Source organism: Streptomyces sp. NBC_00203 (genome assembly GCF_045206325.1).
Lineage (GTDB): Bacteria > Actinomycetota > Actinomycetes > Streptomycetales > Streptomycetaceae > Streptomyces > Streptomyces lutosisoli.
On sequence record NZ_CP108126.1, the window covers coordinates 8,756,238 to 8,871,580 of the forward strand.

Below are 115,343 nucleotides of genomic sequence, written 5' to 3' on the forward strand. Positions count from 1 at the left end.
GGTCGGCTATGTGTATGCGCTCGTCCTCGCGCAGGTACCGCGACGAGGTGGACCGTGGCGTCCGCGGGGATAGCGCGGGCGCCACGGTCCGGTTGGGACTCGTCCTGCCGTTCCGCCATTCACGGCCGGTCCTCAGGTTGATCCCTACGACCTGGCAGGCTTCCTTGTTCGAGTACCCCAACTGCATGAGGCGGAAGTATTCCTCCCGCTCACGCTGCAGCCTCTCGGGCCCCTGAGCCTTGCGGACCTTGCGGACCTCGAAGTCCATCGCACCCCTTGAGCTGGGGTGTTGCGACGACCACTAGAACTCGAGCTGGCGGGGTGTGGTGTCAGCGGCTGAAGACGCGTTCGCCCTTGTCGCGGTGGGTGGTGTGCAGTTCCCAGTAGACCGGGGAGATCTCCTCGGGCTGGGCTGTCGGGAAGCCGGGGACGACCGACATGCCGATGGACACGTCGATGCCGACGTGGGCGGCCTGGATGCCGCTGTCGGCCAGCTCCTTGTGCAGGTTGACGGCCCAGTTGCGCAGGGCCGCGGCGGCGGCATTGACGTTGCCGACTTGAGGCACCGGGTCGATGGATCCGGCGCCGGTGGTGAACAGCAGGGTGCCGGCGCTGGCATGGCGCATCGCGGGCAGCACCGCATGGGTGGCGGCGATGGCCCCGTAGAGCTGGAAGTCCATCTCGTGCTGCACGTCCGCGGGTGCGGTTGCACTGGGCAGGGTCAGGACGGTCGAGTCGAATCCGCCGACCGGGGAGTACTCCAGCACGTCGATGCCGCCGAAATGCGTGGAGGCATCGCGCAGCGCCGCGGTGAGCGCGTCGCGGTCGAGGACGTCGGCGGGGAAGGCGGCGGCGGTGATGCCGTCAGCGGCCAGTTGGGCGACGAGGCCGTCGAGCTTGGCGCGGTTGCGGGAGACCAGGGCGACGCTGTGGCCGTGGGAGCCGAAGGTGCGGGCGATGGCGAGGCCCAGCTGGGGGCCGGCGCCGACGATGGCGATGGTGGGCATGGGAAGCCTTCCATGGAGTGGGGTGGATAGGGCTATCCACTTTCTGATCCGGAAAGCCCTATCCGGTTCGCTGGTCGAGCGTAGCACGGGAATCGGATAGGGCTTTCCGGTTTGCTATGGTGGTCGGCATGACCCCTCGGGACCAGCACACTGGCGGCACCGGCAGCACGGCCGGCCCCGCCGCTCAGCCGCTGCGCAGTGACGCGGAGCGCAATCGGGCGCGGATCATCGCTGCGGCGCGCACGGTGTTCGGCCGCGACGGGCTGAGCGCGTCGATGGCCTCGGTCGCACGGGAGGCCGGGGTGGGGATCGCCACGATATTCCGCCGCTTCCCCACCAAGGAGGAACTGGTCGCGGCTGTCTTCGCGGACCGGATGGACGCCTATGTGCGAGCCACCGCCGAGGCACTGGCCGAGCCCGACCCGTGGCGCGGCTTCAGCGGCTACATCGAGACGGTCTGCGCGATGCAGGCGGCCGACCGCGGCTTCGCCGATGTCCTGACGATGAGTCTGCCCGGGGCCGAGGCCCTGGAGGCGTGTCGCGCCGAGGCGTACCAGGGCTTCCTGGAGCTCATCGCCCGCGCCAAGGACAGCGGAGACCTGCGTGAGGACTTCACCAGCCGGGACCTGGTCCTGCTGCTGATGGCCAACGCCGGCGTCCTGAGCGCCACCGGTGAGGACGCGCCCGATGCCTGGCGCCGCCCGGTCGCGTGGATGATCCAGTCCTTCAAAGCGCCCGCCCGCGGCCCGCTGCCAGACCCGCCGGAGGACGCCGCCCTGTATCAGGCCATGCGCCGCGCCAGCCTGGGCCCCACCTCAACCGAAACCGGAAAGGGGCACTGACCCCCGGTCGGCGGTCAGTCGAGCCGAACCCCTGTGCGCTCTTCCAGGGCGTGCAGGAGCCGGTCCTGGAACTTGGGCTCGCGCGCGGCGGGGTGCGGGTCCTGGGTGCGCTGGTGGTACCAGTAGCCGCCGGTGGGCGGCGTGATGTCGTCGTGGGTGGCCAGCCAGACCTGGGTCTGGTGGCCGGCGGCGAGGTCGTCGGTCGCGCCGGGGCCGCCCATCCGGGTGGGCACCCAACCCGGATCGACGGCCTGGGCGGCTGTCTTCTCCCACCGGTCGGCGACAGCCATGGCCAAGGTGGTCACCCACAGCTTGCTGTCGCTGTAGGAGGCCGTGCCGTCCGCCAACCGCGCAAGGCTGGTGGAACCGCCCCGATGCATGGAGCTGCTCAGGTAGATGAGTCGGGACGGCTTGTCCATCAGGGCCGTCAGTAGGTAGGGCGCGATCACGTTGACGGTGGCCGCTTCGGGGGTGTGCATGGTGCCGGCGTTGTGGATGACCGTGTCGAAGCGGCCGAACGCGGCGGTCTGACGAACGAGGCCGGGGACCTCGCCGGTCTCGGCCAGATCCCCGGTCACCACGCCCGCCCACCGACCCCCTCCCGCCGGCGCGGTGACGCGTGCCGGGGTGCGGGCGTGGACGACCACGTCGTGCCCCTCCTCGGCCAGCGCGGTCGCCGTCGTATAGCCGAGCCCGCTGGAGGCTCCCGTTACCAAGATCAGGACCATGTGGTCGGCTTCTCCGTCCTTTAGGTGGTGGGAGGGCGAGAGCGGGGCTGTCGGCCCGGTACTCAGAGGGTAAGCAGGACCTTCGTCGCGCGACGCTCGTCCATCGCCTTGTAGCCCTCCGGAGCCTGCTCCAGGGGGAGGGTGAGGTCGAAGACCTTGCCGGGGTCGATCTTCTTGTCCCAGATGAGCTGGATCAGCTCAGGGAGGAAGCGGCGCACGGGGGCGGGGCCACCGAGGGTGTGGATACCGGCGAAGAACAGCTGGATGCCGGGAATCTGGACGTCGTAGTTGACGCCCACGTAGCCCAGGTGGCCGCCGCCGCGGGTGGCGCCGACGGCCTGCATGAACGATTCCTGCGTGCCGACCGCCTCGACGACCGAGTGGGCGCCGAGGCCGCCGGTGAGTTCCCTGATCTTGGCGATGCCTTCCTCGCCGCGCTCCTCCACGATGTCGGTCGCGCCGTAGTAGCGGGCCAGCTTCTGCCGCTCCGGGTGGCGGGACATGGCGATGATCCGCTCCGCGCCGAGCTGTTTGGCGGCCAGGACTGCCATCAGGCCGACCGCGCCGTCGCCGACGACCGCGACGGTCTTGCCGGGCCCGGCCTCGGCGGCGACGGCCGCGTACCAGCCGGTGCCCAGCACGTCGGAGGCGGCCAGCAGGGCGGGGATCAGCTCCGGGTCGGGTTGTCCGGGCGTGGCCACCAGGGTGCCGTCGGCCAGCGGGATGCGGGCCTTCTCGGCCTGGGTGCCGATGCCCGCGTGGACGAACTCGGCGTGCACACACTTGGACTGGAACCCGGCCTGACAGATCTCGCAGGTGTTGTCGGAGATGACGAACGACCCGACCACGAAGTCCCCGGGCTTGACGGTCTTCACCTCCGCGCCGACCTCCTCAACCACGCCCACGTACTCGTGGCCCATGAGCGTGTGGTCGACGGGTTCGATACCACGGTACGGCCACAGGTCCGAGCCGCAGATGCACGTCGCGGTCAGCTTCACGATCGCGTCGGTGGGCTCGATGATCTTCGGATCCTCGCGCTCCTCCACACGGACGTCGCCGGCGGTGTACATCACTACTCCACGCATCGTGGATCTCCTTGCTTTCATCGTGCGGGCGCCTGAAGGCACCGGTTCGTGTTCAGGAAGGCACGGCGCTGCCGCGACTTCCTCGGTTTGGAGGGCTCATGCGGTCGAGCCCGCTCAAAGGGCCGAAGTGTCCGGTCCCGGGTCCGGCATCATCACCGCCGAGCGACGGCGCTGGGTGAGTGCGATGGCGATCGTGGGGATCAGTGTGAGAGCCCCGATGGCGGCGCCGACGGCGGCGGGACCGGTGGCCCGCAGGGGTGACTCCAGAGCGAGGCCCGCGAACCAGGAGCCGACGGCCGTGCCGAGATTGAATGCCGAGACGGTGAGGGCGGAGCCCAGAGTGGGGGCCCGGCCTGCGAAGCGGACGCCGAGGGAGATCAGTACCGGGTTGGCGCCGAGTCCGAACAGCCCCAGCAGGGCGACCAGTACGATTGTGGGCGCGGCGGACCGGGACAGCAGGCACAGCGCCAGGAGCAGGATCATGGTTGTCGCAGCGGCAGCGATGGTCGTCGTGTGCGGACGATGGTCTCCCAGGCGGCCGCCCACGAGAAAACCCGCCACGGCACCGACGCCGAATCCGACCAGGACCAGCGGCACAAGGCCGGAGGCCAGCCCCGCCCGGTCGGTCAGCAGCGGCGAAATGTAGGAGTACGTCGACAGCACGCCGCCCGTCGTGGTCGCGCAGGCCGCGAGGACCAGCCACATCAGGCCCGAGCGCAGAGCGGACAGCTCGGAGCGGATCGACACCGCCGCGTGACTCACTTCGTCGGGCGCGACGTGGCGGGCGATGAGCACCATGGCGGCTGCCCCCAGGGCCGCGAGCGCCCAGAACGGGCCCCGCCAGCCCATGACCTGTCCGGCGAAAGCGCCCAGCGGCACGCCGACGACGTTGGCGAGCATCGCGCCGGCGCCCACGACGCCCAGGGCGCGGGAACTCGAGGCGGGGCCTGCAGCACGGGCGGCTACTACGTTGGCCACCGCCCAGAACGCGCCGGTCGCCAACGCGGTCAGGAACCGCGCGGCCAGCAACAGCGAGAAGCTGGATCCGACGGCGACGATGACGTGCCCGGCCGCGAAGACCCCCAGCGCCAGGATCAGTGTCAGCCTCCGGGGAAGCCGCAACGTCAGCATCGCCATCAGCGGCGCACCGACGATCATCCCAACCGCGAAGACAGTGATCAACAGACCGGCCTGGGCCACGCTGATCTGCACGTCACCGGCAATCTCCGGCAACAGGCCCGCCACCACGAACTCAGTCGTGCCCATCAAGAACGTGCCCAGTGCCAGGATGTGGACGACGAGCGGAAGCCGGGTGGGCGGCTGCCCAGGGTCAGTGCCCTGCAGGGCGTCGGGGGCGTGGAGGGTGTCTCCTCGCGTCGTCATGCTTCATCTCCGCAGCGGGTCGAAATCGGGGGCGCATCCCACGAAACCGCTTCTGCCTCAGGCGCGGGAGGCCGGGTTTATAGGGGGTACAAGCTCAACCCCCCTCCCTCAGCGGCTCGCGCCGTAGCGTTGAGGGCATGGAACGCCTCCCCGACCGCCGCGCCGACATCCGTGACTTCCTCGCCACCCGGCGCGCCAAGATCACACCGGAGCAGGTCGGGCTGCCCACCAGCGGCCGACGCCGGGTTTCGGGGCTGCGGCGCGAGGAGGTCGCCGTCCTCGCCGGCGTGAGCACCGAGTGGTACACGCGTCTGGAGAAGGGCCACATCAACGGAGTATCCGAAGACGTCCTCGACGCGGTCGCCGGTGCGCTGCAGCTGGACGACGACGAACGCACCTACCTGTTCGACCTGGCCCGGGCAGCCCAGCCGTCCAGCCGCACCCCCCGCCGCCGCAAGGCCGTCGACGTGCCGCCCCGCGTCCAGTGGCTGCTCGACTCCATGACACTGTCCGCGGCCCTCGTCACCAACGGCCGCCTCGACATCGTCGCCGCCAACGCACTGGCCCGCGCCCTGTTCGCGCCACTGTTCGACAGCGAGACCACCGATGCTCGAGGCCGGCCGAACTTCGCCCGGTACTGGTTCCTCGACCGCGGGGCACCCGACTTCGTCGCCGACTGGGACGGCGCCCTTGGCGCCACCGTCGCCCTGCTGCGTGCCGAGGCGGGGCGCTACCCGCACGACAAAGCGCTGCGCGAACTGATCGGTGAACTGTGCACGATGAGCGCCGAGTTCCGCACTCTTTGGGCCGACCACGACGTGCGAATCCACCACGGTGGGGTCAAACAGTTCCAGCACCCTGACGCCAGGCCTCTCGAACTCGTCTACCAGCCTCTGGACCTGCCCATTTCTCCACGCGAGGTCCACTCGCTGACCATCTACACGGCCGAGCCAGGCACCCCTGACGAGGACCGGCTCAAGCTCCTCGCAAGCTGGGCAGCGACCAAGTCCAAGGAGATAAGCCCTACCGGTGACCGGGACTCTTGAACCCCGGATGTCGCCTAGAACTTCACAGCAGCGAAGCCGATGTGAGCGGGCAGACAAGACACCCAGGGCCATCAGCTCAGCAGCGGCCGCTGCTGAGCTGATGGCGGCCGGTGGCTGACGAGGCGCGCTGCTAGTACTCCAGCCGTAGTTCGTGATCTTCATTCCTGAGTGGCTTGTCGTCGGTAGTGGCTGGCTTGGGATCGGGCCTGGTGGCGGCGTCGCCAGTTCGACCAACCGAGCCGGTGGGCTGTGTCGTGGACGGGTCGGACGACGAGGGTGATGAACAGGCGCTGGATCTCGTTGCAGGTGAGCGGAATGAGGGCATCGGGTGCGGGGCGGGTGTGCTCGTCTGCGCGGACGACGGCGAGGAAAGCGTGCGCGAGCATGGCGAGGGTGACCCAGCGGGACCAGGAGGTATAGCGGCGGACCTGGTGCTCGTCGAGTGCGGCCAGGCCCTTGCCCGACTGGAAGAACTCCTCCACCCGCCATCTTGATCCGGCGACTTTGACCAGCACGGTCAGCGGCACGGACGCGGGCGAGTAGCAGCGGTAGTAGGCGAGTTCGCCGGTGCTGCGGTTACGGCGGATCAGTAGCTGACGACTCCCGGGGCGGGGGTCGGGGAGGTCGATGACTGCCCAGTTGTAGACGCGGTGGCCCTTGGCCCCGGCCCCTGCGGAGAGCTTCTGCCAGGCCCGCTTGGGCACCTTCTTGGCCAAGATGTCCGCACGGAACTTCCCCGCACCGGTGGTGACTTCGTGCGAGCAGGCCACCGCGAGGACGTAGCCGGTGCCGCGTTCCTCCAGTGCGGTTCGCAGCTTCGGGTTGCCGCCGTAGACCTCGTCGCCGGCAACCCATGCGGCCTGGTGGCCGGCGTCCAGGAACCGGGCGACCATACGCGCGGCCAGCTCCGGCTTGGTGGCGAAGGTGGTTTCCTCGGCAAGGCCCACGGCGCGGCAACGGTCGGGGGCGGAGGTCCAGGAGCGCGGAACGTAGAGTTCCCGGTCCACTGCGGCGTGGCCGCGCTTGCCTGCGTAAACCAGGTAGACGGCGACTTGGGAGTTCTCGATCCGGCCGGGGGCCCGTATTTCAATAACTGTCAGCGACGGCTTTCCGCGGGGGTTGTTCGGGCGTGTAGCTGTTCCAATGTGCGGGCGGGTGATCCGGGTATCGGTGTGACGAGGATCCGGTGCATGTCCAGGAGCCGTTTTGCGTCCTGGTACTGGATGGACAGGTTGGTGCGGTTGACGCCCAGTAGTTGGGCCAGGAACGTCATGGTCACCGCTCTGCGGCGGCGGAGGATGGCTGCCAGGAGCCGGTGGGTGTGGTCCACGCTGCTGGTCTGTGGGTGGCGGTAGCTGCGCGGGCGGTGGAAGCGTCGCTGGAATGCTGCCTCGGCCAAGGCGTCCCAGAAAGGCTCCGAGAGCGCCACCAAATACTCGAAGGCGGTTCGTGACATGCCGGTCAGGGCCGGATCCGTGAGCATCGCGGTCAGGGCCGGGTCGGTCCGGTGTGTCGTTGCCGGCGCGTCTGGCGCTCGCGGTGGGACGGGAGACAGTGTGTAGTTCCAGTCACCGTGGAAGGTGTTGGGTGTGATCCGAAGGGCGTGGAACTCGGCGGGTGTGACGCTGATGCCGAGGTCGTAGCTGCCTGTGTCCAGTTCGGCCCCGATGGTCAGGCCGGTCTTGGTTGTTGTGGCGGCGATGGTCTCGAGGACGACCTGGTAGCTGGTCAGCGGCCGCCCCCGCCAGTTCGCGGTGATGTGACAAAACATCCGGTGCTCTATCTTGTTCCACTTCGAAGTCCCCGGCGGTAGGTGACAGACCGTGATCTCCAGGCCGCTCTCTCGTGCGAACGTGGCAAGGTTGCTATTCCAGGTCCAGCGGCGGGGGTCGTTGGAGCCGCCGGAGTCGGCGGTGATCAGGAGCCGGGTGGCATTCGGGTGGTCCACCCGTCCGCGGTGTTGCCACCAGCGTCGGATGGACTCCACCGCGAACTCGGCGGTGTCGTGGTCGGTGCCGACGTTGACCCATCCGCTGTTGTTGGCAATGTCGTAGATCCCGTAGGGGATCGCCATCGGCTGGTCATTGGTGGTGAACGTGTGGCAGTCCACCTTGATCGCGTTCTTGCCCGGCCGCCAGGTGCGACCGGGCCGGTCCCGGTTGCCGAGCCATTCCTTGGCCTTGGTGTCGACGCTGATCACCGGCTGGGCATCGTTGAGGAACGCGGCGGCGGTGGCATTCAGGTGGGTGAACTGAGCATCGCGGTCCGGATGGCTGATGCCCTCTGTTGTCTTCGCGGTTCCCTGCAGGCTGTAGCCCAGGGTGTGCAGCAGGTGTCCGACGGTTGAAGCGCTGATCGGGTGGCCCTGTGTGGTGAGGGTCGAGGCCAGAGCCCGTAACGACAGCGTGGTCCACCGCAACGGGGAGACGGGGTCGCCTCGGGTGTGCGGCTCGATCAGCGACTCCAGCGCGGGCAGCAGACCAGGGTCGGTGTCTGTCAGCCGCTTGCGGCCCGCACCTGGAGCCCGGACCCGCAGGGTCGGTGAGGAGCAACCGGCCAACTCGGCCATGCCTCGCCTGATGGTTGCAGTGCTGGTGCCGGAGGCGGCGGCGACCCGGACGATCCCGCCGCGGCCGAGGGCCGTCGCCTCACTGGCCAGGTACAACCGACGGCGGCGCTCATCGAAGTGCGGCAGGATCTGATCGAACTTGGCCCACAGAGCACGAGCGGCAACGCGGCCTGACAGACACGGGGTCATATCTCAGACTCCCACCAACACCCCTCTGCCGAGCACTTATTGAAATACGGGCCCCGGCAGTACCGGTGTATTGGCGCTGGACGCCGACCGTGCCAGTGCCCTTCTTCACATCGCCGGTCTCGTCGACGACCAGCACCGCCCGGTCGTCGTGCAGGTGCTCCACCACGTAGCCGCACACATCGTCGCGGACCTGATCGGCATCCCACTTGGCCCTGCCCAACAGGTGCTGCATGCCGTCCGGAGTGGTCTCGCCGGCCCACTCGGCGATGGTCCAGCAGTTCTTGCGCGGCAGGTCGGCCAATAGACCGAGCACCAACCGCGCCGCCCTGCGACGGGGTTCGACCCGGGCGAAGCGCCCCGCGATCCGGCCCATCAGGCCCTCGAACGCGTCCCGCCAACGGGCGGGTTCTATGCTGTGACCCGCGGCCACCGTCTCTTCGTCAGTCCACACAACTCACGATGATCAACGGTGGCCGCACCCGTCTCCACAACGCGTCAGGGTCGCGCAGTTCCGCCTGCCGTCCTGAGTCAGGAGGACATGTGCAACGTGGCGAAGTCTGGTGGGTGGAGTTCGACGAGCGGCGGCTGGTCGTACTGCTGGCGGCAGACGACACGTCCAGGATCCGGGCGATGCAGGTCGTCACTCCTGCGGGCGTCGACATCAGCGGTCTGGGCGTCGAAGTGCAAGTAGGTGCCATGGAAGGACTGCCCTTTGAAGGCGTGCTGCGGTTCGCGTTCCCGCCCCCGGGCTTTACCCCCTGCACGTGGCTGACCACCGTGTCCCAGGACGACCTGATCGAGCGGGCGGGCGTCCTGTCCTCCGCGAAGCTCAGCGAGATTGAGGACGCCCTCCGTCTCGGCGAACAGGCGAAGGAACGGACCCCGGCGACAACCGCGAAGCTCAGCGAGATAAGGGACGCCCTCCGTCTCGGTGAACTCGGGTAGGCGGAGAGGCGCCACTCACCATCGAGATCACGATCTACGGCTGGAGTACTAGGAGACTGTCCATGAGAGGGCTGCATCAGTTCCGGTGTGGACGCTACGGGCGACGTTGCTGGGGATCTCCTCCTCGCGCACAGCGTGTTTCATGGCCGCGCTGTCGCCTGTCTCTCCGACCCTTCCTGTCGATCCGGCCATCCCGTGGCCGTCGAGCATCCGGACGAATGTCCGTGGCCGGAACTGGGCGGCCCGCGATCGGTATGCAGAATGCACCCGGCGGCCTTCTCACGTCGGGCAACGGCGTTGTCCAGGGCCGTCACGGCGAGGCCGGACTTCATCCGCGCGTCGATGTAGTAACCGACGATCCTCCTGCGGAAGACGTCCTTGATCGCATAGAGATACAACTTCCCTTTCCCGGTGGCGTGTTCGGTGATGTCGGCGAGCCACAGGCGGTTCGGGCCATCTGCGGTGAAGTCACGGCGGACCATGTCGTCGTGTACCGGCGGACCGGCCTTCTTGGTCCTGCCGCGTCTTTTCCCGAACACGCTCCACCAGCGGTTGTCCCGGCAGATCCGCCACGCGGTCCGGTGGCCATGACCGACCTCGCGTCGCGGGCTTCATCGGCCAGGAAGCGGTAGCCGAACTCCGGATCCTCACGATGGGCGTCGAACAACACGTTCGCGCGGTAAGCCTCCTTTAGTACGGCATCGGTCACCGGCCGGTCGAGCCAGCGGTATGAGGGCCGTCTGGCGTGCTGGGGTTCCCGGCACGTGATCGTGACGGGAACCCCGTCCACGGCCGGCTCCCTCACGAGCGGGTAGAGCTTTTTCCTGGCAGATGCGCTTGCGACAGGTAGTCGCGGTCCGGCACAGGACCTCGTTCTCCTGCTTCAGCAGCTTGATCCGCTGATGCGCGGTCCGTAGTTCCGCGTTCCTGTTGACGAGCAGATCTGCAGCAGCTCACGCGTCATTGTTGTCTCTCTGTTGCGCGCACTCTCTGTCGTCAGTGGGCGCCAGCCGACGAAAGATCCCGGCCGACGGTCAGGTTTGAACAGCCTCGGTGCTCTCCGTGACAGGGGCAGTCCTTGCCACCGACGAGTTCCCGGCCACCGCGGCGGGGTACCGCGATCTGCTGAAGTGGGCCAGGAAGTCGGGAGCCGTGAGGCGGGCCCGGGTGGAGGGACCCGGCTCCTATGGGGCGTCCCTGTCCCGCCATCTGCTGGCCCAGGGCGTGGACGTGTTTGACGTGAACTGGATGGACTGGGCGGATCGTCGGCGGCGCGGCAAGTCGGATCCACTCGATGCCCAGAATGCGGCGCGAGCCGTGTTGAGCGGGCGGGCCCGCGCCCGGGCCAAAACGGGCGACGGGCCGGTGCAGGTCGCGAGAATGTACAAACTCACGAAGGCGTCGGCGGTCAAAGCCCGCACCCAGGCCATCAACCAGCTCAAGGCCGTACTCGTCACTGCGGACCCCGTCTTGCGGGAGGAACTGGCCGGACTGGGCAATGCCGAACTCTTCCGTACCTGCGCACAGTTCACCGATGCGCGTGGTCACGAGGAGGTCGGCGCGGAGCCGGTGATGCAGGCCACCCGGATCACGCTGGGCCTGCTGGCTCACCGGATCGGCCAGCTCTCCGAGGAGATCCGGGACGTGGAGGCTCGTCTTGCCCGGCTCGTGGAATGCCATGCCCCGCAGCTTCTCGAGGTGGTGGGGATCGGCCCGGACACGGCGGTCACGTTGCTGATCACGGTGGGGGACAACCCGGAACGGCTGGACAGTGAGGCGTCGTTCGCCGCGCTGTGCGGGGTCAGCCCTGTCGAGCGCTCCTCGGGACGCCGGCAGTTCCGTCGCCTCAACCGCGGCGGCGACCGGCAGGCCAACGCCGCGCTCCACCGCATCGTGTTCACCCGCCTGCGGGTCGACCCGCGCACCCAGGACTACTACGAGCGCCGCGTCAAGGAGGGCAAGACCCGGCGCGAAATCGTCCGCTGCCTCAAACGCTACGCGGCCCGGGAGGTCTTCCACCTGGTCAAACAGCTACAGCCAGGACCCCGCTCATAGGGGCTGTCGTGACAGATGAGAGGGTCGGGCGGGTGAGTGAGTCACCGATGAATACCCTGCAATACCGCTTTGACGGGCCAGAAGACGCCCCTGTCCTGATCTTGGGTCCCTCACTGGGTACCACATGGCACATGTGGGACCGGCAGGTCCCGGAGCTCGCGAAGACCTGGCGGGTCTTCCGGTTCGACCTGCCGGGACACGGCGGAGCGCCCGCGTATCCGTCGGGTTCCGTCGGCGAACTCGCCGGGCGGCTGCTGGCCACGCTCGACGGGCTCGGAGTGCAGCGGTTCGGATACGCGGGCTGCGCGTTCAGCGGGGCCCTCGGGATCGAGCTGGCCCTGCGCCATCCGGAGCGGATCGCCTCGCTCGCGCTGATCGCCGCCTCACCGCGGTTCGGTACGGCCGACGAGTTCCGGCAGCGCGGTGTGATCGTGCGCACGAACGGGCTCGACCCGATCGCGCGTACGTCGCCCGAGCGCTGGTTCACGGGAGGGTTCGCCGCGGCCCAGCCCGCGATCACCGAGTGGGCCGTGCAGATGGTGCGCACCACCGACCCCGGCTGCTACATCGCGGCCTGCGAGGCGCTCGCCGCGTTCGACGTACGCGCCGAACTCGGCCGGATCGGCGTGCCGACCCTCGTCCTCGTCGGCTCCGACGACCAGGTCACCGGGCCGGCCGAGGCGCGCACGCTGGTCGCCGGGATACCGGACGCCCGGCTCGCGGTGGTGCCCGGAGCCTCGCACCTGGTCCCCGTGGAGCAGCCCGCCGCGGTTACGGACCTTCTCGTACGGCACTTCTCCACCGCCTGGCAGCCCGCCTTCGACTCGACCACCGGCCAGATGGCGATCCCCGCGGCGCCGCTGAAGCCGGTGCTGGCCGCGCCCCCGCCGGTCGCACCCCTCGCCGAGATCGCCCCGCCCGTTGCGCAGCCCGCACCGATGGGCATGGGCCGCCCCGATCCCTACGACGCCGGGATCAAGGTCCGTCGCGAGGTGCTCGGGGACGCGCACGTCGACCGGGCGCTGGCGACGGCGGACGAGTTCTCCGGGGACTTCCAGGAGTTCATCACCCGGTACGCGTGGGGCGAGATCTGGGACCGGCCCGGACTCGACCGGCGCTCGCGCAGCTGTGTCACGCTCACCGCGCTGGTCGCCGGCGGTCACCTCGACGAGCTGGCCTTCCACACCCGCGCGGCCCTCCGCAACGGTCTCACCCCGGTGGAGATCAAGGAGGTGCTCCTCCAGGCCGCCGTCTACTGCGGCGTACCGGCCGCCAACAGCGCCTTCAAGGTGGCGCAGCAGGTCATCCGGGAGGAGACCACACCCCAGGAGTGAGCCCCAGGACCGGGGCAGGGGCAGGCAGGATGGACCCATGAAGCTCACGAAGAAGTCGCACGCCTGTGTCCGTCTTGAGAAGGACGGGCGCACACTCGTCATCGACCCCGGCAGTTTCAGCGAGGAGGACGCCGCCCTGGGCGCGGACGTCCTCCTGGTGACGCACGAGCACGCCGACCACTTCGACGAGGGACAGCTGCGGGCGGGCCTGGAGTCCAACCCGGCGGCGGAGATCTGGACCCTGAAGTCGGTCGCGGAGAAGATCTCCGCCGCCTTCCCGGGCCGCGTGCACACGGTCGGCCACGGCGACACGTTCAGCGCCGCGGGCTTCGACATCCAGGTGCACGGCGAACTGCACGCAGTGATCCACCCGGACATCCCGCGCATCACCAATGTCGGCTATCTCATCGACGGCGGTAGCGTCTTCCACCCCGGCGACGCGCTCACCGTCCCCGACCACCAGGTCGAGACGCTGTTGCTCCCGGTCATGGCCCCATGGAGCAAGATCGCCGAGGTCATCGACTACGTCCGCGAGGTCAAGCCGCAACGCGCGTACGACATCCACGACGCCCTGCTCACGGACCTCGCCCGGCCGATCTACGACCGGCAGATCGGCGCCCTGGGCGGCTCCGAACACCTGCGGCTCACGCCCGGGGCGTCGGCCGAGCTCTGAGCGTCACCTCTTCAGCGGCGCCGGCCTCTCGTCGGCCGGCGCCGTTCCGGCGGTCCGTATCCACCACCCGCGCGCCACCGCCGGGCCCGTTGTCGTACCCGCCCGGTAGGTTGTGAGTCATGCGCATCGCGACCTGGAACGTGAACTCGATCACCGCCCGCCTCCCAAGGCTGCTGGCCTGGCTGGAGAGCAGCGGCACGGACGTGCTGTGCCTCCAGGAGGCCAAGGTCGCAGCCGAGCAGTTCCCCACCGACCAGCTCCGTGAGCTGGGCTATGAGGCGGCGGTGCATGCGACCGGGCGGTGGAACGGCGTCGCGGTGATCTCCCGCGCAGGCCTGGAGGACGTCGTCAAGGGCCTGCCCGGCGACCCCGGCTACGAGGGCGTCGAGGAGCCCCGCGCCATCTCCGCGACGTGCGGCCCGATCCGCGTCTGGTCGGTGTACGTGCCGAACGGACGCGAGGTGGACCACCCCCACTACGCGTACAAGCTCCAGTGGTTCGACGCCCTCAAGACGGCGGTCGCGGGCGACGCCACGGGCAGCCGGCCGTTCGCGGTGCTGGGTGACTACAACGTGGCGCCCACGGACGACGACGTCTACGACGTGGCCGCCTTCGAGGGCCTCACCCACGTCACCCCGGCCGAGCGCGCCGCCCTGGCCGACCTGCGCGAGGCGGGCCTGACCGACGTGGTCCCGCGGCCCCTCAAGTACGACCACCCGTACACATACTGGGACTACCGCCAGCTCTGCTTCCCCAAGAACCGCGGTATGCGCATCGACCTCGTCTACGGCAACGAGACGTTCTCGAAGGCGGTCACCGACTCCTATGTGGATCGCGAGGAGCGCAAGGGCAAAGGCGCCTCGGACCACGCGCCGGTCGTGGTGGACCTGGACGTCTAGGCCCAATGCCGTTGCGTTACGGGTTTGCGGGTTGGGGTCGTTGAATGGTGATTGCTCGGGTGCCGGTTCGGGTGGGTTGGGGCCAGGTGTGGTGTTCGGCCCGTTTGAGCCGGTAGTTGGACATCTTGCGTTTGATGACGCGGGGCTGGCTGCGCAGGCGTCTGGCCGGCAGGAGTCGTTCGAGTAGGTCGTGCTGGAGCAGGACGAGCGTTCTGACCAGGAGGTCAGGGGGAAAAACTGCCCGGCGTGACGGTCACACTGCGTCGGGCGGAGCGCAGAGTTTCGGTGAAGGAAATCCGGTCGGGGTCCAGGCCCCGGGTCGCGGCCGTTCTCACCATCAGTTCGCGCAGGGCGTGGTGGACCAGCAGGTGTGCCCAGATCTGCTGCAGGGCGCCGTCGGGGGTTTTGCTGCTGAGGACGACGTGGGCTCCGCGTTGATGGGTCTTGATCTCGGCGAAGACGCTCTCTACTTCCCAGCGCTCCTGGTAGAGCGCGGCCAGCTGGCGGGCGGGATAGCGGCGGGCGTCGAGCAGACTGGTCACCAGCCGGTAGCCCTCGGCAGCATGGCCGGTGCCGTTCAGCCGGTAGGCCATTACCCGCACGGTGACCGGGTCGGTGTGGGCCGGATCGGTGTGGGCGTGGATGCGCGAAAGCCAGGACCCGTCCCGCAACTGCCGCTCGACGGGCAGGACCCGGTTGGCGGGCACCCGCCACAGCAGCTGAGCGCCGGTGGCGGTGAAGGACCGCCACAACGGCACACCGAGGAACTCGCGGTCGGCCAGGACCAGTTGCCCGGGGCCGCAGGAACGGGGCAGACGGCTCACCAAGGTCACTTCCCCGGTGCGGCAGCCGGCGAGTTCGGCGTCCAGTACGAGGTGCGTGCCGACCTCCACCAGGCAGGCCATCCGCACCTGGGGAAAGGCGCTTTTGTCGTGGCCGCGGGTGTTTCCGGGGCGTGCGAAGGCAGCCTCATTGGCCGGGCTGTCGGCGACGTCCCAGCAGGTCCCGTCCACCGCCAGCAGCCGCAGTCCGCGCCAGAAGGCGCCCGGGGTGGCTTCGGTGCCCATCGGTTTCGCGGTCGTGGTGAACAGCACCCGCAGTGGTTCCGGGCCCAGCCGCTGCCGGGCCCGAAACAGCGACGACTTCGCCGGGACATGCCAGGTGCCCAGCAGGCGCAGACCGCGCAGTCCCTCGACCAGATGCCGCATCACGTCCAGATACGGAGCGGGCGAGAACAGGGCCAGCCCCAGCACGAAATACACCACCAGCCGGGCCGGGAGCAGGCGCTTGCGTTGCTCCACACGACCACAGGCAGCCACCACCCGATCCACCAGACCTGGCGGATAGACCCAGGTCAGCAGGCCTAAACCCGATAACTCAGAGACGCTTGCAGCCACCCGAACCACCCCCGGGACCACTGAACTTCAGCGTACGCCCGCAAGCTAACGCAACGGCATTGCGTCTAGGCCCTGTCGTCAAATTCCCGTCGTCCGCCCGGAGGGCGTGCCAGGCGTCGACCGGCAGACGGGAATTTGACGACAGGGCCGAGGGGACCGACGATCTCCGCGCCACGCGGAGCTGCTTCGCCGGTCCCCGAGCCGAAGCCGGCGGCGTCACACCGTCGGTACGGGCGCCCCCGCGACCACGGGGTGGTCGTGCTCGACCGGACCGAGACCCGAGGCGCCGCCCGGCGAGCCGAGTTCGGCGAAGAACTCGGTGTCCGCCCTGCGGAAGTCCGCCCACTCCTGAGGGGTGTCGTCCTCGAAGAAGATGGCCTCGACGGGGCACACGGGTTCGCAGGCCCCGCAGTCCACGCACTCGTCCGGGTTGATGTACATCTTGCGGGGGCCTTCGTAGATGCAGTCGACGGGGCATTCGTCGACACAGGCCTTGTCCTTCAGATCAACGCAGGGCTGCGCGATGACGTACGTCATGAGTGCTCTCCACGGTCCAGGTGTCGTTGCCGGTCAGGAGGGCGGCGAGATCGCCCTTGCCGTTCTGCTCGACGGCGGTGTCGAGCTGGGCGGCCATGAGCGCGTCGTAGGCCGGGCGTTCGATGTCGTGGAAGACACCGATCGGTGTGTGGTGCAGGGTGTCGGGGTCGGCGAGCCTGCTGAGCGCGAAGGCCGTGGTCGGGGACGCGGAGTGGGCGTCGTGGACCAGGATCTGGGACTCGTTGTCCGGCGTGACGGTGACGACCTTCAGATCGCCGGTGCGCTGATCCCGTACGACGCCACGCGCGCCGTCCGGTCCGAAGCGGATCGGCTGTCCGTGGTGGAGGCGGATGACGGCTTCCTCGGCCTGCTGTTTGTCCTTGAGTGCCTCGAAGGCGCCGTCGTTGAAGATGTTGCAGTTCTGGTAGATCTCCACCAGTGCCGTGCCGCGGTGGGCGGCGGCTTCGCGCAGCACGCCGGTGAGGTGCTGGCGGTCGGAGTCGACGGTCCGGGCGACGAAGGAGGCGCCGGCGCCGATGGCGAGGGACACCGGGTTGAAGGGCGCGTCCAGCGAACCCATGGGTGTCGACTTGGTGATCTTGCCGACTTCGGAGGTGGGGGAGTACTGGCCTTTGGTGAGGCCGTAGATCCGGTTGTTGAAGAGCAGGATCTTCAGGTTGACGTTGCGGCGCAGGGCGTGGATGAGGTGGTTGCCGCCGATGGACAGCGCGTCGCCGTCACCCGTGACGACCCATACGCTCAAGTCCCGGCGGCTGGAGGCCAGTCCGGTGGCGATGGCGGGTGCGCGGCCGTGGATGGAGTGCATGCCGTAGGTGTTCATGTAGTACGGGAAGCGCGACGAGCAGCCGATGCCCGAAATGAAGACGATGTTCTCCTTGGCCAGGTCCAACTCGGGCATAAAGCCCTGGACGGCGGCCAAGATCGCGTAGTCACCGCAGCCGGGGCACCAGCGCACTTCCTGATCGGACTTGAAGTCCCGGGCGGTGAGGGCGACTTCGCTCCTCGGTACCAGGGACAGTTCCTCAATGGGCATGGAGGACCTCCGAGAGAGCCTGCGCGAGCTGTTCGGCCTTGAACGGCATGCCGTTGATCTGCGTGTGGCTGTGGGCGTCGACCACATAGGCGGCCCGGATGAGCTTCGCCAGCTGCCCCAGGTTCATCTCCGGGATCACGACCTGGTCATAGAGCTTCAGCACGGTGCCCAGATTCCGGGGGAAGGGGTTGAGGTGGCGCAGATGGGCCTGCGCGATGTTCTCCCCGGCGGTGCGCAGTCGGCGTACGGCGGCGGTGATGGGTCCGTAGGTGGAGCCCCAGCCCAGAACAAGGGTGTTGGCGGTCCCGGAGGGGTCGTCGACCTCGATGTCGGGGACGTCGATGCCGTCGATCTTGGCCTGGCGGGTGCGGACCATGAAGTCGTGGTTGGCGGGGTCGTAGGAGATGTTGCCGGAGCCGTCCTGCTTCTCGATGCCGCCGATGCGGTGTTCCAGGCCGGGTGTGCCCGGGATGGCCCAGGGGCGGGCGAGGGTCTGCGGGTCGCGCTTGTAGGGCCAGAACACCTCGGTGCCGTCGTCGAGGGTGTGGTTGGGGCCCTGGGCGAACTGCACGCGCAGGTCCGGGAGTTCGTCGGTGTCGGGGATGCGCCAGGGCTCGCTGCCGTTGGCGAGGTAGCCGTCCGAGAGCAGGAACACGGGGGTGCGGTAGGTGACCGCTATGCGGGCCGCTTCGAGAGCCGCGTCGAAACAGTCGGCCGAGGTCTTGGGGGCCACGATCGGGACCGGGGCCTCGCCGTTGCGGCCGTACATCGCCTGGAGCAGGTCCGCCTGCTCCGTCTTGGTGGGCAGACCGGTGGACGGGCCGCCGCGCTGGATGTCGACGATCACCAGCGGCAGTTCGAGCGACACCGCGAGACCGATGGTTTCCGCCTTGAGCAGGATGCCGGGGCCGGAGGTGGTGGTGACCGCCAGCGAGCCGCCGAAGGCCGCACCGAGGGCAGCGCCCACGGCCGCGATCTCGTCCTCGGCCTGGAAGGTGCGTACGCCGAAGTTCTTGTGCCTGCTGAGCTCGTGCAGGATGTCGGAGGCCGGCGTGATCGGGTACGAGCCGAGGAAGAGGGGCAGATCCGCCTGCTGGGAGGCGGCGATCAGTCCGTACGACAGGGCCAGGTTCCCGGAGATGTTCCGATAGGTCCCGGCGGGGAACGCCTCCGCCGCGGGCGCGACCTCGTAGGAGACGGCGAAGTCCTCGGTGGTCTCACCGAAGTTCCAGCCCGCCCGGAACGCGGCGATGTTCGCGGCCGCGATGTCCGGCTTCTTCGCGAACTTGGCTTGCAGGAACCTCTCCGTGCCGTCGGTCGGGCGGTGGTACATCCAGCTCAGCAGACCCAGCGCGAACATGTTCTTGCAGCGGTCCGCGTCCTTGCGTGTCAGCCCGAAGCCGGCGAGCGCCTCCACGGTGAGCGTGTTCAGAGGGACGGGATGGACGTGATAGCCGTCCAGCGAACCGTCCTCCAGCGGACTCGTCCCGTAGCCGACCTTCTGCATCGCCCGCTTGGTGAACTCGTCGGTGTTGACGATGAGTTCACCGCCGCGCGGCACGTCGCCGATGTTCGCCTTCAAGGCGGCGGGGTTCATCGCGACCAGGACGTTCGGCGCGTCGCCGGGCGTAAGGATGTCGTGGTCGGCGAAGTGCAGCTGGAAGCTGGACACGCCCGGCAGAGTGCCTGCGGGGGCGCGGATCTCGGCCGGGAAGTTGGGCAGCGTCGCCAGGTCGTTCCCGAAGGACGCCGTCTGTGAGGTGAACAGATCACCAGTGAGTTGCATGCCGTCGCCGGAGTCACCCGAGAAACGGATGATGACCCGGTCGAGCTGATCCGTCTGTTTCGTCACCTGCAAGTGCCTCTCCCTGGGGCGGAAATGCGCGTGCGCGGGCATGCACCCGCAGAGCCGTCGCACTGAACGAGGGTTGGGCGCCCGCTGCGAGCGTAGGGGGATCGCAGAGGAATTTCAATGGGCGTTGAATTGTGTGGGAGGGGCCGATGCCGCGCCGATCGGTGAGCCCGCCGGAAGTCGCTCACGTGTGCTGGTACGGTGCCAAATGCCTGGTGGTGCAAGGGTGTTGAGGGTCTTCGCGGATGCCGCGAAAGCTTTGACCTGAGAAGTCACTGTGTGTAGACTTCATGGCCGAGTGAATTATTGTGAGGGCTCGGCGTCACGCTGTCCCGTCGTCGTGGACACCCGTGTCGGGGCCGGGCGGGAAGCACGTCCTTCGGGGGACTCGTGATCGAGAGGAAGTGCCGCCATGGCCGAAAGTAGGGGCACGCCCGGTAGCCGCCAGGCCATCATGCGGTCCGCCGCGGATCTCTTCGCCGAACTCGGTTACCGCAACGCGTCGTTGCGCGCCATCGCCGCGGACGCGGGCTGTGACCCCGCGCTGATCGGACACTACTTCTCCTCCAAGGAAGCGCTCTACGACGCCGTCGTCGCGGAGACGGTCAGGCCGGCCGAGGTGTTCCGGGAGGCGGTCGGGCGGCGGGATCCGGACGCGGCGGAGTGGCTGCTGCGCCATGCGGTGACCGACTGGGGCGACCCCGTGCAGCGACGGCGCATCCTCGGCGTGCTGCGTTCCGCGCTCGATCTGCCCGCGGCCAGGGAGCGGTTGAGCCAGTCACTGGTCCCGGAGGGTGTGGCGGGGGCGGACGAGGTCAGGCTTGCACTGATCAGCAGCCTGCTCGTGGGAGTCATGACGTCCCGTCACATAGGCTTGCTGCCACCTGAGTTGACGAAGGACGGTGACTCCGCCGAACTGGTGCGTGCGCTCGCGCCGGCGGTGGCCGCGCTTCTTGCCGCCGGTCCGGCCGGGGGTGCTCGCCCTGATCCGGGTGAGTGACCGCTGTTCGTGACGACTGCGGCCTGTGGGGGCGGCGGCTTGATGTTTGGTGCGCGTGGGGCAACTAGGCAACTTGCCCTGATCGAGGCTTACTTGGAGCGCGGCGATTCCCGATGGGTGGGCCAGGTGCCTGCGGCGTTCTGGGTGTCCACGGCTTCCCTGGCTTCCCGTCGTCTGCTGCCCAACGTCGTCTTCTGGCCACCGTCGTCAAGGTGAGGATCGGTCGTCATGGTGCTCGCCGTCGCCAAGGCGCCTGACGGTGCCCTCATCGGCGTACCCCTTCGCGATCCCGAACACTGAACGGCTCCCTGGCGTCCGCCGGTTCGGCGGATGGTGACCGCGTGTGCCGCGCGTGGTTGCCGAGGCGTCCGATCGGGCCGCTCCCACCTGATCCGGAACTCCTCGGGGCGCAGCTGCTTCTGACCTTCCCGCAGGTGTTGCCGCACGTCAACACGTCGAGTTCGTACAGCCGTTGGGCCGTGCGGCCCTGTCCGGAACACGGTCATCGAGCTTGCGGTATGGAATTCAGTGCTCGTAGACTTCATTGGAGAATGAATAACTCGCGGGTGCTGTCAGCGGACGGCGACCCAAGGAGGAAACATGGAATCGATTGACACGGGCGTGAAGGCGGCAGCCCCGCCCGGTACTTCGCCCGGCCCGGGAGCCCTCGCGAACCCGGCGCGCTGGGTGATCCTCGCCGTCACGCTGTCCGCCATCTTCATGCAGATGCTGGACACCACCATCACGATGGTCGCCCTGCCCTCGCTGCAGAGCGACCTCGGCTCGACCTTCGCCGAGATCCAGCTGGTCGTGGCGGTCTACTCGCTCGCCTTCGCCTGTGTGCTGGTGACCGGCGGGCGGCTCGGCGACATCTACGGTCGCCGCAAGGTCTTCCTGATCGGCATGCTGGGCTTCACGCTCGCCTCGGCGCTGTGCGGCGCGGCCCCCAGCTCGACCTTCCTGATCGCGTCCCGGGTGCTCCAGGGCATGTGCTCCGGCCTGATGTTCCCCCAGGTGCTGTCGATCATCCAGGTCACGTTCTCGGCGAAGGAACGCCCCAAGGCCCTTGCGATGTACGGGGCTTCGGTGGGACTCGGCACGGTGCTCGGGCCGGTGCTCGGTGGCTGGCTGATCCAGCTGAACATCCTGGACACCGACTGGCGGGCGATCTTCTACGTCAACCTGCCGGTCGGTCTGATCGCCCTGCTGCTCGGCCTGGCCAAGATCCCGGAGTCCTCGGCGGACGGCGCGCGACGGCTCGACGTCACCGGTGCGGTGATCCTGAGTGCCGGGCTCTTCAGCCTGATCCTGCCGCTGGTCATCGGCCGTGAACACGACTGGCCGGGCTGGAGCCTGGTGCTCCTCGTGCTGAGTCCGCTCGTGCTCGCCGAGTTCTTCGTGTACGAGAACAAGCTGTCGAAGCTGGCCGACAAGTCACCCCTGGTGCCGAGCGGGCTCTTCAAGGAGCGGTCGTTCACCGTCGGGCTCGTGATCAGCGTGGTGTTCTTCGCCGGAATCCCGTCGTTCTTCATGGTCTTCTTCATGAGCCTGCAGATCGGCTTCGGCTACACCCCGATCTCGGCCGGCCTGGTGAGCCTCGGCTTCGCCCTGCTCATCGCGGTCGGCTCGGCCCGCTCGGCGGCCGTGGTCAAGCGGCTCGGCACCAAGACGCTCGCGCTCGGCACCGGGCTGGCGCTGGTCGGCATGTCCGGGGTGATCGGCACGCTGCAATGGGCCGGATCGGACCTGCACGGCTACCAGTTGATTCCCTCGCTGATGGTCGCCGGGCTCGGCGGTGGCTTCTTCCTCGCTCCGTGCACCGGGATCATCCTGGCCGGCATCCGCTCCCGTGAGGCCGGTTCGGCGTCCGGCATGCTCGCCACCGCGCAGCAGGTAGGTATCGCCATCGGCATCGCGGTCGCGGGCATCCTGTTCTACGGTCTGCTCGGCTCGAACGCCGACGGAGCCAGTGTGACGGCGCTGCCGCAGCTGCGCGGCGACCTGGCGGCGGCCGGTCTCTCCGAGGCTCAGCAGACGCAGGTCACCACCGGTTTCCAGACCTGCTTCCACGACAAGATGAACCAGAAGGACCTCACCGCTACCCCGGCGAGCTGCGCGCGCATCGAGAAGGAGATGGCGAGCGCTCCCGTCCCGGCGGAGACCAAGGCGCAGGTACAGGCCGCGGTGCTCGGCAAGGCCGTGCCCGAGGCGCGCAAGGCCAACTTCGGTGACAGCTTCGAGCAGGTCGTGTACTGGCAGATCGGCTGCTTCGGCCTGTCCTGCCTGCTGGTCCTCGCCCTGCCGAAGATCCGTCCCGAAGACGTCCAGGACGTTCCCGGGGGCGCGTGACCTCGGCCGTACGTCCGGGCGCCGCAAACGAGTGGCGAATAGCGCGTAACCAGTAACGAATAGACGAAGAACGAGGGCCGGGGGCCGGGGGAGGCGCCCCGGTCCTCCCTCTCCTTTCGGCACCGGCTGTCCGTTGCGCCTGGTTGGGCCCAGGCGGGCCCTGTTGCCGTGTTGCCCGATCGTGCCCCGCGCTCCCCGCCGCCGCCCGCCCGCCGTGACTCCACGCCCCCAACACCCGCGCCCCCCGCGGTGAAAGGACGAACCGTGTTCCCGGTTCTCACGCTCGGCGTGGCCTCGGCCCTGGCGTACGCCGGTGCGGCCGTGGCCCAGCGAGCGGTGGCCTCGTCCGCGAGTGGGCGGGGGCGCCGAGGGGTGCTGCGCGGTGCGACCTGGTGGGTGTCGCTGCTGCTCAACCTGCTGGGTGCGGCGCTGCACACGGCGGCGCTGCGCTTCGGCTCGCTCGTCGCCGTGCAGATGCTCGGTGTGCTCACCCTGGTGACAGCGCCCCTGTTGTCCGCCGCCGTGCTGCGGCGTCGTACGACCGCCGCTCAGTGCTCCGGTATCGCCTACACCGTGGCTGGTGTAGCCGGGCTGCTCTTCCTGACCCGGTCCGCGCAGTCGAGCCGGACGCTCGCGCCGTCGGAGACGGTGGGTGTCGTCGGACTGACCGTCGTGGTGCTCGGGATCTCCACGGTGGCGGCCGCCGTCGGCCGCAGCAGGATGACCACAAGCCTGTGGTACGCGGTCGCCGCCGGGGTCGCCTTCGGAGCCGCGTCGGCGCTGACCCAGACCGCGGTCCTGAAACTGACGGACGGCGGCGCGTTACGGCTGCCGGTCTCGGCCGTCCTGCTCATGGTCGGGGTGATCTGCCTGGCGGTGGCGGGCCTTGTACTGTGTCAACTCGCCTACCGGGGCGGCCTGGAGGCCCCGCTTGCCACTCTCACCCTCGTCAATCCCGTGTTCGCCGCGCTCATCGGCGTCGTCGTCCTCGGGGACCGCTACACCACCGGAATCCCCGGCGCGCTGGCGGGACTCGCCGCGGCGGCCGCGGCGGGGCGCGGCGTCTTCGTACTGGCGCACACGCGCTCCGAGCCGGCCGCGCCGGAGCGGCGGCCGGCTCCGGGGTGGCGGCCAGGGCCTGTCCTAGCTCTGGGACAACCGGTCGAAGTGCACTTCGAGGGCGGGCACGAACCACTCGATGAGTTCCTCGAAGTCGAGCGAGGCCAGCGGCTCCATCCGCAGGACGTACCGCAGCATCACCAGGCCGGCGAGCTGCGCGGACACCAGTGAGGCGAACGCGGGGGTGTGGTCGCTCTCCCCGGGCACGAGCCGCCGGACGCAGTCCGCGAAGCTGTCCTCGATCTGGTCCCGGAAGGTCTTCGAGGTGGCCTCGTCCGACAGCCCGGTCCGGTAGATCGCGATCAGCGCGGGCCGGGTCGACTCGTCCTCCCAGAAGGACAGGAACGTCCGCGCGACCCGCTCGCCGCGGCGCTCCAGGACCGGCTCCGCGTCGTCGTCCGTCAGGGAGTCGAAGAGGGCCGACACATCGATCCGGGACGAGACCGCGTCCTGGAACACGCCTTCCTTGTTGCTGAAGAAGTGGTGGATGAGGGCCGGGTCGACCTGCGCCTGCTGGGCGATGCCGCGCATGGTGGTGCCCGAGTAGCCCTTGGCCGCGAAGAGTTCGAGCGCGGCCGTGAGGATCTGCTCCTTGGTGCTGCTCTGGCCCGGGCGCCGGCCGCCACCGCGCGACGGTGACCGGCCCCTGCGGGTGGCAGCGCCCGGCTGTGCGTCGGCCTGCGTGGCGCAGGGGATCCCGTTTCCGGTGCTCACCAGTCCCCCTTCGGGTATTTAATTCATGGGTGCAGGAAATCGACGATATCAGCATCCCACATGGGAAGACTCCCCGGTAGGGAGCATTCCGGCAGTCCGTCGCGGTGTCGAGGCCCCTTCGCGAACCGGTGCGGGGGCTGGCCGGATTCGATCAGGCCCGTGCCGTCGTGGGTGTCGCGGGGTGCCGGCGCGACAAGGAACCGCCGTCCCGGGCCCGCGCGGGCGAGCCTTGGCGGGACGGCGGTTCCTTCGCCCGAAATCCTTTCAGTGGCCTGTGAATTGACTGTGTCTATCGCTCGACGTCGGGCAGGACGGTGGCTCCCCGGGTGAGAACCCGCTGAACCATGTACGGCGCCCGGCGTTTGGCCCAGAGCAGTACCTTGACCCGTTTGAGCGGGGTGAAGTTGTAGTAGCGGTCGGTGGGGTCGCCGAAGGCGAAGAGCGGCGGGACGAACGAAGCGCTCCGCAACTGGCCGAAAATCCGCTCGGCCGCCACACCTGGCGCCAGCCGGCCGTCCGCGACCTGCCGCGCCAGCCGCTCCATGTCGTCGAACAGGGCTACGAAGCCGGGGTAGACGGGGAACCACAGCCCCGCGCCCCGGTGGCGCTCCAACTCCCGCCACTGGTCCGGCCGTCCGGGCGTGGCCAGCGCGTCGTTGCGGGCCCGCTTGAGGGACAGGGCGGCGAACATGGAGTGCAGCAGCCAGACCCGGCAGAAGGCGTTCCAGAGCCGGAAGTCGGTGGTCGCCGTCAGCGCCGTACGCAGCAGCCGGTCCCCGTGCTCGATCAGCGAGGCCTGGAAGGACTCCAGGGGCCGGAAGCGCTCCACCGACCAATCGCCGCTGCCCGCCGCCGAGATGAGGTGCGCGGCTGCCTCATGGACCAGCTCCGCGGTCAGGGTGACATCCCGGGAGAGCGTGAAGTCGCAGCGGACGGCGGAGCGTTCGAGGACGACGAAGCCGTCGCCGGCGGCCGCGTTGGCGCCGTACTGCCACGGCTCCGAGCCCGTCCACGGTCGGACCGCCGTGGCCTCGCCGAACTGCCACTCCAGGTCGGGGAATTGACGTATCAGCTGCTGGAAGTCGTCCTCCGGCGACGCCGACCGCTGCGGCCACAGCTTGGCGTCGAGGCTCACCGACACGCTGGTCAGTGAGGTCTCGCCGGTGCGCTGGTCGCCGAACGGGACGAGCTGGATCCACCCGCCGGGGAAGACCACCTGCGTCGTGCCGCCCGTCCAGGGGGTGCCGCCGGTGCCCGGGTCCACCCGCCGCTCCAGCGGCCGTACCCCCCGCAGATGCGCGGTCAGCACCCGCGAGGAGTGGCGCAGCGGGCGCAGGGCCGGATCGGGCCCGAGGCGCCGCAGCATCGGTGCGTCGGGTCCTGACATGTCGACCACGAACGCCGCCGCGACGCTGCTCCCGTCCGCCAGCTCGATGGTGAAGTCGCCTGCCTCGCCCCGTACTTCGGTGAACACGGAGCGGCCCTGCGGCACCTTGGCGCCGTAGCCCGTGGCGAGCCGGTGCACCCAGGCGTCGACGTCGGGCCGGTACAGATGCGACTCGCCGTGCTCGCTGGGCACGTTGAACTGCACCACGTGGTGCGGCCGTACGGGGGCGCCGGGGCGCGCGTACACGAAGCCGATGCTCGACTTGATGCCGGAGGTCCTGCGGACCTCGGCGGGCAGCTGCCCGAAGTGCCCGAGCGCGGACAGCTCCGGTACGCCGTAGCGGCGCGCGAGCAGCTCGAAGACCTCCGCGGTGTACGGGACCGTGGTCTCGCCCGACGGAGCCGTGGCGTCGTGCGGTGAGTCCACGAGGACCACGTCGATCCCGGCGCGGGCCAGGATCGCGGCGAGCATGCCGCCGCCGAGGTGGGCGCCGAGCACGGCGACGGTGTGGCGGGCCGCGTTTTTGGGCCGCGCCGAGCGCTCTGCCGGTGAGGCGGTTCGTTCGCCGCCGGCCGGTGGGGGCTGGTCGCGCAGTTCCCCGCGCCCCTTACGGGGCACGGTTCCGCTCCCGGCTTCACCAGGCGAGGGTGCGGCCGTCGGCTCGTACGGCAGTGCCGACTCGGCCGCCGTCACCGTCTCGGCGCCCTCCGCCCAGACCGGGTCCGCCGGTCGCGCGGGGCCCGCGGTGGGTGGTCGTTCCGTGGGATCGTGCGGGGACATGGGCTCGTCCTCCCTCATGAGTGCCTGCGCAGCCGGGAGCGCAGGAAGCCGCCGAGCGCGCCGGCCACCACGGGGCCGGTGTCCGCGGCGGCAGACCCGCGCTTGGCCCAGTGCATGGTGCGGATCATGCGGGCCGGGTTGGGGTTGTAGAAGCGGTTCGCCGGGTCGTGCAGACCGAACGGCGGCGGCGCGTAGCCATCGTCCTGCAACAGGTCGAACAGCTCGCCGGTGGCCCGGTCGGGTGTCATCAGACCGGCCTCGACGTCCCGGCAGGCCGCCCACGCGGCATCGGTGATCTTGTTGAAGCCGATGCTCGCCGGGAACAGTGCGCCGGGGTGCGGCTGCGCTTCCAACTCCCGCCAAATCAAAGGGTCCTTGGTACGCTGGAAGCGGACGAGTGCGTCCTGGGCGTTGAGCGTGCCGAGCACCGTGCCGAGCGCCCACATACGAAACGTGCCGTTCCACATGCCGTAGTCGCGGAAGGAGGTGAAGGAGGACGCCACCACCTCGTCGTGGGCCCGTACGAGACCCTGCTGGAGCGTCTCGATGTGCCCGAACCGCTCGGCGGAGAAGTCGTCGTCCTTGGCCGCCTCGATCAGCCGCCAGGCCAGCGAGTTCACCACGTCGGTGGTGTTGGTCAGACCGCGCGAGTACAGCGCGTCCACGAAGCCCGCGGCGTGCGAGGTCAGGCAGTAGCGGTCGCCGACGACCTGGTGCGAGGAGTACTGCAGCCGCCCGGTGGACACCCACGGGCGGGCGGCCTTCGCGTGCTTGAACTGCGGGGCGATGTCCGGGAACCGTTCCAGGAACTGCGCGAACTCCTGCTCCGGCGGCAGATCCGTCTTCGGGTGCTTGCGCGGGTCCAGGGTCAGACCGACGCTGCACAGCCGGTTGGTGGCACCCCGGTGGTTGTCGAACGGGATGACCCACACCCAGCCGCCGTCGAAGACATGGTGCAGGGTGCCCTGATGCCAGGGGCTCGGGTTGCCGTGCGCGCGCCCCGCCGGGCAGTCGTCGTACGGGCGCACCCCGATCATGTGGGTGAACAGGGTCCTTGAGTGCGTGCGCTGCTGCGGCACCTCGTCGCGCAACGCGAACTTCTTGGCCAGCGGCGAGTTGTGACCGCCCGCGTCGACCACGTACCGGGCGCGGATCGCCGGCCCGTTCTCCACCGCGAGGGTGACCCCGGATCCGTCCACCTCGACGTCCGAGACCCGGGTGCCCAGGCGCGGCACGGCGCCGTAGCGCACCGCCACGTTGAACATGTACGAGTCGACGTCCTGACGGAACATGTGGGACTCGGTGGACAGGGCCACCGGGATCACGAACTGGTTGATCTCGTCCGGGACCTGGCGCTCACCCTCGCGGTGGTAGACGAAGCCGAAGTTGCGCTTCTGGCCGGAATTCGAGGACACCTTGGAGCGCATCGTGGAGAAGTGGCTCAGATGCGCGATCTCCGGCACCCCGTAGCGAGCGGCGAGGATCCGCAGCATCACCGAGGTGTACGGGATGGTGGACTCGCCCACCGCGAAGCGCGGGTGGGTGCCGGCGTCGATCAGGACCGTCTTCACCCCGTTGCGGGTCAGGATGGCCGCGAGGATGGAGCCGGCGATTCCGGCGCCCAGAATGGCGACGTCATGGACGGCCTTGTCGGGCGAGCCGGACGCGGGCAGCGGTTGCATGATGCTCGTTCCTCCAGAGGTCGGGGCGGAGTGGTGGTGCCGGGGACCCGGGCCGCGAGCGGCTCCCGCAGCGTGGCGCGGGCCCCGGGCGGTCATGCCTGGTCCTGGACCGTCGGCCGCTCGGGGCCGGACGCGTCGGTGGTCGCCGGGTACCTCTCCTCGATCAGCTCGTGGAGGAAGGAGCCCCAGTGGATGCCGGGGCAGGCGAAGAAGTCACGGCTGTTGATCTCCAGGCCCAGATCGTCCCGGCAGCGGCTGATCAGCTCCATCACCATGAGGCTGTCCAGGCCCATGTCGGCGAGTCGGGTGTCCTCGGTGAGGGTGTCCAGCTCCAGGCGCAGGATCCCGGAGAGCTGGACGCGGATGTACTCGTTGAGCTCGGCGAGACGTTCGGTGCGGCTCAAACCCATCAACCGGGCGGTCAGCGCGCCGAGTTCGGCGTCCTCGGCCTGGCCGGCGGCGGGCGCGCTGCGGATCTCGCTGAGGATGGGCCGCTCCCGCCGCGCCTCCATCAGGTCCCGGAACAGAGCCCAGTCCGCCGAGCACACCGTACGGTGGGCGACCTTCTCGACCACCGCCTCGCCGAGCAGCTCCAGCGCGTGGTCGGGGTTGAGCTGGTGCAGCCCGATGGAGCGCAGGAACGCCATCACCGAGTCGTCCGCGAGCCCAGACCGGGCGGCCCACGGCCCCCAGCTGACCGTCGTGGCGGCCAGGCCCTTCAACTGCCGGTAGTACGCGAAGGAGTCCAGGAAGGCGTTGGCCGCCGAGTAACCCGCCAGGTGCTGCGAGCCCCAGACCGAGGCGATCGAGGAGAAGGAGACAAACAGGTCCAGGTCCTGGTCGACGGTGGCGTTGTGCAGCGCCCAGGTACCGTCCACCTTCGCGTGCAGGCAGCGGTCGTACGTCTGAGGGTCGCTCTCCCGCAGGAACTGCGGCTCCGACAGGCCCGCCGCATGCACCACACCGCGCAACGGCCGTCCGGACAGGCCCAGTTGGTTGGTCAGGGAACGCAACGCCGTCTCGTCGGCGGCGTCCAGCGCCACCACGCGTACGTCGGCGCCCTGGGCCTCGATCCGGCGCACCCCGGCGATCCTGGCGGCGGTGGTGTCGTCGTGGTGCGGGTCGTCCCAGGCGGAACGGTCCGGCAGACCCGTACGGCCCACGAGGACGACGGAGCCCGCGCCATTGCGGGCGAGCCACTCGCCCATCAGCAGGCCCAGGCTGCCCAGACCGCCGGTGACGAGATAGCTGCCGAGGTCGCTCAGCTGCGGCGCCGGACGCGCTGTGTTTTCCCCGTTCACCTCGCCAGAACCGGCCGCCACCAGCCGGGGCACCAGGACGGTGCCGTCGCGCCGGGCCGTCAGGTCCTCGGCGGTGCGGGTCGCGAGGAGCTCGGCGATCCGCTCCGCCTCGTCGAGCTCGCCCGCCGGATCCAGGTCGAGGAGGCCGCCCCACAGTTCGGGGTGCTCCAGGGCGGCCACCTTGCCCAGACCCCACAGCGGGGCCGCGGGCAGGCAGATCTCGTGCTGCCCGGGCCCGGTCCACTGGGCCCCGCGGGTCACCACCCACAGCTGGGTGGCGGCCCCGTCGACGGCCAGCTGCCGGGTGGCGGCCAGGAAGACGTGCTCCGCCTCGGCCCTGGCCTGGCCCACGGACTCGGCGCCGTAACCGGCCACCGGCAGCTCCAGGCCGCTCAGCAGGACCAGATGCCCGTACGGCCCGCCCGCGTCCAGGGCCCGCAGGACCGCCTCCGTGGACGGCCCGGCCTGGCTCACCACCGCTCCGCGCAGCGTCAGTTGCTTGGAGACGTCCTCCAGCAGACCGGTGTCCGTACCGCCCGTGGCGGCGCCGGAGCCGATCAGCAGCACCCGCTCGCCCAGCAGGCTCCGCTCACCGAACGCCTCCGGGCCGGCCGGCCGCCAGATCTGCTCCCACACGGTCTCCGCCCGCGCGCTGCGCGGCACATCCGGCACAGGCGGCGTCGACGACCGCAGATGGACGTCCCGCATCATGATCAGCACACTGCCGTCGGAGCCCAGGATCTCCAGGCCGCCCCTCAGCTCACCGTCCTCCTCGGCCGGGTCCAGCCAGCCGTGGATGTAGCGGCGGGTGCCCTCGGGGACGGCCGTGGGAGTCGGGGTCCCGCCGGTGCGCGGGGCGTTCTCGGACTGGCGCAGCAGCCCGAGCGTCAGATCGAGCAGGGCACCCCGGGGCAGTTTCTCGGCGGCCCGGTTGACCTCGGCGAGTACCTCGCCGGGCCCCTGGTAGACCTCGTTGAGGACCGGCTCGGCCCAGCCGGGCACCGTCATGTCGGCCGGGTCGACCGGCACACAGCGGGCCCGTACGGCGTCGAGGTCGCCGCCCGCCCGCCGGGTGTCCGTGGGGCGGCGGACCAGGACACCGCGGGCGTGCAGCCGCCAGCTGCCGCTCTCGGCGGAGTCGATGCCGTGCCGGGAGAAGCAGAGGAACAGCGAACGGCCGTCGTCGTCCTGGGGCAGTACGTAGACCCGTATCTGCGCGGGCCGGTGCTCGGGGTCCAGAAGCAGCGGTTCGCCCACCACGAAGCGGTCCACGAGCCGCGGCTGCGCGCCGGGCAGCTTGGCGGCGCCCGCCAGGGCCCAGTTGCAGAAGCCGCCCGCCGACACGGACCGCCGGCCGTCGGGGCCCGTCTGGACGAACACCTCGGACAGATCGTTCAGTTGGGGGGAGAAGGTGGGCGCGCCGGACAGCAGATGACCCTCGAAGAGCGCCCCTGGCGCGTCGTCCGCGGCGAACTCCGGGGAACTGCCCCGCGCGTCGTCGTTGAACCAGTACCGCTCACGCTGCCACGGGTAGCTGGGCAGTGAGGTGCGGCGCGGCTTCTCGTCGCGGTGCACCGCGCTCCAGTCGACCGGTACACCGCGGTGGTGCAGCGCGCCCAGGGCCTGGCCCACGATGTGCGTGTCCTCGCGGTCCCGGCGCAGTGACGGGATCCAGCCGACGCCGTCCTCGGGCAGGCAGCGGGCGCCGAGACCGAGGAGCACCGGGGCCGGACCGAGTTCGAGGAACGTGCGGCATCCCGTCTGATACAGGGCGGTGACGCCCGCGTAGAACCGCACCGGCGACAGCACATGCTCGGACCAGTAGGCGGGGCGCAGCTGTTCGGGCCCCCACTCGCGGCCCGTGACGTTGGAGATGATCGGGTACTTCGGCTGATGGAACGTCAAGGTTTCGGTGACCTTGCGGAATTCGTCGATCATCGGGGCCATCAGCGGGGAGTGGAAGGCGTGCGAGACGACAAGCCGGCGGTGCTTGACACCGCGTCCCGCCAGGACGTCGACGACCTTGGCGATCTCCTCCTCGGGCCCCGAAAGGACCACGTCCGTCGGCCCGTTGACCGCCGCCACCGCGACCTGCGGCACCGGACCGGCCTCGGCGATCGCCGCGCGCACGGACTCCTCGTCGCAGACCACGGTCTCCATCACCCCGCCCGAGGGCAGCGCCTCCATCAGCCGGGCGCGGGCCGTGACCAGCCGGGCGGCGTCGTCGAGCGAGTGCACCCCGGCGACGCACGCCGCGGTGATCTCGCCCAGGCTGTGCCCGATCAGCGCGGTCGGCCGGATGCCCCACGACTCCCACATCCTCGCCAGCGCGTACTCCACGGCGAAGAGCGCGGGCTGGGTGAAGCCCGTCCGGTTGATGCGCTCACCGTCGGACAGGACGGGGCCGAGCGGCTCGTCCAGGTAGCGGTCCAGGGCCTCGACCACCTGCGCGAGGGCGTCGGCGAAGACCGGCTCGGCGGCCGTCAGCGAGGCGGCCATCCCGGCGTACTGCGAGCCCTGGCCGGTGAACAGCCAGCCGAGCCGGCGCGCCTTCGCACCGGTCGGGCCGTGTGTGGTGACCTGGTCGGCGCGCTCGCCCGCGGCGAACGCGGCCAGCCCCGCGGCGAGTTGCTCGCGGTCGCCGGTCACACTGAGCCCGTGCTTCATCCGGGCCCGCCCGATGTGCGACGAGTAGCAGATGTCCGACAGGGTCCGCGCGTCCGCCGCCCGCACCCGGCTCTCGTACGTGCCCGCCATCGCGCGCAGCGCCTCCGGGCTGTTGGCGCTGAGGGTGAGCAGACCCACCTCGCGCGGGGCGCCCTCGCGGGGTGCGGCCTGCGGTGCCTCGCCGAGCACGGTGTGCGCGTTGGTGCCGCTGGCGCCGAAGCTGCTCACCCCGGCGGTCCTGGGCCCGTCCGGCCAGCGGGTCTCCTCGCTGGTCACCTTCAAGTTGATGGCGTCCCAAGGGACTTGAGGGTTCGGGTTGTCGAGGTGCAGATGCTTGGGGAGCGTGTCGTGCTGAAGGGCCAGAACGACCTTCAGCAGGCCCGCCGCACCGGCGGCCGGCTCCAGATGGCCGATGTTGGTCTTCACCGAACCGACGAGCAGCGGCCGGTCGGCCGGACGCCCGGTGCTGGTGACCGCGTTCAGGGCCTTCAGCTCGATCGGGTCGCCCAGCTGGGTGCCGGTGCCGTGCGCCTCGACATAGGTGAGGTCGGCGGGGGAGACCCCGGCGTCCTTGAGCGCGGAGGTGATGACGTTCTGCTGCGCGGCCGGGTTCGGAACCGTCAGACCGCTGCTGCGCCCGTCGTGCTCCGTCGCCACGCCCCGGACCACCGCGAGGACGCGGTCCCCGGCGGCCTCCGCCTCGTTCAGCCGCTTCAGTACGAACAGCGCGCCGCCCTCACCACGGGCATAGCCGTCCGCGGAGGCGTCGAACGTCTTGCAGCGTCCGTCGGGTGACAGCGCGCGCAACTTGCTGACCAGGACGAAGCCGTACGGGGACAGCATCAGGTTCACCCCGCCGACCAGCGCCATGTCGCACGCGCCGGAGCGCAGCGACAGGACGGCCTGCTCCAGCGCCACCAGCGAGGACGAGCACGCCGTGTCGATCACCATGCTGGGGCCCTGGAAACCGAAGGTGTACGAGATCCGGCCGGCCAGGAAGCTCGGCTCACCGATCAGCTGATAGGCGTCGACGTCCGCCATCGAGCCCTTCTGCTGCCGCATCCGCACGTAGTCGCTCGTACTGGCACCGAGGAAGACCCCGACCCGGCTGCCCTCTAGCTCGCTAGGCGGCAGGCAGGCGTTCTCCATGGCCTCCCAGGCGAGTTCGAGCACCAGCCGCTGCTGTGGATCCATGCCCGCGGCCTCACGCGGCGAGATGCCGAAGACGGTCGGGTCGAAGGCGTCCACCGGGCCGTCGAGGAAGTTCCCCAACAGGGTGTACGCGGTGCCCGGGTGGTCCGGGTCCGGGTTGTAGAAACCCGCGATGGAGTGCCGCTCCTCGGGGAACTGGGACGTCGCGTCGTGGCCGTCGGCCAGGGACTGCCAGAACTCCTCGGGCGTGTCGCCACCCGGCAGCCGGCAGGAGAGACCGATCACCGCGAGTGGCTGTGGCTGGGAGAGCTCCTGGACCCGCGCGCGCAGACTGCGGATGGTGCCGAGGGAGTCCTTGAGCCGGCCGCGGAGAACGTCCTGGCTCGGCTGCTCGGCGTGGCTCTTCGTCATCAGTTCTCCTCAAATCCAAGCGCCTGTGAGCCGGAGATCTCCGCCTCCAGTTGGCGTAGCAGTTCGTCGTCGTCGAGGCCGTCCAGGTCGTCGGCGGCCTCGGCCTGGGACTCGTCGGGGCCGGCCGGGTCCGCGGCGGTGTCCTCGGCGCCGGCGGCCGGGTGGCCGAGCTGCTCCAGGAGGTGCGTGGTGAGCGCCAGTGCGGTCGGATGCTCGAAGGCGACCGTCGAGGACAGCTCGGTCTCCAGCTCGCGGGACAGCCGCAGCCGCAGCGTCAGCGACATCACCGAGTCCATTCCGAGCTCGAAGAAGCCCTGGTCGGCCCGGAGGTCGTCCTCCGGCAGGCCGAGCACCGCGGCGACCTGCGCGCACACCCAGTCGAGCATCCGGTCGCGGCGCTGCACGGGGTCGAGCCCGCTGAGCCCGGCCACGAACTCGGTGCCGCCGGTCTGCTTCGCCGCCCCCAGGACCGTACGGAACAGCTCCCGGTGCGGGGCGTCGGCCAGCGCGCTGCCGAACAGCTCCCAGTCCACGTCGGCCACGCACGCGTGCACGGTGTGGTCCCAGGCCAGCAGGTCAAGGGCGGTGACCAGGTCATGCTCCCGCAGCGGGGCGACCCCGCTCGACTTGAGCAGTAAAGTCGTCCGTTCGTCGAGAAGATGGCTGCCTTCGAGCGGCATCAGCTCGATGTGCGCCACCGGCAGCCCGCCGGCCCTGCGCCGCGCGGCCAGCGCCCGCAGCGACCAGTCGGCCGGCGCCGCCGCACCCGTGACGGCGCCGCCCCAGGTGCCCGGCACCGAACCCAGCAGGACGAAGAGGCGCACCGGATCCTTGGCGGTCAGCCGGTGCAGCAGCTCGGCCGTCTCGGCGCGGTTCCACTCGGCCCGCAGCGCGGCCTCGGTGGTCTCCTCCAGCGGGGCCGCCAGCTCCGGAGCCGCCGCGCACACCACGCCCGCGATCCCGGAGTCGGCCCGCAACTCCTCGACCAGTGCGGCCAGTTCGTCCCGCGAGCCCCGGGTCCGCACGGTGCGGACCTCGGCGCCCGCGGCACGCCACCCGTCGATACGGTCCTCGACGGACAGCCGCTCGCCCTGCCCGGGTTCGGTGTCGGCGAGCACGATCCGCCGGGCGCCCGCGCCGACCAGCCAGTCCACCACGGGCGGCACCAGGGCGCCGCCCGCACCGGTCACCAGCTGCCAGCGCTCGGCGGACAGTGGCCGCTGCCCGGCCCGGTCCGGCGCGTCGGCACGCACCAGCGAACCGACCTGCACCGACGAGTGCTCCACGCGGATGTGCTCGTCGCCGGGCGCGCACAACAACCGCGTCACCAGCGTGCGCAACTCCTCCGCGCTGCCCCGGCTCAGGTCGACATGGCCGCCCCAGGCCTCGGGGCGTGTCATCGCCAGCGTGCGGCCGAGCCCGGCGTGCGCCCCCTGGTTGCCGTCCGGGAAACCCTCGTGACCGGACGGCAGCAGGGCGTGCCGGGTGACCAGCCACAGCCGGGGCACCGTGCCCTCGGCGCCCGCGAGAGCGGCGGTGAGCGCGGTGGTGACACGCCATCCGTCGGGGCGCGAGTCGAGGTCCTCCAGCGGCCACAGGTCGCAGATACCGGTGGTCGCCTCGTTGGCGTGCACCGCGAGCAGCGTCTCCCACGCCTCCCGGTCGGCCGGGTCGACGACGAGCCCCTCGCTCCCCGGTACGTCAACCGAGCGCACCCGGCGCACCTCGCAGCCCGCCGCCCGCAGCCCCTCGGCCACGGCACCCGCCAGATGCTCGGTGTCACCGCACACCAGCCAGCGCGTCGCGGGCGCCACCTGCGCACCGTCCCGGCCGGCCGGCCGCTGACCCGCGGCGTGCCACACCATCCGGTACAGCAGCCGCTCGATCCGGCCTCCGTCGCCGTCCCCGTCCCCGTCCGTGTCGGCCGAGGCCGGTTCGGGTGCGGCGGCCAGGCGCAGCCCGGTCAGCTCCACCACGGCACGGCCCGCCGCGTCGAGCACGGTCACGTCCGCCTCCGGCTGCCCGTGCGCACGCGAGCGGACCGGACCCCGGCACACCCGTACGGTGCCCTCCACGGCCGCCCTGACCCGGACCGACGCGAGGCCGGCGGGCAGCGGTTCGGCGTCCGGCGCCCCGGCGCCCGGCACGTCCGCGACCAAGTGCAGTGCCAGACGCAGCAGTTCGGCGGGCAGCCGGTGGCGGGCGGCACCGTCGGGCAGCTCCACGGTGACGTCCGCGGCGCCCCGGCCACTGCCGGCCGACCGCACCCCGAGCGCCGGGAAGCGGTCGGCCAGCGCGGCCCGGAGGGGCTCGTCGTCGGCCAGCGGACCGAGGGCGACAGCGTCCGAAGCAGGCCGGGCCGATACGTCGGTCGACGCGCTCAGCGCGGGCGTGTCCCCGCCGCTCGCGTCCCCGGACAGCGGGCGCAGCACGACCGTGCCCTGCCGGGTGTCGACCACGGCCTGAAGGCCGGCCCGTCCTTCGTCGTCGGCGCGGGGCGCAGTGCCGAACCGTACGTCGTCCAGTGCCGGCGCGGGGGAGCCCGTCGCGGCGGCACCGGCGAGCGCGGCCTCCAGGAGCGCGGGCGCCGACACCGTCGTACGGGATCCGGAACCGCTGACCTGCCAGGGGCTGCGGGTTCCGTCCACCGTCACCGGGAGCAGCGCCGTCCACGCGGCGGTCGTCGGCCGCACCGGCGCCCCGACGAGGGCGCCCGAGCCGGCGGGGCGGTCCACGGGGGTGTCCGGCAGCCAGTGCTCCTTGCGCTGCCAGGGATAGCCGGGCAGATCCACCACGGTGCGGCCGGGGCCGGCGAACGCCGCCCAGTCGACCGGGGCGCCCTGCGCGTGCAGCGTGCCGAGGCTGGTGAGCAGGGTGCCCACCTCGTCCTCGTCGCGGACCAGCGAGGGCAGCACCACGGGGCGTTGCACCCCGGCGGCCTGCAAGGACTCCTCGGTGCCGGAGACCAGCACCGGATGCGGGGACACCTCGACGAACACCCGGTCCTGCGGGTCCTCGACCGCGCTCACCGCGTCCTGGAAGAGCACCGTGTTGCGCAGATTGCGGCCCCAGTACTCGGCGGTGAGCGCGGAGCCCGCCACCTCGCCGCCCTCCACCGAGGAGTACAGCGGGACACGGGCCTCGGACGGCACCAGGTGCGCGAGGCCGGACACCAGCCGCTCCCGCAGCGGTTCCATCAGCGGTGAGTGCGGCGCCACCAGCACCTTGACCCGGCGGACGAACACATTCGCCTCGGTCAGCTCCTCGGCCAGCTCCTCCAGGGCGTCCACATCACCGGCGACCACCGTGGTGCGCGGGCCGTTGACCGTGGCGATGCCCAACTTGTCCTCGTACAGCACCAGATACGGCGCGAGGCCCTCGCGGGACAGCCCGACGACGATCGAACCGCCGGTCCCGACCAGCGTGTCCAGGAGCCGCGAGCGCAGGCACAGGATCTCGGCGGCCTGCGCCAGGGTCAGCGCCCCGGCGGCCCAGGCGGAGGCGACCTCGCCCATGCTGTGCCCGACGACCGCCGCCGGCACCACACCCCAGCTGCGCCACAGCTCGACCAGGCCGACCTGCACCATGAAGATCAGCTCCTGCGGGACGCCCTCGTCGAAGGGGCGGCTGTCCGGCTCACCGCGCAGCGAGGCCAGCGGGGACCAGGCGATCCACTTCCGCATCTCCTCCTCGCAGCTCAGCACGGCAACCCGGAACACCGGCTCGCTCTCCAGGAGCCGGCGCCCCATCCCGGCCCACTGCGAGCCGAACCCGGAGAAGACGAACACGCAGGAGCGCTCCAACTCAGCCGTCCCCGTGAGGACTTGGGAATGGGCCTCACCCTTGGTCAGCGCGCGCAGCGCCGAGCGGACGCCGACGACGTCCTGACCCACCACGACGGCCCGGTGGTCGAGATGACTGCGCCGCGCGGACGCCGTGTACGCCAGGTCGGCGAGGGTGTTCGCGTCTCCCGACTCCAGCACCGCGAGGTACTGCTTCGCCGCGTCGGGCAGCGCCGACTCCTGCGCGGCGGACAGCGGCAGCGCGAAGCGCGCCGGGGGTTCGCCGCCCGCCTCCCCGGGAGCCGGGGCCTCGGCCACCAGGATGTGCGCGTTGGTCCCGGTGAAGCCGAAGGAGCTGACGCCCGCGATCCGGCGCCGCCCGTCCTCGGGCCACCGCTCCGCACCCTCGGCGATCGCCAGCCCCAGCCGCTCCCACGGCACTTGGCGGGTCGGCGTGGTCGTCACCCCGATGTGCGGGGCGATCCGCCCGGAGTGCACCGACAGCACCGCCTTGATGAGCCCGGCCATACCGGCCGAGGCCTCCAGATGCCCGATGTTGGGTTTGGCGGAGCCGACGAGGAGAGGTGCGCCATCGGGCCCCTCGGGGCGCAACGCCTGGGCGAGCGCCCGCAGTTCGATGGGGTCGCCGAGCGGGGTACCGGTGCCGTGCGCCTCGGCGTAACCGACGTCGCGGCCGCTCAACCCGGCCTGTACCAGGGCCTGTTCGATCAGGGCGCGCTGCGCGGTGCCGTTCGGCACGGTCAGCCCGCTGCTGGCGCCGTCCTGGTTCACCGCGCTGCCGGGCAGCACGGCGTAGATACGGTCACCGTCGGCGAGCGCGGTCGACAGCCGCTTCAGTACGACCGCTCCGGAACCCTCGCCGCGCAGATAGCCGTCGGCCGCCTCGTCGAACGTACGGCAGTGGCCGCTGGGGGAGAGGGCGCCGCCGGCCGAGACCGCCACCGGGATCACCGGGCTGAGGATCACGTTGACGCCACCGGCCACCGCGAGGTCGCTCTCGCCCTGGCGCAGACTCTGCATGGCCAGGTGCACGGCGGTCAGCGACGACGAGCAGGCGGTGTCCACGGCCATGCTGGGTCCGGTCAGGCCCAGGAAGTAGGAGAGCCGTCCGGACGCCCCGGCGAAGGAGTTGCCGGTGCCGTAGTAGAGGTCCACGTCCTGGAGGTGGCTGCCGATGTGCTGGGCGTGGTCCGCGCTGTTCATGCCGACGAAGACACCGGTGGCGGAGCCGCGCAGCCGGTCCCTGGTCGCGCCGGCGTCCTCCAGTGCCTCGTAGGCGACTTCGAGGAAGAGCCGGTGCTGCGGGTCGAGGCTGCGTGCCTCACGGGGCGAGATACGGAAGAACGCCGCGTCGAAGCCGCGTACGTCGTCGAGATAACCGCCGCGCAGCGAGGTCATGGTGCCGGGTGTCCACGGCCCGTCGGACAGGAACGCCTGACCGTCCCAGCGGTCCGAGGGCACGTCGCGGATGACTTCGCGGCCGTCCAGCAGGAGCTGCCAGTAGTCCCGCACGGAGGGGCTGCCGGGGAAGCGGCAGCTCATGCCGACGACGACGATCGGGTCGTCGGCAGGGGCATCGGCAGTGCCGCCCGATGCCGCGGGCACGGTCTCCCGCTCGTGCGGCTGTGCCGGTGCGGTTGCGGGCGTCCGCGGTGCCTTGTGTGCGATCACCTGCGGCAGCAGATGGTCGACCAGCTCGTCCAGGCAGGGGCGTTCGAAGGGGGTGGACAGGGGGATGTCCAGGCCGAGCCGCAGACCGAGGCGGTCGACGAACTCCACGATGCTCAGCGAGTCCAGACCGAGGTCGGCGAAGCCGCGCCGGGGCGGGATGCGCCGCCCCGGGTCCTGGCCGAGGATCTCCGCCAGCACCTCGGACATCAGCCGCATCAGCGACCTGCGCTCGCGCTCGGCGCTCGCCGGTTCGGAAGCGACGGGCGCGCCGGCGGACTCCGTCGTACCGGCGGGGGTTCCGGTCCCGTCCGCCACCGTTCCCGCAGGGGGAAGGAACGGGGCGGTGGCGGACGAGGCGGCTTCCCGGTCGGTCCCCAGGGGGGTCGGGACCGTGACCGGGGCTGCACCGCCGGAGCCGAGCGGCTCCGGCGGAGTCGTGGGCGCGCCGCTGGGCGTGCCGTTCAGTTCGAGCTGCTGCGCGGGCCCGAGCGGCCTGCCCGACGGGTCGAGCAGCTGCACGGCGAGCCGGGCGGGCGCGACCTCCGCGCCCGGCACGGCACCCGGGGCGTACTGCGTGCCCGGAGTCACCTCGGGCAGCCAGAACGACTCGTGCTGCCACGGATGCCGGGGCAGCTCGGTGAGCCGGCCCGGAACCAGATCGGCCCAGCGGACCTCGGCGCCGGCGCAGTGCAGTGCGGCGAGCGAGGAGAGCAGCGTCGCGGGCCCGTCGGCGTCCCGGCGCAGCGAGCCGACCGCGACACCCTGGCGCCGCAGCGACTTCAGTGCCTCCGTCAGAGGGCGTACGAGGGTGGGGTGCGGGCCGATCTCGATGAAGTCGGCGCCCATGTCCTGGAGCAGGCCCCGCACGGCGGGCCAGAAGCGGACGGGGCGCAGCACATTGGCGGCCCAGTACGCCGCGTCCAGCGTGGCCGGGGGCTCGTCGGGCCAGACGGTGGACACGAACGCGGCAGGCCGGTCGGTCGGTGCCAAGTCGCCCAGTTCCGCGCGGAGTTGGTCCGCGAACGGTGCCATCGCCGGGCTGTGGAACGCGTAGTCGCCGGGCACGAACCGCGCGGTGACGGACCGTTCGCGCAGCAGCGAGGCGATGGCTGTCAGATCGTCCTCGGAGCCGGCGAGCACCGTCGAGGCGGGCCCGTTGACCGTGGCGACGGTGACCGCCCGCCCGGTTCCGGCGGCGATCTGGACCGCCTCGTCCTCGGGAAGGGCCACCGCGAGCATCCGCCCGGTGCCCGCGGCGGCGGCCATGACGCGCCCGCGCCGCACGGCGAGGTCGAGCGCCGTGGGCAGGTCGAGGGCGCCGGTGAAACAGGCGGCGGAGATCTCGCCGAGGCTGTGCCCGACGACCTTGGACGGCTCCACACCGCGCGAGCGCCAGACCTCGGCGAGCGCCAACTGCAAGGCGACGACCGCCGGTTGGGCCAGTTCGGTGTCGGCGAGATCGCTGCCGCCCAGCAGCTCCCGCAGACCCGGCATGCCCGCCTCGCGCAGCACCGCGTCGCTGTGCTCAAGGCTCGCCGCGGCGACCGGTTCGCGGTCCCACAGGTCAAGGCCCATGCCCCGCCACTGTGAGCCCTGCCCGGAGAAGACGAAGACGGTGCGGTGGCGGCGCCGGGGCTCGGCGGTGCCGGTGATCGTGCGCTCGTCGGGGTTGCCCTCGGCGAGTTCGCGCAGCGAGGCGCAGAGCTCCTCGACGTCGGCGCCGATCACGGTGGCCCGCGCCTCGTGGTGGGTGCGCCGGATCGCCGCGGTGTGCAGGACGTCCGCGACGGACCGCTCTCCGTCGAGGGTGCCGGCCAGGTCGCGGGCGCGTTCCTGGAGGGCGGCCTCCGTGGAGCCGGAGAGCAGCAGCACCCGAGGGGCGTCCGTCTCGGGCGCGCTCGCCTCGGGAGCCGGCTGCTCGGCGGGCGCGGACAGCAGCAGATGGGCGTTGGTGCCGCTGAGGCCGAAGGCGCTCACACCGAAGAGGGTGTCCTCGGTCGCGTCCAGCGGCCTGGCCTCGGCCGAGATGCTCAGCGGCCCGTCGGCCCAGGGGATCGCCGGGTTGGGCGTGCCGAGGTGCAGCTGGGGCGGCACCACCCGGTGCCGTGCGGTCAGGACGGTCTTGATCAGGGCGGCGACACCGGCGGCCGCGTCCGTGTGCCCGAAGTTGGCCTTGTGCGAGCCGATGTGGAGCCTGCGCCCGGCGTCACGGCCGGGGCCGAACACCTGCGACAGCGCGTACGCCTCGATCGGGTCGCCGAGCGGGGTACCGGTGCCGTGCGTCTCGACGAACGCGACCTCGTCCGAGGTGGCGTCCGCGCGGTGCAGGGCCTCCCGCAACAGGGCTTCCTGCGCGGAGGCGTTGGGAACGGTCAGGCCCGCGCTGCGGCCGTCGTGGTTGAAGGCGCTGCCCCGGATGACCGCGAGCACCTGGTCGCCGTCGGCGAGCGCGTCGTCGAGCCGCTTCAGTACGACGACGCCGCAGCCCTCGCCGCGCACGATGCCGTCGGCGTCGGCCGCGAACGGCTTGCACCGTCCGGTGGGGGACAGTGCCTGCACCTTGCTCATGAAGATGGACAGTTCGGGGGCGGCGAGCACATTGACGCCGCCCGCGAGCGCGGTGTCGGCCTCGCCACTGGCCAGCGCGCGGCAAGCCAGGTGGACGGCGACCAGGGAAGAGGAACACGCGGTGTTCACGGCGAGCGCCGGCCCGTGCAGCCCCAGGGTGTAGGCGACCCGGCCGGGCGCGAAGCTGAACTCCTTGCCGCTCGCGTAGTACGGGTCGATGCCCTTCACACCGCGCGTCTTGGAGTGCAGCAGCGTGTAGTCCATGCCGAGCATGCCGAAGAACACGCCGGTACGGGAGCCCGCGAGCTGGGGCTTGGTGAGCCCCGCGTGCTCCAGGGCCTCCCAGGACACTTCGAGAAGGAGCCGCTGTTGCGGGTCCATCTCGCGCGCCTCGCGGAACGAGATGCCGAAGAAGTCGGCGTCGAACTGGTCGAGCCCCGGCAGCACTCCCGCGTAGCGGCAGTACCCGGTGCCCGGTGCGGCCCCGTCCTCGCTGATGTACTCCGGGCCCCAGCGCTCGGGGGGTATCTCCCCGATCACGTCGACGCCGTCCCGCAGGACGTGCCAGAAGGACGCGGGATCGGTCACCCCGCCCGGATAACGGCACCCGATGCCGACAAGGGCTATGGCCGGATCGGTGGTGATTCCGTTGCGGGCGGGCATGGATCCCCCTCCAGGAGTGCGACAGACGGTGGGTGCGGACGGATGTCCGGGGCCGGACGGTGCGGACGGAAGCCCGGGTCCGGGTGGCGGGAGGGGCGTCCACGCCACCCGGGTCGTGCCCGGCAGCGATCGGCTGCCGCGGTGCCGCGGCGTCAGAACTTGGCTGCCGCGGAGGGGGCCTTGAGCGTGCCCAGGTACTTGTGCCAGAGGTGGTTCGGGTCGGCCTCGACCGCCTCGACGATCTCCCGCATCGCGGCGAGGGCCTTGGGCTCCCCGTCGTACACATCGCCCTGGAGCATCTTGAGGACGTCCAGGCGGTAGCGCGGGTCCTGCACGAACGCCGTGAAGAGGATGTTGAGGCGGTAGTAGATCGAGATGAACTCGTACCAGTTATTGACCGCGCCGCGGAGCGTGTTGACGTACCCGTCGAACCGCTCCTTGCGAAAGTCCCCGGCCTTGTGCGCCGCGATGATGTCGGCGGCGGCGAGGCGGGCGCTGTTGAGCGCGACGCTGACACCGCTGGAGAAGATCGGGTCGACGAACCGGGCCGCGTCACCGATCATCACGAGCGAGTCGTCGGCGACCTTGCTCAGTGAGTAGCTGTAGTCGCCCTCGGCCTTGAACTCCTTGACCCGCTTGGCGTTCTTCAGCGCGTCCTGGAGGGCCGGGCGGCTGCCGATGGTGTCCCAGAAGAAGGTCTCCAGGTCGTTCTTGGCCTCCTTGAACCGGGCCTTCTGGGTCACGACACCTATGGAGGTGATGGTGTCCGTGATCGGGATCTGCCAGACCCAGGTGTCCTCCAGCGGGAGGAAGTGGATGAAGATGTAGTCCGCCTGGTCCTTGTTGACCGCGAGCGCCTTGCGGTCGAAGTCGTCGAACCAGGTGTGCACCGCGTACTGGTTGAAGACCGGGTCCGGCTCCTTGACCTTGAGCTGGCTGCCCATCATGGTGCGGCGGCCGCTGGCGTCGATGACCATGCGGACGGGGACGCCGACGGACTGGTTGCCGACCTTCGCCTGGATGACCGGGCGGTCCCGGTCGGTGAAGTCGACGCGGTTGACGCGGACACCGTGATAGACCTTCGCGCCCAGGCTCTCCGCGTGCTGGAGGAGGATCTGGTCGAACTTGCCGCGGTCGACGTGGAAGGTGTGGTCGCGGTCGACGCCGGCCTGGTCGCGCTCGCTGAAGAGGACCTCGGCGGCGCGGAAGTCGTGGTCCAGGCCCTGGAAGCCCAAGTGGTCGATGTTCCGGTCCTCGGCGGAGGTCCAGGCGGCGCCGTACTTCTTGGGGAAGCCCGCGGCCTCGACCTTCTCCATCGCCCCGGTGTCGATGAGCACCGGCGTCGTGGCCGGGACCAGCGACTCGCCGACGTGCTCGCGCGGAAAGGTCTCCGATTCGAAGACCACTACGGACAACCCCTCCTTGGCGAGATAGGAGGCGGCGGTGGAGCCGGCCGGACCGCCGCCGATGATGCCGATGTCGTAGTCGTAGTTCGCCGATGTCTCGGACACGTGATCTCCTGTCGCGAATTCGGGTGGGTGACGCCGTGCCGTGGCCGCTGGGACCTGTCCGGCGGGCAGGCCCTGGTCAGTGAGCGGGCGTACGCAGGGACAGCAGCAGGTCGGTGATGCTGTCCAGGTTCTGGAAGTTGGTGCCGGTCAGCTCGGTCGGCGGGATGTTGGTTCCCAGCTCGTCCCGGATGAAGGTGAGCAGCTGAGCGGTGTTGATCGAGGTGAGGATTCCCCACTCGAGCAACGGGGTGTCCGGGGAGATGCCCTGCGAGTCGGGCTCCGCGAGAAGCCGGTCCTGGACGAACTCGGTGAGCTGGGCGATCAGTTCGTCGCGGTCACTGGCCACGCCGTACCTCCTGGAGATGCGTTGAGGGGCGGGCGGTCCCGCCGGGATCCAACGGGGGTCCAAAGGAGTTCAACGCCCGTTGATTTCAACACCTGATGATGTCATTTCCTGATGAACTCTACTAGTGTTGAGTTCATCGTCAAGAGGCCAACGGGCAGTGATGACCGAGTGGTTGGAGAAGCGATGACCCAAGCCATGACTCAAGTGGCGGCCCGACCGGTGACCGTGCGCCGGCCCGGACCGCCGGCCGGAGAAGTGCACGTCTGGTCGGTACGGGAGCCCGGCCCCGGGCAGGAGACGGCACTGTGGCGCTGCCTGGACCTGCTCTCGCCGGACGAGCTGCGGCGGTGGCGGCACATGGTGCCCTCGCAGCGCACGCTGTACGCCTCGGCGCACGCCGCGCTGCGTACCGTGACGGCCGCGTACACCGGACTTACCGCGTCCCAAGTCACCTTCACCGCAGGCAGGTTGGGCAAGCCCTATGTGTCCGGGGACCCGGGCCTGCGGGTCAGCCTGGCGCATACGGAAGGGATGTCCCTGGTGGCGGTGAGCCGTGACGGGCCCACCGGCGTCGACGTCGAACGGATCAGACCGCTCCGGGATCCGGCGGGCCTGCGCCGCCAGGTGCTCTCCGACCACGAGGCGGCACAGTGGCCCGCGGACCGCGAAGGCCCCCTGAACAGCGGCCTGTTCACCCACTGGGCGTGCAAGGAGGCGGTCCTCAAGGCTCTCGGCAGCGGCCTGGCGGGTGATCTCACCGCGGTGCGGGTCACGCCCGGCGCGCGACGTGCGGGTCCGGTACGGGTGCAGTCGGCCCCCGGCTCGGCCGCACGGACATGGAATCTCCAACTCATCGACCTAGGAACCGAGTTCAGGGCCGCCGTGGCGGTCGCCGGGGGCGGCGGCGTCGTACGCGTGTACCCGCTCGAACCCGGTGAGTGGCCCGAACCGCCACCGCTCCCTTCGAGTCCCGCGACACCCACGACCCCGACCGGAAGCCCTCGCGCCCACTTCACCAGGGAGATCCCGCCATGCAGCAGTTGAGCACGCCCGGACCGACCGCCGCCGCCACGCCCGCACTGGCCGCCACCACGTCCGCGCCCGGCGGCGCCCGCCAGATCCGCCCCACGCTGCTGTGCCTGCCGCACGCGGGCGGTGCCGCGCGGGCCTTCGCCGGTCTGGAGGCCGCGTTGCCGGGGGCCGCGAGGATGACACTGCTGGAGCTGCCGGGGCACGGCAGCAGGATGGCCGAGCCGCTGCGTGAGGACTTCGACGCGGTCATGGAAGACCTGATCCGCGGCTCCGCCCCGCACACCACGGGGCAGTACGTGCTGCTCGGGCACAGCATGGGCGCGGCGTTCGCCTACGAGATGGGCCGCTACTGGAGCGCCCTGGGCCGCCCTCCGGCCGGTGTCGTCGTGGTGGGACGCAACGGCCCCACCGCACGGCGCATCCTGCCGGACCTGCACACTCTGTCGGCGCCGGCGTTCCTGGAGTCCGTGCGCCGGCTCGGCGGCACCCCGCCGCAGCTCTTCGAACACCCGGAACTGGTCAAGCTGTTCACCCCCATGCTGCGCGCCGACTTCACCATCTCGGAGACGTACACCCCGCTCCCCGGACCGCCGCTGGCATGCCCGCTGTGGGTGTGCGCGGGCGTGGACGACCCGATGGTGGACGATCCGGGGCTGCGGGACTGGGAGAACCACGGCGCCGGCGACGTCGCCATCGAGTGGCTGCCCGGCAACCACTTCCTGCTCGACGATCCGGCGTTCCATGCGTATGTGGCGGGGGTGCTGCGGGCGTTGCCCGAACCGCCGACGGGTGCCTGAGTACCAGGGCCTGTTCCCGTAAGGCTACGGCGAACAGACAGGCAGCGATGGGCGACTTCCTCGGCCTTGTTTCCCCTCGGTGGGCGCCTCGCTGAGCTGAACGAGTGATCTCGATCGGGACGGAGGCCCGGTTCCCGGAGTCGGCCAAGGAGGTCCCGGCCGGCGGGAGCCTGCGGCCGTTGCGCGATCCGCAGGCGGCCGGGCTCGACGACGATGAGGACGGTGGGCAGCACTGACCGGTCGGGGCGGGTGGGTCAGAGGGCGAACTCGACGGGCTCCTTGCCCTGCGTGACGAGGCTCTTCCACAGGTCGCTGGGGTTGCCGGTCGAGGCGTTGCGGAACTCCTCCCAGTACCAGTCGGCGCCCAGGAGCTGCTTGACGCGGGGTACGGCGACTCCGTCGGGTCCGGTGTAGTAGCGGACCTTCTCGATCTTGCCGTCGGTGACGGCCTCGTAGATGGCCTTCGCGGTGACGGCCGGGCTGGAGCCTGTGCCCTGCATGCTGAAGAAGCGCTGCATGCCGGACTGGTAGTCCTCGGGGACGTCGCCCGCCTGGTCGATCTTGGTGAAGATACGTGTGGCGTGGGCGCCTGGGAAGATCGCCTTGACCGAGACGCCGAAGTCGGCCATCTCGACGTTGAGGCCCTCGGAGAAGGCCGCGACCGCGGCCTTGGAGGCGGCGTAGACGGCGGTGTAGGGGTAGCCCTGGTCGGCGCTGATCGAGGCGATGTTGACGATCACGCCGGAACGCTGCTTGCGGAAGTACGGCACGAAGGCTTTGGTCAGGGCGATCAGGCCGAAGACGTTGGTCTGGAACTGGTCGTGGATCTGCTCCATCGACGCGGCCTCGACGGGGCCCATGTGGTAATAGCCGGCGTTGTTCACCAGCGCGTCGATGCCTCCGAACTGGGCGGCGGCCTGTTCGGCGAAGGCGGCGTCGGCCGCCTCGTCGTTGACGTCGAGCAGCAGGGTCTTCACGTTCGGCAGGTCATGGTGGATGGCGAGGTCCTTCTCCTTGCGGACGGTCGCCACGACGTTCCAGCCCTGGGACGCGAACAGGTGGACGCTGTCGCGGCCGAAGCCGGATGTAGTGCCGGTGATGACAACGGTGCGGTTCATGAGGGGAACTCCTTCGTTACTTTCTGTGCTCGATGGGTACGCGTGCGCATCTGTGCTCGATTTGAAAGGGAAGAGCACGGACGTTTCACGTCGGGAAGATCGCGGCGGACGGCACAGGTCACATGGAGGCTGCTCCGAGGGGGCCCGCAATTTCAGACCGCCGGTCTGTTGTGATGTGTCCAACGTAAGGCACCCCCGGTCTGATGTCAAAAGACCGGGGGTCTGTAATATGGAGGCATGAATACTTTCCAGCGTGCGCGTAGTGAGGAGCAGCGGGACATCCGGCGGCGGGCGATCCTCGACACCGCCGCCGCCATGCTCGACGAGATGCCCGCGAGCGCGGTCAGCCTCAACGAGCTGAGCCGTCGTGTCGGGCTGGCCAAGTCGAACGTACTGCGCTACTTCGAGTCCCGTGAGGCGATCCTGCTGGAGCTGCTGGACCACGCCTGGAAGCAGTGGACTGCCGACCTGCCGGAACCGCTGGCCGCGGGCATCGACGCGAAACTGTCGGGGGACGAGCGTGGCGAGCAGCTCGCCGCGGTGGTCACCACCTCCCTCGCAGAGCGCCGCGTACTGTGCGACCTGCTCAGCGCACAGGCCGGCGTACTGGAACACAACGTGTCCCCGGAGGTTGCTGCCCGCTACAAAAGAGCCGCGCTCGCCAACGTCGACACGCTCGCGGCCCTCGCCCGCGTTCACCTGCCCGAGCTGGGCGATCGGGCTCACCAGCTGGCCGCGTCCATGATCATGGTGATCGGTGCGGTGTGGACCCACGCCCGCCCGTCACAGGCGATGCTCGCCGCCTACGAAGCCGACCCGACCCTCGCTGTCCTGAAGATGGACTTCTCCACCGCCCTCCAGGAGATGCTGGCGACCCTCGCTGCCGGCACCCTCGCCCGTACCTCGTCCTGACCCCCCACCTTCCTAGGAGCAGTTGTGCGCGTCATCGTCTTCGGAGCGTCCGGCATGATCGGACACGGCGCACTGCGTGCCTGCCTTCTCGACGACACCGTCACGGAGGTACTCGCCGTCGTCCGGAGCCCTCTGTCCGCCGCCCACCCCAAGCTGCGGCAGATCGTCCACACCGACTTCACCGACTTCACCGCCATCCAGGACCAGTTGAAGGACCTGGATGCCTGCTTCTACTGTCTCGGCGTCTCCGCGGTCGGTCGCCGGGAGGAGGAGTACACGCGCGTCACCCATGACTACGCTCTTGCCGCAGCCCGCGCCTTGTGCGCCGCCAGTCCCGCGCTGACCTTCGTCTACGTCTCCGGCGAGGGCACCGACAGCACCGGAGAGAGCCGCCAGATGTGGGCACGGGTCAAGGGCCGCACCGAAAACGATCTGCTGGCTATGCCGATGGCGGGGTACATGTTCCGCCCCGGCTACGTCCAGCCCGTGGACGGAGTCACCTCCCGCACCCGCGTGTACCGCGTCCTGTACCGCGTCACCGCAGGCCTCTACCCGCTCCTGCGGCGTGCCTTCCCCCGCCATGTCACCACCACCGACGCCGTCGGCCGCGCCATGCTCGCCGCCGCCCGCCTGAACGGCGCCGGCCCCACGGTGCTGCGCAACCCCGACATCAACCGTCTCGCTGCGGTCGGGCCAGGACAAGCGCCCAAGCCTCGTACTCCTGACTGTCCTTGAGGCCGCATCAGGTGACCTCCGGTCACGGGTGCCTACCGCGCCGCCGGCCCTCGCCCCTGCTCGACAGGGGGAGGGCCGGCGGCGGAATGGTCCGTGTCAGGCGGCGGGGTGCGCTCGCACCTCGGAGAACTGCGCCCGCCAATAAGCAAGCGGCGTAAGGCCGGTGGAGATGTCGCCGTGCACCAGGCGGCCGATCAGCACCTGGTGGTCGCCCGCCAGATGACTGCTCGTCAGGATGCACTCCGCGAACGCCACGGTGTTGTCGAGCAGCGGCGCGGAGGTGCGCTTGCCCGGGGTCCAGGGCACGCCCGCGAACCGTTCGGGCACCGGGGAGGCGAAGGTGCGGGCCGTCTCGGCCATGCCGGCGGAGAGGAAGTTCACCGCGAAGACCGAGCTCTGGTGGATGGCTTCGAGTGTCGCGCTGGGCTGCTTGACACAGACCAGCAGCAGCGGCGGCGAGGCCGACACGCTGCACACCGCGCTACAGGTGAGGCCGCGCGGTTCGCCGTCGGCCGTGAGGCTGGTGACGACGCTCACCCCGGTCGGCAGGGAACCCATCACCGAACGGAAGGTGTGCAGGTCCACCTGGTCCAGCAGGGTCTCGGAGGTGCTGAGTCGTTCAGGCATGGGCAGGTCCTCGTCTCTGAGGCCGAGGCGGGTCAGGGCCGCGGAGGTCATCGGGGTTCACCGGGTGGCTGCCATCGGGATGCGTCGTACGCCCGGCATAGGGAATTGCCGTGTGCCGGGCATCGGCAAGCGTCGTACGCCCGGCACAGGGAAGCGCCGTATGCCGGACGCCGGGAATCGCCGTGTGTCAGGCATCGGACGCGCCGTATGCCGGGCATTACGGCTCATCGCCCGTCGATGGCGGTGATCTGCTTCAGCAGGGCCTGCCGGTCCGTCTTGCCGTTGCCGGTCAGGGGCAGTTCGGGGACGACATGGACCGCGTCGATCACCATGTAGAGGGGCAGCCGGTCGGCACACTCGCGCTTGAGTTCGAGCAGGCCGGGACCCCCCGGGCCCTCCGACACCACCACGGCGTGGATCTTCGCGTCCAGACCGTCGCCCACCACGACACACGACGCGGAGGCGACCTTGGGATGGGCGGAGACCACCGTCTCGATGTCGCCGAGCTCGATGCGATGCCCGCGCACCTTGACCATGTGGTCGCGCCGGCCCACGTACTCCAGCATCCCGTCGGGCCCCATCCGGCCGATGTCACCGGTGTAGTAGGCGCCCTTGTGCGGCTCCTGGCCCCAGTAGCCGAGCATCACGGTCGGGCCGCTGACCACGATCTCGCCCTCACGCTCGCGCGGCGGGTGGATCCGGATGCGGTCGCCGCTGACGGCGGTGCCGATCGGCAGCGGACGGGTGCTGCCCAGATCGCGGTCGGTGACCTCGTAACTGGTGCACACATTGGTCTCGGTCGGCCCGTACCAGTTGAGCATCCGCACATCCGGCCACGCCTTGCGCAGCTCGTGGACCTGCTGGATGGGAAACGGCTCCCCGGCGAACACGCACACCCGCAGATCGGCCGGCGGCTCGTCGCTGAGCAGCTCGCCGCGCTGCATCATCAGGACCAGCGCGGACGGCACCGAGTACCAGACGGAGATCCGTTCGCGGCGCATCAGCGCGCCCAGCTGGGCGGGGTCGTAGGCCAGGCCCTCGGGGACCAGGACGACCGAGGCGCCGGCCAGGAAGGTGGCGTACAGGTCGAAGACGGAGAGGTCGAAGTTGAACGGCGCGTGGTTGGAGAGCCGGTCGTCCGCGGTGACGCCCACTTCGTCGGCGGCCCAGCGGATGAAGGAGAGGGCGTTCCTGTGGCTGATGCAGACGCCCTTGGGCTCGCCGGTGGAGCCCGAGGTGTAGAGGATGTACGCCGGCTCGTCGGGCTCGTTCTCGTACGGCGCCGGGGCGTCGGCCGCCGGGGCCTCCTCGCGCACCTCGTCGAAGGAGACGAGCGGCAGGGAGTCGTCCCAGCCGGCGGCCGTGGCGCGGCGGATACCGTCGGAATCGGCCACGACGAGGGCGGGCGTGCAACTGGCGGCGATCCGCCGGACCCGGGCCGCCGGGTTGTTGGCGCTGACCGGTGCGTAGATCGCGCCGACGCGCAGCGCGCCCTGCATGAGGGCGATGGCGTCCAGGGTCTTGTGGGTCCACAGCACGACCCGGTCGCCGGGGCGCACGCCGCGGCGGTGCAGCGCCGCCGCGTACCGGTCGGCGAGGTCGTCCAGCTCCCGGTAGCTGAACACCCCCTGGGACGAGCGCACGGCCGGGGCGTCCGGGGCGCGCCGGGCGGAGTCGATGACGAGCTGGTGGAGCCTCACAGGCCTATCTCCTTCACTATCAACTGACGCTGGATGTCCGAGGTTCCCGAGAAGATCGTGCTGGGCACGGCGTCGCGCAGCGCGGCCTCGATGCCGTCCTCACGCAGATAGCCGCGGCCCCCGAAGACCCGGACCGCGTCGGCGGCGGACGCCAGCACGCCCTCGGACACGGCCAGCTTCGACAGGGCGATCTCCAGCACGGACGCCTCGCCCTGGTCCATCGACCAGCAGGCGCGGTACAGCAGCAGCCGGGCGCTCTCCAGGCGCAGCTTCATGTCGGCGATGCGGTTCGCCACCGACTGGAACTCGCCGATCCTGCGCCCGAACTGACGGCGCTCCCGGGCGTGCGCGACGCACTGTTCCAGGAGCCGGTCGAGCAGACCGAGGTAGAGGGCGAAGAGGCAGGCGCGCTCCCAGCCCATGGAGTGCTGGAAGATCGCCGCGCCCGCGCCGACACCGCCGAGCACCTGCTCCTCGGGCACGAAGCAGTCCTCGAAGGTGACCGGGCCGGCCGGGCAGGAGTGCAGGCCCATCTTCTCGTAGGGCTTGCCCACGACTACGCCGGGCGTGTCCCGGTCGACGACCAGACCCGTGACCCCGAGGAAGCCCATCTTGGGATTGACGGTCGCGTACGTCACGTACACGTCGGCGGCCGGTCCGTTGGAGACGAAGCTCTTCGTGCCGTTGAGCACGAACCCGCCGTCGGTGGGCGTCGCGGTCATGCCGAGCCGCGAGGAGTCCGAGCCGGCCTCCGGCTCCGTCATCGCGTTGCCCGCGATCAGCCGGCCCGCCGCCAGCTCGGGCAGCAGCCGCCGGCGCAGGGCGTCGCCGCCGAACCGTGCGAGGGGTACGGCGCAGGCGAAGGTGTGCGCCGCCGCGCCGAACACCAGGCCGGTGTCGGCGCAGCCACGGCCCACGGCCTCCACGACACGCGCGGTGTCGATCGCGCCGAGGCCCTGCCCGCCGTACTCCTTGGGCAGGCAGGACCCGAGCATGCCGATCTCGCCGAGCCGCAGCCAGTCCTTGCGGGTGTAGAAGCCGTGGCCCGCGCCGGGCGCCGCGGGGAACGCGTCCCGCGTCGCGTCCAATACCTCGTCGTAGCGGGCCTGTTGGCCCTCGTTCCAGCCGAACTCCACATCTGCTCCTGGGGTACGGGGAAGGGGGCGCCCTCCCTGATCGGATCGCTGGTCAGTCGGTTTCGGGGAAGTGGCGCAGGTTGTGCGGGCCCACGTAACGCAGCCTGGGGTGGATGCGCCCCTGCTGGGCCCGCTGTTCCTCGACGTGGGCGAGCCAGCCGGGGACCCGGGCCGCCGCGAACATCGGGACGAACAGGTCGGAGGGCATGCCGAGCAGGTGGTAGATCGCGGCGGCGTAGCAGTCCACGGTCAGATAGGGGCGGGGCCCCTTCGACGGGTGGGCGGCGGCCCGTACGGCGTCCAGGACCTGGAGGATGCGATCGCTGCCGGGGCCCGCGTTGAACCGGCGGGCCGCTTCGCGCAGCGGCCTGACCCGGGGGTCCTCCTCGGCGTGCGAGCCGGGCCTGGCGCGGGTGGCGGAGGCCTGGTCGGCCCGCCCGCGCAGATAGGCGGCGGTGGTGTCCGGGTCGCCGTCCTCCCGGGCCACGTCGATCACCTGGTGGGCGGCGCCGCCGTGCAGCGGCCCGGTGAACGTGGCGAGCGCGACGGTGATGGTGGCGAAGGTGTCGGCGCCGGTGCCGGCCGCGACCCGGGCCGCGAACGCCGAGGCGTTGCAGCCGTGTTCGGCCTGGAGGACCAGGCAGAGGTCGACCAGCCGCACCCGCTCCGGATCGCGGGGCAGGCCCAGCATGTAGAGGATGTTCTCGGCGTGCGACAGCTCGGGCGCGGGGCTCGGCAGCCGCCGCCCGGCGCGGGCCGCCTGCTGGGTGGCGAAGATCGTCGGGATCCGCGCGATCAGGCGTTCCCGCAGGTCGATGTGGGCCGCCGGGTCGGCGTTCGCCTCCGCGGCGACGCCGAGTGCGGGGACCGCGGTCCGCAGCACGGACGACGTACTGGAGTTGGCGTTGAGCACGAGGTTCGTCGCGACCATGGGCGGCAGTTCACGGGCCGCGGCGAGCCGGGCCTTGAAGGCGCTGAGCTCCTCGGAGTCCGGCAGCCAGCCGCGGATCAGCAGATGGACGACCTCCTCGAAGGTCACCCGGCCGATCAACTCCTCGATGGGATAACCCCGGTAGGCCAGCCGGCCGTGGACCGGGTCCACCTCGGAGATCCCCGTCTCCCCGACGACCACCTGCGAGATGTCGGTCAGCTCCTGCTCGATGCCCGCCGGCACCGGGCCCGGCAGCGCGGGGGCGATGGACGAGGCGTCCGGGGGGACTTTGAACGGGGTGAGTTCGGCGAGCCGTTCGTCGTAGAAGGCACGCAACTGCCCTACCGAATCGATGTGTTCGATGAGGTGATCGTCGAGGGTGGTGCCCAACTCGTGCTCCAGATGGACCTGGAGTTCCACGGCGGTGAGGTTGTCCCAGCTGGCCACGGCGCGAAGCTGCATCTCGTCGCCGATGAACTCCGACGGCATGTCGAAGACGCGGGAAAGAGTGCTGATGACGGGGTGCACCTGGGCCTTCTCCTTGTCTGAGCGTCGCTTCTCCTGTGGGTGCCGAGCGACGAGGGGGGTGAGGTGTCGCGGCGCGGACGGGGTGCGCGGCCGGAGCCCCGCGTGGAGCCGGACCGGCCCCGAGGCAGGCCGCGCGTGCTGCCGGACCCGGCTATCCGGCCAGGTCCGAGGCCTGCTCGCCGGCCGGCTCAGGCATCCGGACCACCGAGGAGGCCGGGGCCGGCGTTGAGGGCGTAGCGGGTGTGGCGATCAGATCCATCCGGGAGCGAGGGAAAAGGAACGGGAGGAGCGGGCCGGTCATGGCCGTGGTGATCAGCGCCATGAGGACCATCTCGGTGAAGAGGGTCCGGTCGAGCACCCCCAGGCTGAGCCCGACACCGAGGATGATCAGCTCGGTCAGGCCCCGGGTGTTCATCAGGACGCCGACGCCCGTCGACTCCCGCCAGCCCAGGCCGAAGGACTTGGCCGGCAGACCGGCACCGAGCAGCTTGCCGAGGATGGCGGCGGAGAGAATCAGACCCAACTCGCCCCAGGCGGTGAGCGACATGGCGGCGACGTCGACCGAGAGCCCGGTGACGATGAAGTAGACGGGCAGCATCAGTTCACCGGCGTGCTGGAGCGGGCGCAGCATCTTCTCCTCCAGCAGGGCCTCCGGCTTGCGGGGCATCACCAGGCCGAAGGCGAAGGCGCCGAAGATGGGGTGGATGCCGATCTTCGACGTGGTGTACGCGGAGAGCAGCAGGCCCGCCGTGACCAGCGCCGCCAGATAGACGCCCGTGCCGCGCTTGGATATCCGGGCGACCCCGCGGGCCAGCAGCGGGCGGACCACGACGATCATCGCGGCGCCGTAACCGGCCGACATCCAGAGGGTGTCGGTGAAGCCGGAGGGGCCGGACGCGGTCACGATGGCGACCACCCCGGCGAGCAGGCACCAGGCCAGTACGTCGCCGAAGGCCGCGCTGGTCAGCGCGAGCGCGCCGATCTTCGTACGGCCGAGGTTGTTGTCCTTGAGGATGCGGGCGAGCACCGGGAACGCGGTGATCGACATGCTGACACCCAGGTACAGGGCGAACGAACTGAACGGCACCTTTTCGCCGTTGACGTGCGAGTGGCTGTGGTAGATCAGCGCGGCGACCCCGAAGCCGAGGACCATCGGGGCGAGGATGCTGCCCGCGGTCACTCCGGCGACCGAGGTCTTCCGGCGCTTCATGGTCGTCCAGTCGAGCTCCCAGCCCACAGTGAACATGAAGAGCAGCAGACCGAGTTGGGCGACCATCGAGAGTAACGGGCGTACCTCGTCGGGAAACAGACGCTGGGTCGGGTTCCCGGGGAGCAGTCCCAGCAGGCTGGGGCCCAGCAGGATGCCCGCGGTGATCTCGCCGATGACGGCGGGCTGGCGCACGCGTCGCGCGAGATGGGCGAGGACCGTACCCGCGATCAGAATGCCGGCGATACCGGCGATGGCGGTGGCCTGCAGTGCTTCGGCGGTGTGCGGATGCGTCACGGCATCTCCTCCGGCATCGAAACTGGTCAGATATTGAACTTAATTCACTGGACGTTGAACTCAACTGATGATGAGTTTTGCATGTGCCGTGGTGCGCGCACAAGGGGCGTCGAGGGCTGTCGGGGCTTGTCGGGGTCACGCCTTCGTGCGAAACTCCCTCCTTGTTGAGTTCAACGTATGTTGAGTTCATTGATGGTTGAGTTTTCTTGTCGAGCGTGAACCGCGGAAGGTGGTGCCTGACCATGCGCGAACTGGTGGAGGTGATCGAGTCTCCGGACTCGGTGCCGGCCGATGTGGCGGCCCTGGGAGTCCCCGAGTCCTTCCGGGCGGCCGTCCTCCACAAGGAGGAGGCGGGGATGTTCGAAGGAGTCGAGCTGCGCGACCGGCGCCCCGCCGACTCCATCCACCTTCAGGACGTGCCGACCCCCACCCCGGGCCCCGGCGAAGTGCTGGTGGCGGTCATGGCGAGCGCCGTGAACTACAACACCGTCTGGAGCGCCCTGTTCGCGCCGGTGCCCACCTTCGCCCTCCTGGAGCGCTACGCACGCCTCGGCGGCCTCGCCGCCCGGCACGACCAGCCCTACCACGTCATTGGCTCCGACCTGGCCGGTGTGGTCCTCAAGTGCGGCCCCGGCGTACGACGTTGGGCTGTCGGTGACCGGGTGGTCGCGCACTGCGTCTCCGTCGAGCTGGAACACGCCGAGGGCCACGGCGACCCGATGCTCGACCCCGACCAGCGCATCTGGGGATACGAGACCAACTACGGCGGACTCGCCGAACTCGCCCTGGTCAAGGCGACCCAGCTGCTGCCGAAGGCCGCACACCTCAGCTGGGAGGAGGCCGCTTCGCCCGGACTGGTCAACTCCACCGCGTACCGCCAGCTCGTCACACAGAACGGCGCGGGCATGAAGCAGGGCGACAACGTCCTCGTCTGGGGTGCCGTCGGCGGACTCGGCTCGTACGCCACCCAGCTCGCGCTCGCCGGCGGAGCGAACCCCATCTGCGTGGTCTCCTCACCCGAAAAGGCCGCCCTGGCCCGTGAGTTGGGCGCCGAACTGATCATCGACCGCAAGGAGGAGGGCTACCGCTTCTGGCGGGACCCGCACACCCAGGACCCCAAGGAGTGGCGCCGACTGGGCGCCCGCATCCGGGAGTTGACCGGCGGCGAGGACGTGGACATCGTCTTCGAGCACCCGGGCCGGGAGACCTTCGGCGCGTCCGTGTACGTCACCCGCAAGGGCGGCACCATCGTGACCTGTGCCTCCACCGCCGGCTACACCCACGAGTACGACAACCGCTACCTCTGGATGAGCCTCAAGCGGATCGTCGGCTCGCACTGCGCCAACTACCGCGAGGCGTGGGAGGCCAACCGCCTTGTCGCCAAGGGCCGTATCCACCCGACACTGTCGCGGACGTACGCTCTCGACGACGTGCCCCAGGCCGTCCAGTCCATCCATCGCAACGAACACCACGGCAAGGTCGGAGTGCGCTGCCTCGCGCCCGCCGAGGGACTGGGCATCACGGCCCCCGAGTTCCGCGCGCTCCACGAGAGCGCCATCAACCGCTTCCGCACCCCGCCGCCCCAGGCCGTGGCGCCCGTCCTGAGCGAGGTCGCGGCATGAGCGCGCGGTACGGCACGGTAGGCGTCGTCGGCCTCGGGACCATCGGCGGGGCGCTCGCCCGCAGGGCCGCGAGCGCCGGGCACACCGTCCTCGTACTCGATTCCGACAAGCGGGCGGGGGAGCGGCTGCGGCAGCTCCTCGACGAGACACCCGAGGCCCGCGGACGCATCCGTCTCGTGGACCACTGGGAGGAACTCGCCTCCGCCGCCACGGTGTTGGAGGCAGTGCCCGAACGCCGCGACACCAAGGTCGCGGTGCTGCGCGCCCTCGACCGGGCCTGCCCGCCCGAGACCGTCCTGGCCAGCAGCGCCGCGGCCCTCTCGCTCACCGACCTCGCCGCCGCCTCCGGACGCCCGGCCCGGTTCGTCGGCCTCCATCTGGCCCTGCCGACGGCGGGCCTCGCGGAGATCGGCCGTACGGTCATGACCGACGAGTCCGCCCTCACCCAGGTGCGCGACCTCGTGGACGGCATCGGGCTGAGCCGGGTGACCGTCGGCGACCGGGCGGGACTGATCTCGACCTCGCTCCTCTTCGGCTTCCTCAACCAGGCCGTCACGATGTACGACCAGCGGCTCGCCGGGCGCGACGACATCGACGCCGCGATGCGCCACGGCTGCGGACTGCCCCTGGGACCCCTCGAACTCCTCGACCTCATCGGCACCGACACCGCCTGCGACATCCTCGACGTCCTCGCCGCGCGCTGGTCCGAGCCGACGCTCCAACCCGCCCGCCGACTACGGCACATGGCCCTCGCCGGTCTCCTCGGCCGCAAGTCCGGACGCGGCTTCTACGACTATCGCGAACCCGCAGGCGCCCCGACCGCCCCCGAGCGGCGGTCGCCCGACGAAGTGCCGATCCGCACGGTCGGCATCGTCGGCACCGGCACCATGGCCACCGGCATCGCGGAGGTCTTCGCCAAGGGCGGCGTCGCCACCGTGCTGGTCGGCCGCACCGACGAACGCGCCAAGGCCGCCTGGGAGGCGGTCGCCGCGTCGACAGCCCGTGCCGTACGGCGCGGCAAGCTGGCCGAGGCGGCGCGCGAGGCCGCCCTGGAGCGGCTCACCCCGAGCGGCGCTCTCGCCCAACTGGCCGACTGCGACCTGGTGATCGAGGCCATCGCGGAAGACCTGGACGTGAAGAAGGAGCTCTTCCGCACGCTCGGCGAGCTCTGCCGGCCGGGCGCGCTGCTGGCCACCACCACCTCCAGCCTGCCGGTGATCGAATGCGGTCTGGCCTCCGGACGCCCCGAGGACGTGATCGGGCTGCACTTCTTCAACCCGGCCCCGCTCATGCGGCTCGTCGAGGTGATCCCCTCACTGGAAACCGCGCCCCAACACATCAACGTCGCACGGGAGTTGTGCCACCGGCTCGGCAAGCACCCGGTGCAGTGCATGGACCGCCCGGGCTTCATCGTCAACGCGCTGCTCTTCCCCTACCTCAACGGCGCCGTCCGTCTGACGGAGAGTCACTACGCCACCCCCGACGAGATAGACGACGTGATGAAGCTGGGCTGCGGCTATCCGCTCGGCCCGTTCGAGCTGCTCGACATCATCGGCCTCGACATCTCGCTGAGCATCCAGCGCGTGCTGCACGACGCGGACCGTCATCCCCGTAGCGTCCCCGCACCCCTGCTGGGGCACCTGGTGGCCGCCGGCCGGGCGGGCCGCAAGTCCGGCGCCGGGTTCCGGGTCTACGGCTGACCGTCCGACTCAAGGAGGAGACACACGATGAACACCAACGCCGACGGAACCGCCGCCGACGCCCTCGGCTGGGCCATGCTGGTGGAACTGACCGGCTGCGCCGACGTGGTCTGGGCCCTCGGGGGACCGGCGCCCGGGGACACGAGGGACGGCACCGACTCCGCGCCGCACGACGGAGCCGAACGGTGACGGCCACGACCGAAGCCGCCGAGTCCGGGGGGACGGTGGCCGCTGAAGCCGCAAGGTCCATGGGGACGGCCGTCACGGAATCCTCCGCGTCCGTGGGGGCGGCCGCCCCTGCCTCGACGTCCGTGGGGACGGTCGCCCCCGAACCCACGCTGGCCACCCCGCCCACCACGACAGCCGCCTCCGAAGCCATCTCGACCACCGCCACCGTGCGCGACGCGGCCCTGGCCGCCCGTGCTGCGGCGACCCGGCTGTCCACCACGACCGGTGCCGAGCGGGACGCCGCGCTGACGGCCATCGCCCTTCGGCTGACCGGGAGTTCGCGCCGAATCCTCGCTGCGAACCGACAGGATGTGGCGGCGGCCCGGGAGGCCGGGCGGTCCACGACCGTGCTGGACCGCCTGACCGTCACCGAGCAGCAGCTCGAAGCGCTCGCGGGGACGGCGCGCGCCCTGGCGGCCGAGGCCGACCCGGTCGGTGAGGTGGTGAGCGGCTCCGTCATGCCGAACGGCCTGGAGGTACGCCGGATCAGGGTGCCCCTCGGCGTCGTCGGCGTGATCTACGAGGGCCGGCCGAACGTCACCGTCGACGCCGCCGCCCTCTGCCTCAAGAGCGGCAACGCGGCGCTTCTGCGCGGCTCTTCGACCGCTCGGCACACCAACGCGGCCCTCGTCGACGTCATGCGGGAGGCCCTCGTGGACACCGCCCTTCCGGTCGACGCCGTACAGCTGGTCCCCGGCACGACCCACACCTCCGTCCACGAACTCATGTCCCTGCGCGGCTTGGTGGACGTCCTCGTCCCGCGCGGCGGCCACGACCTCATCCAGACCACCGTGCGCGACTCCATGGTCCCCGTCATCGAGACGGGCGTCGGCAACTGCCATGTCTACGTCGACGAACACGCCGACCTGGACAAGGCGTTGGCAATCCTGCTCAACGCCAAGGCGCAGCGCCCGTCCGTCTGCAACGCCGCCGAGTCGCTGCTCGTCCATGAGCGCGCCGCGCCCGCCTTCCTGCCCCGGGCCCTGGCCGCGCTGGCCGGCCACGGAGTGACCGTGCACGGGGACGAGCGGGTGCGGTCCTTCCACCCCGCGGTGGTGCCCGCCACCGAGGAGGACTGGGGAAGGGAGTACCTCTCCCTGGACCTCGCGGCCGCCGTCGTCGGCTCACTGGAGTCGGCGATCGACCACATCCGCCGGTACGGCAGCGGACACACCGAGGCGATCGTCACCGACTCGCAGAGCGCCGCGCGCCGGTTCGTCGCGGCCCTGGACACCGCGGTCGTCGCCGTCAACGCCTCCACCCGCTTCGCCGACGGCGGGGAACTCGGGCTGGGCACCGAACTCGGTATCTCCACACAGAAGTTGCACGCGCGCGGCCCGATGGGGCTGACCGCGCTGACCACCACGAAGTACGTCCTCGTGGGCGACGGGCACATCCGGGGCGGAGCCGCCGCCCCGATGCCGTAGATCAGGAGGTCCGGTCATGTACGTACGCATCATCACCGCGACGGAGCCGTCCGGCCGGATTCTGTACGCGGAGGAGCCGCGCGGAGAACGGAAACCCGCGACCGCTCCGCGCCCCTGGCCGGGACTGGCCGGAGTCGACGACGACCCGGCCGAGTTCCACATCGTCCGGGGCATCGATTAGTTGTCGGGCCGCTCGGCCGCTCGGCCGCTCGGCCGCTCGGCCGCTCGTTCTTTCGGTCTTTGGTTCTCGCGTCGGCGCCCGCCCCCGATCCGGAGGCGGGCGCCGACGCGTGAACCAAGGACGCCACGGAAGGCGGCGGTCACCCCCGTGGGGCGGCCGTCGCCTTCGGCGTGCCGCACCAGGGCTCCAGCAGTTCGGACAGGCTCCGGGCGCCGACACGGTCCGAGGCGGCCGCGACATAGGCGTCCGGCCGCACCTGCACGACCACGGGCCACGGCGCACCGCCCGGGGCCACGGTCGCGGGGACCGCGCGCACATGGTCCTGCCATGCGCTCACCGGCCCGGCGAGTCGCTCCCGGCGCCCGCGCGGGCGTACTCCTCCGCCGTGCGGATCCGGATCCGTACGCGGGCCGGCGCGACCGGCGCCGTGTCCACCTGCGGCGGGGCGCTCACCAGGGGGACCAGGTCGTCCTGGTGGACCACCTCCCGTGTGGAATGCCCCTGGAGCCGCGGCAGTTCGCGTGCGTCGAGGCCGACGAGCCCGCGGGCCACCACCCGGCCGCTCTCGTCCTGAAGCTCCACCGGGTCGCCGGCGACGAAGTCCCCGTCGACGCGGGTCACCCCGGCCGCGAGCAGCGGTCCGCGGCGCTGGGAGACGGTCCGGACGGCGTGCGCGGTGAGCCGGACCGAGCCGCGCGGGCTGCTGGCGTGCTCCAGCCAGAGCAGATGGTCGGCGGCCCGCTCCCCGGTGCGGTGGAAGAACGTGCCGGTCTCGCGTCCGGCCAGCGCGTCGGTGGCGTGCCGGGCGGCGGTGAGCACGACGGGAATACCGGCGTCGGTCGCGATGCGCGCGGCCTCCACCTTGGTCACCATGCCGCCGGTGCCGACCCCCGAGCTGCCGCTGCTGCCGATCTCCACGCCCGCCAGATCGTGCCGGCCGCGGACCTCCCGCAGCCGCTGCGATCCCGGCCGGCTCGGGTCGCCGTCGTAGAGTCCGTCGACGTCCGAGAGCAGGACCAGCAGGTCGGCGCGGACGAGATGCGCGACGAGAGCGGCGAGCCGGTCGTTGTCGCCGAACCTGATCTCCGCGGTGGCCACCGTGTCGTTCTCGTTGACCACCGGCACCGCGCCCATGGCGAGGACCTGGGCCAGGGCGCGATAGGCGTTGCGGTAGTGGGTACGACGGCTGATGTCGTCCGCGGTCAGCAGGACCTGGCCGACCCGCAGTCCGTAGCGGGCGAAGGAGGCGGTGTAGCGGGCGACGAGGAGCCCCTGGCCCACACAGGCCGCCGCCTGCTGCCTGGCCAGGTCCCGCGGCCGCTCGGTCAGGCCCAGCGGCGCGAGCCCCGCGGCGATCGCGCCCGAGGAGACGAGGACGACCTCGGTGCCCGTCGCCCGCGCCCGTGCGAGGACGTCCACGAGGGCGTCCACCCGGTCCGAGTCGAGGCCTCCGGCGGCCGTGGTGAGGGACGAGGAACCGACCTTGACCACGATCCGACGAGCCGTCAGAACATCGGTGCGCAGCGGCAGTTCACCGCTCGGACCCATACCGTCGGGGCGGTTCACCGCGCTGCCGGGCCGGACAGGGCGAGGTCTCCCGACGAAAGGCTCCGGGGCATCTCGCGCAGCAGTGCGTGCACGGTCTCCACGACGAGGACGGGCCGTTCGTACGGCAGGTCGTGGCCCTGCCCCGGCACGGTGTGCAGCACGGCCCCCGGTATCTCGGCGGCCAGCCTTCGGGCCTGTGCGGGCGGGGTGACGCAGTCCAGGGTGCCGACCAGGATCCGGGTGGGCACCCGGGCCAGCGCGCCGAGGCGGCCCGCGCAGTCGTGGGTGGTCAGTGCGGCATAGAACTCGGCGATGGCCATCGCGGGGATGTCCCGGAAGGCGCGGGCGCCCTCGCGGACCGTGTCGGTGTGCGGTCCCGCCCCGAGCACCGCGCGCCACAGTGGGGCCGTGTTCGGGTGCGACAGCGGCCCGGTGAGCAGCCGGTGCACGGTCCGGGCCGAGCGGGGCGAACGCATCAGCCCGTCGGCGACCCGCTGCCGGGCCCGGCTGAGTCGCCGTACGGCCGCGCCGGGCCGGTCGACGGGGACGGTCAGCCCCTCGGCCACCTCGTTCAGACAGGTCGAGATCAGCCCCACGCCCGCGACCCGGCCCCCGAACAGGACGGGTTGACGTGCGGCCAGCTGCTGGATGGCCATGCCTCCCATGGAGTGACCGAGCACGACCACGGGGGCGTCGTCCCGGGTCGCCTCGGCGAGTACGCGGGCCAGGTCGCGGCCGAGCAGCGCCATGTCGAGTGCGGCGGCGCCGCGGGTGGAACGGCCGTGGCCCCGCTGGTCGTAGCTGACCGTGCGGACCGCCGGGAAGCCCTGGCGCGGCCGGGTCAGCGCGTCGATGTGCGGCCGCCAGTTGTGGGCGGACATCGTCCACCCGTGGCACAGCAGGACGGTGACCGGGGCGTCGGGATCGCCATGTGTGTACACGGCGATCTCGGCGCCGTCGTCGGTGGTCACCGAGCGCACCAGGCGACGGGGTTCGGCGAGGGCGAGGGCGGTCATGAGACCCGGCCACGGTCGGCGGCGAGCGCTTCCGCCCTGCGGGCACGGGGCCTTCGGATACGGGGCTGGGGAGCATGCGACTCGGGGGAGCGGACGTAGGCGGACGCCGACTCGGCCATGCGCCAGGCCTGTTGGACCTGGCCGAAGGTGAGCCCCAGGGCGGCGGCGATCCGCTGCGGGCTCCAGCCGCGCCGACGCAGGAACCACACGTAGGCCGGGCGCTGCCGCGGATGCGGATCGATGCGCCGGCTCCCGTTCGCCAGGAACGCCGCCAGCTCGGAGCTGATCGCGCCGAGGGTTCCGGCGACCCGGAGCAGCTCCCGGCGTTCCCGCACGTTGAGCCCGCCCCAGATCCCGGTGCTCTCCTCGTTCAGCAGCGCCTCGCGCAGGCACTCCTCGGTCACGGGGCACCCGGCGCACAACCGCTTGGCGGCCGCCTCCCGTTCGTCATCGGTGCCTCCGGCGGGCGGAAAGAAGGTCTCGGGGTCGGCATCACGGCAGGCCGCGCGCTCCACCCAGGGGTCGGTGTCCGCACGGTGGTGCGCCGGTGCGTGCATGGCGGTCGGCCCTTCCTCGGCGTGGGCGTGGACGGTTCTCAGAGACCGAGAGTAAACTCAACACGCAATGATTTCAATGGTTGTTGATATCCTGCCCGAGGTGCGTGCGCCAAGACGCTGGATGTGGTGGAAAGTTGAAGGTGCGACGGCCTTCCTATGGATTCCACGCTTGTTGAAATAGGGGCTTGCTGGCACCAACTCCGCTGGCGTACGGTCACGTTGGCTTCACCCGCAAGGCCCCGGTACGGGCCTTGGGAAGCGCCGACGGACGTGTCCTGGGCCCAGCCCGGACATCCCCACCGTTCGCAGTGCGCCCTTACGGCGGAGGCCCCTGGCCCACGCTCTTGATCGCCACGCGCCATCGAGCTCGACGTACTTCAACCGCGGCTGTACGGCGCTCCCAACGGGGGGAGCACGATCAACACCTGGGGGTGTTTTGCGTGCGCGGACTTCCTTCGCCAGAGCTGTCGAACGGGCCGGCGGTCGTTGCCGCACTTGGATGATCCGGGCGGCGCCGCGCCGTTCGCAATGGGCTCGTTCTCACTTCGCAACCGTCCGAGAGCTCTTGGAGGTCGTATGTCCGTCGTCGTCAGCGCCCCTGTCGTGTCACTGCCTCGCTTCCAGGTGACCACCGATGAACTGCTCGACCGGATCACCGAGTTGTACCCGGACGACCCCAGCCTGTCCGTCGTCCGACGGGTCATCAGGTCCACCACGGTCCATACGCGGTGGTACTCCCGGCCGCTGGAGCAGCAGTTCGCCCCCGCCCCCTCGCTCGCGGAGCGGACGCGCACCCACCTCATGGACAGCCTGGAACTGGCGGAGAAGGCCGCGAACGGAGCGCTCTTTGAAGCGGGGCTTTCCGCGTCCGACATCGACGGCCTCGTCGTCCTCAGCGCCACGGGCCACACGATGCCCGGGCTCGACGTGCTGCTGATGGAGAAGCTCGGGCTGCCCCCCTCGGTCCGTCGCATACCGGTAAGTCAAGTGGGCTGTACGGGAGGGGTGTTCGGGCTGGCCCGCGCCATGGAGATGGTGACCGCGCACCCGGGATCCACGATCCTCATGGTCTGTTCCGATGTGTTCAGCCACTATCTGCACCGGGGTGACGCCGGCCTGGACGGCATGATCCTGAAGGGGCTGTTCGGCGATGCGGCAGGCGCCTGTGTGGTGCGTACCGAAGCGCAGGGCTCTCATATGGAGCTCATCGACTCCTGGGAGTACGTGCACCCCAACAGCCATGACATCGTGGGCAGTCGGCTGGACTGCGACGGGCTGCACGCGTTCAACTCGCCGAGGCTGCGGCACGTGGTCGAAGGTGCGATGCCGCGTCTGCTGGATTGGCTGAAGCGCAGCGCGCCGCCCGGTTCGGATCCCGCGCCGCGGTTCGTGGTCTCGCACACCGGAGGCCCGAGAATCCTGGACGCCATCGTCGCGGGGCTGGGCTGCGACCCCGCGATGGTGGACCTCGCCCGCGACTCGTTGCGGGAGCAGGGCAACGTGGGTTCGGTCTCCGTCCTCGACGTCCTGGAACGGACCTTCGTCAAATCGCCCGCCGAAGGTGATCACGGCCTGCTGATCGCGGCCGGCCCGGGTGTGTCCCTGATCGCCGTGCGTGCCGTCTGGCGTCCGTGGGGGTGACGCGGTACATCACATGATTCCGCACAACGGCCTTGCTCGCACACATGGCTGAGCCGGCGGCTCCGGTCGGGAGCCGCCGGCTCTTGGCTGTCCGGCGGGCGCCGCGCGGACGAGGAATCAGTCCTTCTGGGCGCTGCGGGGCTCCAGTTCGGTGGACAGGCGCAGCTCCAGGGCCGGTACGACCCAGGCGAGGAACTCCTCGAAGTCCATCTCGGCCAGCGGGTGGACCTTGAGCACATAGCGCAAGAGGGCGAGCCCGACGAGGTGACCCGAGGCCAGGGCCGCACGGGTTTCGGCGTCCGGATGGTCCTTGTACCCGGAATTCGCCGCCCAGCTCTTGGTGCTTGCCTCCACGCGGGCGCGGAGCCGTTCCGAGGTGGCGCTGTCGGCGAGACCGGCCCGGTAGATGGCGGTCATGCCGTAGCGGGTTTCCTCGCTCTCCCAGAACGACAGATAGGTGCGGGCCAGCCAGGCGGCCTCCGCCGTACCCGCGTCCGCCATGTCCGGAGGCAACTGGTCGAAGATGGAGGAGACGCTGAGCGGCGAGTTGACCGCGGCGTCGAACACCCCCTCCTTGTTGTCAAAGAAGTGGTGCACCAGCGCCGGGTCCACCTGGGCGTCCTCCGCGATCGCGCGGATGGTCGTCCTGGCGTACCCGTGTTCGGCGAAGAGATGGAGCGCCGACTCCATGATCTGATCTCTCGTGCCACTGTCCCCAGGCCGGCGTCCGCTGCGCGCACGCACCGGACGCGGCTTCTTCGCTGCCGGGGAGGCGGCCCGGCGGGTGGAGGCGGACTTTCGGGCGGGGGTGGGCGAACCGTCTGTGGACCTGGATGTCATGGGATCACTGCACTTCGGGGGTTCCGTGAGCGGGGTAATTCACTGCGTAGTGAAAACAATCCTAGCAGTCGGTTCCCCGAGATTCCATCCACAGGTGACACTCAGCAACTACAGCGTGATGTCCAGCCGTTGGTGTGAATTTCCGCTCCAGGCCGGATGCCGTTCACGCAACCGAACGGATCGCGGTCACTGCCCGCCGCCGCCCCCGAGCAGAGTCTGCCGCAGCCCCGGTGCGATCGTCGCGATCACGGTCTCCAGGTCCGTCGCGGCGACGGCGTCCACCTTCAAGAGGTGTCGCGCGAAGGCTACTCCGCCGAGTTGTGCGCCGAAGAGGGCGGTACGCAACTCGGCTTCCCCGCCCGGCAGTTCGTGGTCGACCTGGCCGTTCAGGGCCTTGGAGATGCCCTCGCGCAGCACCTGCGAGGCCTCCCGGTCGGAGAGTGCGACCCGGTACAGCTCGATCATCGGGGAGTCCTCCTCGTTGGGCTCCCACAATGCCAGATATGTGCGGGCGAGACGCACAGGCAGATCCTCGTCGACACCCTCGGCCACCGCCGGGCCGAGTATTCCGGCCACCTTGACGGTCCGCTCGATCAGCGCTCCGAAGACCTCCGCCTTGTCGGGCAGCAGCTCGTGGGCGAACCCCTCCTCCAGCCCCGCGACCTCCGCCAGGGCGGCGAAGTCGGTCTGCCGGTAGCCGAGTTGCGTGAAGAGGGTGCGGCCCGCGGAGATCAGGGCCTGGGTCGCCTCGGCGCGCACGTCGGCCGTGCTCCCGGTGGTGGTGACGGTCATGGCTGCAACTCCCGTTGGTGTGAGGCGTATCGACCGGCGCGACGAGCGCGGGGCCGGCTCGCTGGCCGATTAATTCACACTCAAGTGAACTCTCTCGCTGTTGAATTAGTCAAGCCGCTCTGCGAAGATGATTTCAACGCCTGGTGAGTTAAGGAGTGGCTCGCCGCTGCCCGAGGAGGAATCGTGCAGTCCATCGGCATCATCGGAGTGGGCTCCTACCTGCCCGAGGCCATCATCAGCAACGCGGAGATCGGGCACGGCGCCGGCGTGACCGACGAGTGGATCGTCCGCAAGACCGGTATCCGGGAGCGGCGCCGCGCCGCCCCGCACGAAGCCACCTCGGACCTGGCCGTCGTGGCGGCCCAACGCGCCCTGGAGAGCGCGGGTCTGACGGCGGATCAACTCGCGTACGTAGTGGTCGCCACCTCCACCCCCGACCATCCGCAACCGGCCACGGCCGCCCTCGTCCAGCACCGCATCGGCGCCCACCGGGCCGCCGCCTTCGACGTCAACGCGGTGTGCAGCGGCTTCGTCTACGCCCTCAAGACGGTGGAGAAGCTGCTGGCCGGCGCCGCCGACGGTGAACCCCGCCACGGCCTGGTCATAGGCGCCGACATCTACTCCCGCATCCTCGACTACACCGACCGCCGCACGGCCGCCCTCTTCGGAGACGGCGCCGGTGCGACGGTCCTCGGCCCGGTCGCCCCGGGCCTCGGCCTGCGGCAGATCTCCCTGGTCTCGCGCGGCGACGCCCACCGCCTGATCGAGGTCACCGCGGGCGGCAGCCGCCGCCCGCCCTCGACACAGACGCTGACCGACGGCGACCACTACTTCCGCATGGACGGAAGGGGCGTACGCGGCTTCGTGACCCGCACCCTCCCGTACGAGATCGGCAGGCTCCTGCGCCACGCCGAGGTCAGGCCGGAAGCCGTACAGCACTTCGTCCCGCACCAGGCCAACGGCATCATGCTCGCCGAACTCTGGCCCGACCTCGGCCTGCACCGCGCCGCCCTCCACCTCACCCTGGAGCGCTACGCCAACACCGGCGCCGCCTCCGTCCCGATCACCCTCGCCGAGATGAACCGCAAGGGAGCGGCCGCACCGGGCGACCTGGTCGTGCTGGCCGCGTTCGGCGGCGGGATGAGCCTCGGCATCGCCCTGCTGAACTGGTCCATGGACACCCGCGAGGACGCCCTCGGCGCGCACCCCGCGGTCCCGTATCTCCTCACGGCCGGCGACCGCGTCGGCCCGCTCGCGCCGTGACCGCCGACGACGCGGCCGCCCCGGACATCAGGGCACGGGTCGCCCAGCTGCACGGACTCCGCGAACAGATCCGGCAGGGCCCGGACGAGAAGGCGACCGCCTCCCAGCACGCCAAGGGCAAACTCACGGCCCGCGAACGTATCGAACTCCTCCTGGACGAAGGCTCCTTCACCGAACTGGAGCCACTGCGCCGCCACCGCGCCACCGGATTCGGCCTGGAGGACCGCCGACCCCACACCGACGGCGTGATCACCGGCTGGGGCACGGTCCACGACCGCACCGTCTTCGTCTACGCCCATGACTTCCGTATCTTCGGCGGCGCCCTCGGCGAGGCACACGCCGAGAAGATCCACCGTGTCATGGACCGCGCGGTCGCCGCCGGTGCCCCGCTCGTCTCGCTCAACGACGGCGCGGGCGCCCGCATCCAGGAGGGTGTCACCGCGCTCTCCGGCTACGGCGGCATCTTCAGCCGCAACGCCCGCGCCTCCGGGGTGATCCCGCAGATCAGCGTGATGCTCGGCCCCTGCGCGGGCGGCGCCGCCTACTCTCCGGCCCTCACGGACTTCGTGTTCATGGTCCGAGAGACCTCGCAGATGTTCATCACCGGCCCCGACGTCGTCCAGACGGTCACGGGCGAGAAGGTCACACTGGGTGGCCTCGGCGGCGCCGATGTGCACGCAGAGGTGTCGGGCGTGGCGCACTTCGCTTACGACGACGAAGCGACCTGCCTGGAAGAGGTCCGCTACCTCCTCTCCCTCCTCCCGCAGAACAACCGGGAGACCGCCCCCGCCGCACCCCCCGAGGACCCGCCCGACCGCCCCTGCGACCGGCTCCTCGACCTCGTCCCCGCCGGCGGCCACCGCCCGTACGACATGCGCCAGGTCATTGAGGAGACAGTCGACGACGGCGAGTACCTGGAGATCCACGAACGCTGGGCGGCCAACGTGATCGTCGCGCTGGCCCGCCTGGGCGGCCAGGTGGTCGGCATCGTGGCCAACCAGCCCCTGGTCCTGGCCGGCGTACTCGACATCGACGCCAGCGAGAAGGCGGCCCGCTTCGTCCAGATGTGCGACGCGTTCAACATCCCCCTCGTCACCCTCGTCGACGTCCCCGGTTTCCTCCCCGGCGTCGACCAGGAACACAACGGCATCATCCGCCGCGGCGCCAAACTCCTCTACGCCTACTGCAACGCCACCGTCCCCCGCATCTCCCTGATCCTCCGCAAGGCCTACGGCGGCGCCTACATCGTCATGGACTCCCGCTCCGTCGGCGCGGACCTCTCATACGCCTGGCCCTCCAACGAGATCGCCGTCATGGGCGCCGAGGGCGCCGCCAACGTCATCTTCCGCCGCCGCATCCAGTCGGCCGACGACCCCGAGGCCACCCGCCGCCAGCTCGTCAAGGAGTACAAGACCGAGCTGATGCACCCGTACTACGCCGCCGAACGCGGCCTCCTCGACGACGTCATCGACCCCGCCGACACCCGACGGGTCCTCATCGACTCCCTCCGCATGCTGCGCACCAAACACGCCGACCTGGCCCCCCGCAAACACGGCAACCCGCCCCAGTAGAACCGAAGGAGCACCATGACCACAGCCACCGAGCCGGCGAAGCCCCTGGTCCGCGTGATCAAGGGCGGCGACCTCCCCACCGAGGACCTGGCAGCCCTGACCGCGGTCCTCCTGACCCGAGCCACCCCCACCACCACGGAGGCGGAGGCGAAACCCGAAACGGTCATACCCCTCTGGGAACGCCCAGCGCCCACAGCCCCTTACCGCTCTCCCCACAGCTGGCGCAACTGACAGACAACTGGGGCCCGTTGCCGCTCTTGCGGCAACGGGCCCCAGTTGTCTGTCAGAGATCAGCGAGCGCAGCCCGCATCGATGGGGCGACAAGGTCGGCCAGGGCGGAGACGGACAACTCGGCGATGGGCTGAAGCCGCAGCAAATACCGAGCGAACGCCACCCCCAACAACTGGGCGGCGACCAGCCCACTCCCCGCAGCCGCGCGCTCGGCGCCCAGCACCCCCGTCAGACTGCTGGTGAACTGCTCGTGCAGCACCCGCCGCAGCCGCTCCGCCGCCCGCTCATTGGTCGCCGCCGAACGCAGCAACAACCGCAGCGACCCCTCGGCCGCGTCCTGCTCCCACGGCGCCAGAAAATGCGCGACAAGAGCATGCGGCAACCGCTCCACCGGCGTCCCCGTCAGATCGGGCAGCCCCAGATCGACATCGAGCGCGGCATCGAACAGCCGCTCCTTGTTCCCGAAGTACCGCATGACCATGGAGGGATCGATCGACGCGCTGGCCGCGATGGCCCGTATCGTCGCCCGCTGATACCCCTCAGCGGCGAAGTGCAGCCGCGCGGCATACAGAATCGCCTCACGCGTCCGCTGCGAACGAGATGTCACACGCTGCTCCACAAAGCCCCTCCTACTCAGCCGCCAATACGCCACCCACTCGCGCCCGCCCCGTCTTTCAGGGCCGAACCGCACCCGCGGTCGGCGACGTGCAGAAGGGGCCGTGTCGGTACGTTCAGCCCGTCGCTTACGTGGTTATGGGCAAGTTCATGCTGTGGAAGCAGGCAGTAATGCCCACCGGCGACGGGCTGGACGTACCGGCACGGCCCCGACCCACAACCCACCGGCTCACGTCTGTTCGACGCTCGCAGGCTCCTCCGATCGAACCCCTGCCGCCTCCGGCACCACGGCCACGGGCACAGGCGCCGGCCCCTCAACCCCGCACCACTGATGCAGCGCCCTCCGAAGCCGCTCTTCACCCCCGTCGGCATCCTCCGCACCGTCCACCCAGGCCGCATACCCGTCCGGCCGCACCAACAGCGCACCCACCCCCGGAAGTTCAGGCACCGGAACACCCACCCGCACCGGACTCACCCGCGACCCCCACGCCTCGGTGACCGCGGCACGCCGCCCGTCCTCCCCAAGATCGAGCAGCAGAAACCGCCCATCACGCATCAGCGAGTACAACCGCACCGGAGAAGCCCCAACCCGCGGCACCGTCAGATCCGGCACCCGCTGCCCGACCCGCACCGAAGGCCCGCCCAGCGCACCCCCACCCGCCCCCCGCCCCACGTACCCGTTCCGCAACCCCGAGATCGACTCCCCGGCAACCTTCCGAACCCGCCGATACGACAGCGCCTTAGCCAGCACGGCCCGACGCACCGCGGTCACCCCCGCGGACGCGCTGGTGGCCGCCCGCGTAGCCCGGTCCGTGGCCCGCAGAATCCGTTCGGCCTGCGGCCGCCGCTCCACTTCATACGAGTCGAGCAGCCCCACCGGCGCCCACCCCTGCACCTCCGCGGCGAGCTTCCACCCGAGGTTCACAGCGTCCTGGATCCCCAGGTTCAACCCCTGCCCACCGAGCGGCGAATGCAGATGCGCCGCGTCCCCGGCCAGCAGCACCCGCCCGATCCGGTACTGGTCCGCGATCCGCTGGTGGATCTTGAACCGCGCCAGCCACTCGGGCTCGTACGGCCCGGGATCGAACCCGAGCGCCCCGGTCAGCACCTCACTCAGCTCGCCGAGCGTCACAGGCTCCCGAGTCCACGGCCGGTCCCGCCGAGCCACCGCGACCCGGTACAGCCCGTCACCGTAAGGCACTGACACCACGACCCCACCCCCACCGGACACGATCAGCACATCGTCCGGCGGCGGCTTCCGCAGCCGCACATCGGCGAGGATCGGCGCGATGTCATACGTACGGCCGCGGAAGGCGATGCCCGCGAGTTCGCGTACGACGCTGTGGGCGCCGTCGCAGCCGACGACGAAGTCGGCGCTCTCCTCCCACTCCCCGCCACCGGCCCGCACCTGGAGCGTGACGCCCGAGCCGTCCTGCGTCAGACCGAACACCTCGGTGTCGCGCTCGATGGTGACCCCGAGGTCGAGGGCGCGCTGCTGGAGCACCTGTTCGGTGCGGCTCTGCGGGATGACGTTGAGGTAGGGGAACCGGGTGTCGAGTTCGGCGAAGTCGACGCGGGCGCCGCGCGCGGGCACCATCCGGCTGACCGGCCGGCCGAGGGCCACCAGCGCGTCGGCGTGCCCGCGCAGATCGAGTACTTCCATGGTTCTGCTGTACAGACCCATGGCACGGGACTGCGTGGACGGCGCGAGCCGGCGTTCGAGGACCGTGCAGGACACGCCCGCGGCGGCGAGCTCACAGGCCAGGGCGAGACCGGTGGGCCCGGCCCCGACGACGATGACGGACTGTTCAGGAGCGTTGGCCACGAGTTCCTCCTTGGACGTGGGGCAGAGCGGAAGACGACACAAGAGGGGGAGCGGCCGCCAGCCGGCTGAACCGCGCGGCCCAGGCGCCGGCACCCAGCACGAGCCCCCCGAGCAACAGCCAGCCCACCGCGCCCCGTTGGACCACGAGAAAGGTGATGACCAGCGGCCCATAGGTGTTCCGCGCCGCGTTCCCCAGGCCGAAGAAGGCGAGGTACACCTGCCGCCGGTCCTCGGGGGCGAGGTCGTACGAGATCGCCCAGGCCCCGGCCTGCTGATACATCTCGGCGAACGCCTGGAAGGCGACAGCGCCCAGCAGCAGCGCCACGGCAGCCACGGCCGGCACCGCCCCGGCGCCCGCGAGCCCGCAGCAGCAGACAGCGAGCAGCACCGCACTGCGCCGCAGCGCCCGTCCACCGTCGGCGGCGCTCTCGATGCCCCGGGTGGCCCTGACCTGGAAGAGCACCACGACGACCGTGTTCAGCACCAGCGTCCAGGCGATGGCCGCCCGCGGAATCCCGTCATGGGCGAGCACCCACAGCGGCACTCCGGCCGTCAGCACGGTGACATGCAGGCTCACCAGCGAGTTCAGCCCGGTCAACAGGGCGAAGCGACGATCCCGAAAAACACTGACCCGCTGCGTCCACGACAGCGACCGCCCGCCACCGCCACTGCCACCACCGCCCTGACCACCACCCCCCGGCGCGCCGTCGGCGACGGTCCGCAGCCGCGTCACCAGCCCCGCGGCGACGACGAACGAGAACGAGTTGGCGTACACGATGCCCACGTACAGCCCGTCGCTGTCCGGCAGCAGCACCGCCCCGGCCGCGAGACCGCCCAGCGCGAGCCCGAGGTTCTGCAGCGACCGCGCGCGCCCCATGGCCCGTACCCGCTGCTCCTTGCCGACCGCCGTTCCGAACAGGCCCTGCACCAAAGGCGATGCCCCGCGGTCGGCCGCCGCGAGCAGCGACACCACGAGCAGGAACGGCGCGAAGCCCGACACGAACGGATAGCAGGTGAGCAGCGCGGCCCGGACCAGATGGGCGCCGATCAGCATGCGCCGAGGGCCGACCCGGTCCGCCAGAATCCCGATCGGCACCAGCGACAGGAAGGAGAGCCCACCCGCGACAGACAGACCCACGCCCACCTGCCCACTGCCAAGATGCAGATACCGGGTGAAGAAGATGACGGACACGGACATGTACAGCCCGCTGCCGAGGGCGTCGACGAACACCGCGACGAGCAGAACGGCCGCCGCACCGGACAGCGGCCCGCGCCGCGTCCGTCCCGCTGCGTGTGTCATGTCGCCCTCACTCGTCAGAAGTTCAGTAGTAGTCGCGCATCAACTCGTCGACCCACTCCGGCTGGACGACCTCCTCGCGCGGTCCGAACTGCCGCAGATACGGCTTGATGTCGAGCACGGGAGTGCCCTCGACGGCGTCGAGCCCGACGACATGCAGATCGAGGCCGTCCGTCTTGACCAGCCGGCAGCGGGAGACCCCTATGCGGTTGGGCCTGTTCTTGCCGCGCTGGGCGAAGATGCCGGCCAGCGGCCACTGAGGGTTGTTGCGCGGATGACGGGCGCCCTCCTGGACCTTGTCCAACGGGACCCGGTGGAAGTGGAAGACGACCTCGAGGTGGGAGAACGAGTCGAGGGAGAGCAGCGCGTCGGTGGTGAACCGTTCGGCGTCCAGCCGGATGACGGAGGCCACCTGGCCCCAGTCGTCGTCGATGAGTTCGCGGCGCTCGTTGTGCACATGGGCGATGGGCACCAGGTCAGTGATCGCGTCACCGTTCATGTCGGTGTCAGTCCTTCCGTCGTCGCCGGACAGGGCCGTCCCCCCGGCGTTCCCGTCCAGAGACCACACCTGATCCCGAACGAGCAACTCCCCTTCGGAGGCCCGCTGTACGACCAGATAGACCTCCTCGCGGGGTACGCTGAGGAGCTCGCCGAGCCGTTCCTGGAGCAGCCGCAGCAGCTGACGCACCTGGGCCTTGCTGTAGCTCTCCTTGCACACGACGAAGCCGACCGGGGCCGGGGCCGCGGAACCGTCGCGCCACTCGGGCCGGTGGAAGGTGCCGGGCTCCAACCGCTGCCACCACACCCAGCAGTGGCCGCGGTCGAGCCCGAGCAGCGCCGTCACGGAGTCGGCCAGTTCACCGAGTACGGCCGCGCCGGGGCTGGGCGCGGGCGAGAACAGCCTGATCACCGGCATGTCAGCGCACCCCGCCGAGCGGTTTGACGCCGATCACCATGCAGGTGCGTACGGGGATGAAGAACTCGTCGCCGTCCTGGCGGATGCCCAGTGCCTCCCGGTGCGCGGGGGGAGCCTCGGCGAGCCGCTGCCGGATCGCCCGCTCGGCCTCGGCGCCGGACGAGGCGATCTCGCACCAGCGCTTGATGGGCACCCCGGTGCGGCTCTCGGACTGCGAGCCGCGGGCGACCGGGACGTTGAGCCCGGCGCCCTGGAGGAAGCCGATCCACTCGTCGAGGGTGTAGCTGCGCTGGTGCGTGGGATCGTGCAGCATCTCCAACTCGTGGTTCAGCGCGTCGATTTCGGGGTTCTCGTGGCCCTCCAGGTCGATGACGGCGAGCCGCCCGCCGGGGCGCAGCAGCCGCGCCATCTCACCCACCGCCGTCGGCATGTCACGGAAGTGGTGCGGGGCGAGGCGGGACACCACCAGGTCGAAGGAGCCGTCGGCGAAGGGAAGTTCCTCGGCGTACGCCTCCTTCGTCTCGACGGAGACGCCGCGTTCGGCCGCGAGCTTGCGGACGGACGCCAGCATGTTGGGCGCGGGGTCCACGGCGACGAGACGGGCCGGGAGGTCGGCGGCGAACGAGAGCGCCAAGTGGCCGGCGCCGCAGGCGACATCGCAGATGGAGCTGCCCGTCTGCGGACCGAGCGTCTCGTGCAGGGCCTCCATCGTGGGGCTGGACCGGTGCACCTCACTGGTCGCGAAGTTTTCGGCGATCTTGTCGAATCGCTGGCTGGAGAGCATGTCCTGCGCCGCCTTCTTCCTCATCCGCTGACTCACTGGCTCTGCTGACTCAGTACTCTGCTGACGCACTGCTTTGCTGACGTGTCGTCACTTCGTCGCTCCCACAAGGGAGGTGAGCGCCGAGACCGCGTCCCCGTGGGGACCCTTGCCGCACGGTTGGAGCGTGTGCCCGAGGCCTTCGAGCAGCTGCACCCGGACGTCGATGGAGTTCCGTCCGACCAGATGGCGCGCCGACCACTCGCCGTACATGTCGGGCGCGAACACGGCGGGCGGCAGGGTTTCGTCGTCGGCGTCGGCCACGTATCCGACCAGGTCGAACCCGCCGTACACGAGGTCGAGGGAGGGGACACGCGACGTCAGGAAGGCGTCCTCCTCGATCACCGTGCCCACGAGCACCACCGTGTCCGTGCGGGCCGGCCGGCCGGACCGCAGCAGGTGCAGCAGGGCCAGCCCGCCCAGCGAGAAGCCCACCAGGACGAGCGGCCGGACCAGCACGTGCTGGTGGGCGTCGAGCAGGTGGGACAGGCGCCCGGCGCGGGCGAGCTGATCGGCCTCCGTCGAGGGCGAGTTCGGCTCCCGGACAGGCATGTCGCATGTGAGTACCTGCGCGCCCCGGGCCACCAGCCGCCCGGTCAGCTCGCCGAGCAGTCGGTCGTCGCGGCCCTCCCCGTCCAGGACGGAGACGCTGCCGGGACCGGCCAGCAGTACCGTGGCGTTCGCCGGACCGGCCGGGAAGGACCGCCGGGTGCGGTACCGCGTCCCGTCCGGGTCCCCGCGCCACTGGGTGCGCTGATGCACGTTCATCGGATCACCTGTGGCAGACGGCCTCGGCGAAGCCGCCGACGCGCTGGTGGAAGTAGACGCTGATGATCTCCTCGTGGAGCGCTTCGCCGTCCAGCGTGGGTACGACGCTCTCCGAGGTGCCGGGCACCGGTTCGACGAGCCCCCGGTCCCTGAGCTCGGCGAAGACCGCCGCGAACGGCTCGTCACGGAAGAGTTCGACGCCGAACCGCCGCCGGAACCGGCCCGCGTCGATCGGCTGGTTCGCCTTGAACGCGAAGCCGAGCACCATGCCGATCGCCTGGTAGCCGGCCAGCCGCCGTCCGGAGGCGAGCGGCAGCCCCGGCCCCTCCTTGAGCCGGCGCGCGTACCCGGCGATGTCGGCGATGTTGTGGGTCTGCACCACGGTGTCGTCGTCACCGGTCAGCCAGCCGTACGCGCCGGGGCCGTACGCGATCATGGAGTCGTGGCGCTGCCACTTGTTGCGGGAGACGCGGGGGATGTTGCCGTCGGGGTAGACGCCGGGCCGGTTCCACCAGCCGCACGGGCTCGGGTGGTAGCCGCCGTCGAGCAGCAGCTCCACGATGGCTTCGCGCATCGCGTAGGTCTCGCCGAGCGAGGGGAAGAGGTGCTGCTCGCGCAGCCGGGTCTTGACGCTCTCCACGTTCCACAGCGCCCGGTTGCCGATGCCCATCTTGGCCCGGTCGGCGTTGCGCAGCCGGTAGATGGTGATGGTGGGGACGTCGAGGTCGATCAGCCGCCGGATGTCGTCGGCGACCGTGGCGGTGCTCTGGTGGGGCAGCCCGAACATCATGTCGACGTTGAACGGCTTCCCGGTGGCCCGCAGTTTGTCGATGGCCCGCAGCGACATGGCCGCGTCGTGGCCGCGCCCCGCGAACGCGTTGACCTCGCTCTGCAGCGACTGCACTCCGACACTGAACCGGTTGAAGCCGATCGCGCAGGCCTCGGCGAGCTCGTCGTGCTGGAAGTTGTCGGGGTTGCCTTCGAGGGAGATCTCGCAGTCGTCGGCGAGGGTGTAGCGGGCGCGTATGTGGTCGGTCAGCCGCCGTAACTGCTCCGTGCCGAGCAGCGAGGCGGTACCGCCGCCCAGGTAGACGGACTCGATCGAGGAGCGCGCGAGCCAGGGGGAGTGGGCGAGGCGCCGGCCGGACTCGTCGAGCAGCAGGTCGGTCCAGATCCGTGGCGCGGCCTTGCCCTCGGGGCCGTCCGCGACCTTGCGCTTGACGTAGTTGCAGAAGTGACAGATGTACGCGCACAGCGGCACATGGAAGTAGAGATGTGCGGGGCGGTCGGCTCCCGGATGGCCGCGCAGCGCGTCGGCGACCTGTGAAGTCGACAGCTGCTCACCGTAGTTGGCCGTCACGTTGATGTTGTAGTCGTCCTGGCCGATCCGCAGCGCGGGGTTCTCGCTGAGCAGCCGCGCGAGTCCGGTACCCGGGCGCGGCGCGTTTTCCGTACCGGGGCGCAGTGCGGTTCCCGTGCCGGGGCGCAGTGCTGTGGTGCCGGCCGAAGCAGCCGTCTTGCTCATCGCGACCTCGTCTCCTGAATCGGGAAGAACGGATGCCGAGCGAGCCTTTGCCGCCGGCGGGCCTTCCCGGCCCGCCCCTCAACGGGCCGGGAAGTGGTACACCGCTTCGTCACCTGCCGGCAAAGGCGTGAGGTCAGACCTCGACCTCGATGACCGTGGCCTCCGTGATGTTGGTGGCCTCCACGAGCGTCTCGGCGGGCGCGGTGGCAGAGGCGGCTCCGACGGCGCTCAGGGTCACGCCCTCCTGCCCCGGCTCCAGATGAATGCGGATGACTTTCTTCTCTTCGGGCATGGCTGTCTTCCCTTCGGTGGAGGCGGCAACGGTCGCGCCGCCGTGGGACAGGGACCCGCTCACTTCGTCGGGAGCGGGAGTCGGATGGGGCCGGGCGCGTCGGCCGGGGTGGAGCCCGGCGGGCCGGCCGGCGTCGACTGACGGGGTGTCAGGGTCAGTCGTACGTTGCGCTGTTTGCGGGCGCGCCAGTAGCGGCCGGAGCGCAGGGTGAATTCCTGCAGATACTCGGTGGCGCCGCAGCCCCTCGGGTCGCCGGTGATGTTCTTGGCCAGCGGCGGGCACCGGAACTGGCACCAGATGTCCTCCGCGGCCACCGGGCAGGAGCCGCACACCGAGTGGTCGCTGAAGCGGATGTCACGGAACTCGTCGAAGCCGTGCTCCCAGATCTCGGCGAACGGCTTCTCCGTCGTGTTGCCCGCCTTGTAGAGCTGCCCCGACATGCAGTTGCTGCACGGGTACACGTCACCGCGGCTGTTGACGTAGACGACCGAGCGGCCGCACTTCTCCTGGCCCACCGCGCGCTCCAGGCGCTGGCAGAACTGGATGGTGTCCACCCCGCGGATCTCGTCGGCGGCGCGCCGGGCGGGGCCGGTGGGGGTCTCGGCCGGCTCCTGGTCGGGCTCGGTGGAGTACCGGTCCATGCACCGCTGGTAGACCGCGAAGACCTCGTCGACGTCCTCGGGGCGCAGCAGCATGTCCGGGTGGAGCAGCGCCCGGCCCACCGGGTGCGTCTCCAGCCACTGGGGCCGGGGGTACCCGCGCTCCGCGCACCACTCGAAGATCTCCTCGGCGTCCTGGATGTTGTCGCGGTGGACGGAGATGGCGGTGCGGAACACGTGCCCGTGCTTGCGCATCATCTCGAAGGCGTGCTGGAGCTTGGGGAAGTCCATTTTGCCGCGGACGGTGCGCTCGGGGTCGGCGGTGTCGAAGCTGATGAAGAACGACTGCCCTGCCGGGATCCGGGCCAGCTTCTCCTCGGTGACCAGCAGGCCGTTGGTGAAGATCTGGGTGCTGAAGGGCTTGCTGCGGGCGTGCTGGATGATCTCGACCGCGTCGCGGTGCGAGAAGATCTCACCACCCGTCAGAAACACCTGGAGCACGCCCATCTCCGCGAAGTCGTCGAGGAGTTGCTTGACGCGGGACGTGGAGATCTCGTCGGGCCGCTTGAGCGCGGAGTCGGCGTAGCAGTGGCGGCAGCGCAGATTGCACAGGTTCGTGGTCTCCACGAACGCGATGGCCGGGGCGGGCAGATGGAACCGGTCCAGCGTCACCAGCGGATCGACGAGCGCGTGGGCCATCAGCTCGGCGGTGGCCACCGCCCGTCCGGAGTTGTGACGCTCGATCAACTCCCGTGCGGACGCGGCGAGGAACTCGACATGACCGTTCGGCAGCAGAGCGACGATCCCGCCCTCGTTCACCTGGAAGGGAATCTTCTGCACGGGCCCTGCCTCTCCTGGTCATGGGATGGCGGAACATGCAAGTCAACGGATGTTGAACTCATGCCGTGTTGAACTCTACGGAGGATGAATAACCTTGGCAAGGTGTGCCGCGCGCGCAGGGCCGGCGGGCGGTACGGGGAAGGGACGGCCGGGGCGCCGCGGCCCGCGGTGACCAGGCGACTCTGCGCGCCTGTGGTGCGACCGGCGCGGTGGGTGACACGCTGGGCGGATGAACATCCCTTTCCTGGGCAACTGGCGCAAGAAGCGCGGCCTCGCCTTCGGCGTCGCGGTGTTCTCCGACGGCGAGAGCGACCCCGAGGGCATCGCCGAACTGCTCTCCGAGTGCGAGCTGCTGCGCTCCCAGGCGCACCAGGCGGGAGTCGAACTCGACGACTCCGTAGCCTCGTTGGAAGCCCTGGACCAACTGCTCCCGCGCTGGCGCGACGACGAGGAGAGCCTGCCCTGGCTCGGCAACGACGCGGGGCTCTATCTCGGCACGGTGATCGTGCGTACGGTCCTCGGTGCGGCCTGGGAGATCTGGCCCAACGGCCAGCCCGTGGTGAAGCTGACCTCCGGCCGTGAGATCGACGTGGTCGCGGGCGGTCACGCCTGGGCGTCCAGTGGTGCGCCCGAACTCTCCCAGTTCTATGCGGAGGTCGCCGAAGCCTAGTCGGCGACCCCAACGGCAGCCCAGCCGTCGTAAATACGGCTAATGCCCGAAAAGTGCGTGTCGAGCATTAAGTCCGTTCTTGTCTGGATAGTTTGCGGCAACCGCTGCACAGCTGAGAGTGGGTAGGGCAGGGCATGGCCGTCGATCCGTTGATCGAGCTGCATGACGTGAACAAGTACTTTGGGGAGCTGCATGTTCTGCAGAACATCAACCTCACCGTCGGCAAGGGGGAGGTGGTCGTGGTCATCGGCCCGTCGGGGTCCGGCAAATCGACACTGTGCAGGGCGATCAACCGTCTGGAGACGATCGAGTCGGGGACGATCAAGCTCGACGGCCGGCCGCTCCCGGAAGAAGGAAAAAGCCTCGCCAAGCTCCGCGCCGAGGTCGGGATGGTGTTCCAGTCCTTCAATCTCTTCGCCCACAAGACGGTCCTGCAGAACGTCTCGCTCGCCCAGATCAAGGTCCGCGGCCGCAAGAAGGACGAGGCCGACAAGCGTTCCCGCGAACTCCTGGACCGGGTGGGCCTCGCCAGCCAGGCACCGAAGTACCCCGCGCAGCTCTCCGGCGGACAGCAGCAGCGCGTGGCCATCGCCCGCGCCCTCGCCATGGACCCCAAGGCGCTCCTCTTCGACGAGCCGACCTCGGCCCTCGACCCCGAGATGATCAACGAGGTCCTGGAGGTCATGCAGCAACTCGCGCGCGACGGCATGACCATGGTCGTCGTCACCCACGAGATGGGCTTCGCGCGCTCCGCCGCCAACCGCGTCGTCTTCATGGCCGACGGGCGCATCGTCGAGGACCGCACCCCCGAGGAGTTCTTCACCAACCCGCGCAGCGACCGCGCCAAGGACTTCCTCTCCAAGATCCTCAAGCACTGAGCGGGGGAGCGCACCACATGATCCGTACGACACGTGTGTGCCGTGCCCTCGCGGCGCTCGCTGCACTGATCGCCAGCGCCGCCTCCGCCGCCTGCGGCAAGGAGGGCAGCCCGCCCGCCAAGGGACCGCCCGCCGAGAAACTCCCCAACTACCAAGTGGCACAAGGCCTTCAGCTGCCCGGCTCGCCCACCTGGAAGCGGGCCGAGAAACGCGGCTGCTTCACCGTCGGCGCCAAGGAGGACCAGCCGTACCTGGGCCGCTGCCCGCCCTGGTCGCCGGGCTGACGCTCCACAACGGCTCGGTGCTCGCCGAGGTCTTCCGCTCGGGCGTCAATGCCGTCGAACGCGGCCAGCGGGAAGCCGCGTTCGCTCTCGGCATGCGCAAGACCCAGGTCATGACGTACGTCCTCGTACCGCAGGCCGTGCGGGCCATGCTGCCCGCCATCATCAGCCAGCTCGTGGTGGCCCTGAAGGACACCTCGCTCGGCTATCTGATCACCTATGAGGAGTTCCTCCACGTCGGGAAGCTCATCGCGTCGAACCTCGACTACGATTTGCCGTTCATCCCCGTGGTGATGGTGATCTCACCGATCTACATCGGGATGTGCATGCTGCTCTCCTGGTTCGCCCAGTGGGTGTCCCGGTGGGAGCGGCGCAGTCCCAAGACCGAGGCCGTGGGCGTGGCACCGGCCGAACCAGGGACGCTGCTGCCGGGTGGGGGTCCCCCCCCCCACAGCCCCGAGACTGTAGGGGGAGCAGCGGCTCGCAGGGCCAGACCCGGCCGGCGGCAGCCGGAGATCACTGCTCGCGCAGGGGCACCGACACATACGAGGGGTCGTGCTCCGGCGAGGAGAAGGTCAGCTGCGCGCCGGACGGGTTGTGCTCGATGTAGAGCGGGTCGACCGTGTCGACGACCACGGCGAGTCGATGCCCCGCCGGGACGTCGTAGGCCGTGGAGTTCAGCTCCAGGTCGACGCCGAACGGCTTGCCCGGCGTCCGCCCGTGGAAGGTGTACGGCGCGTTGCTGACCAGCTTGCCGAGGCCGAGCGGGCCCACGTCGTAGAGGTACGCGACGAAGGTGCCGCTCTCCTTGGTGGGTGTGACCGTGGTGTGCAACGCGGCGGTGCCGCGCACCTGTTGGGCGCTCGTGTACTTCTCCGACTGCCACACGGCCGCCCAGTAGCGCGGCAGCAGCGGGATGGAGGCCACCGGGGGCAGCTGGGCGAGCTGGTCGAGGATGCTGGAGAGGAAGATGATCCCGCCGTCGGCGCCCGAGTCGACGTTCGTGTGGATCGTGGTGGTGCCCGCGAGGGCGATCTTCCTGGTGGTCGCGCCGACCGACTTCCAGTCCGGGTAGCCCTCGTAGGCACCCGTGGTGCGGGGCTTGAGCTGGACGGGCTGCTCGCGGTCGATGCCGTTGTCCTCGCCCTTGAGATAGTGGTCGAACCAGCGGCCCGTGTCCGTCCACACGTCGTTGGGGAGCCCGAACAGTCCGGTCAGCTCGGCCGTGGCGTGGTCGCCGGGGCGGAACTCCAGCCTCTTGGGCCCGGTCAGCTTCTCGTAGAACTTGGCGTACTGGTTGGGCGAGAAGATCGTGTCGCCCCAGCCGTTGGCCAGCATGATCGCCGCGCCGTTGGTGTTGATCTGGTCGATGTAGGTCTCGGGGGAACGTTTCTTCCCCCAGGCGAGGATCTCCTGTTCCTTGGAGAGGTCGGAGGCGAAGAAGTCCTTGAATATCTGCTGGAGTTCGGCGCTGGGGCGGCCGGTGAGCGTGCCGGCGCCGTCCAGCAGGGCGGCCGCCTGGGCGTGCTGGGTGCGGCCCGAGTAGATCGATTCGATGAGGTCGGCCCAGCCGCTGAGTGCGGCGACCGCCTTGATCCGCTTGTCGTGCGCTGCGGCGAGCAGGGTGATGCCGGCGCCGTACGACACCCCCGCCATGCCGACCTTGCGTGCGTCGGACGGGGTGTTCGCCAGCGCCCAGTCGATCACCTTGGACGCGTCGGCCACGTCCGGCGGGCCCGCCACTTCTATCTCGCCGCCGGACTGCCAGAAGCCGCGGACGTTGTAACTGACCACCACATAGCCGGAGTCGGCGAGTTTCTGGGCCTGTGCGAGGTACTCGACCTGCGGCAGGCCCCAGCTGGTCGGCAGCACGATGAGCGGGTAGTCGCGGGTGCCGTCGGCGCCCGCGGGGATGACGACGTTGGCCTTGAGGATCGTGCCGCCGTCTCCGGAGATGTCGACGAAGCGGATGCTCGCCGCGCTGGTGGCGGCCTGGGCGGCCGGGGCCAGACCGAGGCCGGCGGTGGCGATCAGCGTCGCGGAGACGGCACCGACGGCGGACGTGCGCAGGGCGTTGCGACCGTGTCCCACGGGTCACTCCTCACTCGTGTCAGTGCAAAGTGACCCGACGGTAACCTTGATCACTTACCCGAAGTAACCCGTCGGTAAGTTACGTGCGAGTAACGATTGTTGAAGTGTTCATTTCGTGAGCAATGGCCGCCCCGAAGTGTGCGTTCCGTGTGCGTGAGGGCTCTAGCGGAGCGCGCGGAAGTATGCGTCGGGGGTGTCTCGGCGGTGGTCGTGCCTGCCTTGGCCGCTACGGGAGTGCGCTCTTCGCCTGCCAGTCGGCCCACGACATGTTCCACTCGCCGTACCCGTTCCCGGCTGCGGGCTTTCCCTTCGAGCCGCTGCCCGTCACCACGAACGGGTCGCCGACCTGGACCACCAGCGTCACCTGAGGCGTCGCTCCACCGCCGCCTTGTTCTTCACCGGGTGATCGAAGACGATCGACAGCGGCTGCGCGACGCCGACCGTGGTTTCCTTCCCGGGGGCGAGCGTGAGCTTGTTGACCTTGTCCGGCCTGAACGGCTTCGCCTGCCGCTTGCCCGGGCTCGCCTTGGGCTGCGGCTTGTCCGCCACCGTGTCCGCCGTGGAGGGGGAGCCGCCCCCTTGGGTTGGCCTGTGCTGGTTAGATCATATTGATAGGGGTCGTTACGAGTTCGCCCGATGCGAGTTCCGTGGCGGCGCGGGTGTGGGCAGCGGGGTCTGCGTGATCCGGGTGACGTCCGCGACGAGTTCGACCACGTCAGGGCCGTAAGCCTGGGAATTGATCACCTTCAGGAGCAGGACGAAGGTGTTGTTGCCGTGCTTGCGGGCGAGGCGCTCGTGATTGCGGGCCAGGTAGCGGGTGGCGGCCTGGTTGGTGATGGCGCGCTGGCCGCAGAACAGGAACACGGGGCGTGTCTGGCGGTGCTGGCCGACGGTGAGCCGGGCCAGCAGGACATACTCCGTGACACCCGGCTCCAGCCGGTAGTGCTCGGTGCCGATCTGGAAGGCGCCCCGGTCCGGGCCCGGTTCCGGGTCGACGTTGACGCGTACGCCGGGCAGCATCGCCTGCATATGGGCCACCATGCGTCGGTTCGAGCCGGGACCGCCCACGCAGAACTCCGTGCGCTCGCCGAAGCCCTGCTGAGCCGTGTCCTGAGTGACCACCTGGACGTGAGCGCCGCAGTCCTTGATCAGTGCGGAGAGCTCCAGCAGCGCGAACACGTCGAAGCGATGGACGGCCGGTTCGGAGGTCGCGGGATCGCGGTTGACGACGAGCAGCGACTCCGAGTTCTCCGGCAGCCCGAAGAACGCCTGCTTGCGTTGCAGCTTCCGCTTCCACAGATACGTACGGGCGAGCCAGCCGAGCGCGGCGCTGATGCCGGCCGCGAGCACGCCGAGGACGATGTTGCGCACGTCGTCATTCATGGGCGCGCATGTTAGCGGCAGTACGGACCGGTGTTCGAGGGGGTCCTGACGCGGGCATGGCAGTGAAGTTACGCTGCGCGGACGGCTGTTGACTGGAGGTACGGATGCGTCGCCCTCTTGCGCGGAATCTGGCGGTCTTGGCGGTTTCGGCCGCGGTGGTGTCGGTCGGCGCGGCGGCGCCACCCGCCGCACCCGCCACCCAGGCGGCGGAGAAGGTGCCCGTCGCCGTCGGGTACGGCGGAGCCGTCGCGAGCGTCGACGCGGACGCCTCCGCCGCCGGGATCGAGGTCCTGAAGAAGGGCGGCAACGCCGTGGACGCGGCCGTCGCCACGGCGGCGGCTCTCGGCGTCACCGAGCCCTACTCGTCCGGCGTCGGCGGAGGCGGCTACTTCGTCTACTACGACGCCAAGTCCCGTACGGTGCACACGATCGACGGCCGCGAGACGGCACCGCTGACCGCCGACTCCGGACTGTTCCTGGAGAACGGCAAGCCGCTCGCCTTCGCGGACGCGGTGACCAGCGGGCTGGGCGTCGGCACCCCCGGCACGCCCGCCACCTGGCAGACGGCTCTGGACGAGTGGGGCAGCAAGCGGCTGGGCAGCGTCCTGAAGCCCGCCGAGCGCATCGCCCGCGACGGCTTCACGGTCGACCCGACCTTCCGCTCGCAGACCGAGTCCAACCAGGCCCGCTTCAAGAACTTCCCGGACACCGCCGAACTGTTCCTGCCGGACGGCGCGCTCCCGGTGGTCGGCACGACCTTCAAGAACCCCGATCTGGCGCGCACGTACGAGGAGTTGGGCAAGCAGGGCGCCGACGCGATCTACGACGGCGACCTCGGCCAGGAGATCGTCGACACCGTGAACAAGCCGCCGGTGGAGCCGAGTTCTGGCTACAACGCCCGCCCCGGCAAGCTGTCCCTGGAGGACCTGGCGGAGTACGAGGCGAAGCTTCAGGCGCCGACGCGGACCTCGTACCGCGGGCTGAAGGTCTACTCGATCGCGCCCTCCTCCTCGGGCGGAACCACGGTCGGCGAGGCACTCAACATCCTTGAGAAGACCAACCTTTCGAAGGCGAGCGAGGTCCAGTACCTGCACCGCTACATCGAGGCGAGCCGGATCGCGTTCGCGGACCGGGGGCGCTGGGTGGGAGACCCCGCCTTCGAGGACGTACCCACCAAGGGGCTGCTCTCGCAGAAGTACGCGGACTCGCGGGAGTGCCTGATCAAGGACGACGCGGTGCTGACGAGCCCGCTGGCGCCGGGTGACCCGAGCGCCCCCGCGGCCTGCTCCACCGCCGGCACTGCCGCCCCGACGACGTACGAGGGCGAGAACACCACCCATCTGACGGTGGCCGACAAGTGGGGCAACGTCGTCGCGTACACACTGACCATCGAGCAGACCGGCGGCAGCGGCATCACCGTCCCGGGCCGCGGCTTCCTCCTCAACAACGAGCTCACGGACTTCTCCTTCACGCCCGCGAGCCCCGACGTCCACGACCCGAACCTGCCCGGCCCCGGCAAGCGGCCGCGCTCGTCCATCTCCCCGACGATCGTGCTCGACCGCAACAATCAGCCGGTGGTGGCGCTCGGTTCGCCGGGCGGCGCGACCATCATCACGACCGTGCTGCAGACGCTGACCGAGTTCCTGGACCGCGGGCTGCCACTGGTGGACGCGATCGCCGCGCCCCGCGCCAGCCAGCGCAACCAGACCACCACCGAACTCGAACCGGCCCTGTGGACCAGCACGCTGAAGACCCAACTGGAGTCCCTCGGCCACGGCTTCCGCCAGAACGCGGAGATCGGCGCGGCGACCGGCGTGCAACGGCTGCCCAACGGCAAGTGGCTCGCGGCGGCGGAGAAGGTGCGCCGCGGCGGCGGCTCGGCGATGGTGGTGCGGCCGGCGTCGTAGCGACCGGCGGTCGTGCCGGCGTCGTAGCGACCGGCGGTCGTGCGGGCGGCGTAGTGACAGGTGGTCGTGCGGGCGGCGTCCCGGCAGCTCAGGGCCTGCCCGCCCGATGGTCAGTGCCGTGCGCCATCCTTGCGGGCAGGGGAGGGCGCGCCGAGGGAGTGAACGGGCCGGGAGTCAGCGCGCCGTCAGGATGCGTGGCCCCCCGTCCGTGATCGCCACCGTGTGTTCCGCGTGGGCCGCGCGGGAGCCGTCGTTGGTGCGGAGGGTCCAGCCGTCGGGGGCGGCGTGGTAGCCGTCGGTGCCGCCGCCGATGAGCATGGGCTCGATGGCGAGGACCATGCCGTGGCGGAGGGGGAGGCCGCGGCCGGGGCGGCCCTCGTTCGGGACGCCCGGGTCCTCGTGCATGCGGCGGCCGATGCCGTGGCCGCCGAAGCCGTCCGGGATGCCGTACCCGGCCGCGCGGCAGACGGTGCCGATGGCGTGCGCGATGTCGCCGATGCGGTTGCCGACGACGGCCGCCGCGATGCCCGCCGCGAGGGCGCGCTCGGCGGTCTCCACGAGACGTACGTCGGCCGCGCGCGGCTCGCCCACGATGAAGCTGATCGCCGAGTCGCCCACCCAGCCGCCCAGTTCGGCGCCGAAGTCCATGGAGACCAGGTCGCCGTCGCGCAGCCGGTAGCCGTTCGGGATGCCGTGCACGATCGCGTTGTTCACCGAGGCGCAGATGACCGCGGGGAACGGGGTGGGCGCGAAGGAGGGCCGGTAGCCGAGGAAGGGGGAGCTCGCGCCCGCGTCGCGCAGGACCTGGTGCGCCACCTCGTCCAGCTCCAGGAGTGAGACGCCGACGTCGGCCGCTTCCCGTACCGCCGTGAGCGCCCGGCCCACGACCTGGCCCGCCACGTACATCTCGTCGATCGATGTGTCTGTCTTGAGTTCCACCATGCCAATTACTATACCGGTATTAGAATGGTGGCATGGTACGTACTCCCCTGACCCCCGAAGAGCGCGAACGCGGCGAGCGGCTCGGCCAGTTGCTGCGCAAGGCGCGTGGTGGCCGCAGCATGGCGGAGGTCGCGGCGGTGGCCGGGATCTCCGCCGAGACGCTGCGCAAGATCGAGACCGGACGGGCGCCCACCCCCGCCTTCTTCACGGTGGCGGCGCTGGCGCGGGCGCTCGGACTGTCGATGGACGACCTCGTCGTGCGGTGTGCGTTGGCGCAGGTGGCGTGACATGTGAACCGCATGGGTTTCCAGCTGGTGGAATACCCCTTGTCGTCTACGCGCGTAGTCACTAATCTCCGGCCATGTCGATCACCAACGACCGCCCCGCTGCGGCCACTTCGGATCAGACCGGCCCCGCCGTAGCGACCGCGGAACAGATACGGCGCGCACCCAAGGTGCTGCTGCACGACCACCTCGACGGCGGTGTGCGGCCCGCCACCGTCCTCGCACTCGCCCGCGAGACCGGATACGACGCCCTGCCCAAGAGCGATGCCGCCGAGCTCGGCGCCTGGTTCCGTGAGGCCGCCGACTCCGGTTCGCTGGAGCGCTATCTGGAGACCTTCTCGCACACCGTCGGCGCGATGCAGACCCGCGAGGCACTGGTCAGGGTCGCCGCCGAATGCGCCGAGGACCTCGCCGCCGACGGCGTCGTCTACGCCGAGGTCAAGCACGCCCCCGAACTGCACACCGCCAAGGGCCTCACCCTCGACGAGGTCGTCCAGGCCGTCCTCGAAGGCTTCCGCGAGGGCGAGCGACGGGCCGCCGCGGCCGGTCACCGCATCCGGATCGGCGCCCTGGTCACCGCGATGCGGCATGCCGCCGGATCCCGCGAGATCGCCGAGCTCGTCAACAAGTACCGCGACGTGGGAGTCGTCGGCTTCGACATCGCGGGCGCCGAGGACGGCTTCCCGCCCACCCGGCACCTCGACGCCTTCGAGTACCTCAAGCGCGAGAACAACCGCTTCACCATCCACGCGGGCGAGGCGTACGGCCTGCCGTCCATCTGGGAGGCCGTGCAGTGCTGCGGCGCCGACCGGCTCGGGCACGGCGTGCGCATCGCCGACGACATCCAGGAAGCGGACGACGGCAGCGTGAAGATGGGCCGCCTGGCCGCCTACGTACGCGACACCCGCATCCCGCTCGAACTCTGCCCGACCTCCAACCTCCAGACGGGCGCCGCCCCTTCGTACGCGGAGCACCCGTTCGGGCTGCTGGCCCGCCTCGGCTTCCGGGTCACCGTCAACACCGACAACCGGCTCATGAGCGACACCAGCATGAGCCGCGAACTCGCCCATCTCGTCGAGGCGTTCGGCTACGGCCTGGACGACCTGGAGCGGTTCGCGGTCGACGCCATGGAGTCCGCGTTCCTGCCGCTGGACGAGCGCACCGCTCTCATCGAGGACGTCATCCGGCCGGGGTACGCGCGGCTGCGCAGCGGCGAGCCCGACATCGTCGGCCGCAGCAAGCGGCTCTGGCTCAGGCCGGACGGCACCTGCGACATCGAGCTCATCCCGAGCCTGCGGAGTTATACGTACCATCGCGACGAACTGGTCCCCGCCACCGCCAAGTTGCGACTCGACTTCTACGAGGTGGCAGCCGCGCGCCTCGCCGAGCAGGGCGTGCGCACCGTGTTCCGGGAGCGGCTCGCCGACAACGCCTACCGCGCCGACTACGTGCCCGCCCCGCCCTTCGAGGTCATCGTGAAGAACCTGGCCACGGGGTCGACCACGATCAAGTACCCGGGACTGTTCGAGGAGGGCCGCCGGTTCGACCCGCCCGTGGTGAAGTTCGACTTCCGCGTCGACCCCGAGGACCAGCCGATCGGCGAGGACTACCTGCGGGCCCTCGGTGTCGACACCGACGCCTACCGGCGCGTCGCACTGGAGACCAACGCCGCGCTGCGCTCCTGGCTGGCCCCGCTCGACCTGTGGGACTTCTGCCTCGTCATCGGCGACGGCCCGGACGGCGAGCCGGTCATCAACTCCGAGATCTCCCCGGACTGCATGCGCCTGCGCGACCCGGAGGGCAACCCGCTCGACAAGGACCTGTTCCGGCAGGGCGCCACCCCCGAGCGGATCGTCGCGGTCTGGACCGACCTCGTCCACCGGATCACCGGATGACGGCGCGCACCGCCCTGGTCACCGGAGCGAACCGGGGCTCGGGGCTGGCCATCGCCACCGCCCTCCACGAAGCGGGCTGGCGGGTCCTCGCGCTGAACCGGACGCCCGCCGGGCTTCCCTGGCTGCGCGAGCGGGTCGTGGACCTCGGGCGACCGGGTGAAGTGGCGGCGGCCGTCGACGAGTTGCTCGCGGAGCTCGCGGACGAGGACGGTGGCGGTGACGGTGACGGTCTTGACGCGGTTGTCGCCAATGCCGTCGACCGCGCCTTCGGGACCGTCGCCACGCTGTCGCCGGCCGCGTGGCAGCGGGCCCTCGACGTCAACCTCACCTCCGCGGTGGCCCTGGTCCAGGCCGCCCTGCCCCGGCTGCGGGCCGGGGCGGGCGGGCGGATCGTGCTCATGGGAAGTCACGCGGGCAGTCGCTACTTCGAGGGCGGCGGGTCCTACTGCGCCACCAAGGCCGCCCTCAAGGCACTCGCCGAGGTGCTGCTCCTGGAGGAGCGCGAGCACGGCGTCGTGACGACACTCGTCAGCCCCGGTGCGATCGCCAACCTGCCCGGAGACTCATCGGAGTTCAAGATGTCGACGGAGTCGGTCGGCTCCACGGTCCGCTGGCTCCTCGAAGCGCCCGCGGACCTCGCCGTGGGCGAGATCGAACTGCGCCCGGCCCGGCTTCCCGGCTCCCTCCCGGTGACGGGTCTCGACCGGCTGCAGGCGGTCTGAATGGCCGACGACCCTGCTGACATCCCCGCCGGCCACCCCGACGACACTCCCGTCCACATTCCCACCCGGAGACAGGCGCGGACACCGGCGCAGCCGCGGGCCCACTGGGACCGTGAGAACGGCGAACTGCGCATCCGCACGGCAACTCCCGGTCCGGGCCCACGGACCGGCTACACGGGCACCGTCTGGATCACCTTCGACGCGACGGACACCCCCATCGCGCTCGATCTGCACCAGGTGCCGGACGAGGTCGCCCGACTCGTCCCCGTCCGGCCCCGGACGGACGGCGGAGACGGCCTGCCCTGGCTGCTCGACACGGACAGCAACTGGGTCTGGCTGCCACTGCCCGACGGCGGCCCACGGGCCGAACGGCTGGAGTGCGAAGGGACCGTGGACATCCAGCTCGACGCGGACCGGAAGGCGGCGGTGTCGGTGACCGTGACGGTGACACCATGAGCGGTACGCGGCCGGGGCCTGTACCTCTCCCGAGCGGCCCGGCGCCGGCGGACAGGCGCAGGCGCCGGGCCCTCCCGGCCGTACGGCTCCTGTGCACCGACCTCGACGGCACCCTGCTCGACTCGGGCGGCGCAATAGGCGAGCGCACCCTGGGCACGCTCGCCGAGGCGGCGCGGGCCGGGGTCGCCGTGGTCGGCGTCACGGGCCGGCCCGTCCGCGACACCCTGCACGTCACGCGCCGGTACGGGCTCACCGGGCCCGTGGTGTGCAGCAACGGAGCCGTGACCGTCGACGCCGGGTCGGGGCGGCTGCTGGACTGCCGGGGCTTCGGCCCCGCCGACGCGGTGGGCCTTCTCCGGGCGCTGCGGGCCGCGGTGCCCGGGATCGGGGTGGGCGTCGACTCCGTGGCCGGACTCCGGCTGGAGACCCGGTTCGCGCGGCTGGAGCCGGACCCGTGGGACCACGTACCCCTGGAGGAGGGTGCCGTACCGGCGGAGGGGGACCCGGTGGTGAAGATCCTCGCCGCCCATCCGGAACTGCCGGTGGACGAACTGTCCGAGGCGCTCGCCCCTGTCGTCGGTGACCGGGCGGTCATCACCCGGTCCACCGGCGCCTTCCTGGAACTGTCCGCCCCGGGCGTCGACAAGGGGGAGGCGCTGCTCCGGCTCGCCCGGCAGCGCGGCCTTCCGCCGGAGAACACCGCTGCCGTCGGCGACATGCCCAACGACATCCCGATGCTGCGCGCGGCCGGGCTCGCCGCGGCCGTGGCCAACGCCCATGAGGACACCCTGCGGGCCGCCGACATCGTGCTGCCCAGCAACGACGACGAGGGGGTCGCCGCGCTGATCCGGCTCGTCCTGCCCCGCACCCTGACAGGAGAGGCATGCTGTATCTGAGACTGCTCCGACGCCCCTACGTCACCAGGCTGCTGACCGGGTCCCTGATCGGCAGGATGCCCGGCGCGATGGCCGCGCTCGCCATCGCCCTGACCCTGCGCGAGGCCGGCTCCGGCTACCGCCTCGTGGGCGTGGCGACCGGCGTCTTCGCCGTGGCGGGGGCGGTCGGCGGACCGCTGCTCGGCCGTCTCGTCGACCGTACGGGACAGCCGCGGGTCCTGATCGTGTCCGCTGTCGTCTCGGGCCTGGGGTACGCGCTGCTCGCCGTCGCGCCCGGATCGGCGTACGCCATCGTCGCCGGAGCGGTGGTCGCCGGTGCGGCGGCGCCTCCGCTGGAGCCGTGTCTGCGCGCGCTGTGGCCCGCGCTGGTCGACAAGGACCAGCTGGAGTCGGCGTACGCGGTGGACGCCGGGGCCCAGGAAGTCATGTTCATCGCCGGGCCGTTGGCGGTCGCGGGCGTGGCCGCGCTCGGTCCGGCGCCGCTCGCCCTGTGGCTGGCCGCCGTACTCGGGTTGCTGGGCTCCGTCGTCATGGCCACCGCCGAGCCCTCCCGGTCCTGGCGGACCGAGGTCCGCGACGCGCACTGGCTCGGGCCGCTGCGCAGCCCGGGCCTGCTCCTGCTGCTCACCGCCCTGTTCGGGGCCGGCTGGGCGGTCGGCACCTTCAACGTCTTCAGCGTCGCGTACGCCGAGGCGCACTCGGTGCCGGGCGGTGCGGGCACCCTCATGGCGCTGTCCGCGTTCGGCGCGCTGCTCGGCGCGGTCACCTACGGCGCGCTCGGCTGGGCCGCGGCGGCGCGGCACAAGGCCGTCCTGCTCGCCGCCGGGATGGCGGCGACGTACTGGCTCGTGGCCCTCGTGCCCGGACCCGCGGGCGGCTGCCTCGTGGCCGTCGGCACCGGGGTGTTCTTCGCGCCGCTGCTCACCGTGGCCTTCGGGATGGTCGGCGAACTCGCTCCGGAGGGGACGGTGACGGAGGCGTTCGCCTGGCTGGTGACGCTCATCGGCGGCGGTATCGCGGCCGGTTCCGCGGTCGCCGGTCTGCTGCTCGCGGGCTCCACGCTCACGGCGGCCGCCGCGGTCGGCGCCTGCGGGGTGACGGCGGGTGCGCTGGTGCTCGCCTTCACGCGAAGCGGACTGGCCGCCAACCACCCGGCGGGGGAGGCGAGTAGGGTCTCCTGACAGCTGCGTCCCGCAAGGGCCGCACACCGGTGTCATCCATCCCGGAGCGCTCTGCGTCCGGCCCGAAAACTCCCTGTAGCCGTTCCGTAACACGGCTGGTGTTTTATACCGGACCGGAGTACTCCATTCGGGCGGGGAGTCGTGTGATGGCTGTAGAACAACTCCCGGGTCAAGTGCGGGAGTTCGCGAAGTACCTGAACGGGCTGATGGATCGGCTCGATCAGGGCGGCGGCTGGTGCGGAGTGTTCTGGCAGCGCGACCCCGACGGCATGCGGGCCTGCCTGGACGGCTGGGAAGTGCCGCCCTGGGACGTCGTGGAGGCGCTCCTCCAGGACGCCGCCGCGGAGTACGGCGACCGCGCCGCCGCCCAGGAGACCGAGCGGGCCCGGGCCCTGCACGACGGAGCGCTCGCGGCGTACGACGCCCGGCCCGGCGGCCGGGACGCCCTCGGCGACCGCCTCGACGTCATGCTCCGTGAACAGCGCTACGCGGCCGAGCGCCAGGCCGAGCTGGGCCGGCAGCTGCACTCGGCCGGCTCCCAGGAGGAGGCCGAGGCGATCCGGCTCGACCTCGCCTGGGCCCACGACGACCACGAGCGCGCCACGGCCCGCTGCACCGAGCTCCGTCACCGCATGGAGAACCTCGACCGCCGCGCCCTGCACACCCACGCGCAGGGCGCCTTGAACATCCCGTCCGCCGCGGCCGGGGACGTGTTCCGGGTACAGGAGCCCGAGCGCGGCGCGGATCCGTTCGGCCGAGGCGGCGTCCGGCGGGGTCCGGGCGCGGGTGACCCACGGCCCGGCGCCCCGGGGGCGTCCTCGGACCCCCGCCGCCGCTCGACGATCCCGGAGCAGACCGGACCGGGCTCTCCGTTCGCGGACCCCGGGCTGCCGGAGGACTGGGCGCCCTCCCACCCCGGCTCGTACCCGGCTGCCGCGCGCCCCGCCACGGACTTCGGCGCGGATGTGTACGCCCCGCACGCCGGGCGCGAGGGCGCGTACGCCCCGCGCGACGGCGCGGGCACTCCGCGCGCCCCGCACGACGGCGCGTACGCCCCTGCCGCGCGCCCCAGCGGCTTCGACACCCCTGCCGACTACCGCGACGACTCGCGCGCCGCTCAAGCCCCGCGCGACGGCGCGTACGCCCCCTCCGCACAACCCGACACCTCCCGCGCGCCCGCCGATCAGTCCGCGAGCCCCCAGCCCACCACCGAGCGCCCCGCGCCGGCCACGCCCAAGCAACGCTCCAAGCGCCGCGCCCGCGGCAGCGCCCGCTTCGCCGGAATGATGGAGCCCGAGGCGCCCCCCGTGGTCGCACCCGAGGCGGCGCCACCCGCCCCGGCTCCGGCCGCGACGGGTGGCCGTACCCCCCGAGGCGCCCGTTTCGCCGGGGCGGCCGAAGAGGTGGCGCAGCCCCGGACGGAGCCGCTGGACGAGGGTGCGGGGCGGGCCACCGCCGAGACCGTCAACACGCTGATACGGCTGCGCGGCGAAGGCAGGAGCGGCGAGGCGCACGCCCTGCTCGTCGAGGCCGCCTACTGGCCCGCCGCCCGCTTCCCGCTGCTCGCCGCCGAGTTGCACCGTGCGGGCTTGGACGCCGACTGGGCCACCCTGCTGTGGGAGGCGGCCTCGCTCCCCGCCGACCGCCTGGTCGCCGCCGCGGACGCGCTCGTCGCGGCCGGCCGGACGGCCGACGGGCAGCAGATGCTGCGCCAGGGCGTCGCCCGGCCCGCGCCCGAGATCGGGGCCGCCGTACTGGGTCTCGCCGAGGAGGGCCGCCGCCGCGAGATCCGCGCGCTGCTCGGCGCGTACGTCCGCGTACGCACCCCTGAGGAGACGGCCCGCAGCGCGGAAGCCGACCCGCAGCGGCTCGTGCCGCTCCTCCTGGAGGCCGCCCAGGGCGTCTCGGAGCAGCGCCACTGGGACCTGGTGCACGCCCTGCGGGTCGCGGGCTTCACCGCGTGACCGGTCTTCCCGGCCGGCGGCTCACCGCGGTGGCCGGTCCGGTCACTCACCCGCAGGGGTACGAAACGTGATCGACTCAGCGGGTTAACGACGATGGTCTTGGCAACGCTCTCCAGGGGGCTTACTTTCGAGCCTCTACAGCCTTTGTCTACGGGCGTAGAGGCTCTCTGACGTCCCGTCGAAGGAGCAGCTCATGGCCAACGTCGTACGTGCCGCTCTGGTCCAGGCCACCTGGACCGGCGACACCGCATCCATGGTCGCCAAGCACGAGGAGCACGCCCGCGAGGCGGCCCGGCAGGGCGCCAAGGTCATCGGATTCCAGGAAGTCTTCAACGCCCCCTACTTCTGCCAGGTCCAGGAGCCCGAGCACTACCGCTGGGCGGAGCCCGTGCCCGACGGGCCCACCGTCACGCGGATGCAGGAGCTCGCGCGCGAGACCGGCATGGTCATCGTCGTGCCCGTCTTCGAGGTCGAGCAGTCCGGCTTCTACTTCAACACCGCGGCCGTGATCGACGCCGACGGTACGTACCTGGGCAAGTACCGCAAGCACCACATCCCCCAGGTGAAGGGCTTCTGGGAGAAGTACTACTTCAAACCGGGCAACCTGGGCTGGCCGGTCTTCGACACCGCGGTGGGGAAGATCGGCGTATACATCTGTTACGACCGCCACTTCCCCGAGGGCTGGCGGCAACTCGGCCTGAACGGCGCACAGCTGGTCTACAACCCGTCCGCCACCTCGCGCGGCCTCTCCGGCTACCTCTGGCAGCTGGAGCAGCCCGCGGCGGCCGTCGCCAACGAGTACTACATCGCCGCGATCAACCGCGTCGGGCAGGAGGAGTACGGGGACAACGACTTCTACGGGACCTCGTACTTCGTCGACCCGCGCGGACAGTTCGTGGGGGAGGCCGCGAGCGACAAGGCCGAGGAACTCCTCGTCCGCGACCTCGACTTCGACCTGATCGAGGAAGTGCGCCAGCAGTGGGCGTTCTACCGTGACCGCCGTCCCGACGCGTACGAAGGGCTGGTGCAGCCGTGACTGACCTGTACGCACGCCACAAGGCCGTCCTGCCCGACTGGCTCGCCCTCTACTACGAGGACCCGATCGAGATCACCCACGGCGAGGGCCGCCACGTCTGGGACGCCAAGGGCAACAAGTACCTCGACTTCTTCGGCGGCATCCTCACCACGATGACCGCGCACGCCCTCCCCGAGGTGACGAAGGCCGTCAGCGAGCAGGCCGGGCGGATCATCCACTCCTCGACGCTCTACCTCAACCGCCCGATGGTCGACCTCGCCGAGCGGATCGCCCAGCTGTCCGGCATCCCCGACGCGCGCGTCTTCTTCACCACCTCCGGCACCGAGGCCAACGACACCGCCCTGCTGCTCGCCACCGCCTACCGGCAGAGCAACCAGATCCTGGCGATGCGCAACAGCTACCACGGCCGCTCGTTCAGCGCGGTCGGCATCACCGGCAACAAGGGCTGGTCGCCGACCTCCCTCTCGCCGCTCCAGACGCTGTACGTCCACGGCGGCGTCCGCACGCGCGGCCCGTTCGCCGAGCTGAGCGACGCCGAGTTCATCGCGGCCTGCGTCGAGGACCTCAAGGACCTGCTCGGCCACATCCGCCCGCCCGCTGCCCTGATCGCCGAACCCGTCCAGGGCGTCGGCGGCTTCACGGCGCCCCCCGACGGCCTCTACGCGGCCTTCCGCGAGGTCCTGGACCAGCACGGCATCCTCTGGATCGCCGACGAGGTGCAGACCGGCTGGGGACGGACCGGCGAGCACTTCTGGGGCTGGCAGGCGCACGCCGCCTCCGGCCCGCCGGACATACTCACCTTCGCCAAGGGCATCGGCAACGGGATGTCCATCGGCGGCGTCGTCGCACGCGCCGAGATCATGAACTGCCTGGACTCCAACTCCATCTCGACCTTCGGCGGCTCGCCGGTCACGATGGCGGCGGGCCTGGCGAACCTCTCGTACCTCCTCGAACACGACCTCCAGGGCAACGCCCGGCGCGTCGGCGGTCTGCTCATCGAGCGGCTGCGGGCGATCGCCGCGCAGCTCGACGGCGTACGGGAGGTGCGCGGGCGCGGGTTGATGATCGGTGTCGAGCTGGTCAAGCCCGGCAGCGACGACGCGAACCCCGAAGGCGCTGCGGCCGTGCTCGAAGCGGCCCGCGAAGAAGGCCTGTTGATCGGCAAGGGCGGCGGTCACAACACCAGCGTGCTGCGCATCGCACCGCCGCTGTCCCTCACCGTCGCGGAGGCGGAGGAGGGCGCGGCGATTCTGGAGCGCGCGCTGAGGAGCGTCCACTAGTACCAAGCAGTAGAGCAGGGCGAGTGAGCCGAAGGGGCGCGCCTGTGTCGAGAGGTCGAGCGCGCGGAGGCCCGACGAAGGAGGGCTGAGCACGGTCGGGCTCTCGACACAGGCTCTTGCGCCCCGGAGGTGAACCGAGCCAGAAAAAAGAGGGAATGCACCATGACCACCGCCCCCGCCTTGGAACCCGCCCTGTCGGTACGCCAGGTCCTCGCCCTGGACCGGGTGCTGGCCGGAGAGCCCGAGGTGGTGGCCGGTGCGGGCCATCTCGACCGGTCCGTGCGCTGGGTGCATGTCGCCGAGGCCGCCGATGTGGGCGTGATGCTCACCGGCGGCGAAATGGTGCTCACCACCGGGGTGCTGCTCGCCGGCGACGCCGACGCACAGGCCGAGTACATCCGTTCGCTGCACCGCGCGGAGGCCGCGGCCGTCGTCCTCGGACTCGGCCGCGCCTTCCCCGCACCGCCGGACGTGATGCGCCGGGCCGCCGAGCGGTGCGGGCTGCCCATGGTGGTGCTCCACCGGCCCTTCCCCTTCGCGGAGTTGACGGAGGAGGTGCAATCCCGGCTCGTGCGCAGCAAGTTCGCGGCCGTGAGCCTGTCCGAGGCGGTACGGACGGCACTCACCGGGCTCATCACCACGGGCGCGCCGTTGCAGCGGATGCTCGACGAGATCGCCGGGCACGCCGCCTGTCCGGTCGTCGTCACCAACCTCGCCCACCGGGTGCTCGCCACGGCGGGGGAGCGGTCCGCCGTCGACGACGTGCTGCGCGACTGGGAGCGCATCGCGCGGCAGGCGGGCGGCAGCGAGGGCGACGGCTGGATCCGGGCCGAGCTGGGCGGGCGCGGCGAGCGCTGGGGCCGCATAGTGCTGTGCGGCTACCGCGGTGACGCCGCCACCGGGCGGCTGCTCGCCGACCGCGCGGCTGAGGCGCTGGTCCTGCACCGGATGCTCGGCGGTTCCGTGCACAGCTGGGAGGAGGAGTCCGCGCAGAGCCTGCTGACCGACCTGGTGAGCGGGGTCGTACCGGCCCGGCAGCTTCTCCCGCGGGCTCGGGCGGCCGGGCTGCCCGTCAACCGGCGTGCCTTTGTGCCGATGGTGGTCCGGAACGGCGACCCGGCCCAACTCGACCGCGTGCTGCGCCTGTTGGGGCTGCCCGGGCTGGTCGCGGAGCTCGCGGACGGCGCCACCGCCGTGCTGCTCAGCCTCGCCCGCGACCAGGACGCGGAGGCACTGGCCGCGCACTTCGCCGTGCGGCTGCGCAGCGAGAGCGGGGTCCGTACGACCGTGGCGGCGGCCTCCGCACGCGACGCGTGGGACGACGTACCCGGCGGTCTGCGCGAGGCCCTGCACGTCGCCGAGGCCGCCGCCGCCGCACCCGCCGACCAGAACCAGCCGGTGCTCGTACGGCTGCGTGACGTCCATCTGCGCGGCCTGGTACGGCTGTTGCGCGACGACCCGCACGTCCAGTCCTTCGCCGAGCGGGAACTGGACGGACTTCTGTGCGGCGCCGATGCCGAGTCGGAGCTGCTGCCCGTGCTGCGGACGTATCTCGCGACCGGCCGCAACAAGTCGCGCACCGCCCAGCTCCACCACGTCAGCAGGCCCGCGCTGTACCGGCGCCTGGAGGCCATAGAGGCCCGTCTCGGCGTCGATCTCGACGACTTCGAGCAGGCGGCGTCCGTACACATCGCGCTGCTCGCGCACGACGCGCAACAACGGTGAAACACAGGACGACTCAGGTGAAACATGGGACAACGCGGGGGTGACACCGTGGAACGGCACAGCGCCTCAGACGTGACACGGTGCAACTCAAAGCGGCCGTCAGGGCTTTCTAGGCTCCTGGGGCGGGCGTCGGAAGTGCCGTCTGCCCTGCGGCGCCCGGCACGCACTCTCGCCGCACCGGGCGCAAGCCCAAGTACATCCAGTACGAGGACTTGCGCCCGGCACGCCGAGAGCACGCACCGGACGCCGCAGGGCCCGCCCTTCGGGCGGACGACGGCACTTCCGACGCCCGCCCCAGCACACCGAGCGACCGGAGGTCCCGATGAGCAGAGTGATCCGAGCCGCCGTCTTCCAGACCGCATGGACCGGCGACAAAGAATCGATGATTCAGGTCCACGAGCAGGCGGCGCGCGACGCGGCCGCACAGGGCGCACAGGTCCTGTGCTTCCAGGAGCTCTTCTACGGGCCCTATTTCTGCCAGGTCCAGGACAAGGCGTTCTACGAGTACGCCGAGCAGATCCCCGAAGGCCCGATCGTCCAGCGCTTCCAGGCGCTGGCCAAGGAACTGGGCATCGTCCTGATCCTGCCGATGTACGAGGAGGAGCAGCCCGGCGTCCTCTACAACACCGCGGCGGTGATCGACGCCGACGGCTCGTACCTCGGCAAGTACCGCAAGACCCACATCCCCCAAGTGCCGGGATTCTGGGAGAAGTTCTACTTCCGGCCGGGCAACTCCGGCTGGCCGATTTTCGACACCGCTGTCGGCAAGATCGGCGTATACATCTGCTACGACCGGCACTTCCCGGAGGGCTGGCGGGCGCTGGGCCTCGCGGGTGCCGAGATCGTCTTCAACCCCTCGGCCACCTCGCGCGGTCTGTCCGGCTACCTCTGGCAGCTGGAGCAGCCGGCCGCGGCCGCCGCCAACGAGTACTTCGTGGGCGCGATCAACCGGGTGGGCGTCGAGGAGTACGGCGACAACGACTTCTACGGGACCTCGTACTTCGTGGACCCCGAAGCCCAGTTCGTTGGCGAGGTGGCCAGCGACAAGGAGACGGAACTCGTCGTCCGCGACCTGGACCTTGCCAAGCTCCGCGAGGTGCGCGACCGCTGGCAGTTCTACCGCGACCGCGCTCCGGGGACGTACGGGCCGCTGACCGCGCCGTAGTCCCCACGTGCTCCGCGGGCCCGGCTCACGGGGGGCCGGGCCCGCGGCACCGTATTCCTCCCAAGGAAACAGCGTTGACCTCAGCTTTCAACAGCTTCGGTATTCCCGCAGTGCACGCACGACCGGAAGGAGAGGGAGCATGAGCCGTACCGTCATCCGTGGTGGTCTCGTCATCACCGCGTCCGACGAGATCCATGCCGACGTCCTGATCGAGGACGGCCGGATCGCGGCCCTCGCCGCGACCGGCACCCCGGCGGCCGAGGCCTGGACGGCCGAGCGGGCCATCGACGCCACCGGCAAGTACGTGATTCCGGGCGGCGTCGACGCCCACACCCACATGGAGCTGCCGTTCGGCGGCACCTCCGCCTCGGACACCTTCGAGACGGGCACCAGGGCCGCGGCCTGGGGCGGCACCACCACCATCATCGACTTCGCGGTACAGAGCGTCGGCCACTCGCTGCGCGAGGGCCTCGACGCCTGGAACGCCAAGGCCGACGGCAAGTGCGCCATCGACTACGCCTTCCACATGATCGTCTCCGATGTGAACCAGGAGACGCTCAAGGAGATGGACCTGCTGGTCGAGGAGGGCGTCACCTCCTTCAAGCAGTTCATGGCCTACCCGGGCGTCTTCTACAGCGACGACGGCCAGATCCTCCGTGCCATGCAGCGCTCCGCCGAGAACGGCGGCCTGATCATGATGCACGCGGAGAACGGCATCGCGATCGACGTGCTGGTCGAGCAGGCGCTGGCCCGCGGCGAGACCGACCCGCGCTTCCACGGGGAAGTACGCAAGGCACTGCTGGAGGCCGAGGCGACGCACCGCGCCATCAAGCTCGCCCAGGTCGCGGGCGCCCCGCTGTACGTCGTGCACGTCTCGGCGCAGGAAGCGGTCGCCGAGCTGGCACGGGCGCGCGACGAGGGCCTGAACGTCTTCGGCGAGACGTGCCCGCAGTACCTGTTCCTGTCGACCGACAACCTCGCCGAGCCCGACTTCGAGGGCTCGAAGTACGTGTGCTCGACGCCGCTGCGGCCCAAGGAGCACCAGGCCGCGCTGTGGCGGGGCCTGCGCACCAACGACCTCCAGGTCGTGTCGACGGACCACTGCCCCTTCTGCTTCGTGGGCCAGAAGGAGCTCGGCCGGGGCGACTTCTCGAAGATCCCCAACGGCCTTCCGGGTGTCGAGAACCGTATGGACCTGCTCCACCAGGCCGTCGTCGACGGGCACATCTCACGCCGCCGCTGGATCGAGATCGCCTGCGCGACCCCGGCCCGGATGTTCGGCCTGTACCCGAAGAAGGGCACCATCGCGCCGGGCGCCGACGCCGACGTCGTCATCTACGACCCGCACGCCGAGCAGGTCATGTCGGTCGAGACCCACCACATGAACGTCGACTACTCGGCGTACGAGGGCAAGCGCGTCACCGGCCGGGTCGAGACCGTGCTCTCGCGCGGCGAACTGGTCATCACCGAGCGGGAGTTCACCGGACGCGCGGGTCACGGCGTCTACACCCCCCGCTCCACCTGTCAGTACCTTCTCTGAGCGACTAGGAGCGGCGCAATGGACTTCGGACTCGTCCTGCAGACCGACCCCCCTGCCTCCCGCGTCATCGACCTGATGAAGCGGGCCGAGGGCAACGGCTTCACGTACGGCTGGACCTTCGACTCCGCCGTGCTGTGGCAGGAACCCTTTGTGATCTACAGTCAGATCCTCGCGAACACCGAGAAGTTGACGGTCGGCCCGATGGTCACCAACCCGGGCACCCGCACCTGGGAGGTCACCGCCTCCACCTTCGCGACGCTCAACGACATGTACGGCAACCGCACGGTGTGCGGCATCGGCCGCGGCGACTCGGCGATGCGCGTCGCCGGACGTTCGCCGAACACCCTGGCCCGGATCAGCGGCGCGATGAAGGTCATCCGTGCGCTCGGGCGCGGCGACGAGGCCGACCTCGGCGGCACCGTCATCAAGTTCCCGTGGGTCAAGCCCGGCGCCGAACTCCCGGTCTGGATGGCCGCGTACGGCCCGAAGGCCCTCAAGATGACCGGCGAGGAGGCCGACGGCTTCATCCTCCAGCTCGCCGACCTGTATCTGACCGAGTACATGGTCAAGGCTGTGAAGGACGCGGCGACCGAGGCCGGCCGCGACCCGTCCGAGGTGAAGATCTGCGTGGCCGCGCCCGCGTACATCACCGAGGACGACTCGCCCGAGGCACTCGCCCACGCGCGTGATCAGTGCCGCTGGTTCGGCGGCATGGTCGGCAACCACGTCGCCGACCTGGTCTCCAAGTACGGCGAGCACTCCGCCGCCGTACCCGACGAACTCACCGACTACATCAAGGCCCGCGAGGGGTATGACTACTCCCACCACGGGCGCGCCGACAACCCCGACACCGCGTTCGTACCCGACGAGATCGTCGACCGGTTCTGCCTGATCGGCACGGCCGAGCGGCACATCGAGAAGCTGAGCGCGCTGCGCGAGCTCGGCGTCGACCAGTTCGCGGTGTACGACATGCATGACGCGCAGGAAGCCACCATCGACGCGTACGGGACGAAGGTCATCCCGGCGATCAACGGCTGACCACGCTGTTCCGGGCGGCGGTCCTCGGCCGCCCGCCGCCCGACCCGCCCCACCGCGGCTCCGCTCCTCCTCCCCAGAACGTCCCCTTCCCGCCGTCCCGGGAAGGGGACCGGCCGCACCCGCACCTCCCCCCACGGCGTCACCCGCACGGCCTTTCCCGTCACTCCTCACCTGATTGGCCTGCCCATGACTGAGACCGTCCCCACCGACAGCCCGCCCCCCGCTCAAGTCACGCTCGCCGACGGCCGGGTGGAGATCGCGCCCGACGCGCCCGCGCCGAGCGGCCCCTACGCCAACGAGGACCTGCTTCCGGTCCCGGTCGAGAAGCGCACGTGGACCACGTACAACTTCTCGGCGCTGTGGGTCGGCATGGCCCACAACACCGCTTCCTGGACCCTCGCCTCAGGCCTCATAGCCGTCGGCATGGACTGGAAGCAGGCCGTCCTCACCATCGCCCTGGCCAACCTGATCGTGCTGGTCCCGATGCTGCTCACCGGGCACGCCGGACCCAAGTACGGCATACCCTTCCCGGTCTTCGCCCGTGCTTCGTTCGGCGTGCGAGGCGCCAACCTCCCCGCCGTCGTACGGGCGTTGGTGGCCTGCGGCTGGTTCGGCATCCAGACCTGGATCGGCGGTGAGGCGATCTACTTCCTCGCCGGGAAGCTCTTCGGGGACGGCTGGAAGAACGCCTCCGAGGTCGGCGGCTACGCGTGGACCATGTGGCTGTCCTTCGCGATCTTCTGGGCGCTCCAGGTCGCCATCATCTACCGGGGCATGGAGACGATCCGCCGCTTCGAGAACTGGGCGGCGCCCTTCGTCCTCCTCGGCGCCGGCGTCATGCTGTGGTGGATGAGCAGCAAGGCGGGCGGCTTCGGCCCGCTGCTCGACCAGCCCTCCAAGCTCGGCTGGGGCGGAGACTTCTGGAAGCTGTTCTGGCCCTCGCTCATGGGCATGATCGGCTTCTGGTCCACGCTCTCGCTGAACATCCCGGACTTCACCCGGTACGGCAAGAGCCAGAAGGCGCAGACCTGGGGTCAGGCGCTCGGTCTGCCCACCACGATGACGCTCTTCGCCTTCCTGTCCGTCATGGTCACCTCGGGCTCGCAGGCCGTGTACGGCACGGCGATCTGGGACCCGGTCCAGCTGGCCGCCAAGACGGACAACGTCGCCGGCATCCTCTTCGCCCTGGTCACCGTGCTGGTCGCGACCCTGTCCGTGAACATCGCGGCCAACCTGGTCTCCCCGGCCTTCGACTTCTCCAACATCGCGCCCAGGAAGATCAACTTCCGCACCGGCGCGCTCGCCACCTGCGTCCTCGGCGTGCTGATCTTCCCGTGGAAGCTGTACTCCGACCCGCAGGGCTACATCTTCACCTGGCTCGGCCTGGTCGGCGGTCTGCTCGGCACGGTCGCCGGCATCCTCATCGCCGACTACTGGATCCTGCGCCGCACCAAGCTCGACCTCGCCGACCTGTACCGCACCGGCGGCCGCTACTGGTACGACGGCGGCTGGAACTGGCGGGCCGTCGTCGCCTTCGTCACCGGCGGTGTCCTGGCCGTCGGCGGCGCCGACTTCCACCCGCTGATCGACGGACGGCCCATCCCCGCGCTGAAGTCGCTGGCCGACTACGGGTGGGCGGTCGGACTCGGTACGTCGATGGCGCTGTACCTGGTGCTGATGCTGCTGCGGGGCAAGGAGAAGGTAGCTGTCTGACGTGCCCGACTTAGCCGTACATGAGTAGAGCCGACCGCTTCGTCAGGGTCGGCTCTACCGGTTTGTACCGACTGTTGCCGGTTCTTCGCTACCGGTCGTTCTCTGTCGGTTCTTCCCTACTGGTTCTTCTCCAGCGCGGCCACCGCGTCCTTGGCGGCCTTGATGGCACCCTTGTTGATCACGTCCGTGCTGGGCGCCTTCTGCGTCTCGAAGTCGCTGCCGTTGTACGTGACGACCACCAGCGCGTTGGACGCGCGGACGACCACCACGCCCTCGCGGGTCTGCTGCTTCTTCTCGGTGGTGAGGTTCACGACGGAGTAGCCCGAGTCGCCGAGACCGGGCACCGCGCCTCCGCCGCTTTTGTCCGCGACGCGCTCCTTGTAGGACTTCTCCGCCGCCGCGTCCGACTCCTTGATCTCGTACGAGACGTCGAGCCAGCGGTAGTCGAACCCCTTGAGCGCGTTCCAGGAGCAGGTGCGGCGCACGGTCTTGTCCGTGGACGCGATCTCCTGGCCGGCCGTCTTGGCGCCCGGAACCAAGGACTTGACCGTCTTCTCGGTCACTCCGTCACAAGGGGCGGGCGAGGCGGTGTACGTCTTGGTGGCCGCGGACGTGGACGGCGCGGATGCCGTGGCCGTCGTCTTGTGCGTCGATTTGTGGTCGGCGGTGGGGGTCGCGGCGAACGGGCCGGACGACAGGGCCCAGCCCGCCGAGGCGAGCACGGCGACCGGCAGCAGGCGCGCGGTGAGGGCGAGCGGCAGAGGAAGAGAACGCAAGGCGCACTTCTCGTGGGGGACGGTGCGGAGGTGGTCCGCACTGCGGACGGGACGCCAGTGTCACATGAGTCCCTGTGGGGCGGAAGTGCCAACTCGCTCCGTGCCTGTGTGGTGACAGTGGCTCACTGTTGACGGGCTGTGGGCCGACGCGCCGTCACGAGCCGCACCGCGGCCCGGTTCGTCCCCTTCGCGACGTCAGTTGTTCAGCGTGTGGACGGGAAGCGCGCTCTCGATGCGGTCGACGGCGGCGAACGCGCCGTACGCCACGAGATGCACGAGGCAATGGTCGGTATGAACCGGTTCGCGCCATGCCGTCACGTCCTCGTCCGTGATGCGGTACGGGGCGAGGGCGGCCAGCAGCGCGAGACGCGCGCCGGGGCGCGACCGGTCCGGGAGGCCGTCCCACGCGAGCGTCGGATGCGCGCCGTCCCATCCCTGGAGTGTTTCCCGTACGAGGATCCGGTCGGCCTCGTCGAGAAGTCCCGCTCCGGTGGTGGCGGCGATGCGCAGCGCGGCGTAGGCCGGGCCGACGGTGGTTCCCCGCGCCCAGTCCGGGCCGGGCCCCGGGTCGTCGAGGAAGGCGAGCAGCCGCGCGTGCTCGGCGTCGGCGGGGGTCATGCCGCGCGCCACCGTCTCCGCGAGCGCGTGGTCCCCGGTGGCGTGCAGCAGCATCGTGTGCGCGTCCACACAGAAGGGACACCGATTGGCTTCGGACACGCCGAGCGCCGCGAGCTCCTTCCCGGTCCTGTCCCCCTCGCCCGCGATCAGCGACTCGCGCATCAACGCCCAGGTGGCGGTGAGGAGTTCGGGAGCGGACGAGAGGACGACGAAGGTGGACGGGCGGTCGATGCCGAAGTCGTCGGTGAGCTGGGCGTAGACGTCGGCGGTGCGTCCGGTGGCGGATTTGGGTGGCGGCGGGGTCGTGTAGCGGAAGGGGCTTGGCATGGGATTCCTCCAGGTGGGTTACCGCTGATGCCGGTTGGCGACCGTTCGCCGCTGTGGGCAGTCGTTCCGCAGGGCGATGGGGGTCCCCCCGCTCGAGCGAAGCCGAGAGTGGGGGAGGGTGGGCACAGCCACCAGCGCCGGGTGCCGTTGCCACCCTGGTGCAGAGACCCATCCGCAGGCGTCGTACACCCGAAGGCAATGCGAGCTACCCCACCGGGCCCGCGCCTGGCGCGATCTACTCCAGGGGGAGTACCCCGGGATCCATCCACAGGTCTGACGCGGCTGTCCGAGCAGCCGTCTATCGTGCCGGACATGCAGCTCGACCAGGCCACCCGAAGGCATCTGGCCGACACGACCCTCGCGTTCGTGATCGGCGCCCTCGTCGTGACCGCGGCGGCGTTCCACGACAGCACAACCCCCGTCGACTACGCGCTGATCACCCTCGGCTCCCTCACCCTCGCGGCCTACCGCACAGCCCCACGCGCCGTACTGGCGATCACCACGACCACTACGACGGCGTACGTCGTGCACGCCCATCCCGGTCCTGTCTCCGCCCTCCCCGTCCTGGCCGCCGTACACACCGCCGCCCGCGTGGGTCACAGAGCCGTGGCGGCGTCGGCAAGTGCCGTGTTCCTGGCGGGATACATGGCGACGGGACCCACGAAGCAGGAGATCGTCGAGCGGGCCCTCCTGCTCGCGGGCTGGTTCCTGTGCGCCCTGGTGACGGGTCTCGCCGACCGGAACTGGCAGGCGTATCTGCGCCAGACGGAACAGCGCGCGCTGGAGGCGGAACGCACCCGTGAGGAGGCGGCACTGCGGCGCGCGGGCGAGGAACGGCTGCGTATCGCCAGGGAGTTGCACGACTCGCTCACGCACAGCATTTCCATCGTCAAGCTCCAGGCGGGCGTTGCCGTCCATCTCGCCCGCAAGAGAGGCGAGGAGGTACCGCCCGCGCTGCTCGCCATCCAGGAGGCCGGCGGCGAGGCGATGCGTGAACTGCGGGCCACGCTGCAGGTGTTGCGCACCGACGAGCCGACCGGCACACCCGCGCTCCTCGTGGAGCGGGCCCGCGCGGCCGGTCTCGCCGTCGATCTGAGGGTGAGCGGCGAGGAACGGGCACTGACGGCGACCGTGGACCGCGCCGCGTACCGCATCGTCCAGGAAGCCCTCACGAACGCAGCCCGCCATGCGGGCCCCGCCAAGGTCACCGTCGAACTCGACTACACGCCAGCTGAGTTGACGATCAGCGTGGACGACGACGGCATCGCCAAGCCGTCCCGGCCACCCACGCCCGGCATCGGCCTCACCGGCATGCGCGAACGCGTCACGGCCCTCGGCGGCACCCTGAACGCCGGCCCGCGTGCGGAGGGCGGCTTCTCGGTCCGGGCCGAACTGCCCCTGGGGATACCGGAGGACGCGGTATGAGTGGCGTCGGGGGGCTGAGGGCGACGAGTCCTCTGATCCGGGTCGCGCTCGTCGACGACCAGGCCCTCATGCGCGCCGGCTTCCGCGCCCTGCTCGATGCCGAGGAAGGCATCGAGACGGCTGGTGATGTTCGCGTACGAGTCGGGGCTTGTGGCGGTTCGGCAGGAAGATCACCGGTTCGAGTGAGTCTGCCGCCGCATCGCCGAACGCTTGCGACGGATTGCGGTAGACCGGGGACCGTGGTCATGCTGCAGTCACGATGTCCGACGGAGAACCGATGAGCGCTCAGCCGCACGCGTACGCAGTGACCGACCCGGAAACCGCACTGAAGTACGCGATCCAGCACATCCAGGGTGACCGGGTGCAGATCGTCGAGGGGGTCATCCAGCCGATCGTGCCGTCCTGGGATCATGAAAACGTCGCGGACCTGATCCGCGAACAGCTGGGGCCGGTGCTGCGCAGGCTGGGCTGCCGGGCCGGTTCCGGGAACCTGGATCTGCCGGGAACCAGCAACTGGTACGTGCCGGATCTGGCGGTCGTGCCGAGCGACGTCGCCAAGGGCGCGGAGGCTCTGCTGCCCGACCAGACCCTGCTGATCGTCGAGATCACCTCGGAGTCCAACGCGGACACCGACCGCACGGTCAAACGGGCCCGCTATGCGGAGTACCGCGCGCCGTTGTACCTGCTGGTCGACCGCCAGGAGAGATCCTGCACCCTTTACGCCGTACCGGGCCGACTCGGCTACACCAGGGTGGAGGGGCCCCTGCCGTTCGGAACGCCGGTCACGCTGCCTGATCCGTTCGACTTGGAGCTCGACACCTCCGAGTTCTGAGCGGCGCCGCTGCAGATGGCACCGGCGCCGTCCCAGCACCAGCTCACGCCACCGCGGGGTCGAGCTCCTCCTCGATGGCCGCCGCGAACGCGTCCACATCGGCCTCGGTGGTGTCGAAGGAGGTCATCCAGCGGACCTCACCGGCCAGCTCGTCCCACACGTAGAACCGGAAGCGCTTCTGGAGGCGCTCGGTCACGGCGGGCGGGAGGACCGCGAAGATCTGGTTGGCCTGCACCGGCCGGTCGATCTTCAGCCCGGGCAGGTCACGGACCGCTTCGTACAGGCGCTGTGTCATGGCGTTCGAGCGGGCGGCCGAGCGCAGCCAGAGGTCACCGCCGAGCAGGGCCTCGAACTGGACCGACATGAACCGCATCTTGGAGCCCAGCTGCATGCTGGCCTTGCGTATGTGGGCCATGCCGCGCACGGCGTCCTCGTTGAGCACGATCACCGCCTCGCCGAACAGCAGGCCGTTCTTGGTGCCGCCGTAGGACAGGACGTCCACGCCCGCGTCGGTGGTCATCTCGCGCAGCGGTACGCCGAGGGTGGCCGCCGCGTTCGCCAGGCGCGCGCCGTCCAGGTAGACCAGCATGCCGAGGCTGTGGGCGTGGTCGCAGATCGCGCGGATCTCGTCGGGCGTGTAGCAGGTGCCGAGCTCGGTGGACTGGGCGATCGAGACGACCTTGGGCCTGGCCCGGTGCTCGTCGTCGAAGCCCCAGGCCTGACGGTCGATCAGCTCCGGGGTCAGCTTGCCGTCCCAGGCGGGCACCGTCAGCAGCTTGATGCCGGCGACCTTCTCCGGCGCTCCGCACTCGTCGACGTTGATATGGGCCGACTCGGCGCAGACGACGGCCTCCCAGCGGTCGAGCATGGTCTGAAGAGCCACCACGTTCGCCCCGGTGCCGTTGAAGACCGGGAAGGTACGGGCGGTGGGCCCGAAGTGCCCGCGCATCACGTCCTGCAGGCGCTCGGTGTAGACGTCCCCGCCGTAGCTGACCTGATGGCCGTGGTTGGCCTGGGCGATCGCCTCCAGGACCTCGGGGTGCACGCCCGCGTAGTTGTCGCTGGCGAAACCGCGGGCATCCGGGTCGTGTCGTCGCTCTACGGTCATCGTGCTTACTCGTTTCGGTCGTGCGGTGTGTGGATGGTGGTCCGGGCCGGGAGTGGGCCCGGACCCGGTTCAGGGCGGGACCGCTTCAGGACGGGACCGGCTCTGTTCGGGCGCGGGACTTCTCCAGCCCGCGCACCAAGGGCGGACCGGCCAGTCCGAGCAGGACGAACAGCGCCGCCAGGACCACCCAGCCGGTCACCGCGGCGCCGACGATCAGCGAGGTCATCAGCCACGGCCCGGCGAACTGCTGGAGCCCGCGTCCCAGGGAGAAGACCGCCTGGTACTCGCCCTGCCGGCCGGGCGGGGCGAGCCCGAAGGACAGTCCCCAGCCCGCCGACGCCTGGTACAGCTCACCCAGGACGAGGACCAGTGCGCCGCCCAGCAGAGCCGCGCTGTCCAGCAGCGTGCCATGTCCCGCGCTGAGCGCGAAGACCAGGCAGGACGCCCCCAGCGACCAGCCCGCCCAGCGCAGCATACGTGCCGCTCCCGCGGGGGTCTGCGCGCCCCTGCTGACCCTGACCTGGAACAGCAGCACCAGCACGGTGTCGAGGATCAGCAGGCCCGACACGGTGAGGGCGGGTGCGTCGGTGCTGGTCACGATCCACAGGGGCAGTCCGACGGTCAGCAGCGGGTGGTAGAGCTCCAGCGCCCCGCACACCAGGGCGATCGCCACATAGCGGGTGTCCCGCAGCGCCGAGCTGCGCAGCACACCCGTGCTCTCCCCGCCGTCCGTCCGCTCCTCGCCGACCTGCTCCGGGTCCGCGGCTTCTCGCGCGCGTCGCCGCATCCCCGACAGCACGGCGACGGAGACCAGTTGGAGTGCCGCGTTGGTGAGGACGGTGGCGTACAGCGCGGCCGAGGTGCCGACCGCGATGGCGGCCCCGGCCAGCGCTGCACCGCCCAGAAAGCCCAGATTGAACAAGCTGCGCATCTGCGCGCTGACCCGGACGCGCTCCTCCCCGCCCACCAAGGCGTGGGTGAGCGACGCCTGGAGCGCGCCCGCGGAGGTCTCCAGCACGGCGATGGCGCAGGCCACCGCGAGGAATCCGGCGAAACCGTCCACCATGCAGTACGCGGTGAAGCCCGCCGAGGCGAGAAGGAAGTTGGCCGTCAGCACCCGGCCCGCACCGAGCCGGTCGGCGAGCCTGCCGATCGGTACGGTGCAGACCAGGCCGCACAGACCGGCGACGGACAGGGCGAGACCCACCCGCTGGGCGGGGATGCCGATGGTCCGGGTGAAGAACACCGCGCTGGAGGTGAGGAACACCCCGAGCCCCAGGGACTGGATGAGCGTGAGCACGCCGAGCCGGCGCGCGTTCCCGGCGGCGGGGAGGGTCTCGCGGAGCCAGGCGCGCAGCGCGGGACCCGGTCCGCGGGTGTCAGCCATGCGGCTGATCCGACGGGAGTCGCCCGTCCCCGCCCTCGATGGGCTCGGTCCGCAGGCCATAGCGTTCCATCACCGTCCGCACGGCACGTCGGACACCGTCGGCGGTCTCCCCCCGGAACCGGAAGATCCCGGTGCCTACGTCGTAACTGCCGGGGCCGGTCATGACGTGCCCGACCGGCGGCAGTTCCTCGTGGTAGACCTCCGGGACGACGTCCCGAAGCGAGGCGCGGTGCGTCACCCGGCTGGGCAGCTGCCCGGGCGTCGGGTAGATGAGCCATCCTCCGCCGGAGGCGGGCGCACCGGTGTCCCGCCACAGCGGGGGCAGGCCGATCGCCGCCCGGAACGCCTCGGCGAACAGGTCGATGCCGTAGAGGTCGACATGGAGGAACGGCACTTGGGCGCCGCCCGGCCGCAGTCCGACCTCCAGGAACACCAGCTCGCCGCCCGGGCGCCGGATCACCTCCAGGTGAAAGGCGCCGTCGCGCAGCCCAAGGGCCGTGAGGCAGCTTCCGGCGAAGGTGGTGAGCCCGGTCCGCTCCGGCCCTTCGTCGAGCAGCACCGACCCGAGGGGGCGGCCGTGCGCGTAGTCCAGGCAGGTGTTGACGTACTGGGAGGCGCTGACGAAGTGGAAGGAACCGGAGCGGTACACGCCGTCGACATGGAAGATGTCGCCCTCGACATACTCCTCGCACTCGTACGCGCTGGGGTCGACGCCGCTCAGCGCCAGCTCCAGTTCCGCCGTGCTTCTGACAACGGTGACGCCCTCGGAGCCCGCCGAGGCCCGTGGCTTGAGGACCAGGGGCAGACCGCCGAGTGCCCCGGCCACCTCCTCGGCCCGCGAGCCGTCGTCCAGTGCGCAGAACCTCGGAACCCGCAGCCCGGCGTCGCCCACGGCCCGCTTCATGGCGGGCTTGTCCTTGAACCGCCGGACCAGATCCAGGCCGTACCCGCCGGTGACACCGAGGTCAGCCGAGAGCCGGGCGGCGGTGAGGATGTCGTACTCGGACTGACCGAAGACGGCGTCGGGGGTTCCGTGCCGGCCCGCGATCTCGCGTACGACGGGCAGGACGTCGTCGTACGCGAGGCTGTCGAGCACCCGGATCTCGGTGGCGCCGTCCTGGTCGAGCGCGGGCAGGCCGCCGGGCGTGGTGAGGTACACCGTCCGGCACGGCGTGCCGTCGAGGAAGCGGTGGTATTCGCCGAACTCGTCGCCGGAGCGGTTGAGTACGACGTACAGCGGAGTGCTGCCGATGGTGTGCGCGGGTGTGGTGCCGATGGTCATGCGCCCGCCCCCGGTCGCATCGAGTCCGGCAGACAGGCGTCGAGGTCGGCGGCCTCGACCCGCCCGAAGGCGGGGGCGGCCAGCTGCCGGTCGGCCGGTGTCGGGGCGAGGAAGGCGGTCGCGCGGGGCTCGCCGGTGCCGCCGAGGGCCTGCCAGATCTGTTCGGCGAGGTCCGGCATCACGGGGAACGCGAGCAGCGACAGGCCCTTGAGCCACCAGTAGGCGCCGTCGTCGGCCGCGTGGGCCACCGATTCGTCGGCGCACCAGCGGTCCAGGGCCGCGACCGCACGCCGCGTGTCGACGCGGGTGGCGTCCAGGGCCGCCGACTGCTCGGCGAGCAGTGACTCCAGAAGCTCGGCCACGGCCGGTGCCGGAGCGTGCGGCGGTCCGTCGGTCAGCCCGGTCCAGGCGGCCTCGATCCGCTTGCCGAGGTCGTCGGCGAGCGTGGCGTTGGCCGTCGTGAGGAAGTCGGCCGTCTCGAAACTCGCCGGCCCGGACTCCAGATCGGCACGGGCGAGGAAGTACCGCACCGCGTCGGCGCTGATCGCGGGCGACGCCGCGACGTCCGCGGCCCAGATCGCGTGGCGGGCGCTGGTGGAGAACTTGCGTCCGGCCAGTTGGTAGAAGTGGTTGATCAGACACCGGTCGTACGGCTTCATGTCGCCGTGCAGCAGGCTGGTGCCGACGATGGAGACCAGCGTGGGGATCACGTTGTCGATGCCCAGCGTGGTGATCGTGGTGACGCCGGAGTCCGGGTCGAAGGCGTTCACGCCGGTACCGGACAGCTGCCCGTGGACCGCGCCGGCGAGCCGGGCGAACATGAAGATCCCGGCGTACGGGAACAGGGCATGCGGTACGTCCGGCTCCGGTGCGGGCAGCGGCACTCCCCACTTCTGCGGGGCGCTGAGCCGTACGGTCAGACCGTCCCGCTCCAGGAACCGCGCCACGGTCTGCCGGTAGCGGTCGGCGATCCCCAGCTCGGCGAGAGTGGCGTCGAGTACGTCGCGCTCCGGCACCCGGAGAAAGAGGCTGGATATCTCCCGCCAGGTCAGCGGGCCTTCGTCGAGGAGGGGACGCGGGTCGACGACCGACTCGGGCAGGAAGTGCGCGCTGCACTCCTCGCAGAAGTAACTGGCGACCCCCGCACCGCACTCGGGACAGCGGCCGAGCAGCCAGCCGCCCACAACCCAGCGGCCCGACGCGTCGCAGTAGGGCACGCGTTCCTTCCGGGTCAGCACCGCGCCCCGGTCCTTCAGGCGCGCGATCGACCCGGCCACCTCGTCCTCGAACAGGTCGCGCCACGGCTCCTGGTCCGGGCTGATGAAGGCGTCGACGCCGATGCGCAGGGCGGCCAGGTCGTCCTGGATCCGCCGGCCGTAGCGGGCCGCGACCTCACCGGGTGCCGATCCTTCGGCGTGTGCCTTGAGCGTGACGTACGACTCGTACACATCGCTTCCGGTGATCACGAGCGGCAGGTCGCCGCGGACGCGCAGATGCCGGGCGATCATGTCGGACCACAGGAAGGGGCCGCCGATGTGTCCCAGGTGCAGGGGCCCGTTCGGTGTGGCCTCGGGCGGCACAAGAAGGTAGTGCTTCGGGACGTACGCGTCCCCCGTCAGCAGCAGACTCATGACCGCGAACTCCCGTAGAGCAGATTCAGTGCGTCCTCGGCCATGGCCGGAGCGAGTCGGTAGCCGGAGCCCGATCCGCCGATCGCCATCACCACGTCGTCGTCATCGACCGTGTCCACGACGGGCAGATGGCCCGGAGTGAAGCAGTCGCTGAAGACCCGTCCACCGAGCAGGTGCGGCAGGAATCCCGGGACGTGCCGTTCCAGCAGGGCACGAGCGAGCGACCGGTCCCGGGCATCGATGGCCAGCGGCTCGTCCGGGCCGCGGTCCCAGTCGGGCGAGGTGACGCTGAAGATCCAGTGGCCGCCCGGGTGGTGGGGCAACAGGAACGCGTCCGCGTCCTCGAAGACCAGCGCCGGCGCGTGCAGCGGGGGCGGCGACATGATGTGGAACGCCACCACCTTCTTCACCCGGGCGCCCCGGTCGCGGGCCGCCCGGGCCACGGGACCGTCGAGCGCCCACGGTCCGGGCGCGACGACCGCCTTGTCCGCCGTGACACGGCTCCCGTCGGCGGCGACCAGCTCGATGTGTCCGCCCGCTCGGCGTACGTCCGTGACCCGGAAGCCCTCCAGGAGGGCGCTGCCGGGACGGCTCACCACCCCGTCGAGCAGCTGATCGGCCAGCGCCTGTGCACGGCCTACGGTCATGGGGGCGGACGCCCGCAGCACCTCGTCGTCGCCGTGGGCGAGCCCGGGGAACGTCTCGGTGAGCAGCTGCCGCCCGTCCCGGTCCACGGCGGAAGTCCGCCCGCCGTCGGCCATGCTCGTGTGGAGCGCCGCCGCGGTGGCGCGGCCCACCACCCAGTAGGTGTCCACCGGTTCGCGCTGTACGTCGGGCAGTTCGGCGGCGAGTTCGGCGAACAGCGCGGTGCTGCGGGCGGCCAGGGCACGCTGCGCGGCGCTGTGCCCGGTGGGCGTGTCGAAACCGGCCGACAGACGGGTGGCCCCCGTCCCCCGTGCGGCGTGGGTGAGGACGAGAACGCGCAGGCCGGGGTTCCGGCGTACGGCGTAGTGGGCGCTCAGGGCGCCCACGATGCCACTGCCGACGACGGCCAGGT

At 70.6% G+C, this 115,343-nt stretch carries 91 protein-coding genes and 9 pseudogenes (2 of these 100 cut by a window edge); 47 read left to right on the forward strand and 53 right to left on the reverse strand.

Going from position 1 to position 115,343, the window contains the following annotated elements; translation table 11 throughout:
• Nucleotides 1–268, reverse strand: a pseudogene (locus OG975_RS38910) (transposase); its annotated part reaches 318 nt to the left of the window's first position; the annotation flags it as partial.
• A gap of 61 nt (nucleotides 269–329) precedes the next feature.
• Entirely contained in the window at nucleotides 330–1,007 is a 678-nt protein-coding gene (locus OG975_RS38915; RefSeq protein WP_406334189.1) for an SDR family NAD(P)-dependent oxidoreductase, read from the reverse strand.
• A gap of 128 nt (nucleotides 1,008–1,135) precedes the next feature.
• Here OG975_RS38915 and OG975_RS38920 point away from each other — a divergent pair, with 128 nt between their 5' ends.
• Nucleotides 1,136–1,849, forward strand: coding sequence for a TetR/AcrR family transcriptional regulator (locus OG975_RS38920; RefSeq protein ID WP_385385187.1), 714 nt, complete (start codon nucleotides 1,136–1,138; stop codon nucleotides 1,847–1,849).
• A gap of 14 nt (nucleotides 1,850–1,863) precedes the next feature.
• Here the strand turns inward: OG975_RS38920 and OG975_RS38925 are convergent, their stop codons facing one another.
• From OG975_RS38925 to OG975_RS38935, 3 genes are all read right to left on the reverse strand, one after another.
• Nucleotides 1,864–2,577: an SDR family NAD(P)-dependent oxidoreductase gene (locus OG975_RS38925; RefSeq protein ID WP_143628778.1), complete on the reverse strand. Its 714-nt coding sequence runs from the start codon at nucleotides 2,575–2,577 to the stop codon at nucleotides 1,864–1,866.
• A gap of 62 nt (nucleotides 2,578–2,639) precedes the next feature.
• A complete protein-coding gene (locus OG975_RS38930) occupies nucleotides 2,640–3,662 on the reverse strand; it encodes a zinc-dependent alcohol dehydrogenase family protein (protein WP_186003150.1) in 1,023 nt (340 codons plus the stop codon).
• Between the two features lie 114 nt (nucleotides 3,663–3,776).
• On the reverse strand, nucleotides 3,777–5,045 hold the full coding sequence (locus tag OG975_RS38935) for an MFS transporter (protein WP_406334191.1): 1,269 nt from the start codon (nucleotides 5,043–5,045) through the stop codon (nucleotides 3,777–3,779).
• Nucleotides 5,046–5,182: 137 nt separating this feature from the next.
• Here OG975_RS38935 and OG975_RS38940 point away from each other — a divergent pair, with 137 nt between their 5' ends.
• Nucleotides 5,183–6,091, forward strand: a complete 909-nt coding sequence (locus tag OG975_RS38940; RefSeq protein WP_406334193.1) for a helix-turn-helix domain-containing protein — start codon at nucleotides 5,183–5,185, stop codon at nucleotides 6,089–6,091.
• A 158-nt stretch (nucleotides 6,092–6,249) separates the two neighbouring features.
• Here OG975_RS38940 and OG975_RS38945 read toward each other — a convergent pair.
• The 3 genes and pseudogenes from OG975_RS38945 to OG975_RS38955 all read right to left on the reverse strand — a co-directional run.
• Nucleotides 6,250–7,164 (reverse strand): annotated as a pseudogene (locus OG975_RS38945) (IS701 family transposase); the annotation flags it as partial.
• Between the two features lie 3 nt (nucleotides 7,165–7,167).
• Nucleotides 7,168–8,849, reverse strand: a pseudogene (locus OG975_RS38950) (ISAzo13 family transposase); the annotation flags it as partial.
• Nucleotides 8,770–9,222: a transposase gene (locus tag OG975_RS38955; RefSeq protein ID WP_406336671.1), complete on the reverse strand. Its 453-nt coding sequence runs from the start codon at nucleotides 9,220–9,222 to the stop codon at nucleotides 8,770–8,772. The pseudogene OG975_RS38950 and the gene OG975_RS38955, both read right to left, overlap by 80 nt.
• Before the next feature lie 167 nt (nucleotides 9,223–9,389).
• On the opposite strand from OG975_RS38955, the gene OG975_RS38960 reads away from it, so the two are divergent.
• Nucleotides 9,390–9,794, forward strand: a complete 405-nt coding sequence (locus OG975_RS38960; RefSeq protein ID WP_406334194.1) for a type II toxin-antitoxin system PemK/MazF family toxin — start codon at nucleotides 9,390–9,392, stop codon at nucleotides 9,792–9,794.
• Between the two features lie 140 nt (nucleotides 9,795–9,934).
• On the opposite strand, the gene OG975_RS38965 is transcribed toward OG975_RS38960, so the two are convergent.
• On the reverse strand, nucleotides 9,935–10,333 hold the full coding sequence (locus OG975_RS38965; protein ID WP_406334195.1) for a DDE-type integrase/transposase/recombinase: 399 nt from the start codon (nucleotides 10,331–10,333) through the stop codon (nucleotides 9,935–9,937).
• A gap of 514 nt (nucleotides 10,334–10,847) precedes the next feature.
• Between OG975_RS38965 and OG975_RS38970 the strand changes: the two genes are divergently transcribed.
• From OG975_RS38970 to OG975_RS38985, 4 genes are all read left to right on the forward strand, one after another.
• A complete protein-coding gene (locus tag OG975_RS38970) occupies nucleotides 10,848–11,849 on the forward strand; it encodes an IS110 family transposase (RefSeq protein WP_406334197.1) in 1,002 nt (333 codons plus the stop codon).
• A 47-nt stretch (nucleotides 11,850–11,896) separates the two neighbouring features.
• Nucleotides 11,897–13,183: a 4-carboxymuconolactone decarboxylase gene (gene pcaC / locus OG975_RS38975; RefSeq protein ID WP_406334198.1), complete on the forward strand. Its 1,287-nt coding sequence runs from the start codon at nucleotides 11,897–11,899 to the stop codon at nucleotides 13,181–13,183.
• Between the two features lie 37 nt (nucleotides 13,184–13,220).
• The gene (locus OG975_RS38980) at nucleotides 13,221–13,856 is read left to right on the forward strand and encodes an MBL fold metallo-hydrolase (RefSeq protein WP_406334200.1); all 636 of its coding nucleotides are present in this window, start codon (nucleotides 13,221–13,223) and stop codon (nucleotides 13,854–13,856) included.
• 119 nt (nucleotides 13,857–13,975) lie between these two features.
• Entirely contained in the window at nucleotides 13,976–14,755 is a 780-nt protein-coding gene (locus tag OG975_RS38985; protein ID WP_406334201.1) for an exodeoxyribonuclease III, read from the forward strand.
• Between the two features lie 224 nt (nucleotides 14,756–14,979).
• Here OG975_RS38985 and OG975_RS38990 read toward each other — a convergent pair whose 3' ends face one another.
• The 4 genes from OG975_RS38990 to OG975_RS39005 form a co-directional block, all read right to left on the reverse strand.
• Nucleotides 14,980–16,173: an IS4 family transposase gene (locus OG975_RS38990; protein WP_405873019.1), complete on the reverse strand. Its 1,194-nt coding sequence runs from the start codon at nucleotides 16,171–16,173 to the stop codon at nucleotides 14,980–14,982.
• Between the two features lie 195 nt (nucleotides 16,174–16,368).
• Entirely contained in the window at nucleotides 16,369–16,689 is a 321-nt protein-coding gene (gene fdxA / locus OG975_RS38995) for a ferredoxin (RefSeq protein WP_406334203.1), read from the reverse strand.
• A complete protein-coding gene (locus OG975_RS39000) occupies nucleotides 16,658–17,743 on the reverse strand; it encodes a 2-oxoacid:ferredoxin oxidoreductase subunit beta (RefSeq protein ID WP_406334204.1) in 1,086 nt (361 codons plus the stop codon). Before OG975_RS39000 ends, fdxA begins: the two co-directional genes overlap by 32 nt.
• Nucleotides 17,733–19,595: a 2-oxoacid:acceptor oxidoreductase subunit alpha gene (locus OG975_RS39005; RefSeq protein WP_406334205.1), complete on the reverse strand. Its 1,863-nt coding sequence runs from the start codon at nucleotides 19,593–19,595 to the stop codon at nucleotides 17,733–17,735. The genes OG975_RS39000 and OG975_RS39005 overlap by 11 nt, the downstream gene beginning before the upstream one ends.
• 412 nt (nucleotides 19,596–20,007) lie before the next feature.
• Here OG975_RS39005 and OG975_RS39010 point away from each other — a divergent pair, with 412 nt between their 5' ends.
• The 3 genes and pseudogenes from OG975_RS39010 to OG975_RS39020 all read left to right on the forward strand — a co-directional run.
• Nucleotides 20,008–20,595, forward strand: coding sequence for a TetR/AcrR family transcriptional regulator (locus tag OG975_RS39010; protein WP_406334207.1), 588 nt, complete (start codon nucleotides 20,008–20,010; stop codon nucleotides 20,593–20,595).
• A gap of 600 nt (nucleotides 20,596–21,195) precedes the next feature.
• Nucleotides 21,196–22,944: an MFS transporter gene (locus OG975_RS39015; protein ID WP_406334208.1), complete on the forward strand. Its 1,749-nt coding sequence runs from the start codon at nucleotides 21,196–21,198 to the stop codon at nucleotides 22,942–22,944.
• A gap of 372 nt (nucleotides 22,945–23,316) precedes the next feature.
• A pseudogene (locus tag OG975_RS39020) lies at nucleotides 23,317–23,985 on the forward strand (DMT family transporter); the annotation flags it as partial.
• A 102-nt stretch (nucleotides 23,986–24,087) separates the two neighbouring features.
• Here the strand turns inward: OG975_RS39020 and OG975_RS39025 are convergent.
• The 7 genes from OG975_RS39025 to OG975_RS39055 form a co-directional block, all read right to left on the reverse strand.
• Entirely contained in the window at nucleotides 24,088–24,777 is a 690-nt protein-coding gene (locus OG975_RS39025; RefSeq protein WP_406334209.1) for a TetR family transcriptional regulator, read from the reverse strand.
• A gap of 289 nt (nucleotides 24,778–25,066) precedes the next feature.
• Nucleotides 25,067–26,944 carry a hypothetical protein gene (locus OG975_RS39030; protein ID WP_406334211.1) on the reverse strand — a complete coding sequence of 626 codons (1,878 nt, stop codon included), beginning with the start codon at nucleotides 26,942–26,944 and terminating at the stop codon, nucleotides 25,067–25,069.
• Between the two features lie 14 nt (nucleotides 26,945–26,958).
• Entirely contained in the window at nucleotides 26,959–28,626 is a 1,668-nt protein-coding gene (locus OG975_RS39035) for an NAD(P)/FAD-dependent oxidoreductase (RefSeq protein ID WP_406334212.1), read from the reverse strand.
• A gap of 92 nt (nucleotides 28,627–28,718) precedes the next feature.
• Nucleotides 28,719–34,157, reverse strand: coding sequence for a beta-ketoacyl synthase N-terminal-like domain-containing protein (locus OG975_RS39040; protein ID WP_406334213.1), 5,439 nt, complete (start codon nucleotides 34,155–34,157; stop codon nucleotides 28,719–28,721).
• Nucleotides 34,157–42,862, reverse strand: coding sequence for a beta-ketoacyl synthase N-terminal-like domain-containing protein (locus tag OG975_RS39045; RefSeq protein ID WP_406334214.1), 8,706 nt, complete (start codon nucleotides 42,860–42,862; stop codon nucleotides 34,157–34,159). Before OG975_RS39045 ends, OG975_RS39040 begins: the two co-directional genes overlap by 1 nt.
• Before the next feature lie 152 nt (nucleotides 42,863–43,014).
• The gene (locus tag OG975_RS39050; RefSeq protein ID WP_406334216.1) at nucleotides 43,015–44,373 is read right to left on the reverse strand and encodes an NAD(P)/FAD-dependent oxidoreductase; all 1,359 of its coding nucleotides are present in this window, start codon (nucleotides 44,371–44,373) and stop codon (nucleotides 43,015–43,017) included.
• 76 nt (nucleotides 44,374–44,449) lie between these two features.
• Nucleotides 44,450–44,719 (reverse strand): acyl carrier protein, encoded by a 270-nt coding sequence (locus OG975_RS39055; protein ID WP_406334217.1) that lies wholly within the window; start codon nucleotides 44,717–44,719, stop codon nucleotides 44,450–44,452.
• A 183-nt stretch (nucleotides 44,720–44,902) separates the two neighbouring features.
• Here OG975_RS39055 and OG975_RS39060 point away from each other — a divergent pair, with 183 nt between their 5' ends.
• From OG975_RS39060 to OG975_RS39070, 3 genes are all read left to right on the forward strand, one after another.
• Entirely contained in the window at nucleotides 44,903–45,763 is an 861-nt protein-coding gene (locus OG975_RS39060) for a 4'-phosphopantetheinyl transferase family protein (protein ID WP_406334219.1), read from the forward strand.
• Complete coding sequence (locus OG975_RS39065; RefSeq protein ID WP_406334221.1) at nucleotides 45,751–46,548, forward strand: thioesterase II family protein; 798 nt, start codon at nucleotides 45,751–45,753, stop codon at nucleotides 46,546–46,548. Before OG975_RS39060 ends, OG975_RS39065 begins: the two co-directional genes overlap by 13 nt.
• A gap of 104 nt (nucleotides 46,549–46,652) precedes the next feature.
• The gene (locus tag OG975_RS39070; RefSeq protein ID WP_406334222.1) at nucleotides 46,653–46,784 is read left to right on the forward strand and encodes a hypothetical protein; all 132 of its coding nucleotides are present in this window, start codon (nucleotides 46,653–46,655) and stop codon (nucleotides 46,782–46,784) included.
• A gap of 18 nt (nucleotides 46,785–46,802) precedes the next feature.
• Here OG975_RS39070 and OG975_RS39075 read toward each other — a convergent pair whose 3' ends face one another.
• Nucleotides 46,803–47,666, reverse strand: coding sequence for an SDR family NAD(P)-dependent oxidoreductase (locus tag OG975_RS39075; RefSeq protein WP_406334223.1), 864 nt, complete (start codon nucleotides 47,664–47,666; stop codon nucleotides 46,803–46,805).
• Between the two features lie 237 nt (nucleotides 47,667–47,903).
• Between OG975_RS39075 and OG975_RS39080 the strand changes: the two genes are divergently transcribed.
• Both OG975_RS39080 and OG975_RS39085 read left to right on the forward strand, forming a co-directional pair.
• The gene (locus OG975_RS39080) at nucleotides 47,904–48,578 is read left to right on the forward strand and encodes a TetR family transcriptional regulator (protein WP_406334224.1); all 675 of its coding nucleotides are present in this window, start codon (nucleotides 47,904–47,906) and stop codon (nucleotides 48,576–48,578) included.
• A 24-nt stretch (nucleotides 48,579–48,602) separates the two neighbouring features.
• Entirely contained in the window at nucleotides 48,603–49,313 is a 711-nt protein-coding gene (locus tag OG975_RS39085) for an NAD-dependent epimerase/dehydratase family protein (protein WP_406334226.1), read from the forward strand.
• A gap of 96 nt (nucleotides 49,314–49,409) precedes the next feature.
• On the opposite strand, the gene OG975_RS39090 is transcribed toward OG975_RS39085, so the two are convergent.
• The 5 genes from OG975_RS39090 to OG975_RS39110 all read right to left on the reverse strand — a co-directional run bounded on the left by OG975_RS39090 (nucleotide 49,410) and on the right by OG975_RS39110 (nucleotide 55,739).
• The gene (locus OG975_RS39090; protein WP_369263747.1) at nucleotides 49,410–49,940 is read right to left on the reverse strand and encodes a flavin reductase family protein; all 531 of its coding nucleotides are present in this window, start codon (nucleotides 49,938–49,940) and stop codon (nucleotides 49,410–49,412) included.
• A gap of 224 nt (nucleotides 49,941–50,164) precedes the next feature.
• Nucleotides 50,165–51,640, reverse strand: coding sequence for an amino acid adenylation domain-containing protein (locus tag OG975_RS39095; protein ID WP_406334228.1), 1,476 nt, complete (start codon nucleotides 51,638–51,640; stop codon nucleotides 50,165–50,167).
• A complete protein-coding gene (locus tag OG975_RS39100) occupies nucleotides 51,637–52,776 on the reverse strand; it encodes an acyl-CoA dehydrogenase family protein (RefSeq protein ID WP_406334230.1) in 1,140 nt (379 codons plus the stop codon). The genes OG975_RS39095 and OG975_RS39100 overlap by 4 nt, the downstream gene beginning before the upstream one ends.
• 52 nt (nucleotides 52,777–52,828) lie before the next feature.
• The gene (locus OG975_RS39105) at nucleotides 52,829–54,235 is read right to left on the reverse strand and encodes a citrate/2-methylcitrate synthase (RefSeq protein ID WP_406334231.1); all 1,407 of its coding nucleotides are present in this window, start codon (nucleotides 54,233–54,235) and stop codon (nucleotides 52,829–52,831) included.
• A gap of 151 nt (nucleotides 54,236–54,386) precedes the next feature.
• Complete coding sequence (locus OG975_RS39110; RefSeq protein WP_406334232.1) at nucleotides 54,387–55,739, reverse strand: cation:proton antiporter; 1,353 nt, start codon at nucleotides 55,737–55,739, stop codon at nucleotides 54,387–54,389.
• A 242-nt stretch (nucleotides 55,740–55,981) separates the two neighbouring features.
• Between OG975_RS39110 and ccrA the strand changes: the two genes are divergently transcribed.
• From ccrA to OG975_RS39135, 5 genes are read left to right on the forward strand one after another with little or no spacing between them, the layout of a single operon-like run.
• A complete protein-coding gene (gene ccrA, locus OG975_RS39115; RefSeq protein WP_327433141.1) occupies nucleotides 55,982–57,361 on the forward strand; it encodes a crotonyl-CoA carboxylase/reductase in 1,380 nt (459 codons plus the stop codon).
• Complete coding sequence (locus OG975_RS39120; RefSeq protein WP_406334233.1) at nucleotides 57,358–59,061, forward strand: 3-hydroxyacyl-CoA dehydrogenase family protein; 1,704 nt, start codon at nucleotides 57,358–57,360, stop codon at nucleotides 59,059–59,061. The genes ccrA and OG975_RS39120 overlap by 4 nt, the downstream gene beginning before the upstream one ends.
• 27 nt (nucleotides 59,062–59,088) lie before the next feature.
• Nucleotides 59,089–59,250 carry a hypothetical protein gene (locus tag OG975_RS39125; RefSeq protein ID WP_406334235.1) on the forward strand — a complete coding sequence of 54 codons (162 nt, stop codon included), beginning with the start codon at nucleotides 59,089–59,091 and terminating at the stop codon, nucleotides 59,248–59,250.
• Nucleotides 59,247–60,716 carry a glutamate-5-semialdehyde dehydrogenase gene (locus tag OG975_RS39130; RefSeq protein ID WP_406334236.1) on the forward strand — a complete coding sequence of 490 codons (1,470 nt, stop codon included), beginning with the start codon at nucleotides 59,247–59,249 and terminating at the stop codon, nucleotides 60,714–60,716. The genes OG975_RS39125 and OG975_RS39130 overlap by 4 nt, the downstream gene beginning before the upstream one ends.
• A 16-nt stretch (nucleotides 60,717–60,732) precedes the next feature.
• The gene (locus OG975_RS39135; RefSeq protein ID WP_327433144.1) at nucleotides 60,733–60,897 is read left to right on the forward strand and encodes a hypothetical protein; all 165 of its coding nucleotides are present in this window, start codon (nucleotides 60,733–60,735) and stop codon (nucleotides 60,895–60,897) included.
• A 139-nt stretch (nucleotides 60,898–61,036) separates the two neighbouring features.
• Here the strand turns inward: OG975_RS39135 and OG975_RS39140 are convergent, their stop codons facing one another.
• The 4 genes and pseudogenes from OG975_RS39140 to OG975_RS39155 form a co-directional block, all read right to left on the reverse strand.
• Entirely contained in the window at nucleotides 61,037–61,234 is a 198-nt protein-coding gene (locus tag OG975_RS39140) for a hypothetical protein (protein WP_406334237.1), read from the reverse strand.
• Nucleotides 61,231–62,445, reverse strand: coding sequence for a glutamate 5-kinase (proB, locus tag OG975_RS39145; protein WP_406336672.1), 1,215 nt, complete (start codon nucleotides 62,443–62,445; stop codon nucleotides 61,231–61,233). The genes OG975_RS39140 and proB overlap by 4 nt, the downstream gene beginning before the upstream one ends.
• 14 nt (nucleotides 62,446–62,459) lie before the next feature.
• Nucleotides 62,460–63,461, reverse strand: coding sequence for an alpha/beta fold hydrolase (locus OG975_RS39150; protein WP_406334239.1), 1,002 nt, complete (start codon nucleotides 63,459–63,461; stop codon nucleotides 62,460–62,462).
• Nucleotides 63,462–63,763: 302 nt separating this feature from the next.
• Nucleotides 63,764–64,018 (reverse strand): annotated as a pseudogene (locus OG975_RS39155) (WhiB family transcriptional regulator); the annotation flags it as partial.
• Nucleotides 64,019–64,594: 576 nt separating this feature from the next.
• Here OG975_RS39155 and OG975_RS39160 point away from each other — a divergent pair.
• A complete protein-coding gene (locus OG975_RS39160; RefSeq protein WP_406334240.1) occupies nucleotides 64,595–65,659 on the forward strand; it encodes a PhlD in 1,065 nt (354 codons plus the stop codon).
• A 117-nt stretch (nucleotides 65,660–65,776) separates the two neighbouring features.
• Here the strand turns inward: OG975_RS39160 and OG975_RS39165 are convergent, their stop codons facing one another.
• Together OG975_RS39165 and OG975_RS39170 are read right to left on the reverse strand one after the other, a co-directional pair.
• On the reverse strand, nucleotides 65,777–66,349 hold the full coding sequence (locus OG975_RS39165) for a TetR family transcriptional regulator (protein WP_406334241.1): 573 nt from the start codon (nucleotides 66,347–66,349) through the stop codon (nucleotides 65,777–65,779).
• Nucleotides 66,350–66,685: 336 nt separating this feature from the next.
• Complete coding sequence (locus OG975_RS39170; protein ID WP_406334242.1) at nucleotides 66,686–67,291, reverse strand: hypothetical protein; 606 nt, start codon at nucleotides 67,289–67,291, stop codon at nucleotides 66,686–66,688.
• A 183-nt stretch (nucleotides 67,292–67,474) separates the two neighbouring features.
• Between OG975_RS39170 and OG975_RS39175 the strand changes: the two genes are divergently transcribed.
• From OG975_RS39175 to OG975_RS39185, 3 genes are read left to right on the forward strand one after another with little or no spacing between them, the layout of a single operon-like run.
• Nucleotides 67,475–68,554 carry a 3-oxoacyl-ACP synthase III family protein gene (locus OG975_RS39175; protein ID WP_406334243.1) on the forward strand — a complete coding sequence of 360 codons (1,080 nt, stop codon included), beginning with the start codon at nucleotides 67,475–67,477 and terminating at the stop codon, nucleotides 68,552–68,554.
• Entirely contained in the window at nucleotides 68,551–70,125 is a 1,575-nt protein-coding gene (locus OG975_RS39180) for an acyl-CoA carboxylase subunit beta (RefSeq protein ID WP_406334244.1), read from the forward strand. The genes OG975_RS39175 and OG975_RS39180 overlap by 4 nt, the downstream gene beginning before the upstream one ends.
• Before the next feature lie 15 nt (nucleotides 70,126–70,140).
• The gene (locus OG975_RS39185; RefSeq protein WP_330308507.1) at nucleotides 70,141–70,356 is read left to right on the forward strand and encodes an acyl-CoA carboxylase subunit epsilon; all 216 of its coding nucleotides are present in this window, start codon (nucleotides 70,141–70,143) and stop codon (nucleotides 70,354–70,356) included.
• Nucleotides 70,357–70,408: 52 nt separating this feature from the next.
• Here OG975_RS39185 and OG975_RS39190 read toward each other — a convergent pair whose 3' ends face one another.
• The 9 genes from OG975_RS39190 to OG975_RS39230 form a co-directional block, all read right to left on the reverse strand.
• Nucleotides 70,409–70,975: a TetR family transcriptional regulator gene (locus OG975_RS39190; RefSeq protein WP_406334246.1), complete on the reverse strand. Its 567-nt coding sequence runs from the start codon at nucleotides 70,973–70,975 to the stop codon at nucleotides 70,409–70,411.
• A gap of 225 nt (nucleotides 70,976–71,200) precedes the next feature.
• The gene (locus tag OG975_RS39195; RefSeq protein ID WP_406334248.1) at nucleotides 71,201–72,796 is read right to left on the reverse strand and encodes an FAD-dependent oxidoreductase; all 1,596 of its coding nucleotides are present in this window, start codon (nucleotides 72,794–72,796) and stop codon (nucleotides 71,201–71,203) included.
• Complete coding sequence (locus OG975_RS39200; RefSeq protein ID WP_406334249.1) at nucleotides 72,780–74,096, reverse strand: MFS transporter; 1,317 nt, start codon at nucleotides 74,094–74,096, stop codon at nucleotides 72,780–72,782. The genes OG975_RS39195 and OG975_RS39200 overlap by 17 nt, the downstream gene beginning before the upstream one ends.
• Nucleotides 74,097–74,118: 22 nt before the next feature.
• Entirely contained in the window at nucleotides 74,119–75,009 is an 891-nt protein-coding gene (locus tag OG975_RS39205) for an SAM-dependent methyltransferase (RefSeq protein ID WP_406334251.1), read from the reverse strand.
• Nucleotide 75,010: 1 nt separating this feature from the next.
• A complete protein-coding gene (locus OG975_RS39210; protein WP_406334252.1) occupies nucleotides 75,011–75,817 on the reverse strand; it encodes a methyltransferase domain-containing protein in 807 nt (268 codons plus the stop codon).
• 63 nt (nucleotides 75,818–75,880) lie between these two features.
• Nucleotides 75,881–76,597, reverse strand: a complete 717-nt coding sequence (locus tag OG975_RS39215; RefSeq protein ID WP_406334253.1) for a hypothetical protein — start codon at nucleotides 76,595–76,597, stop codon at nucleotides 75,881–75,883.
• Between the two features lie 4 nt (nucleotides 76,598–76,601).
• Nucleotides 76,602–78,122, reverse strand: coding sequence for a coproporphyrinogen-III oxidase family protein (locus tag OG975_RS39220; protein WP_406334254.1), 1,521 nt, complete (start codon nucleotides 78,120–78,122; stop codon nucleotides 76,602–76,604).
• 133 nt (nucleotides 78,123–78,255) lie between these two features.
• On the reverse strand, nucleotides 78,256–78,414 hold the full coding sequence (locus OG975_RS39225) for a hypothetical protein (protein WP_158690554.1): 159 nt from the start codon (nucleotides 78,412–78,414) through the stop codon (nucleotides 78,256–78,258).
• 59 nt (nucleotides 78,415–78,473) lie between these two features.
• On the reverse strand, nucleotides 78,474–79,853 hold the full coding sequence (locus tag OG975_RS39230) for a radical SAM/SPASM domain-containing protein (RefSeq protein WP_406334255.1): 1,380 nt from the start codon (nucleotides 79,851–79,853) through the stop codon (nucleotides 78,474–78,476).
• A gap of 229 nt (nucleotides 79,854–80,082) precedes the next feature.
• Here OG975_RS39230 and OG975_RS39235 point away from each other — a divergent pair, with 229 nt between their 5' ends.
• From OG975_RS39235 to OG975_RS39250, 4 genes and pseudogenes are all read left to right on the forward strand, one after another.
• Nucleotides 80,083–80,523: a DUF6278 family protein gene (locus OG975_RS39235; RefSeq protein ID WP_406334256.1), complete on the forward strand. Its 441-nt coding sequence runs from the start codon at nucleotides 80,083–80,085 to the stop codon at nucleotides 80,521–80,523.
• A 134-nt stretch (nucleotides 80,524–80,657) separates the two neighbouring features.
• On the forward strand, nucleotides 80,658–81,401 hold the full coding sequence (locus OG975_RS39240) for an amino acid ABC transporter ATP-binding protein (protein WP_369263769.1): 744 nt from the start codon (nucleotides 80,658–80,660) through the stop codon (nucleotides 81,399–81,401).
• Between the two features lie 17 nt (nucleotides 81,402–81,418).
• Nucleotides 81,419–81,685, forward strand: a complete 267-nt coding sequence (locus tag OG975_RS39245) for a hypothetical protein (RefSeq protein ID WP_406336803.1) — start codon at nucleotides 81,419–81,421, stop codon at nucleotides 81,683–81,685.
• A pseudogene (locus tag OG975_RS39250) lies at nucleotides 81,658–82,119 on the forward strand (ABC transporter permease subunit); the annotation flags it as partial. The gene OG975_RS39245 and the pseudogene OG975_RS39250, both read left to right, overlap by 28 nt.
• A 79-nt stretch (nucleotides 82,120–82,198) precedes the next feature.
• Here OG975_RS39250 and OG975_RS39255 read toward each other — a convergent pair.
• From OG975_RS39255 to OG975_RS39270, 4 genes and pseudogenes are all read right to left on the reverse strand, one after another.
• Nucleotides 82,199–83,773, reverse strand: coding sequence for an alpha/beta fold hydrolase (locus OG975_RS39255; RefSeq protein WP_406334258.1), 1,575 nt, complete (start codon nucleotides 83,771–83,773; stop codon nucleotides 82,199–82,201).
• 226 nt (nucleotides 83,774–83,999) lie between these two features.
• Entirely contained in the window at nucleotides 84,000–84,137 is a 138-nt protein-coding gene (locus OG975_RS39260; protein WP_406334259.1) for a hypothetical protein, read from the reverse strand.
• Nucleotides 84,137–84,343, reverse strand: a pseudogene (locus OG975_RS39265) (Ig-like domain-containing protein); the annotation flags it as partial. The gene OG975_RS39260 and the pseudogene OG975_RS39265, both read right to left, overlap by 1 nt.
• 51 nt (nucleotides 84,344–84,394) lie before the next feature.
• Nucleotides 84,395–85,156 carry a hypothetical protein gene (locus OG975_RS39270; protein ID WP_406334261.1) on the reverse strand — a complete coding sequence of 254 codons (762 nt, stop codon included), beginning with the start codon at nucleotides 85,154–85,156 and terminating at the stop codon, nucleotides 84,395–84,397.
• 104 nt (nucleotides 85,157–85,260) lie between these two features.
• Between OG975_RS39270 and ggt the strand changes: the two genes are divergently transcribed.
• A complete protein-coding gene (gene ggt / locus OG975_RS39275; protein WP_406334262.1) occupies nucleotides 85,261–87,063 on the forward strand; it encodes a gamma-glutamyltransferase in 1,803 nt (600 codons plus the stop codon).
• A 174-nt stretch (nucleotides 87,064–87,237) separates the two neighbouring features.
• Here ggt and map read toward each other — a convergent pair whose 3' ends face one another.
• On the reverse strand, nucleotides 87,238–88,005 hold the full coding sequence (gene map, locus OG975_RS39280; protein ID WP_406334263.1) for a type I methionyl aminopeptidase: 768 nt from the start codon (nucleotides 88,003–88,005) through the stop codon (nucleotides 87,238–87,240).
• Between the two features lie 32 nt (nucleotides 88,006–88,037).
• Between map and OG975_RS39285 the strand changes: the two genes are divergently transcribed.
• The 15 genes and pseudogenes from OG975_RS39285 (at nucleotide 88,038) to OG975_RS39355 (ending at nucleotide 104,900) form a co-directional block, all read left to right on the forward strand.
• Entirely contained in the window at nucleotides 88,038–88,292 is a 255-nt protein-coding gene (locus OG975_RS39285; protein WP_330308521.1) for a helix-turn-helix transcriptional regulator, read from the forward strand.
• A gap of 74 nt (nucleotides 88,293–88,366) precedes the next feature.
• A pseudogene (locus OG975_RS39290) lies at nucleotides 88,367–89,500 on the forward strand (adenosine deaminase); the annotation flags it as partial.
• Between the two features lie 153 nt (nucleotides 89,501–89,653).
• Entirely contained in the window at nucleotides 89,654–90,184 is a 531-nt protein-coding gene (locus tag OG975_RS39295) for a phosphoribosylaminoimidazolesuccinocarboxamide synthase (RefSeq protein ID WP_406336673.1), read from the forward strand.
• Nucleotides 90,181–90,906 (forward strand): SDR family oxidoreductase, encoded by a 726-nt coding sequence (locus tag OG975_RS39300; protein WP_406334265.1) that lies wholly within the window; start codon nucleotides 90,181–90,183, stop codon nucleotides 90,904–90,906. The genes OG975_RS39295 and OG975_RS39300 overlap by 4 nt, the downstream gene beginning before the upstream one ends.
• Entirely contained in the window at nucleotides 90,907–91,362 is a 456-nt protein-coding gene (locus OG975_RS39305) for a hypothetical protein (protein ID WP_406334267.1), read from the forward strand.
• Nucleotides 91,359–92,258 carry an HAD hydrolase family protein gene (locus tag OG975_RS39310; RefSeq protein ID WP_406334269.1) on the forward strand — a complete coding sequence of 300 codons (900 nt, stop codon included), beginning with the start codon at nucleotides 91,359–91,361 and terminating at the stop codon, nucleotides 92,256–92,258. The genes OG975_RS39305 and OG975_RS39310 overlap by 4 nt, the downstream gene beginning before the upstream one ends.
• On the forward strand, nucleotides 92,246–93,439 hold the full coding sequence (locus OG975_RS39315; RefSeq protein WP_406334270.1) for an MFS transporter: 1,194 nt from the start codon (nucleotides 92,246–92,248) through the stop codon (nucleotides 93,437–93,439). The genes OG975_RS39310 and OG975_RS39315 overlap by 13 nt, the downstream gene beginning before the upstream one ends.
• A gap of 146 nt (nucleotides 93,440–93,585) precedes the next feature.
• Complete coding sequence (locus OG975_RS39320) at nucleotides 93,586–95,403, forward strand: hypothetical protein (protein WP_406334271.1); 1,818 nt, start codon at nucleotides 93,586–93,588, stop codon at nucleotides 95,401–95,403.
• 193 nt (nucleotides 95,404–95,596) lie between these two features.
• Nucleotides 95,597–96,439 (forward strand): nitrilase-related carbon-nitrogen hydrolase, encoded by an 843-nt coding sequence (locus tag OG975_RS39325; protein ID WP_406334272.1) that lies wholly within the window; start codon nucleotides 95,597–95,599, stop codon nucleotides 96,437–96,439.
• Nucleotides 96,436–97,719, forward strand: a complete 1,284-nt coding sequence (locus tag OG975_RS39330) for an aspartate aminotransferase family protein (RefSeq protein ID WP_406334273.1) — start codon at nucleotides 96,436–96,438, stop codon at nucleotides 97,717–97,719. The genes OG975_RS39325 and OG975_RS39330 overlap by 4 nt, the downstream gene beginning before the upstream one ends.
• A gap of 162 nt (nucleotides 97,720–97,881) precedes the next feature.
• Nucleotides 97,882–99,444 (forward strand): PucR family transcriptional regulator, encoded by a 1,563-nt coding sequence (locus tag OG975_RS39335; RefSeq protein ID WP_406334274.1) that lies wholly within the window; start codon nucleotides 97,882–97,884, stop codon nucleotides 99,442–99,444.
• A 322-nt stretch (nucleotides 99,445–99,766) separates the two neighbouring features.
• A complete protein-coding gene (locus OG975_RS39340) occupies nucleotides 99,767–100,609 on the forward strand; it encodes a nitrilase-related carbon-nitrogen hydrolase (RefSeq protein WP_327433179.1) in 843 nt (280 codons plus the stop codon).
• Nucleotides 100,610–100,748: 139 nt separating this feature from the next.
• A complete protein-coding gene (gene hydA, locus OG975_RS39345) occupies nucleotides 100,749–102,149 on the forward strand; it encodes a dihydropyrimidinase (protein ID WP_406334275.1) in 1,401 nt (466 codons plus the stop codon).
• Between the two features lie 18 nt (nucleotides 102,150–102,167).
• The gene (locus OG975_RS39350; protein ID WP_406334276.1) at nucleotides 102,168–103,187 is read left to right on the forward strand and encodes a TIGR03842 family LLM class F420-dependent oxidoreductase; all 1,020 of its coding nucleotides are present in this window, start codon (nucleotides 102,168–102,170) and stop codon (nucleotides 103,185–103,187) included.
• 186 nt (nucleotides 103,188–103,373) lie between these two features.
• Nucleotides 103,374–104,900 carry an NCS1 family nucleobase:cation symporter-1 gene (locus OG975_RS39355; RefSeq protein WP_406334277.1) on the forward strand — a complete coding sequence of 509 codons (1,527 nt, stop codon included), beginning with the start codon at nucleotides 103,374–103,376 and terminating at the stop codon, nucleotides 104,898–104,900.
• 116 nt (nucleotides 104,901–105,016) lie between these two features.
• Here OG975_RS39355 and OG975_RS39360 read toward each other — a convergent pair whose 3' ends face one another.
• Both OG975_RS39360 and OG975_RS39365 read right to left on the reverse strand, forming a co-directional pair.
• Nucleotides 105,017–105,676: a hypothetical protein gene (locus OG975_RS39360; RefSeq protein WP_406334278.1), complete on the reverse strand. Its 660-nt coding sequence runs from the start codon at nucleotides 105,674–105,676 to the stop codon at nucleotides 105,017–105,019.
• Nucleotides 105,677–105,871: 195 nt separating this feature from the next.
• Nucleotides 105,872–106,621 carry a carboxymuconolactone decarboxylase family protein gene (locus OG975_RS39365; protein ID WP_406334279.1) on the reverse strand — a complete coding sequence of 250 codons (750 nt, stop codon included), beginning with the start codon at nucleotides 106,619–106,621 and terminating at the stop codon, nucleotides 105,872–105,874.
• 312 nt (nucleotides 106,622–106,933) lie between these two features.
• On the opposite strand from OG975_RS39365, the gene OG975_RS39370 reads away from it, so the two are divergent.
• The 3 genes and pseudogenes from OG975_RS39370 to OG975_RS39380 all read left to right on the forward strand — a co-directional run bounded on the left by OG975_RS39370 (nucleotide 106,934) and on the right by OG975_RS39380 (nucleotide 108,878).
• The gene (locus OG975_RS39370) at nucleotides 106,934–108,046 is read left to right on the forward strand and encodes a sensor histidine kinase (RefSeq protein WP_406334280.1); all 1,113 of its coding nucleotides are present in this window, start codon (nucleotides 106,934–106,936) and stop codon (nucleotides 108,044–108,046) included.
• Nucleotides 108,043–108,240, forward strand: a pseudogene (locus OG975_RS39375) (hypothetical protein); the annotation flags it as partial. The gene OG975_RS39370 and the pseudogene OG975_RS39375, both read left to right, overlap by 4 nt.
• An 83-nt stretch (nucleotides 108,241–108,323) precedes the next feature.
• Nucleotides 108,324–108,878: a Uma2 family endonuclease gene (locus OG975_RS39380; RefSeq protein ID WP_406334281.1), complete on the forward strand. Its 555-nt coding sequence runs from the start codon at nucleotides 108,324–108,326 to the stop codon at nucleotides 108,876–108,878.
• Nucleotides 108,879–108,921: 43 nt separating this feature from the next.
• On the opposite strand, the gene OG975_RS39385 is transcribed toward OG975_RS39380, so the two are convergent.
• The 5 genes from OG975_RS39385 to OG975_RS39405 form a co-directional block, all read right to left on the reverse strand.
• Nucleotides 108,922–109,986 (reverse strand): threonine aldolase family protein, encoded by a 1,065-nt coding sequence (locus OG975_RS39385; protein WP_406334282.1) that lies wholly within the window; start codon nucleotides 109,984–109,986, stop codon nucleotides 108,922–108,924.
• 85 nt (nucleotides 109,987–110,071) lie between these two features.
• Nucleotides 110,072–111,373: an MFS transporter gene (locus tag OG975_RS39390; protein WP_406334284.1), complete on the reverse strand. Its 1,302-nt coding sequence runs from the start codon at nucleotides 111,371–111,373 to the stop codon at nucleotides 110,072–110,074.
• Nucleotides 111,366–112,655: an acetyl-CoA carboxylase biotin carboxylase subunit family protein gene (locus OG975_RS39395; protein ID WP_406334286.1), complete on the reverse strand. Its 1,290-nt coding sequence runs from the start codon at nucleotides 112,653–112,655 to the stop codon at nucleotides 111,366–111,368. Before OG975_RS39395 ends, OG975_RS39390 begins: the two co-directional genes overlap by 8 nt.
• Entirely contained in the window at nucleotides 112,652–114,286 is a 1,635-nt protein-coding gene (locus tag OG975_RS39400) for a class I tRNA ligase family protein (protein WP_406334288.1), read from the reverse strand. The genes OG975_RS39395 and OG975_RS39400 overlap by 4 nt, the downstream gene beginning before the upstream one ends.
• A protein-coding gene (locus OG975_RS39405; protein WP_406334290.1) for an NAD(P)/FAD-dependent oxidoreductase crosses the window boundary here: on the reverse strand, nucleotides 114,283–115,343 show its 3' portion. 34 nt of this gene lie beyond the right edge of the window; 1,061 of the gene's 1,095 nt are visible here — the last part of the coding sequence; its start codon lies off the right edge, out of view; the stop codon is at nucleotides 114,283–114,285. The genes OG975_RS39400 and OG975_RS39405 overlap by 4 nt, the downstream gene beginning before the upstream one ends.

Bases quoted from the DNA above. Each gene is read 5' to 3' on its own strand.
- OG975_RS38915 (WP_406334189.1), bottom strand. From the start codon at position 1,007: ATGCCCACCATCGCCATCGTCGGCGCCGGCCCCCAGCTGGGCCTCGCC.
- OG975_RS38920 (WP_385385187.1), top strand. From the start codon at position 1,136: ATGACCCCTCGGGACCAGCACACTGGCGGCACCGGCAGCACGGCCGGC.
- OG975_RS38925 (WP_143628778.1), bottom strand. From the start codon at position 2,577: ATGGTCCTGATCTTGGTAACGGGAGCCTCCAGCGGGCTCGGCTATACG.
- OG975_RS38930 (WP_186003150.1), bottom strand. From the start codon at position 3,662: ATGCGTGGAGTAGTGATGTACACCGCCGGCGACGTCCGTGTGGAGGAG.
- OG975_RS38935 (WP_406334191.1), bottom strand. From the start codon at position 5,045: ATGACGACGCGAGGAGACACCCTCCACGCCCCCGACGCCCTGCAGGGC.
- OG975_RS38940 (WP_406334193.1), top strand. From the start codon at position 5,183: ATGGAACGCCTCCCCGACCGCCGCGCCGACATCCGTGACTTCCTCGCC.
- OG975_RS38955 (WP_406336671.1), bottom strand. From the start codon at position 9,222: ATGGGCCGGATCGCGGGGCGCTTCGCCCGGGTCGAACCCCGTCGCAGG.
- pcaC (WP_406334198.1), top strand. From the start codon at position 11,897: ATGAATACCCTGCAATACCGCTTTGACGGGCCAGAAGACGCCCCTGTC.
- OG975_RS38980 (WP_406334200.1), top strand. From the start codon at position 13,221: ATGAAGCTCACGAAGAAGTCGCACGCCTGTGTCCGTCTTGAGAAGGAC.
- OG975_RS38985 (WP_406334201.1), top strand. From the start codon at position 13,976: ATGCGCATCGCGACCTGGAACGTGAACTCGATCACCGCCCGCCTCCCA.
- fdxA (WP_406334203.1), bottom strand. From the start codon at position 16,689: ATGACGTACGTCATCGCGCAGCCCTGCGTTGATCTGAAGGACAAGGCC.
- OG975_RS39000 (WP_406334204.1), bottom strand. From the start codon at position 17,743: ATGCCCATTGAGGAACTGTCCCTGGTACCGAGGAGCGAAGTCGCCCTC.
- OG975_RS39010 (WP_406334207.1), top strand. From the start codon at position 20,008: ATGGCCGAAAGTAGGGGCACGCCCGGTAGCCGCCAGGCCATCATGCGG.
- OG975_RS39015 (WP_406334208.1), top strand. From the start codon at position 21,196: ATGGAATCGATTGACACGGGCGTGAAGGCGGCAGCCCCGCCCGGTACT.
- OG975_RS39030 (WP_406334211.1), bottom strand. From the start codon at position 26,944: ATGTCCCCGCACGATCCCACGGAACGACCACCCACCGCGGGCCCCGCG.
- OG975_RS39035 (WP_406334212.1), bottom strand. From the start codon at position 28,626: ATGCAACCGCTGCCCGCGTCCGGCTCGCCCGACAAGGCCGTCCATGAC.
- OG975_RS39040 (WP_406334213.1), bottom strand. From the start codon at position 34,157: ATGACGAAGAGCCACGCCGAGCAGCCGAGCCAGGACGTTCTCCGCGGC.
- OG975_RS39045 (WP_406334214.1), bottom strand. From the start codon at position 42,862: ATGCCCGCCCGCAACGGAATCACCACCGATCCGGCCATAGCCCTTGTC.
- OG975_RS39060 (WP_406334219.1), top strand. From the start codon at position 44,903: ATGACCCAAGCCATGACTCAAGTGGCGGCCCGACCGGTGACCGTGCGC.
- OG975_RS39065 (WP_406334221.1), top strand. From the start codon at position 45,751: ATGCAGCAGTTGAGCACGCCCGGACCGACCGCCGCCGCCACGCCCGCA.
- OG975_RS39075 (WP_406334223.1), bottom strand. From the start codon at position 47,666: ATGAACCGCACCGTTGTCATCACCGGCACTACATCCGGCTTCGGCCGC.
- OG975_RS39080 (WP_406334224.1), top strand. From the start codon at position 47,904: ATGAATACTTTCCAGCGTGCGCGTAGTGAGGAGCAGCGGGACATCCGG.
- OG975_RS39090 (WP_369263747.1), bottom strand. From the start codon at position 49,940: ATGCCTGAACGACTCAGCACCTCCGAGACCCTGCTGGACCAGGTGGAC.
- ccrA (WP_327433141.1), top strand. From the start codon at position 55,982: ATGCGCGAACTGGTGGAGGTGATCGAGTCTCCGGACTCGGTGCCGGCC.
- OG975_RS39120 (WP_406334233.1), top strand. From the start codon at position 57,358: ATGAGCGCGCGGTACGGCACGGTAGGCGTCGTCGGCCTCGGGACCATC.
- OG975_RS39125 (WP_406334235.1), top strand. From the start codon at position 59,089: ATGAACACCAACGCCGACGGAACCGCCGCCGACGCCCTCGGCTGGGCC.
- OG975_RS39135 (WP_327433144.1), top strand. From the start codon at position 60,733: ATGTACGTACGCATCATCACCGCGACGGAGCCGTCCGGCCGGATTCTG.
- proB (WP_406336672.1), bottom strand. From the start codon at position 62,445: ATGGGTCCGAGCGGTGAACTGCCGCTGCGCACCGATGTTCTGACGGCT.
- OG975_RS39150 (WP_406334239.1), bottom strand. From the start codon at position 63,461: ATGACCGCCCTCGCCCTCGCCGAACCCCGTCGCCTGGTGCGCTCGGTG.
- OG975_RS39160 (WP_406334240.1), top strand. From the start codon at position 64,595: ATGTCCGTCGTCGTCAGCGCCCCTGTCGTGTCACTGCCTCGCTTCCAG.
- OG975_RS39165 (WP_406334241.1), bottom strand. From the start codon at position 66,349: ATGGAGTCGGCGCTCCATCTCTTCGCCGAACACGGGTACGCCAGGACG.
- OG975_RS39170 (WP_406334242.1), bottom strand. From the start codon at position 67,291: ATGACCGTCACCACCACCGGGAGCACGGCCGACGTGCGCGCCGAGGCG.
- OG975_RS39185 (WP_330308507.1), top strand. From the start codon at position 70,141: ATGACCACAGCCACCGAGCCGGCGAAGCCCCTGGTCCGCGTGATCAAG.
- OG975_RS39200 (WP_406334249.1), bottom strand. From the start codon at position 74,096: ATGACACACGCAGCGGGACGGACGCGGCGCGGGCCGCTGTCCGGTGCG.
- OG975_RS39205 (WP_406334251.1), bottom strand. From the start codon at position 75,009: ATGCCGGTGATCAGGCTGTTCTCGCCCGCGCCCAGCCCCGGCGCGGCC.
- OG975_RS39210 (WP_406334252.1), bottom strand. From the start codon at position 75,817: ATGAGGAAGAAGGCGGCGCAGGACATGCTCTCCAGCCAGCGATTCGAC.
- OG975_RS39215 (WP_406334253.1), bottom strand. From the start codon at position 76,597: ATGAACGTGCATCAGCGCACCCAGTGGCGCGGGGACCCGGACGGGACG.
- OG975_RS39220 (WP_406334254.1), bottom strand. From the start codon at position 78,122: ATGAGCAAGACGGCTGCTTCGGCCGGCACCACAGCACTGCGCCCCGGC.
- OG975_RS39225 (WP_158690554.1), bottom strand. From the start codon at position 78,414: ATGCCCGAAGAGAAGAAAGTCATCCGCATTCATCTGGAGCCGGGGCAG.
- OG975_RS39235 (WP_406334256.1), top strand. From the start codon at position 80,083: ATGAACATCCCTTTCCTGGGCAACTGGCGCAAGAAGCGCGGCCTCGCC.
- OG975_RS39240 (WP_369263769.1), top strand. From the start codon at position 80,658: ATGGCCGTCGATCCGTTGATCGAGCTGCATGACGTGAACAAGTACTTT.
- OG975_RS39245 (WP_406336803.1), top strand. From the start codon at position 81,419: ATGATCCGTACGACACGTGTGTGCCGTGCCCTCGCGGCGCTCGCTGCA.
- OG975_RS39270 (WP_406334261.1), bottom strand. From the start codon at position 85,156: ATGAATGACGACGTGCGCAACATCGTCCTCGGCGTGCTCGCGGCCGGC.
- ggt (WP_406334262.1), top strand. From the start codon at position 85,261: ATGCGTCGCCCTCTTGCGCGGAATCTGGCGGTCTTGGCGGTTTCGGCC.
- map (WP_406334263.1), bottom strand. From the start codon at position 88,005: ATGGTGGAACTCAAGACAGACACATCGATCGACGAGATGTACGTGGCG.
- OG975_RS39285 (WP_330308521.1), top strand. From the start codon at position 88,038: ATGGTACGTACTCCCCTGACCCCCGAAGAGCGCGAACGCGGCGAGCGG.
- OG975_RS39300 (WP_406334265.1), top strand. From the start codon at position 90,181: ATGACGGCGCGCACCGCCCTGGTCACCGGAGCGAACCGGGGCTCGGGG.
- OG975_RS39305 (WP_406334267.1), top strand. From the start codon at position 90,907: ATGGCCGACGACCCTGCTGACATCCCCGCCGGCCACCCCGACGACACT.
- OG975_RS39310 (WP_406334269.1), top strand. From the start codon at position 91,359: ATGAGCGGTACGCGGCCGGGGCCTGTACCTCTCCCGAGCGGCCCGGCG.
- OG975_RS39315 (WP_406334270.1), top strand. From the start codon at position 92,246: ATGCTGTATCTGAGACTGCTCCGACGCCCCTACGTCACCAGGCTGCTG.
- OG975_RS39320 (WP_406334271.1), top strand. From the start codon at position 93,586: ATGGCTGTAGAACAACTCCCGGGTCAAGTGCGGGAGTTCGCGAAGTAC.
- OG975_RS39325 (WP_406334272.1), top strand. From the start codon at position 95,597: ATGGCCAACGTCGTACGTGCCGCTCTGGTCCAGGCCACCTGGACCGGC.
- OG975_RS39335 (WP_406334274.1), top strand. From the start codon at position 97,882: ATGACCACCGCCCCCGCCTTGGAACCCGCCCTGTCGGTACGCCAGGTC.
- OG975_RS39340 (WP_327433179.1), top strand. From the start codon at position 99,767: ATGAGCAGAGTGATCCGAGCCGCCGTCTTCCAGACCGCATGGACCGGC.
- hydA (WP_406334275.1), top strand. From the start codon at position 100,749: ATGAGCCGTACCGTCATCCGTGGTGGTCTCGTCATCACCGCGTCCGAC.
- OG975_RS39350 (WP_406334276.1), top strand. From the start codon at position 102,168: ATGGACTTCGGACTCGTCCTGCAGACCGACCCCCCTGCCTCCCGCGTC.
- OG975_RS39355 (WP_406334277.1), top strand. From the start codon at position 103,374: ATGACTGAGACCGTCCCCACCGACAGCCCGCCCCCCGCTCAAGTCACG.
- OG975_RS39365 (WP_406334279.1), bottom strand. From the start codon at position 106,621: ATGCCAAGCCCCTTCCGCTACACGACCCCGCCGCCACCCAAATCCGCC.
- OG975_RS39370 (WP_406334280.1), top strand. From the start codon at position 106,934: ATGCAGCTCGACCAGGCCACCCGAAGGCATCTGGCCGACACGACCCTC.
- OG975_RS39380 (WP_406334281.1), top strand. From the start codon at position 108,324: ATGAGCGCTCAGCCGCACGCGTACGCAGTGACCGACCCGGAAACCGCA.
- OG975_RS39385 (WP_406334282.1), bottom strand. From the start codon at position 109,986: ATGACCGTAGAGCGACGACACGACCCGGATGCCCGCGGTTTCGCCAGC.
- OG975_RS39390 (WP_406334284.1), bottom strand. From the start codon at position 111,373: ATGGCTGACACCCGCGGACCGGGTCCCGCGCTGCGCGCCTGGCTCCGC.
- OG975_RS39395 (WP_406334286.1), bottom strand. From the start codon at position 112,655: ATGACCATCGGCACCACACCCGCGCACACCATCGGCAGCACTCCGCTG.
- OG975_RS39400 (WP_406334288.1), bottom strand. From the start codon at position 114,286: ATGAGTCTGCTGCTGACGGGGGACGCGTACGTCCCGAAGCACTACCTT.